This is a genomic window from Micromonospora sp. CMU55-4, from assembly GCF_011602315.1.
GTDB classification, from domain to species: domain Bacteria; phylum Actinomycetota; class Actinomycetes; order Mycobacteriales; family Micromonosporaceae; genus Micromonospora; species Micromonospora chalcea.
The window spans coordinates 169576-283159 of the sequence record NZ_JAAOLH010000005.1; the positions used below are offsets into that span (position 1 = coordinate 169576).

Annotated in this window: 105 protein-coding genes (2 of these 105 running past the window's edge); 56 read left to right on the top strand and 49 right to left on the bottom strand. The window is 73.7% G+C overall.

Going from position 1 to position 113584, the window contains the following annotated elements; translation table 11 throughout:
- A protein-coding gene (locus HA073_RS11660) for a helix-turn-helix domain-containing protein (protein WP_043325022.1) crosses the window boundary here: on the top strand, positions 1–476 show its 3' end. The gene continues 568 nt to the left of window position 1, outside the view; the window shows 476 of its 1044 coding nt (coding positions 569–1044); the start codon falls outside the window, past its left edge; its stop codon occupies positions 474–476.
- 170 nt (positions 477–646) lie between these two features.
- On the opposite strand, the gene HA073_RS11665 is transcribed toward HA073_RS11660, so the two are convergent.
- The 8 genes from HA073_RS11665 to HA073_RS11700 are packed head-to-tail and all read right to left on the bottom strand — an operon-like array spanning position 647 to position 9343.
- Positions 647–1636, bottom strand: coding sequence for a DNA topoisomerase IB (locus HA073_RS11665; protein WP_166456358.1), 990 nt, complete (start codon positions 1634–1636; stop codon positions 647–649).
- Positions 1620–2579, bottom strand: coding sequence for a glycosyltransferase family 9 protein (locus HA073_RS11670; RefSeq protein WP_166456359.1), 960 nt, complete (start codon positions 2577–2579; stop codon positions 1620–1622). The genes HA073_RS11665 and HA073_RS11670 overlap by 17 nt, the downstream gene beginning before the upstream one ends.
- Complete coding sequence (locus HA073_RS11675) at positions 2576–3277, bottom strand: SDR family oxidoreductase (RefSeq protein ID WP_043325024.1); 702 nt, start codon at positions 3275–3277, stop codon at positions 2576–2578. The genes HA073_RS11670 and HA073_RS11675 overlap by 4 nt, the downstream gene beginning before the upstream one ends.
- A 43-nt stretch (positions 3278–3320) precedes the next feature.
- Positions 3321–4817: a PfkB family carbohydrate kinase gene (locus HA073_RS11680; RefSeq protein ID WP_166456360.1), complete on the bottom strand. Its 1497-nt coding sequence runs from the start codon at positions 4815–4817 to the stop codon at positions 3321–3323.
- Positions 4814–5506 carry an SIS domain-containing protein gene (locus tag HA073_RS11685; protein WP_043325027.1) on the bottom strand — a complete coding sequence of 231 codons (693 nt, stop codon included), beginning with the start codon at positions 5504–5506 and terminating at the stop codon, positions 4814–4816. Before HA073_RS11685 ends, HA073_RS11680 begins: the two co-directional genes overlap by 4 nt.
- Positions 5506–6723, bottom strand: a complete 1218-nt coding sequence (locus tag HA073_RS11690; protein ID WP_166456361.1) for a glycosyltransferase — start codon at positions 6721–6723, stop codon at positions 5506–5508. The genes HA073_RS11685 and HA073_RS11690 overlap by 1 nt, the downstream gene beginning before the upstream one ends.
- Positions 6708–7682: a glycosyltransferase gene (locus HA073_RS11695; RefSeq protein WP_064448753.1), complete on the bottom strand. Its 975-nt coding sequence runs from the start codon at positions 7680–7682 to the stop codon at positions 6708–6710. The genes HA073_RS11690 and HA073_RS11695 overlap by 16 nt, the downstream gene beginning before the upstream one ends.
- Positions 7679–9343: an HAD-IIIA family hydrolase gene (locus HA073_RS11700; protein ID WP_166456362.1), complete on the bottom strand. Its 1665-nt coding sequence runs from the start codon at positions 9341–9343 to the stop codon at positions 7679–7681. The genes HA073_RS11695 and HA073_RS11700 overlap by 4 nt, the downstream gene beginning before the upstream one ends.
- Positions 9344–9517: 174 nt before the next feature.
- On the opposite strand from HA073_RS11700, the gene HA073_RS11705 reads away from it, so the two are divergent.
- Both HA073_RS11705 and HA073_RS11710 read left to right on the top strand, forming a co-directional pair.
- The gene (locus HA073_RS11705; RefSeq protein ID WP_307189071.1) at positions 9518–10039 is read left to right on the top strand and encodes an SRPBCC family protein; all 522 of its coding nucleotides are present in this window, start codon (positions 9518–9520) and stop codon (positions 10037–10039) included.
- 15 nt (positions 10040–10054) lie between these two features.
- The gene (locus tag HA073_RS11710) at positions 10055–10822 is read left to right on the top strand and encodes a polyprenol monophosphomannose synthase (protein WP_043325031.1); all 768 of its coding nucleotides are present in this window, start codon (positions 10055–10057) and stop codon (positions 10820–10822) included.
- Positions 10823–11698: 876 nt separating this feature from the next.
- Here the strand turns inward: HA073_RS11710 and HA073_RS11715 are convergent.
- Positions 11699–13291: an NAD(P)/FAD-dependent oxidoreductase gene (locus HA073_RS11715; RefSeq protein WP_166456363.1), complete on the bottom strand. Its 1593-nt coding sequence runs from the start codon at positions 13289–13291 to the stop codon at positions 11699–11701.
- Between the two features lie 72 nt (positions 13292–13363).
- Between HA073_RS11715 and HA073_RS11720 the strand changes: the two genes are divergently transcribed.
- A complete protein-coding gene (locus HA073_RS11720) occupies positions 13364–14797 on the top strand; it encodes an aldehyde dehydrogenase (protein WP_064448757.1) in 1434 nt (477 codons plus the stop codon).
- Between the two features lie 60 nt (positions 14798–14857).
- On the opposite strand, the gene HA073_RS11725 is transcribed toward HA073_RS11720, so the two are convergent.
- The gene (locus HA073_RS11725; RefSeq protein ID WP_043325033.1) at positions 14858–15262 is read right to left on the bottom strand and encodes a ChaB family protein; all 405 of its coding nucleotides are present in this window, start codon (positions 15260–15262) and stop codon (positions 14858–14860) included.
- Positions 15263–15404: 142 nt separating this feature from the next.
- On the opposite strand from HA073_RS11725, the gene HA073_RS11730 reads away from it, so the two are divergent.
- Genes HA073_RS11730 through HA073_RS11740 form a run of 3 tightly spaced genes read left to right on the top strand, consistent with a single transcriptional unit; the run spans position 15405 to position 17421 of the window.
- On the top strand, positions 15405–16427 hold the full coding sequence (locus HA073_RS11730) for a YihY/virulence factor BrkB family protein (RefSeq protein WP_064448758.1): 1023 nt from the start codon (positions 15405–15407) through the stop codon (positions 16425–16427).
- Between the two features lie 57 nt (positions 16428–16484).
- Positions 16485–16901, top strand: coding sequence for a DUF2795 domain-containing protein (locus HA073_RS11735; protein WP_043325035.1), 417 nt, complete (start codon positions 16485–16487; stop codon positions 16899–16901).
- Positions 16902–16959: 58 nt separating this feature from the next.
- Complete coding sequence (locus HA073_RS11740) at positions 16960–17421, top strand: SRPBCC family protein (RefSeq protein ID WP_030499861.1); 462 nt, start codon at positions 16960–16962, stop codon at positions 17419–17421.
- A gap of 17 nt (positions 17422–17438) precedes the next feature.
- Here the strand turns inward: HA073_RS11740 and HA073_RS11745 are convergent, their stop codons facing one another.
- Entirely contained in the window at positions 17439–18110 is a 672-nt protein-coding gene (locus HA073_RS11745; protein WP_166456364.1) for an alpha/beta fold hydrolase, read from the bottom strand.
- Positions 18111–18156: 46 nt separating this feature from the next.
- Here HA073_RS11745 and HA073_RS11750 point away from each other — a divergent pair, with 46 nt between their 5' ends.
- From HA073_RS11750 to HA073_RS11770, 5 genes are all read left to right on the top strand, one after another.
- Entirely contained in the window at positions 18157–18804 is a 648-nt protein-coding gene (locus tag HA073_RS11750) for a helix-turn-helix domain-containing protein (RefSeq protein WP_197494992.1), read from the top strand.
- Between the two features lie 164 nt (positions 18805–18968).
- Entirely contained in the window at positions 18969–19979 is a 1011-nt protein-coding gene (locus HA073_RS11755) for a sporulation protein (RefSeq protein WP_166456365.1), read from the top strand.
- Positions 19980–20083: 104 nt separating this feature from the next.
- The gene (locus HA073_RS11760) at positions 20084–20305 is read left to right on the top strand and encodes a hypothetical protein (RefSeq protein ID WP_018788305.1); all 222 of its coding nucleotides are present in this window, start codon (positions 20084–20086) and stop codon (positions 20303–20305) included.
- Positions 20306–20431: 126 nt separating this feature from the next.
- Positions 20432–20695: a hypothetical protein gene (locus HA073_RS11765; protein ID WP_030270328.1), complete on the top strand. Its 264-nt coding sequence runs from the start codon at positions 20432–20434 to the stop codon at positions 20693–20695.
- 165 nt (positions 20696–20860) lie between these two features.
- Entirely contained in the window at positions 20861–21073 is a 213-nt protein-coding gene (locus HA073_RS11770) for a hypothetical protein (protein ID WP_030499856.1), read from the top strand.
- A gap of 1 nt (position 21074) precedes the next feature.
- Here the strand turns inward: HA073_RS11770 and HA073_RS11775 are convergent, their stop codons facing one another.
- Positions 21075–21521, bottom strand: a complete 447-nt coding sequence (locus HA073_RS11775; protein WP_030499855.1) for a hypothetical protein — start codon at positions 21519–21521, stop codon at positions 21075–21077.
- Positions 21522–21683: 162 nt separating this feature from the next.
- On the opposite strand from HA073_RS11775, the gene HA073_RS11780 reads away from it, so the two are divergent.
- Entirely contained in the window at positions 21684–22046 is a 363-nt protein-coding gene (locus HA073_RS11780) for a DUF6401 family natural product biosynthesis protein (protein ID WP_043330355.1), read from the top strand.
- 76 nt (positions 22047–22122) lie between these two features.
- Here HA073_RS11780 and HA073_RS11785 read toward each other — a convergent pair whose 3' ends face one another.
- On the bottom strand, positions 22123–22983 hold the full coding sequence (locus HA073_RS11785; protein WP_043325037.1) for a hypothetical protein: 861 nt from the start codon (positions 22981–22983) through the stop codon (positions 22123–22125).
- Between the two features lie 200 nt (positions 22984–23183).
- Between HA073_RS11785 and HA073_RS11790 the strand changes: the two genes are divergently transcribed.
- The 3 genes from HA073_RS11790 to HA073_RS11800 all read left to right on the top strand — a co-directional run bounded on the left by HA073_RS11790 (position 23184) and on the right by HA073_RS11800 (position 27414).
- On the top strand, positions 23184–25337 hold the full coding sequence (locus tag HA073_RS11790; RefSeq protein WP_043325038.1) for a SpoIIE family protein phosphatase: 2154 nt from the start codon (positions 23184–23186) through the stop codon (positions 25335–25337).
- Positions 25338–25346: 9 nt separating this feature from the next.
- Positions 25347–26024, top strand: coding sequence for an HAD family hydrolase (locus tag HA073_RS11795; protein ID WP_166456366.1), 678 nt, complete (start codon positions 25347–25349; stop codon positions 26022–26024).
- Between the two features lie 100 nt (positions 26025–26124).
- Positions 26125–27414 carry a sodium:proton antiporter gene (locus HA073_RS11800; RefSeq protein ID WP_166456367.1) on the top strand — a complete coding sequence of 430 codons (1290 nt, stop codon included), beginning with the start codon at positions 26125–26127 and terminating at the stop codon, positions 27412–27414.
- 12 nt (positions 27415–27426) lie between these two features.
- On the opposite strand, the gene HA073_RS11805 is transcribed toward HA073_RS11800, so the two are convergent.
- On the bottom strand, positions 27427–28365 hold the full coding sequence (locus HA073_RS11805) for an NAD(P)/FAD-dependent oxidoreductase (protein ID WP_043330356.1): 939 nt from the start codon (positions 28363–28365) through the stop codon (positions 27427–27429).
- Between the two features lie 101 nt (positions 28366–28466).
- Between HA073_RS11805 and HA073_RS11810 the strand changes: the two genes are divergently transcribed.
- Positions 28467–28691, top strand: coding sequence for a DUF3072 domain-containing protein (locus HA073_RS11810; protein WP_013474820.1), 225 nt, complete (start codon positions 28467–28469; stop codon positions 28689–28691).
- 4 nt (positions 28692–28695) lie between these two features.
- On the opposite strand, the gene HA073_RS11815 is transcribed toward HA073_RS11810, so the two are convergent.
- Together HA073_RS11815 and HA073_RS11820 are read right to left on the bottom strand one after the other, a co-directional pair.
- Positions 28696–29196: a metallophosphoesterase gene (locus HA073_RS11815; RefSeq protein WP_166456368.1), complete on the bottom strand. Its 501-nt coding sequence runs from the start codon at positions 29194–29196 to the stop codon at positions 28696–28698.
- An 89-nt stretch (positions 29197–29285) separates the two neighbouring features.
- Entirely contained in the window at positions 29286–31094 is a 1809-nt protein-coding gene (locus tag HA073_RS11820; RefSeq protein WP_166456369.1) for a glycoside hydrolase family 15 protein, read from the bottom strand.
- Between the two features lie 112 nt (positions 31095–31206).
- Between HA073_RS11820 and HA073_RS11825 the strand changes: the two genes are divergently transcribed.
- Entirely contained in the window at positions 31207–31794 is a 588-nt protein-coding gene (locus HA073_RS11825) for a general stress protein (protein WP_043325043.1), read from the top strand.
- A gap of 39 nt (positions 31795–31833) precedes the next feature.
- On the opposite strand, the gene HA073_RS11830 is transcribed toward HA073_RS11825, so the two are convergent.
- Entirely contained in the window at positions 31834–32421 is a 588-nt protein-coding gene (locus HA073_RS11830) for a DUF1684 domain-containing protein (protein WP_069089909.1), read from the bottom strand.
- A gap of 114 nt (positions 32422–32535) precedes the next feature.
- Between HA073_RS11830 and HA073_RS11835 the strand changes: the two genes are divergently transcribed.
- Complete coding sequence (locus HA073_RS11835) at positions 32536–33018, top strand: MarR family winged helix-turn-helix transcriptional regulator (RefSeq protein ID WP_043325045.1); 483 nt, start codon at positions 32536–32538, stop codon at positions 33016–33018.
- Positions 33019–33029: 11 nt separating this feature from the next.
- The gene (locus HA073_RS11840) at positions 33030–34016 is read left to right on the top strand and encodes a pirin family protein (RefSeq protein WP_069089910.1); all 987 of its coding nucleotides are present in this window, start codon (positions 33030–33032) and stop codon (positions 34014–34016) included.
- A gap of 44 nt (positions 34017–34060) precedes the next feature.
- Here the strand turns inward: HA073_RS11840 and HA073_RS30880 are convergent, their stop codons facing one another.
- A complete protein-coding gene (locus HA073_RS30880) occupies positions 34061–34189 on the bottom strand; it encodes a hypothetical protein (protein WP_255292629.1) in 129 nt (42 codons plus the stop codon).
- Positions 34190–34328: 139 nt separating this feature from the next.
- On the opposite strand from HA073_RS30880, the gene HA073_RS11845 reads away from it, so the two are divergent.
- Positions 34329–35918, top strand: a complete 1590-nt coding sequence (locus HA073_RS11845) for a phospholipase D-like domain-containing protein (RefSeq protein WP_166456370.1) — start codon at positions 34329–34331, stop codon at positions 35916–35918.
- Here the strand turns inward: HA073_RS11845 and HA073_RS11850 are convergent.
- The gene (locus HA073_RS11850) at positions 35867–36604 is read right to left on the bottom strand and encodes a hypothetical protein (protein ID WP_166456371.1); all 738 of its coding nucleotides are present in this window, start codon (positions 36602–36604) and stop codon (positions 35867–35869) included. The two genes, HA073_RS11845 and HA073_RS11850, sit on opposite strands and share 52 nt — an antisense overlap.
- A 288-nt stretch (positions 36605–36892) precedes the next feature.
- Here HA073_RS11850 and HA073_RS11855 point away from each other — a divergent pair, with 288 nt between their 5' ends.
- Positions 36893–37714: a SigB/SigF/SigG family RNA polymerase sigma factor gene (locus tag HA073_RS11855; protein WP_043325049.1), complete on the top strand. Its 822-nt coding sequence runs from the start codon at positions 36893–36895 to the stop codon at positions 37712–37714.
- A gap of 139 nt (positions 37715–37853) precedes the next feature.
- The gene (gene hrpB / locus HA073_RS11860; RefSeq protein WP_166456372.1) at positions 37854–40358 is read left to right on the top strand and encodes an ATP-dependent helicase HrpB; all 2505 of its coding nucleotides are present in this window, start codon (positions 37854–37856) and stop codon (positions 40356–40358) included.
- Between the two features lie 3 nt (positions 40359–40361).
- Here hrpB and HA073_RS11865 read toward each other — a convergent pair whose 3' ends face one another.
- Positions 40362–41087, bottom strand: a complete 726-nt coding sequence (locus tag HA073_RS11865) for a PP2C family serine/threonine-protein phosphatase (protein WP_043325052.1) — start codon at positions 41085–41087, stop codon at positions 40362–40364.
- Between the two features lie 214 nt (positions 41088–41301).
- Here HA073_RS11865 and HA073_RS11870 point away from each other — a divergent pair, with 214 nt between their 5' ends.
- On the top strand, positions 41302–43908 hold the full coding sequence (locus HA073_RS11870) for a glycoside hydrolase family 9 protein (protein ID WP_166456373.1): 2607 nt from the start codon (positions 41302–41304) through the stop codon (positions 43906–43908).
- Between the two features lie 44 nt (positions 43909–43952).
- Positions 43953–44273, top strand: coding sequence for a multidrug efflux SMR transporter (locus HA073_RS11875; RefSeq protein ID WP_043325054.1), 321 nt, complete (start codon positions 43953–43955; stop codon positions 44271–44273).
- A 12-nt stretch (positions 44274–44285) separates the two neighbouring features.
- Here HA073_RS11875 and HA073_RS11880 read toward each other — a convergent pair whose 3' ends face one another.
- Positions 44286–44798, bottom strand: a complete 513-nt coding sequence (locus HA073_RS11880) for a DinB family protein (protein WP_166456374.1) — start codon at positions 44796–44798, stop codon at positions 44286–44288.
- A 337-nt stretch (positions 44799–45135) separates the two neighbouring features.
- Between HA073_RS11880 and HA073_RS11885 the strand changes: the two genes are divergently transcribed.
- Positions 45136–46383 carry an MFS transporter gene (locus HA073_RS11885; RefSeq protein WP_205796919.1) on the top strand — a complete coding sequence of 416 codons (1248 nt, stop codon included), beginning with the start codon at positions 45136–45138 and terminating at the stop codon, positions 46381–46383.
- A 23-nt stretch (positions 46384–46406) separates the two neighbouring features.
- Positions 46407–46940, top strand: a complete 534-nt coding sequence (locus tag HA073_RS11890) for a GNAT family N-acetyltransferase (RefSeq protein WP_104112818.1) — start codon at positions 46407–46409, stop codon at positions 46938–46940.
- A 1-nt stretch (position 46941) separates the two neighbouring features.
- Here HA073_RS11890 and HA073_RS11895 read toward each other — a convergent pair whose 3' ends face one another.
- The 5 genes from HA073_RS11895 to HA073_RS11915 are packed head-to-tail and all read right to left on the bottom strand — an operon-like array spanning position 46942 to position 51509.
- On the bottom strand, positions 46942–47199 hold the full coding sequence (locus tag HA073_RS11895; protein ID WP_043325056.1) for a UBP-type zinc finger domain-containing protein: 258 nt from the start codon (positions 47197–47199) through the stop codon (positions 46942–46944).
- Positions 47196–48776, bottom strand: coding sequence for a Na+/H+ antiporter (locus HA073_RS11900; protein WP_166456375.1), 1581 nt, complete (start codon positions 48774–48776; stop codon positions 47196–47198). Before HA073_RS11900 ends, HA073_RS11895 begins: the two co-directional genes overlap by 4 nt.
- Before the next feature lie 37 nt (positions 48777–48813).
- Positions 48814–49788 (bottom strand): TIGR03885 family FMN-dependent LLM class oxidoreductase, encoded by a 975-nt coding sequence (locus HA073_RS11905; protein ID WP_084789465.1) that lies wholly within the window; start codon positions 49786–49788, stop codon positions 48814–48816.
- Positions 49789–49820: 32 nt separating this feature from the next.
- Positions 49821–51233 carry an NADP-dependent succinic semialdehyde dehydrogenase gene (locus tag HA073_RS11910; RefSeq protein ID WP_166456376.1) on the bottom strand — a complete coding sequence of 471 codons (1413 nt, stop codon included), beginning with the start codon at positions 51231–51233 and terminating at the stop codon, positions 49821–49823.
- Between the two features lie 12 nt (positions 51234–51245).
- Complete coding sequence (locus HA073_RS11915; protein WP_043325060.1) at positions 51246–51509, bottom strand: DUF6343 family protein; 264 nt, start codon at positions 51507–51509, stop codon at positions 51246–51248.
- Between the two features lie 164 nt (positions 51510–51673).
- Between HA073_RS11915 and HA073_RS11920 the strand changes: the two genes are divergently transcribed.
- The gene (locus HA073_RS11920) at positions 51674–52267 is read left to right on the top strand and encodes an antibiotic biosynthesis monooxygenase (protein WP_043325061.1); all 594 of its coding nucleotides are present in this window, start codon (positions 51674–51676) and stop codon (positions 52265–52267) included.
- 100 nt (positions 52268–52367) lie between these two features.
- Positions 52368–53210 carry a GDSL-type esterase/lipase family protein gene (locus tag HA073_RS11925; protein ID WP_166456377.1) on the top strand — a complete coding sequence of 281 codons (843 nt, stop codon included), beginning with the start codon at positions 52368–52370 and terminating at the stop codon, positions 53208–53210.
- Between the two features lie 40 nt (positions 53211–53250).
- Here the strand turns inward: HA073_RS11925 and HA073_RS11930 are convergent, their stop codons facing one another.
- The 3 genes from HA073_RS11930 to HA073_RS11940 form a co-directional block, all read right to left on the bottom strand.
- Positions 53251–53991: an EcsC family protein gene (locus HA073_RS11930; RefSeq protein WP_064447511.1), complete on the bottom strand. Its 741-nt coding sequence runs from the start codon at positions 53989–53991 to the stop codon at positions 53251–53253.
- Between the two features lie 39 nt (positions 53992–54030).
- A complete protein-coding gene (locus tag HA073_RS11935) occupies positions 54031–54177 on the bottom strand; it encodes a hypothetical protein (RefSeq protein WP_166456378.1) in 147 nt (48 codons plus the stop codon).
- Between the two features lie 93 nt (positions 54178–54270).
- Complete coding sequence (locus HA073_RS11940; RefSeq protein WP_166456379.1) at positions 54271–55116, bottom strand: peptidase M23; 846 nt, start codon at positions 55114–55116, stop codon at positions 54271–54273.
- Positions 55117–55509: 393 nt separating this feature from the next.
- On the opposite strand from HA073_RS11940, the gene HA073_RS11945 reads away from it, so the two are divergent.
- The 3 genes from HA073_RS11945 to HA073_RS11955 are packed head-to-tail and all read left to right on the top strand — an operon-like array spanning position 55510 to position 57605.
- Positions 55510–56430, top strand: a complete 921-nt coding sequence (locus tag HA073_RS11945; RefSeq protein ID WP_043325065.1) for a proteasome assembly chaperone family protein — start codon at positions 55510–55512, stop codon at positions 56428–56430.
- Positions 56431–56467: 37 nt separating this feature from the next.
- Positions 56468–57265, top strand: coding sequence for an exodeoxyribonuclease III (locus tag HA073_RS11950; RefSeq protein ID WP_043325066.1), 798 nt, complete (start codon positions 56468–56470; stop codon positions 57263–57265).
- Positions 57266–57290: 25 nt separating this feature from the next.
- Entirely contained in the window at positions 57291–57605 is a 315-nt protein-coding gene (locus tag HA073_RS11955) for an antibiotic biosynthesis monooxygenase (protein ID WP_043325067.1), read from the top strand.
- Positions 57606–57703: 98 nt separating this feature from the next.
- On the opposite strand, the gene HA073_RS30315 is transcribed toward HA073_RS11955, so the two are convergent.
- A complete protein-coding gene (locus HA073_RS30315; protein ID WP_240925709.1) occupies positions 57704–58408 on the bottom strand; it encodes a class F sortase in 705 nt (234 codons plus the stop codon).
- Between the two features lie 332 nt (positions 58409–58740).
- Positions 58741–59322 carry a hypothetical protein gene (locus HA073_RS11965; RefSeq protein WP_069089925.1) on the bottom strand — a complete coding sequence of 194 codons (582 nt, stop codon included), beginning with the start codon at positions 59320–59322 and terminating at the stop codon, positions 58741–58743.
- A 79-nt stretch (positions 59323–59401) separates the two neighbouring features.
- Between HA073_RS11965 and trmB the strand changes: the two genes are divergently transcribed.
- The 4 genes from trmB (at position 59402) to HA073_RS11985 (ending at position 64948) form a co-directional block, all read left to right on the top strand.
- Entirely contained in the window at positions 59402–60088 is a 687-nt protein-coding gene (trmB, locus tag HA073_RS11970; protein ID WP_166456381.1) for a tRNA (guanosine(46)-N7)-methyltransferase TrmB, read from the top strand.
- A 61-nt stretch (positions 60089–60149) separates the two neighbouring features.
- A complete protein-coding gene (locus HA073_RS11975; RefSeq protein WP_064447507.1) occupies positions 60150–62654 on the top strand; it encodes an RNA helicase in 2505 nt (834 codons plus the stop codon).
- A 120-nt stretch (positions 62655–62774) separates the two neighbouring features.
- The gene (locus HA073_RS11980) at positions 62775–63422 is read left to right on the top strand and encodes a hypothetical protein (RefSeq protein WP_043325072.1); all 648 of its coding nucleotides are present in this window, start codon (positions 62775–62777) and stop codon (positions 63420–63422) included.
- Positions 63423–63688: 266 nt separating this feature from the next.
- Positions 63689–64948 (top strand): Nramp family divalent metal transporter, encoded by a 1260-nt coding sequence (locus HA073_RS11985; protein ID WP_166456382.1) that lies wholly within the window; start codon positions 63689–63691, stop codon positions 64946–64948.
- A gap of 56 nt (positions 64949–65004) precedes the next feature.
- On the opposite strand, the gene HA073_RS11990 is transcribed toward HA073_RS11985, so the two are convergent.
- The 4 genes from HA073_RS11990 to HA073_RS12005 all read right to left on the bottom strand — a co-directional run bounded on the left by HA073_RS11990 (position 65005) and on the right by HA073_RS12005 (position 69009).
- Complete coding sequence (locus tag HA073_RS11990) at positions 65005–65949, bottom strand: ABC transporter substrate-binding protein (protein ID WP_043325074.1); 945 nt, start codon at positions 65947–65949, stop codon at positions 65005–65007.
- A gap of 32 nt (positions 65950–65981) precedes the next feature.
- On the bottom strand, positions 65982–66824 hold the full coding sequence (locus HA073_RS11995) for an ABC transporter ATP-binding protein (RefSeq protein WP_113973193.1): 843 nt from the start codon (positions 66822–66824) through the stop codon (positions 65982–65984).
- Positions 66821–67810 carry an iron chelate uptake ABC transporter family permease subunit gene (locus tag HA073_RS12000; RefSeq protein ID WP_281604769.1) on the bottom strand — a complete coding sequence of 330 codons (990 nt, stop codon included), beginning with the start codon at positions 67808–67810 and terminating at the stop codon, positions 66821–66823. Before HA073_RS12000 ends, HA073_RS11995 begins: the two co-directional genes overlap by 4 nt.
- Before the next feature lie 152 nt (positions 67811–67962).
- Positions 67963–69009 carry an iron ABC transporter permease gene (locus tag HA073_RS12005; RefSeq protein WP_069089930.1) on the bottom strand — a complete coding sequence of 349 codons (1047 nt, stop codon included), beginning with the start codon at positions 69007–69009 and terminating at the stop codon, positions 67963–67965.
- Positions 69010–69111: 102 nt separating this feature from the next.
- Here HA073_RS12005 and HA073_RS12010 point away from each other — a divergent pair, with 102 nt between their 5' ends.
- Positions 69112–69471 (top strand): YciI family protein, encoded by a 360-nt coding sequence (locus tag HA073_RS12010; protein ID WP_166456383.1) that lies wholly within the window; start codon positions 69112–69114, stop codon positions 69469–69471.
- A 9-nt stretch (positions 69472–69480) separates the two neighbouring features.
- Here HA073_RS12010 and HA073_RS12015 read toward each other — a convergent pair whose 3' ends face one another.
- Positions 69481–69948, bottom strand: a complete 468-nt coding sequence (locus HA073_RS12015) for a cytidine deaminase (protein WP_240925689.1) — start codon at positions 69946–69948, stop codon at positions 69481–69483.
- Positions 69949–70090: 142 nt separating this feature from the next.
- Here HA073_RS12015 and hrpA point away from each other — a divergent pair, with 142 nt between their 5' ends.
- Entirely contained in the window at positions 70091–74086 is a 3996-nt protein-coding gene (gene hrpA, locus HA073_RS12020) for an ATP-dependent RNA helicase HrpA (RefSeq protein WP_166456385.1), read from the top strand.
- A gap of 36 nt (positions 74087–74122) precedes the next feature.
- On the opposite strand, the gene HA073_RS12025 is transcribed toward hrpA, so the two are convergent.
- Both HA073_RS12025 and HA073_RS12030 read right to left on the bottom strand, forming a co-directional pair.
- Complete coding sequence (locus HA073_RS12025) at positions 74123–75778, bottom strand: D-glucuronyl C5-epimerase family protein (RefSeq protein WP_166456386.1); 1656 nt, start codon at positions 75776–75778, stop codon at positions 74123–74125.
- Between the two features lie 101 nt (positions 75779–75879).
- A complete protein-coding gene (locus tag HA073_RS12030) occupies positions 75880–76818 on the bottom strand; it encodes a LysR family transcriptional regulator (protein ID WP_043325079.1) in 939 nt (312 codons plus the stop codon).
- A 35-nt stretch (positions 76819–76853) separates the two neighbouring features.
- On the opposite strand from HA073_RS12030, the gene HA073_RS12035 reads away from it, so the two are divergent.
- The 8 genes from HA073_RS12035 to HA073_RS12070 all read left to right on the top strand — a co-directional run bounded on the left by HA073_RS12035 (position 76854) and on the right by HA073_RS12070 (position 85195).
- Positions 76854–77585, top strand: a complete 732-nt coding sequence (locus HA073_RS12035) for a succinate dehydrogenase cytochrome b subunit (protein WP_176722908.1) — start codon at positions 76854–76856, stop codon at positions 77583–77585.
- 1 nt (position 77586) lies between these two features.
- Positions 77587–79524 carry a fumarate reductase/succinate dehydrogenase flavoprotein subunit gene (locus HA073_RS12040; protein WP_104113620.1) on the top strand — a complete coding sequence of 646 codons (1938 nt, stop codon included), beginning with the start codon at positions 77587–77589 and terminating at the stop codon, positions 79522–79524.
- On the top strand, positions 79521–80273 hold the full coding sequence (locus HA073_RS12045) for a succinate dehydrogenase/fumarate reductase iron-sulfur subunit (RefSeq protein WP_166456387.1): 753 nt from the start codon (positions 79521–79523) through the stop codon (positions 80271–80273). The genes HA073_RS12040 and HA073_RS12045 overlap by 4 nt, the downstream gene beginning before the upstream one ends.
- Positions 80274–80416: 143 nt before the next feature.
- A complete protein-coding gene (locus tag HA073_RS12050) occupies positions 80417–81601 on the top strand; it encodes a zinc-dependent alcohol dehydrogenase (protein WP_043325082.1) in 1185 nt (394 codons plus the stop codon).
- A complete protein-coding gene (locus HA073_RS12055) occupies positions 81598–82539 on the top strand; it encodes an SDR family NAD(P)-dependent oxidoreductase (RefSeq protein WP_069089934.1) in 942 nt (313 codons plus the stop codon). Before HA073_RS12050 ends, HA073_RS12055 begins: the two co-directional genes overlap by 4 nt.
- An 82-nt stretch (positions 82540–82621) precedes the next feature.
- Positions 82622–83767: an MBL fold metallo-hydrolase gene (locus HA073_RS12060; RefSeq protein WP_069089935.1), complete on the top strand. Its 1146-nt coding sequence runs from the start codon at positions 82622–82624 to the stop codon at positions 83765–83767.
- A gap of 109 nt (positions 83768–83876) precedes the next feature.
- On the top strand, positions 83877–84554 hold the full coding sequence (locus HA073_RS12065) for a sugar transferase (protein WP_166456388.1): 678 nt from the start codon (positions 83877–83879) through the stop codon (positions 84552–84554).
- Positions 84551–85195, top strand: a complete 645-nt coding sequence (locus tag HA073_RS12070) for a NeuD/PglB/VioB family sugar acetyltransferase (protein WP_064447495.1) — start codon at positions 84551–84553, stop codon at positions 85193–85195. Before HA073_RS12065 ends, HA073_RS12070 begins: the two co-directional genes overlap by 4 nt.
- Before the next feature lie 7 nt (positions 85196–85202).
- Here the strand turns inward: HA073_RS12070 and HA073_RS12075 are convergent, their stop codons facing one another.
- A complete protein-coding gene (locus HA073_RS12075; RefSeq protein ID WP_043330360.1) occupies positions 85203–86714 on the bottom strand; it encodes a deoxyguanosinetriphosphate triphosphohydrolase family protein in 1512 nt (503 codons plus the stop codon).
- A gap of 48 nt (positions 86715–86762) precedes the next feature.
- A complete protein-coding gene (locus HA073_RS12080) occupies positions 86763–88217 on the bottom strand; it encodes a D-glucuronyl C5-epimerase family protein (protein WP_166456389.1) in 1455 nt (484 codons plus the stop codon).
- Between the two features lie 210 nt (positions 88218–88427).
- On the opposite strand from HA073_RS12080, the gene HA073_RS12085 reads away from it, so the two are divergent.
- Together HA073_RS12085 and HA073_RS12090 are read left to right on the top strand one after the other, a co-directional pair.
- On the top strand, positions 88428–90938 hold the full coding sequence (locus tag HA073_RS12085) for a Tex family protein (RefSeq protein WP_166456390.1): 2511 nt from the start codon (positions 88428–88430) through the stop codon (positions 90936–90938).
- Positions 90939–91369: 431 nt separating this feature from the next.
- Entirely contained in the window at positions 91370–91804 is a 435-nt protein-coding gene (locus HA073_RS12090; protein ID WP_104113633.1) for a hypothetical protein, read from the top strand.
- Here the strand turns inward: HA073_RS12090 and HA073_RS12095 are convergent.
- Entirely contained in the window at positions 91767–92777 is a 1011-nt protein-coding gene (locus HA073_RS12095) for a DUF389 domain-containing protein (RefSeq protein WP_069089937.1), read from the bottom strand. The genes HA073_RS12090 and HA073_RS12095 overlap by 38 nt on opposite strands.
- Before the next feature lie 214 nt (positions 92778–92991).
- On the opposite strand from HA073_RS12095, the gene HA073_RS12100 reads away from it, so the two are divergent.
- Genes HA073_RS12100 through HA073_RS12110 form a run of 3 tightly spaced genes read left to right on the top strand, consistent with a single transcriptional unit; the run spans position 92992 to position 96547 of the window.
- The gene (locus HA073_RS12100) at positions 92992–94122 is read left to right on the top strand and encodes a DegT/DnrJ/EryC1/StrS aminotransferase family protein (protein ID WP_166456391.1); all 1131 of its coding nucleotides are present in this window, start codon (positions 92992–92994) and stop codon (positions 94120–94122) included.
- The gene (locus HA073_RS12105; protein WP_166456392.1) at positions 94119–95327 is read left to right on the top strand and encodes a glycosyltransferase family 4 protein; all 1209 of its coding nucleotides are present in this window, start codon (positions 94119–94121) and stop codon (positions 95325–95327) included. The genes HA073_RS12100 and HA073_RS12105 overlap by 4 nt, the downstream gene beginning before the upstream one ends.
- Positions 95327–96547 (top strand): glycosyltransferase, encoded by a 1221-nt coding sequence (locus HA073_RS12110; RefSeq protein ID WP_166456393.1) that lies wholly within the window; start codon positions 95327–95329, stop codon positions 96545–96547. The genes HA073_RS12105 and HA073_RS12110 overlap by 1 nt, the downstream gene beginning before the upstream one ends.
- A 40-nt stretch (positions 96548–96587) precedes the next feature.
- Here HA073_RS12110 and HA073_RS12115 read toward each other — a convergent pair whose 3' ends face one another.
- Genes HA073_RS12115 through HA073_RS12140 form a run of 6 tightly spaced genes read right to left on the bottom strand, consistent with a single transcriptional unit; the run spans position 96588 to position 103305 of the window.
- Positions 96588–97934, bottom strand: coding sequence for a glycosyltransferase (locus tag HA073_RS12115; RefSeq protein ID WP_166456394.1), 1347 nt, complete (start codon positions 97932–97934; stop codon positions 96588–96590).
- Positions 97935–97988: 54 nt separating this feature from the next.
- Complete coding sequence (locus tag HA073_RS12120; protein WP_166456395.1) at positions 97989–99311, bottom strand: oligosaccharide flippase family protein; 1323 nt, start codon at positions 99309–99311, stop codon at positions 97989–97991.
- On the bottom strand, positions 99308–100588 hold the full coding sequence (locus tag HA073_RS12125; RefSeq protein WP_166456396.1) for an O-antigen ligase: 1281 nt from the start codon (positions 100586–100588) through the stop codon (positions 99308–99310). Before HA073_RS12125 ends, HA073_RS12120 begins: the two co-directional genes overlap by 4 nt.
- 38 nt (positions 100589–100626) lie before the next feature.
- Positions 100627–101634 (bottom strand): SDR family NAD(P)-dependent oxidoreductase, encoded by a 1008-nt coding sequence (locus tag HA073_RS12130; protein ID WP_069089944.1) that lies wholly within the window; start codon positions 101632–101634, stop codon positions 100627–100629.
- 49 nt (positions 101635–101683) lie between these two features.
- Positions 101684–102580 carry an NAD(P)-dependent oxidoreductase gene (locus HA073_RS12135; RefSeq protein WP_166456397.1) on the bottom strand — a complete coding sequence of 299 codons (897 nt, stop codon included), beginning with the start codon at positions 102578–102580 and terminating at the stop codon, positions 101684–101686.
- Positions 102577–103305, bottom strand: coding sequence for a sugar phosphate nucleotidyltransferase (locus tag HA073_RS12140; RefSeq protein ID WP_069089945.1), 729 nt, complete (start codon positions 103303–103305; stop codon positions 102577–102579). Before HA073_RS12140 ends, HA073_RS12135 begins: the two co-directional genes overlap by 4 nt.
- Before the next feature lie 148 nt (positions 103306–103453).
- On the opposite strand from HA073_RS12140, the gene HA073_RS12145 reads away from it, so the two are divergent.
- Positions 103454–104383, top strand: a complete 930-nt coding sequence (locus HA073_RS12145; protein ID WP_166456398.1) for an NAD(+)/NADH kinase — start codon at positions 103454–103456, stop codon at positions 104381–104383.
- Positions 104384–104386: 3 nt separating this feature from the next.
- Here the strand turns inward: HA073_RS12145 and pgm are convergent, their stop codons facing one another.
- Both pgm and glgC read right to left on the bottom strand, forming a co-directional pair.
- Positions 104387–106030 (bottom strand): phosphoglucomutase (alpha-D-glucose-1,6-bisphosphate-dependent), encoded by a 1644-nt coding sequence (gene pgm / locus HA073_RS12150; protein ID WP_166456399.1) that lies wholly within the window; start codon positions 106028–106030, stop codon positions 104387–104389.
- Positions 106031–106063: 33 nt separating this feature from the next.
- Entirely contained in the window at positions 106064–107296 is a 1233-nt protein-coding gene (glgC, locus tag HA073_RS12155; protein WP_043325096.1) for a glucose-1-phosphate adenylyltransferase, read from the bottom strand.
- Positions 107297–107390: 94 nt separating this feature from the next.
- Between glgC and glgA the strand changes: the two genes are divergently transcribed.
- The 4 genes from glgA to glgB all read left to right on the top strand — a co-directional run.
- Entirely contained in the window at positions 107391–108584 is a 1194-nt protein-coding gene (glgA, locus tag HA073_RS12160) for a glycogen synthase (RefSeq protein ID WP_043325097.1), read from the top strand.
- Positions 108585–108673: 89 nt separating this feature from the next.
- Entirely contained in the window at positions 108674–109402 is a 729-nt protein-coding gene (locus tag HA073_RS12165) for a class I SAM-dependent methyltransferase (protein ID WP_064447488.1), read from the top strand.
- 297 nt (positions 109403–109699) lie between these two features.
- Positions 109700–111796, top strand: a complete 2097-nt coding sequence (locus HA073_RS12170; protein ID WP_166456400.1) for an alpha-1,4-glucan--maltose-1-phosphate maltosyltransferase — start codon at positions 109700–109702, stop codon at positions 111794–111796.
- A protein-coding gene (gene glgB / locus HA073_RS12175; protein ID WP_166456401.1) for a 1,4-alpha-glucan branching protein GlgB crosses the window boundary here: on the top strand, positions 111784–113584 show its 5' portion. Its footprint extends 308 nt past the window's final position; 1801 of the gene's 2109 nt are visible here — the first part of the coding sequence; it begins with the start codon at positions 111784–111786; its stop codon lies off the right edge, out of view. The genes HA073_RS12170 and glgB overlap by 13 nt, the downstream gene beginning before the upstream one ends.

The following is a 113584-nucleotide window of genomic DNA, read 5'->3' on the forward strand; positions in this document are numbered from 1 at the left end:
AGCGGCTGGGCGGGATCGGCCTGGACCTGGTCGCCACGCTGCTCGGCCGCAACCTGGTCTCCGAGGAGGCGGTCCCCACCGAGATCCGGCGGCGCGCCCTGCTCGCCCAGGTGCGCTCGTACGTGGAGCAGCACCTCGGGGACGCCTCGCTGGACCCGGGCCGGATCGCCGACGCGCACCACATCTCGGTGCGCTCGCTGCACCGGCTCTTCGAGGACGAGGAGACCACCGTCGCGGCGTACATCAGGGACGAGCGGCTGGCCCGGTGCCGGCGCGACCTCGCCGACCCGGCGCTGAGCGACCGCTCGATCCAGCTCATCGCCGCCCGCTGGGGCTTCCGGGACAAGGCACACTTCAGCCGCGCCTTCCGGGCCGCGCACGCGGAGACACCGCAGGCATTCCGGGCCCGTCATCTGGAACCGGCACGGATCGTCAACACCACGGCATCCGCAGTCAACTCGGCGCGGACATACTGAACGCAGGGCTGAGACCGCTCCCAGCGGCGGCCCACTGGTATCGGGGGGCCGTGGCGTGGCGTCCGCGGCGGCCCGGCCGCGGGCGGCCGCCCCGGTGGCGGTCTCCCCGCATCCGCGCCGGACGAGGTTTCCGGCCCCGTCGCGCTTCCCCCCAGGACCGACGGGGCCGGTCAGCCGGCCTCCTCCTCCAGCAGCGCCAGCACCGACTTCTCCACCGCCTCGCGTGGCATCTCCGGCTGCACCGGCGCCAGCACCCCGTCGTGGTAGAGGTCGACCACCCGCGGGTCCACGTAGGAGGCCCGCGCCACCGTCGGGGTGTTGCCGAGCAACTCGGCCACCGACCGCATCACCCCGGCCACCGCCCGCCTGCGGGCGGTGGCGGAGCGCTGCGGGCCCACTGTCGCCAGCTCGGCCGCCGCCAGCACTGTGGCGTGCCAGGTACGGAAGTCCTTCGCGGTCATCTCCCCGCCGCTGGCGTCGCGCAGGTAGTCGTTCACCTCGTCGCTGCGCACGTCGCGCCAGGACCGGCCGTCCCAGTAGCCGAACAGCCGCTCCTGGGCCCGCCGCCGCCGGCGCAGGTTGAGCAGCACCCGGCACAGCTCCGCGTCCTCGATCCGGCGGACCTGCTCGATGCCGCCCTTGGCGGGGAACTCGAAGACCACGCACCCGCCCCGGGAGCGGGTGTGCTCGGGGCGCAGCGTGGCCACCCCGAAGGTCGGGTCGTCGCCGGTGGCGTACTGGTCGCTGCCGACCCGGAAGGCGCCCATGTCGAGCAGCCGGGCGACGGTGGCGAGCACCCGCTCCCGGCGCAGGCCGCGCAGCGCCAGGTCCTGCGTGACCCGGTCCCGTAGCGCGGGCAGCCGGTGGGCCACCTCCAGCACGTGGTCGAACTTCGCCTCGTCGCGCTTGCGCCGCCAGCCCGGGTGGTAGAGGTACTGCTTGCGGCCCGCCGCGTCGATGCCGGTGGCCTGGATGTGGCCGTTCGGGTACGGCGAGATCCACACGTCCTGCCAGGCGGGCGGGATGACCAGCTCGCGCAGCCGGGCCAGATCCCCGGCGTCGCGCACCGGCTCGCCGGCCGGGTCGAGGAACAGCCAGCCCTTGCCGCGTCGCCGGCGCGCGTACCCCGGCCGGCCCGGATCGCTACGCCGCAACCGCACCGGAAACCCGTTCCACGTCGGCCACCGCGGCCACCACCTCGTCGATCCCGATGGCATTCAATGTCGGGTGGCTTCCTACCCCGCGTGACCCGGTCGAATCCGGGTTGACGTGCGTGGGCTCGATCGCACCGAGGGCGCGGTGGCGAGGCCGGTCCGCCGGTGGCCCCCAGTGCGCCGCCGGCATCGGCCCGAACAGCACCACCGAGGCGGTGCCGTAGCCGGTGGCCAGGTGCGCCACGCCGGTGTCCCCGCTGACCACCAGCCGCGCGCCCGCGACGAGCGCGGCCAGCTCGGCCAGCCCGGTCCGGCCGGCCAGCACCGCCTCCGGCGGCAGCCCCCCGTCGCGGGCGACCCGCTCGGCCAGCGCCCGCTCGCCGGCAGATCCGGTCACCGCCACCCGGTGACCGCGCGCGGTCAGCTCCCGGGCCAGCCCGGCGAACCGCCGCGCCGGCCAGCGCTTCGCCGGGATCTTGCTGCCCGGGTGCAGCAGCGTCAACCCGGCCGGTACGCCGCCCGCCGCCGGACGGCGCAGCGCGAGGTCTCCCGGGTCGGCCGGCAGGCCGTACGCGTGCAGCAGGCGGCACCAGCGGCGCACCTCGTGCTCGTCGTCGTCCCAGGCCGGGCCGTCCGGGTGCCCGGCGTCCGGGTTGCGGTGGGCGAGCAGCCGGCCGGGGCGTACGGCGGCCAGCGCCCGGTGCGACTGCGGCCCCCGGCCGTGCAGGTTGACCGCCACCTCCGGCGGCGGTCCGGTCCACGCGATCCGGTCCGGTCCGGTGGTGGGCAGTACCCGGTCGACCGCCCCGGTCAGCTCCGCCAGCGGCGCCAGCCAGTCCGGCGCGGCGAGCACCAGTTCCCGGCCCGGCAGGCCGGCGCGCAGGCCACGCAACGCCGGCACGGCGGTGACCAGGTCGCCGACGCCGAGCGCCCGCAGCACCAGGATCACGGGTACGAGGACTCCTGCGCGGCGCACACCACCATCTCGCGTACCGCGCAGCCGGCCGGCTGGGAGAGCGCGAACATGACCGCGGCGGCGGTGTCGGACGGCTCGTTGAGCACCGCGTCCGGGCCGGGGCGGTACTGCGCGTCCCGCTCGTCGAAGAACGCGGTCCGCATCCCGCCCGGGATCAGCAGCGTCACGCCCACAGTGCCGGCCAGCTCGGCGGCGAGCGCCCGGGTGAAGCCCACCACCCCGAACTTCGCCGCGCAGTACGCCGTCGCGTCGCTCACCGCCTTCACGCCCAGCGTCGAGGCCACCGTGACGATGTTGCCGCGGGACGCCTCCAGCCAGGGCAGCGCGGCCCGGATCACCGCGGCCGTGGCGAGCAGGTCCACAGTGACGATCCGTTCCCAGGTCTCCGCCGGGATGTCGGCCAGCTTCCCCGGCACGTCCATGCCGGCGGCGGTGACCACGGCGTCCAGCCCGCCGGAGCGTTCCGCGAGATCGCGCGTGGCGGCCTCGGCGGCTCGGGTGTCGGCCAGGTCGCACTCGGCCCAGGGCACACCGTCGGCGGGACGCTGCCGGTCCAGCACCAGCGGGCGTCCACCGGAGCGGGCCACCGCGGCGACCACCGCCGCGCCGAGCCCGCTCGACCCGCCGGTGACCAGGACCGCGGGCCCGGCGCCGGGAGCGGGGGCGTTCATGCCGCCGCCCGCGCGACCGCGCCGGATCGGATGCGTCGCTCGTTCATCGTGCTCCCTTCGCCGTGGACCGGACCACCGTCTGCGCGACGGCCTCCGCCGGGTCGAGCGTCGGGGCCGGCCAGCCGCCGCTGCCCCGTCCCGCCCGCGCGGCAGCGATCATGTCGGTGGTCGAGCGCCCGTCGAGGTACGGCACCACCACCGTGTGCCCGCCCCAGCGGGCCAGGATCTCCGACTCGGGCAACGTCTCGGCGCCGCCGCCGCTGGCGTAGTCGCCGCCCTTGACCCAGATGTCCGGACGCAGCCAGGACAGCGCCGCCTCCGGGGTCGGCTCGTCGAAGATCAGCACCGCGTCGACGCAGCCGAGCGCGGCGAGCAGCCGGCCCCGGTCGCCCTGCGGCACGACCGGGCGCTCCGGGCCCTTGAGCCCGGCCACGCTGGCGTCGGAGTTGAGGCAGACCACCAGGCAGTCGCCGAGTTGCCGGGCCGCCTGGAGCGTCGCCACGTGCCCGGCGTGCAGCAGGTCGAAGCAGCCGCCGGTGGCGACCACGGTGCCGCCGGCCGCGCGTACCCGGGCCACCACCTCACCGGCCGCCCCGGCGCCGACCCGGTCGCCGCCGCCGGTGACCACCGCCGGGGCCACCGCCCGTACCGGGGCCGGCAGCGCGGCGGCCACGCCACCCCCGGCCACGTACGCGGACGCCTGCGCGACCGCCTCCTGCACCGCCTCGGAGACCAGCGCCCCACGGGCCAGCGCGAGCGTCGCGGTGGACGCGAAGCGGTCCCCCGCCCCGCAGGTGTCCCCCTCGGCCGGTGGCGCCGGCACCACCAGGGGCGTGGATCCGGCGTGACAGAGCAGCGCGCCGTCCCCGCCGAGCGTCACCGCTACCGCGCGCGCCTGCCAGCGGCGGCGCAGCGCCTGCGCGCTGCGGGACGCGGCCGCGAGGCGGGACCCGCCCGGCGGCGTCTTGGCCAGGTCGCGGGCCTCCGGCTCGTTCGGGGTGGCCAGGTGCACCCCGGGTACGGCTGCCGGTCCGCGCGGATGCGGGTCCCAGACCACCGGCGCCCGGGTGGCGGCCAGCGCGGCGCGCAGCGCGGGATGCCCGGCCACGCCCCGGCCGTAGTCGCTCACCAGCACGGCGGACGCGTCGGCGATCAGCCGCAGCACGGCGTCGCTGGGCTGACCGGGCACACCGGCCGTACCGCCCCGGTCGTGGCGCAGCAGCACCCGGCCGCGTACCCGCAGCCGGACCTTCTCCGGGGTGGCGCCGGCCAGCGGCAGCGCGTACAACCGCACCCCCGCGGCGGCGAGCAGCGTGCCGATCCGGGCCCCGCCGGCGTCGTCGGCGACCGCGGTGACCAGCGCGACCTCGGCGCCCTGAGCGGCCGCGAACACCGCGGCCAGGCCGGCGCCGCCGGGACGGTCGACGGAGGAGGTCTCGTCCAGCACCGGCACCGGGGAGTCCGGGCAGAGCCGGTTCACCAGACCCTCGACGTCGCGGTCCAGCAGCGTGTCCCCGAGCACCACCACCGGCCCCCTCATGCCCGGCCTCCCGGTCCGGCGGGCGCCGCCGGGTCCGGGTCGCCGAGCACCACCTCGACGCCGGTACGCACCGGTTCGGCCGGCGCCGGGGCGGCGAGCGCCGCCGGCAGCGCCCGTTCGACGTACTCGCAGAGCACGTGCGAGGCCACCAGATGCAGTTCCTGCACCACCTGCCCGTCCGGCGAGTCGATCGCCAGGTGCTCGTGGCAGAGGTCGGCGAGGGGGTTGGGCGCGGGGCCGGTGAAGGCCCAGGTGCGCAGGCCGGTCTGGTGGGCGGCGTGGGCGGCGGTCAGGAGGTTGGTGCTGGTGCCGCTGGTGGTGAGAAGCAGGAGGATGTCGTGGGGTCGGCCGTGGGCGCGTACCTGTCGGGCGAAGGTTTCGTCGTAGCCGTAGTCGTTGGCGATGGCGGTGAGGGCGCTGGTTTCGGCGTGGAGGGCGATGGCGGACAGGGGTTGGCGGTCGTGGCGGAGTTTGCCGACGAGTTCGGCGGTGAGGTGCTGGGCTTCGGCGGCGCTGCCGCCGTTGCCGGCCACCAGCAGCCGCCCGCCGGCGGCGAGCCGCTGCGCCAGATCCTCACCCCAGCGGGCCAGCATCCGCTCCGACTCCCGCAGCGGCAGCAGCGCGGCGGCCAGCAGCGCCAGATGGTCCTCCAGCAGCGTGCCGCCGGCGGCCGGCGGGGTCGCCGTCATCAGGCGACCACCCGGGTGGGACGGCCGACGCTGGCCACCTCGCCGTACAACTCGGTGAGGCGGTCGGCGGTGGTGGCCCACGAGTAGCGGGTGTGCGCCCGCTCCAGCGCCGCGGTGGCGTAGGCGAACCGGCGGATCCGGTCACCGAGCAGGCCCCGGATCGCCGCGCCGAGCGCCGCCGGATCGCGGGCCGGCACCAGGTCGCCGGTGCGGCCGGGCACCACCGTGTCGATGAGCCCACCGACCGCGGTGCCGACCACCGGCACGCCGCACGCCATCGCCTCCAGCGGGGTGAGCCCGAACGGCTCGTACCAGGGTGCGGCGACGAGCACGTCGGCGGACCGGTACCAGCGGCCCATCTCCTCCCGGGGGACCGCGCCGACCAGCCGTACCCGGTCGGCGACGCCGAGCGAGCGGGCCAGCGTCCGCAGGCGCAGCGCGTACGGGTCGGTCTCCAGCAGTCCGGCCGGCGGGCCGCCGACCACCACGCACTCGGCGTCCGGCACCTCGGCGACGGCCCGGATGACGTCCTGGAAGCCCTTGCGCTCGACCAGCCGGCCGACGGTGAGGATGCGGGCCCGGCCGCCGTCACGGTCGGCGACCGGGCCGAGCGGGGCGAACGTGGACAGGTTCACCCCCGACGGCACGACTGTCATCCGGGAGCGGGGCACACCCATCCGGACCAGCTCGGCGACCTCGTCCTGGCACTGGGCGACCACCCGGTCCACCGAGCGGCCCAGCTTCCGCTCGTGCTCGACCCGGCCCGGCGGGCTGGTGTCCTGCGCGCCCTGGTGGCGGCGCTTGACGGTGCCGAGCGCGTGGTAGGTCTGCACCACCGGCACGCCCGCGCGGCGGGCCGCGGCGAGCCCGGCCAGCCCGCTCATCCAGAAGTGCGCGTGCACCACCTCGGGCTGCCAGTCGCCGGTGCGCCACCGGTCGGCCAGCCAGTTGCCGAACGCCGGCATGTACGGCAGCAGGTCGTCCTTGGCCACCGGCTCGGCCGGCCCGGCCGGTACGTGCACCACCTCGTACCCGTCCGGGGCACGCACGCTCACCGGCAGGTCCACCGCGTCGAGCCGGGTGTAGACCCGTACGTCGTGACCGGCGGCCGCGAGCGCGGCGGAGAGCTCCGCGACATGCGTGTTCTGGCCACCGGCGTCCTCCCCGCCGAGGACGGCGAGCGGGCTGGCGTGCTCCGAGATCATCGCGATGCGCATACTTCCTCCTCCAGCAGCCGGTCCCAGTCGGCGAGGAAACGCTCCAGGCCGTAGCGGCCCCGGGCGGCGGCCCGCGCCGCGGCGCCCGCCCGGCGGGCGGACTCCCTGTCGTCCAGCAGGCCACGGGCGGCCTCGACGAGCGTGTCGACCCGGGTGGACAGCGCGCCCGCCTCCGGCGGGACGGCTTCCACCGCTTCGGTGGTGGCCAGCGCCACCACCGGCATGCCCATGGTCATGGCCTCGACGAGGCTGAGGCCCAGTGAGGTCCAGCGGCACAGGTGCAGGTAGGCGCGCCGTTTGGCGAGTTCGGCGTGCATGGCGTGCTGGGGTACGTCGTCGTGGCTGGTCAGCCGGTCCTCGGGCAGTCCGAGGTGGGCGGCGAGACCGGCCACCTTCATGCCGTAGACGTCGAGCGGGGCGAGCGCGGCGAACCGGGCGAGCAGGTCGGTGCCGGTGACGCGCCAGCGGCGTACCGGCTCGTTGATGACCACGGCGAGGCGGTCGAGTTCGCCGGTCCACTCGACGGCGGGCGGTACGACGCCGTGGTCGACCACCGTGGTGCGGGTGCCGCCGTTGTCCCAGAACAGCTCGTTGAACGCGGTGACGTGGGTGAGCAGCAGGTCGTCGCGGTCGGCCATGGGATGGCGGGTGTTCGGCACGTCGCCTTTCGGCGTGTTGTGCTCGACGTAGATCGCCGGGACGTCGCGTCCGGGGCGGCGGCCGAGCCACTCGGCGGCCAGGTCGAGTTCCTCCGGGCGCTGCAGGATCACCAGGTCCACGTCGGCGCCGCGCAGGTCTTCCGGCGTGACCTCGACCGCGCTGTCCGGCCACGGGTAGGTGCGCGCCCGGCCCAGCCCGTACGGGCCCCGGTCCGGCGTGACCGGCACCAGGTAGCGGTGCTTGCCGTGCACGAAGGACGTCGTCCACGACCCGTGGACGTGCCACAGCAGGATGTTCATCCGACCACCCCGCCCGCCACCGGCGCCGGCACGCCGAGCAGCCGCAACGCCTCCAGCACCCGGCCCGGCTCGACCGCCGACAGGCACGGGTGCCCGGGGACCGGGCAGACGGTGGCGCGGGTGTCCCGGCAGGGCGCCGCCGCGTCACCGAGGCGCACTGTCGGCACCCGGTAGGGCCCCCACTGCCCGAACGGCACAGTGGGCGCGAACAGGCTCACCACCGGCACGCCGAGCGCGGCGGCCAGGTGCGCGGGGCCGGTGTTGCCGACCACCAGCGCGCCGGCGCCGGCGACCACAGCGGCCAGCTCCGCCAGCCCGGTACGCCCGCCGAGGTCGACGCCGCCCGCCGCCGCGACCCGGGCGGTCAGCTCCCGCTCGTCCGGCCCGCCGGTGACCACCACCCGGTGACCGGCCGCGCCGAGCACCCGGCCCACTCGCGTGGCCAGTTCCTCCGGGCAGGCGCGGGTCTCCACCGAGGACCCGGGGTGCAGCACCACGTAGCCGGGCGCCCCGGCCTCGGCCGCGGGCGGCGGAAGCCGGTCGGAGCGGATGCGCAGGGCGGGTTCGTCGTGGCCGGGCAGCGCGAATCCGGCGGCGGCGGCGAGGGACAGGGCGCGTTCCGGTTCGGGTACGCCGGCCGGGACGCGGTGGCGCACGTCGAGCAGGCTGCCCGGGTAGTCGTCGCTGATCGCGCTGATCCGGGGCACCCCGGCCAGGCGCAGCAGCAGCGCCAGCGGCAGCGCGGACTGGTGGAAGGAGGTGAAGACGACGGCTTCGTCGGCGCGTACGGCCGCGAGCCGGTCGGTGAGCGCGCGCATGTCACCCGGGTCGACGGGTGGGGCGGGCGCGTCGATCCACGGCAACGGCGCTTCGATGATCTCGTCCACGCCGGGCAGCAGTTCGGCCGCCGCCCGGCCGCGTGGCCCGCACAGCAGCACCACCCGCTGCGCGCCGGCCGCCACCGCGCGGATGCCGGGACCGGTCACCAGCACGTCACCGGCGGCGTCGCTGCGGACCACGAGGACCGTGCCCCGGCGGTTACGGCCCGCGCGTTGCGGCGCGGCCGTGAGGCGCATCCTGGCCAGCACTGTGCTCACCGCGTCCGGCAGGTCGGCGGCGACGGTCGGCGCGGCGGCCACCTCGGCGGCCCGGGTGGCCGGCGTGGGCACCATGATCGTGGCAGCGCCGGCCGCCGCGGCGGCGGCCGTGTCCGCGCCGATGTCGCCGATCAGCACGCACCGGGTCGGCGTGGTGCCGAGCGCGCGGGCTGCCTCGTGTACGAGCCCGGGCGCCGGCTTGCGGCAGGCGCACCCGTCGGCTTCCGCGTGCGGGCAGATCGCCCAGTGGTCGAAGGGCCCGAGCAGTTCCTCCACCCGGGCGTTGACCAGCCTCAGCTCGTCCGCGGTGAAGCAGCCGCGGGCCAGGCCGGACTGGTTGGTCACCACGGCGAGCCGCAACCCGGCCGCCCGCAACCGGTCCAGCGCCTCCCGGGCGCCCGGCACCGGCCGTACCTTCTCCGGGTCGCCGTTGTACGGCACGTCCTCGATCAGCGTGCCGTCCCGGTCCAGCAGCACCGCGTCGTAGAGGCCGGACGGGAACCGGTCAGCACCCGGGTCAACCCGGGCTGACCTGCACTGATCCCGCTCCTGGTCCCGTCGCACGGGCGGCGGGTTCCCGAGCCCCCGAGGAGTAAACGTCGACGTCGGCGCCAGGCGTGCCCCGCCGGTGCCGGCGCACACGTTGCCACGACCGTTCCGGTCCGGCGATACCCGCCGCCCCCGAGAAGCTAACCCGCTCGCCGTTAGCGGCGGCCCGGGGCGGGGTACCGGTTGGTGATGGCGGTTGTGGAGAAAGTGATCGACGCGCCTCCGGAGCAGGTCTTCGAGGTGCTCGCGGACGGGTGGACGTACAGCGACTGGGTGGTGGGCACCGTGCACGTGCGGGACGTGGACGACACGTGGCCCCGGGTCGGCAGCAACCTGCACCACCGGGCCGGGCCCTGGCCGTTCTCGCTGCAGGACAAGTCCACCGTGCTGGAGTGCCAGGCGCCGCACCGGCTCGTGCTGCGCGCCGGGTTGTGGCCGGCCGGCGAGGCGACAGTGGCGTTCGCTCTGGAACCGCTGGAGGACGGCCGGACCCGGGTGACCATCGGCGAGGACTTCGCCGCCGGGCCGCTGCGGTGGGTCCGGACCAAGCTCAACGACCTGGTGCTGCATCTTCGCAACCGGGAGACGCTGGCCCGGCTGTCCGACATCGCGACCCGGCAGAAGCCGGAGCGGGATCGATCCCTCGGCGGGGCGTCTGTGCGGCCGCCGCACGGCCCACTGGATACCCTCTCAGATGAACCTGTCCGCTGACCGAGGATGTCCGTGATGATCGAACCCGTGCAGTTACCCTCCCCGTGGGGGGATGCGCGCCTGACCGTCGTCGTTCCGACCTACAACGAGGCGGGCAACCTCCCGGTGCTGGTCGAGCGCCTGCTCGCGCTGCCTCTGCCGGGGCTGAAGGTGCTGGTCGCGGACGACAACTCCCCGGACGGCACCGGTGAGGTCGCCGACAAGCTGGCCATCGAGCACCCGGACCGGGTGACGGTGGTGCACCGCCCGGGCAAGGAGGGTCTCGGCCGGGCGTACGTGGACGGCATCGGCCGGGCGCTCGACGACGGCGCGGACTTCGTCGCCCAGATGGACGCCGACCTGTCGCACCCGCCGGAGGCGCTGCCCGGCATGCTCGGCGCGCTGCTGTCCACGCAGGCTTCGGTGGTCATCGGCTCGCGGTACGTGCCCGGCGGTGAGCTGGACGAGAACTGGCCGCTGTACCGGCGCGCGCTCAGCGGCTGGGCCAACCTGTACGTGCACACGCTGCTGCGCGTGCGCATCCGTGACCTGACCGCCGGCTTCAAGATCTGGCAGGCCGAGGCGCTGCGCGCGATCGGGCTCGACCGGGTCCAGTCGAACGGCTACAGCTTCCAGGTGGAGATGCACTACCTCGCCACCAAGCTGGGCCACACCATCCTGGAGGTGCCGATCCGCTTCGAGGAGCGCCGCGACGGCGACTCGAAGATGACCACCGCCACCAAGATCGAGAGCGCGTTGATGCCGTTCAAGTTGCGCAGCCGGCACCGCAACCTCGACTCCTGATCCGCCCTGCCCTGCCGCGCGCCCGCAACGCGCCCTCACGCCGCTGTCACGGCGCGTGAGGGCGCGCTCGCCCCGCCATGTCCCGCACCCCGCGCCTTTGCTCTGCCGCCACCGGCGCAGCACCGCCTTGACCTGGGGCGCTCTCCCGGCGCCACGGCCCCACCTCAGGCGCAATCAAGCACGCTGCGTAACCAACGCCGCATGCCTCACCGCCCCACCCCGCCACCCCGCCACCCCGCCACAGGCGCGATCTTGCAGTTTGGTGCCCGGCAAAGCCTGGCAAAACCGGCACCCCTCGGGCGCCAACTGCAAGATCGCGCGGGACGTGGGCGTGCGGCGCGGCGGCTGGCGAGGAGCGGGCTGGCCGAACACTCCCGTGACACACCCGCGCGACGATCAGGCACCTAACCGCAGTCAGTACGTCAGCGGGCACGAGACCGCGGCCACGCCAGGCGCGGCCCGCAGATCTTGGTACGAAAGGGCCCCCATGAGGGCCATTTCGTACCAAGATCTACACCAGTTCCCGGGATGCGGGCTGCTGATTTCACTTGGCGAGATTGGGGCGGGAAGCGGTACCCCGCCTGTCGGTGGGCGAGCTTCCGGTGCCAGGCGTCCTGCGGTTGGCGGGGTCAGGCGGTCAGCCGCAATGGGTGCGACCGGAGGTCAGCCAGGGCGAGCGGACGTCGGCGGAGGTCAGCCAGGGCGAGCGGACGTCGGCGGAGGTCAGCCAGGGCGAGCGGACGTCGGCGGAGGTCAGCCAGGGCGAGCGGACGTCGGCGGAGGTCAGCCGCAGCGGGTGCGCTGACGCGGGCCGGGCCCCACTCCCGCGAGGGCGCGGAGGACGGCAGCGGCGAGGGTGGTGCCGCGCAGACGCGGTCAGCGGTAGACGGCGCGGTGGGCGGCGGCGATCGTGCGGGCGTACACCGCGCCGGTGACGGCCCGGTCGCGGGCCAGCGCGGCCCGCGCCGCGTTCGCCCCCGGCGCGCCGTGCACACCGCCGCCGGGGTGGGCGGAGGCGCTGGCCAGGTAGAGCCGGTCCACCGGGGTGTCGGCGCGGCCCAGGCCGGGGATCGGCCGCAGGAACAACTGCTGGTACGCGGCGGCAGTGCCACCGCCGAGCGCGCCGCCCACCAGGCTCGGCTCGGCGGCCTCCAGGTCGGCCGGGGCGGCCACGTGCCGCCCGACGACCGAGGCCCGGAAGCCCGGCGCCGCCTCCTCCAGCACCTCCTCCATCCGCTCCACGTGCCCCGCGACGTCCTCGGCCCGCCAGTCCCGGCGGAACGGCAGGTGCGTGTAGGACCAGAGCGACTCGGTGCCCGGCGGCGAGTGGCTCGGGTCGGCCACCGACATCTGCCCGACCAGCAGGAACGGGTCCCGGGGCAGTTCTCCGCGGGCCAGTTCGGCCGCGTACGTGGTGAGCCCGTCGAGGTCCGCGCCCAGGTGCACGGTGCCGGCGCCGGCCAGTTCCCGGTTCTTCCACGGCACCGGCGCGGACAGCGCCCAGTCGACCTTGAGCGTGGAGCCGTCCCACTTGAAGTGCGCCAGGTCCTCGACCATCCGGGGCGGCAGCGCCGCCGCGCCGACCAGGTCGAGGAAGAGCGCCGGCGCGGGCACGTCGGCGAGCACCGCGCGGCGGGCCCGCCAGTCGGTTCCCCCGGCGGTACGGACGCCCATCGCGCGGCCCCGGGCGGTGAGCACCCGCTCGACCCGGGCGCCGTACTCGATCCGCCCGCCCCGCTCGACCAGCCGGGCCACCAGCGCGTCGGTGATCCGCTGGGCGCCGCCGACCGGCACCGGCCAGCCCACCTGCTGGCCGAGCATGGCGAGCAGCCAGCCGTACACGCCGGAGCCGGCGTCCTCCGGGGACAGGTCGGTGTGCAGGGCGCAGCCGGCCAGCAGGACCGTGCCGCCCTCGCCCTCAAACAGTTCCGCGCCGAGCTTGCGGACGGGCAGCAGGAGGCGGCGGGCCAGGCGGAGCGCGCCGCCGACCCGGAGTTGCCGCAGCAGGCCCAGCCCGCCGCGTACCGGCGGGAACGGGGTGGTGATGGTCTGCAGCATCGGCTCGGCCACCTGGCGCCAGTCGGCGTACGCGTGCCGCCAGCGCTCCCCGTCGCCGGGCGCGAACGCCTCCAGCGAGGCCGCTGTGGTGTCCAGGTCGCGGTTGACCACGGCGGCCCGGCCGTCCGGAAGCAGGTGCGCCAGCACGTCCGGGGCGTGCGTCCAGGACAGGCCGTGCCGTTCCAGGCCCAGCCCGTCCAGGACCGGAGATGCGTACCCGAGCGGGTAGAAGGAGCTGTAGAGGTCGCTGAGGTAACCGGGCGCTGTCACGTACGCGGAGCGGACGGCCCCACCGGGCGCCCCGGTGGCCTCCAGGACGGTGACGTCCCAGCCGGCGTCCACCAGCAGGTTCGCGGCCACCAGCCCGTTGTGCCCGGCTCCGATGACGACGGCGTCGGCGGTCGAGGTCATCGGATCCGCCTACCCGGCCGGTCACCGGGCGAAACGCGTTTGCCCGGCCCAGGCCGGGGCAAGCAGGGCCGCATGTACACGGTTGCGCAGCTCATAGGTGGAGTGTGGGGTGCCGGCGGCGAGGGCGGCGAGCTTGTCGTCCACGATCCGGCGGACGGGTCGCCGGTGACCCGGACGCCGGTGGCGACCGCCGACGAGGTGGCCAAGGCGGTGGAGGCGGCCCGGGGCGTGGCGGCGGAATGGGCCGCGACCCCGACCGCGGAGCGGGCCGCGGCGCTGCACCGGGCCGCGGACGCGGTCGAGGCGGCGGCCGGAGAGCTGGCCGAGGCGACCACCGCGGAGATGGGCAAGCCCCTGGAGGACGCGCGGGGCGGGGTGGCGGCGGGCATCGGCACGCTGCGACAGTACGCCGAACTGGCGCCGGTCCGGGGCGGCCGGACGCTGCACGGCGCGCACGACGCGCTGGACTTCATGGCCCCCGAGCCACGCGGCGTGGTCGCCGCGATCACCCCGTGGAACGACCCGGTGGCGGTGTCGTGCGGCCTGCTCGGCGCGGCCCTGGTCACCGGCAACGTGGTGGTCCACAAGCCGAGCGAGCGCACCCCGGCCACCGGCTGGCTGCTCGCCCGCGCGCTGGACTCGGCGTTGCCGGCCGGGGTGCTGTCGCTGCTCAGCGGCGGCGGCGAGGTGGGGGCCGCGCTGTCCGGGCAGGACGTCGACGTCGTCGCCCACGTCGGTTCCACTGCGACCGGCCGGGCGATCGCCGCCGCGGGCGCCCGTACCGGCGCGAAGGTGCTGCTGGAGAACGGCGGCAGCGACCCGCTGGTGGTGGACGCGGACGTCGACCCGGTCTGGGCGGCCGAGCAGGCGGCGCTCGGGTGCTTCGCCAACGCCGGTCAGATCTGCGTGGCGGTGGAACGCGTCTACGTGCACCGGGACGTCGCCGAGGGCTTCCTGGACGCGCTCGTGGCGCGCGCCGAGGCGCTCACCGTGGGCCCCGGCCGTGACCCGGAAACGCAGCTCGGCCCGCTGGTGGACCGGCGGCACCGGGACCACGTGCACGGGCAGGTGACGGCCGCGCTCGCCGACGGCGCCCGGGTACGCGCCGGCGGTGTGCTGCCGGAGGGGCCGGGCGCGTTCTACCCGGCGACAGTGGTCGAGGGGTGCCGGCACGACATGGCGCTGGTCCGCGAGGAGACGTTCGGGCCGGTCGCCGCGGTGGTGGTGGTCGACTCGTTCAGCGAGGGGCTGCGCTGCGCGGCCGACTCCCCGTACGGCCTGGCCGCCACCGTGCTGACCGGCTCGATGAGCCACGCCCAGCGCGCCTGGCGGGAACTGCCGGTCGGCACCGTGAAGATCAATTCGGTGTTCGGCGGGGCACCGGGGGGCGCGGCCCAGCCGCGCCGGGGCAGCGGTCAGGGCTTCGGGTACGGCCCGGAACTGCTGGACGAGTTCAGCACCGTCAAGGCGGTGCACCTTCAGGCGCCGGGCGGCGGCCACTGGTGAGACGGCACGACACGAGCCCGGGACCGAGGCGGTCCCGGGCTCGACGCGTACCCCCAGGGGTCAGCGACCCCCGCGGGCCTTGCGGGTCGCGTTGTTGTTTGCCTTCTCGATCGCCTTGACCAGTTCCGGCTTGGTCATCCGGGACCGGCCGCGCACGTCCAGTTTCTTCGCCACCTCCATGAGGTGGTCCTTGCTGGCGTTGGCGTCCACCCCGCCGGCCGTCGGCGCGCGCCGGGCCGGGCCGCCGCCTTCGGCCTGCTCGTCGCTGGGCCCCTTACGGCCCTTGGGCTCCCAGTGGTCGCCCACCTTCTCGAACTCGTGCTTGACCGCGGCGAAGGCGGTGCGGTGCGCCCGCTCCCCCTCGCCGTACGTCTCGACCGCCGAGTCGTGCGTCTTCTCCCAGGTCCGCTGCGCCTTCGCCGGGGAGCGCCGCAGCGTGCTGGGCAGTACCTCGCGCCCGGGCATCTCGTCCTCCTCCTGGAGTCTCGATCGGCTGCCTGGTGTGGTTCCCTCCCGTCCGGCGGGCAAACCGGCGCCCCGGTTTGTCGATTTCCCCCCGGGGGTACCGCCCGGCCACGCCCGGTGGCGGAGCCTGGAGGAGGCGGACATGACCGTGACGACACCACAGACGGTCGGCGGCCGGACGCGGTCCCGTCTCCCCCGCCGGATCCGCCAGCTCAACTGGCGTACCTGGCGGGGCGTGCTGGTGCGCAGCGGCAAGGGTTTCGTCACCGACAACTGCGCCGACTGGGCGGCGGCGCTCACCTACTACGGGGTGCTGGCGCTGTTCCCGTCCACGATCGTGGTGGTGGCGCTGGTCGGCCTGGTCTCCGACGGCCCGCGCACCGTCGACACCGTGATCGACCTGGCCGGGGAGATCGGCGCCGGCTCGGTGGTCGGCAACGACGCGTTCGTGGGTGTGGTGCGCAACGTGGTCGAGCAGCAGGGCTCGGCGAAGGTGCTGCTCAGCTTCGGTCTGCTCGGCGCGCTCTGGTCCGCGTCCGGGTTCATCGGCGCGTTCACCCGCGCCTCCAACGCGATCTACGGGGTGCGGGAGGGCCGTCCGTTCTACCGCCTGCGCCCGTTGCAGATCGGCATGGCCGCGGTGACGATCGTGCTGCTCGCGGTGGTGGCCACCGGGTTGATCGTCAGCGGCCCGGTCACCGACGCGGTGGGTGACCTGCTGCACGCCGGCGCGGTGGCCCGCACCACGTGGTCGGTGGCGAAGTGGCCGCTGCTCGCCGTGGTCGCCATGACGCTGCTGTCGCTGCTGTTCTGGATCGCGCCGAACGTGCAGCAGCCGCGGTTCCGCTGGCTCACCCCGGGCGGCGCGCTGGCGCTCGTGGCCTGGGTGCTCGCGTCCTTCGGCTTCGGCCTGTACGTGGCCAACTTCGGCTCGTACGACGTCACCTACGGCAGTCTCGGCGCGGTCATCGCGTTCCTGGTGTGGCTCTACCTGTCCAACTGCGCGTTGATGCTCGGCGTGCAGGTCAACGCCGAGCTGCAGCGCGGGCGGGCGATGCAGGCCGGGGTCGAGGAGCCGGACGACCCGGTGCTGCCGCCGCGCGCCCCGGCCGACGACGAGAAGGCGGACGGGCAGCGGCCGGCCGACCGGTTGCCGCCCGGATGACCGGCTCTCCCGGCCGGCGCCGGTTTACCGGCGGTCCCCCGGGGCATCTCCCAAGGCATGGAACGTGGCAGCAGCAAGCACTCGCCCAGGGTCGACGACCAGATGAGCAGCGAGGTCAGCGGTCTCGTCCAGAGCGCCGGCACCGGCGGTTCGCGGGCCGAGGAGTTCCGGATCCCGGAGCCCGCCGGCGAGGACCAGCCGGAGGCCACCACGGCGCCGGCCGGGGAGCTGCGCAGCGGCACGCCGCAGGGCATGAGCTCCGAGGACGTCGAGGCGCGCAGCCGTCTGGGGCGGTTCATCACGATGACCGCCCTGCCCGGCGACCGGGAGGCGCTGCTGGCGAACGCGCGGGAGAACGAGGCGCCGACGGACATCGTCGCCGCTCTGGAGACCCTGCCCGCGGACGCCCACTACCAGACGATCTCCGAGGTGTGGGCCGCACTCGGGCACAGGAACGAGACGACGCGCTGGTGAGCGGGCCGGCCCACGGCCCGTACGAGACACACACCGGCGGAACAGGAGGAACCCCGACATGAGTGGCGTTACCGAGCACGTGGACGTGGACGTCCCGATCCGGACCGCGTACGACCAGTGGACCCAGTTCGAGGAGTTCCCCCACTTCATGGACGGCGTGCAGGAGGTGCGGCAGCTCTCCGACACGATGACCCACTGGACCGTCGAGATCGCGGGCGTGAAGCGCGAGTTCGACGCCGAGATCACCGAGCAGCTGCCGGACGAGCGGGTGGCCTGGCGCTCCACCGGGGGCACCCAGCAGGCGGGCGTGGTGACCTTCCACCGCCTCGACGAGGGGCACACCCGGGTCACGCTGCAGATGGAGTTCGAGCCGCACGGCGCGGTCGAGCAGGCCGGCGACAAGCTCGGCGTGGTCGACCGGCGCGCCAAGGGCGACCTGGAGCGGTTCAAGCAGTTCATCGAGCGGCGCGGTCAGGAGACGGGCGCCTGGCGCGGTGCGGTCGACCGGCCCATCCCCTGAGGCAACCTCCCCCGCCCTCAGCGGTCCAACGCGGCAGCCAGCGCCTCGGGCCGGCTGAGGGCCAGCAGATGCCCGCCGGGCAGGCGCTCGGGCGTGACGCCGAGCCGCTGATGGGCCACCCGGGTCTGGAATTCGGCCGGGAAGAACCTGTCCGCGCCGCCGCTCAGGACCTCGGTCGGCACGTCGGGCCACGCATCAAGCGGCCAGGGCTGCGCGAACGGCGTGCCCGACTGCGGTGACCCACCCGCCATGGCCTGGTCGGTGATGTCCTGCGGCACGTCGTGGAAGAAGTACACCAGCGGATCGAACGGCCCGTCGGGAGAGCGGCCCTCGCGCCTGTCGCACTCCCGGCGGGCCTGGTCCTGCCCGGTGTTGGTCCACCAGTCGCCGCCGGTCTCACCGGGCGCCGGGATCATCGCGTTGACCAGGACCAGCCGTGAGACCGGCAGCCGACTGCAGACCAGTGGTGCGGTCAGGCCGCCCATCGACTGGGCCACCACCACCAGGTCTCCACGGTCACCGGCCGCCTCGACCACTGTTTCCGCGTACTCCGGCAGTCCCGCGCTGTCGTCCGCGGCCGGGAGGTCGACGGCGATCGCCTCGTGGCCGCGCTGCTCCAGCAGGGGAACCAGGCGGTGCCAGTACCAGGCGTCGCCGCCGGCTCCCGGGATCAGGATGTACGTCGTCACGGTGCGAATTTAGCACCAGAGAGTGCTGTAGCGATACCATCAGCGGATGGCGCGCGCATACGACGATCCCTGCGGTCTGGCCCGGGCGCTCAACCTGGTCGGCGACAGATGGGCGTTGCTGATCGTCCGTGAGTTGCTGCTCGGACCGAAGCGCTTCACCGACCTGCGGCGCGGCCTGCCCGGCGCCAGTCAGAGCATGCTCACCGCCCGGCTCGCCGAGTTGGAGGAGGCGGGAGTGGTGCGCCGGCGGCGTCTCGGGCCACCGGCGGGCGTCCGGGCGTACGAGCTGACCGAATGGGGGCGGGACCTCGAACCCGCCCTGCTGGGGCTGGCCAGGTGGGGCAGCCGGGGTCCGCTGACCTCGTCGGCGCAGCTGAGCGTCGACGCGCTGGCCCTCGCCATGAAGACCACCTTCGACCCGGCCGCGGCGCGCGACTTCGCCGTACGGTGTCAGCTTCTTCTCGACGGCGACAGCCTGCTCGTCACCGTCGAGGACGGACGCGTCGACGTGGTACGCGCCGACGCCGCCGATCCCGACCTGGTGATCCGGGCCGGCGCCGGGACCTTCCGCTCGCTCATCTTCGGTGGCGTGCCGCTGCATGCCGCCGACGTCGTCGTCCGGGGCGACGGCGAGGTCGCGGCCCGCCTGCTGCGGCTGTTCCGGCGCCCCACGCCGACCGATGGCCCACAGTGACGAAGCGAATGCTTTCAGCTACCTCTCAGGTGGCGTTGGTAGTCTCCCGGCGCGGCGTGATCCATTATGGACGCCGTTGATCTCGTTGCGGCACAAGGGTTCCAGGTGAATCTCTCCCCGGATCCCGGGTGCCGCACGTCCGGTGGCCGTCAAGGGAGATGTTCGTGGTGTTCAAGAGGATGCTGGGCGCGTTCGGGGTGGGCGGCCCCGCTGTCGACACGGTCCTGGCCAATCCGGGTACCCGCCCGGGGCTGATGCTGGGCGGGCAGGTGAACCTGACCGGCGGCAGCCACGACGTGGAGATCGACCACATCACCGTCGGGCTGGTCACCCGGGTGGAGATGGAGGGCGCCGAGCAGGAGTACGACACCCTCGTGGAGTTCCACCGGGTCCAGGTCGCCGGCGGTCTGCGCCTGTCCGAGGGACAGCAGATGTCGCTGCCGTTCCAGGTGGCGATGCCGTGGGAGACGCCGGTGACCGACCTGTACGGGCAGCGCCTGCACGGCATGACGATGGGACTGCGCACCGAGGTGGCGATCCCCGGCGCCGTGGACAAGGGCGACCTCGACCCGGTGTACGTGCACCCGCTGCCGGTGCAGGAACGCATCCTGGAGGGCTTCGGCCGGCTCGGATTCCAGTTCAAGGGCGCCGGCCTGGAACGCGGGCACATCTCGGGCCTGCGCCAGAGCCTGCCGTTCTACCAGGAGATCGAGTACTACGCCGCCCCGCAGTACGCCCACGCCGTCAACGAGGTCGAGCTGACCTTCGTCGCGAACGAGTACGGCGTAGACGTCGTGCTGGAGTTCGACAAGCGCGGTGGCCTGTTCTCCGGCGGCCATGACTCCTTCGGCCGCTACCACGTCGCGCACACCGACGCCGACCAGGTCGACTGGGCCGCTCAGGTCGACGCGTGGGTCCGCCAGGCCCTCGACGGCTACCAGAGCATGCACGCCGGCCACGGCTACGGGCAGCCCGCCTACGGCGCGCCCGGCTACGGGCACGCCGCGTACGGCCACCACAAGGAGGAGCACCACGAGCGGCACGGTGGCCCGGGCATGGGCGCCGTCGCCGCGGGCGTGGTCGGCGGCGCCGCGCTCGGCTTCGCCGGCGGGATGCTCGCCGACGAGGTGTTCGACTCCTTCGGCGACGACGAGGGCGGCGACGAGGAGGAGTGAGCCCGGGGATCCACAGTGGATCTCTGGTACCGCTTCATGATCTAATTCCGTCAGGTTTGTCCGCAACCGGTCGGATTGCCCGACCGGAACTCGAAGGAGTGTGCATGCCCGTCACCGCCGACCTCACCAAGCTGGTCGACAAGGCCTACCAGGACAAGACCCTCACCGAGATCGTCGACGCCCCGGTGTCCGCCCTCGCCGGGGTCAGCGACGGCGACGCCAAGCTGCTCAAGGACGCCTTCAACATCACCACCGTCGGCGACCTCGGCCGCAACCCGTACTTCCGCACCGCCAACGCCCTGGTGGCCCTCACCGGCGCCAAGTAGCGCCATCGCCGATGCCCGGTGGCCCGGGAAGCGTTCCGGGCCACCGGGCATCGGGATCGAAACGAGCCGGGACCGCGGCTGTCGCCGTGCCCGTTTGCGATCATCCGGTCCGGGTACCGCAGGGGAATGACCGACAACGACCGCCACGTGTGGCGCGACGAGGACCGCACTCCCCTGCACGAGCTGGACCAGGCCATCGCCCGGTCGGCCACGGACGGCCAGGGCGACGACGTCACCGCCAACGACGCCGGCGAGGAGGCCGCGTTCGGGCACGGCCCGGAGGCGGTGGACCGGGGCGCCGGCCCGGAGGCCGAGCGGCGCGAGATGACCGATGCGGACCGGGCCTACCGGCCGTCGACGATCGGGCGGACCGGCCCGGACAGCATGTGATCCCCGGACGGCTGCGGGCACCCGCGCCGATGCCCGTGGCCGCCGGATTCATGCTCGGCCGATACGACAAAAAGTGCGGTACGGACAGCCAGGAAAACGGACAGCCCATCCAGAATCGGCCGAACGGCTGACGGCACTCCCCCTGTCGCGCGCAAGACTTTCGGGATGCAACAGGGCTCCGGTTTCCTCTCCAACCGTCAGCGCAAGCTCGCTTGGCTGGGCTTCCTGCTCGCCGCGATCCAGGCTCCGGTCTCCGCCCGGTTCACCGAGGACAGCTCCTGGCTGTTCAGCCTGGTGGTCGCGCTGATGGTCGCGACCGTGATCATCGCCGACGACGGCGCGCGCCGCCGTCCGGCCGACGCCCGCTCCTCCGACTGAGTCAGCGTGTGCCGGGGCGCGCCTCGTGCCCCGGCATCCCCCGGCTGCGGCGGCGTTCCTTCATCTCGGCCTCGTAGAGGTGCCGCCGGCCCTCGACCAGCTCGTCGCGGGCCTGCCGGTCCAGCTCCCGGAAGAGCGCGTAGTACCCGTCGTCGAAGTCCTCGACGATCTGGAACGTCCACCGCCCGGCGATGACGTTACGCCCGAGCAGCTCCCGGTCGATCCGCTCGGCCAGGCCCGGGTGCCCGGCGCGGCGGAACATCTCCACGGCGTCGTCGAGCATCAGATCGGCGTGGCCGATCAGCTGATGCAGCTCGTAGAGGTGCCCGCGTGCCCGCTCGACGCACTCCAGGGCCTCGCTGAGCCTGCCCAGCGCCTCGACCGTGGCGTCACTCACCCCGTCGGGGCGGCGGTGCGCCCGGTCCGGGCCGTCGGCCAGATGTCCCATGGTGTCCCTCCGTGGGGCTGCTGCGTGCTCCTCGTGCCGGACTTCTGCCCCCGCACGGGCGACTCAATCCCCGCGGACGACGTGGCCGCTCTCCCGGACGACCCCGCAGTCCGCCGGTCGGCCGAGGTCGGTCCGCACCGGGCGGCGTTAGCCTCGGACACCATGCGCGTGCCGAACAACCGGGTCGCGACCCGCTCCGCGGCAGTGGCCGCGCGGTCGACCCTCACCACGCTGACCGCCGCCGTCGGCACCGCCGGCCTCGCCGCGGCCCACGCGAACCCCGGGCTGCTCGCCGAGGTCGACCAGCACGCCGCCGGGGTACGCGACAGCCTCCGCGGCGACCGCCACCCGCTCACCGTGGCGGCGCTCGCCGGATACGCCGAGGGGCTGCGCGACGCGGCGGCGGAGCACGGCTGGACGCCGCCGGCCGAGCCGGTGGACTGGTCCGCGCCGGACTGGGTGCTCACCCGCCTGCTGGCGGTCTGCCTGCTGGCCCGCGGACTCGACCCGCGTCACCTGGCCTGACCGGCAGCCGGCCGGACCCGGACACGGTTTCGGGGCGCCCGCCACCATCCCGCGGACACCCCGTCACCCGTTGCCGTCAGCCTCCCGGCCGGCGGAACTGCTGCGTCTCGTCGCCCATCTCGCCGGAGCGGTACGTACCCGCGCCCGACATCGACGACTGCGGCGCGGCCGGCGTCGGCTGCCCGCCCCGGTCGGCCATCTTGCGTTCGTAGTCGCCCCGGCCGGCCTGCTGCGCCTGCCGCTGCTGCCGGATCGCCCGGGACTCCTCGGCGGCCCGGTGCAGCCAGCCGTCCCAGCGGTCCTGCATCGGCTTGACCAGACCACCACCGACACCGACGATCAGGATGCCGGCCACGGTGGCGAGGAAGGCCACGAGCACCGGTGTGGTCACCGTGGTGGCGATACCCACCTGGTTCAGCGCGGCGATGATGCCGAGCGCCAGGATGAAGATCGCTGTCACGTCGGCCAGCACCCGGCCGTACGAGAGCCCGCCGAGCGCGCCGGAGACCAGGTCCCGGACGGCGTTGGCGATGGCGGCGGCGATCACCACGATCACGATCGCCACGAAGGCTCGCGGCAGCCAGGACACCACCCCGCGGATCAGGTCGCTGATCGCGTTCGGCCCCCACACCCCGAAGGCGAACTGCAGGGTGAACAGCAGGACCGCGTAGTAGGCCAGTTTGGCCAGGATGTCGCTGGCGTCGTACTTGGTGCGTTCCAGGGCCCGTTTGATACCGCCCCGTTCCACGGCGCGGTCGAACCCGACCCGTTCCAGTGCCGCGTCCACGATTTTGAGTACGGCTCTAGCGATGAGCCAACCCACGACGAGAATCGCGATGAACGCGATCGCTCGCGGTACGAAGAGCAGCACCGACCTCCAGAAGTCGGTCCAGGCCGCACCGATGTCGACCTGCCCGACCGCGAGGGTTTTCGGCATGATGTCCCTCCTGTCGCGTGAACTGCGCCGCCCGCATACCCGGTGACCTGGGCAGCACTCCGAGCCGGACCGGGCCAATTTCCCGACATGGGTGATCGAACCGGCCGTGACCTGCCCGAACGTCCGCGCCGCCGGAAGCCGGGACCCGCCACGAACGCATGATCGGAACCAGCCCGCCACGCTCCGGTTAGGCTGCGGTCATGCCAGGCACCGTCGGTCGGGTTCCCACACCGCCCGCCCCCGCACCGGGAGCGCCCGCCGATCCCGTCGTCCACGGGCCGCCCGCGCAGACCGGTCATCCGTGGGCCGGCACGCCGCTGGGCGCACCGCAGGGCTGGGATCCGGCGGTACGCGCCGTGATGGACGTGGTGCTCGCCTCCCCGGTGCCGATGGCGCTGCTCCTCGGCGACGACCTCGTCGTCTTCTACAACGACGGGTACGCCGAGCTGATCGGCGACCGGCACCCGCACGCGCTGGGCCGGCCGGCGGCCGAGGCGTTCGCCGAGGTGTGGCGTGATCCCGGCGCCGGCGAGGCGCTGGAGCGCGTCTACCGGCACGGTGAGCCGTTCCTGCAGCGGGAGGCGGTGCTGCCCGCCGACCGGCAGGGTCCGGCCGAGCCGGCCGTGTTCACCCGTGGGCACTGCGCGGTACGCGACTCCACCGGCCGGATCGTCGGCGTGCTCACCGTCTCGGCGCAGACCACCCAGCTGACCCAGCAGTTGCAGAGCCTGAGCGACTTCGCGGCGGCGCTGTCCGGCACGCTCACCCTGGACGACGTGGCCCGGGTGACGCTGCGCTACTGCCTGCACTCCTTCGACGCGGACCGGGTGTCGTTCGCGGTGGACGAGGGCAGCGCCTGGCGGCTGGTCCGCCGCATCCGCGGCGAACTGCTCGACGAGGCCGACGAGCGGCTGCCCCCGCTGTGGCGGCGGATGTCCGCCGAGTCGGCGCTGCCGGCGGTGGTGTCCGCGCGCAGCGGCGTGGCCTCGTTCACCGCCGACGGCCAGCCGCTGCGCGGCGTCGCGGCGGACCGGCACGACGAGAAGATCCGCGCGCTGGCGGCGCTGCCGCTGCGCACGAGTGTGGTCCGTGGCTCGCTCACCATCGGTTACCGGGAGCCGCGTCCGTGGTCCCCCGCGGAACGGGCGCTGCTCGCCGCGTCGGCGGAGCTGGTCGGCCAGGCCGCCGAGCGGGCCCGCCGCTTCGAGACCCAGCACGGCACCGCCCAGATGCTGCAACGCAGCATGCTGCCGGAGCGGCTGCCGGACCTGCCCCGGCTGCGTATCGCCGCCCGGTACGACCCGGGCGTGGACGGCAACGCCGCCGGCGGCGACTTCTACGACGCGTTCCTGCTGCCCACCGGCGCGCTCGGGGTGGTGCTGGGCGACGTGGCCGGGCACGACGTGCAGGCCGCCGCCCGGATGGGCCAGGTGCGCGCCGCGCTGCGCGCGCTCGCCCTGGTCGACCCTCGCCCAGACGCGGTGCTCGACGGCCTGGACCGGCTGGTCGCCAGCCTCGGTGTCGAGGGCGGCACCCAGGAGCTGTTCGTCACAGTGGTGTTCGGCGTGATCGACGCGGACCGGGAACTGGTCACGCTGGCCAGCGCCGGGCATCCCGCGCCGCTGATCCGGCGCGCCGGACCCGACGCGGCGGTGGCCGAGTTCGTCGACGTGCCGCCCGCTCCTCCGCTGGGCCTGGGCGGGCGGGCGCGTACCGCCACCGTGCCGTTCCGCCCCGGTGACACCCTGCTGCTCTACAGCGACGGCGTGGTGGAGCGCCGCTGGCAGGACGTGGCCGCCGGGATGGCGGGGCTGGGCGCGGCGGTGACCGGAGCGGCCGGCGGGGACCCGCGCGCGCTGTGCGCTGTCGCGACCGCCGCGGTGCCGGGCGCCACCGAGGACGACGTGGCGGTGCTCGCGGTGGAGTACGCGGTCCGGCCGAGCCGGTCGGCGAGCATGGAGGTGCCGGCCGAGCCGACCGCCCCGAGCCGGGTCCGGCACTGGATGACCGCGCAGCTCACCGAGTGGCAGGTGCCCGAGGCGGTGATCGGCGCGGCGGTGCTGTGCACGAGCGAGCTGACCACGAACGCGCTGCTGCACGCCGGCACCGCCGCCCGGGTCGAGGTCGACCTGTCCGCGGAGCGGCTGCTGGTGTCGGTGGCCGACTCGGGCACCCGGGGTCAGGTGACCCGCGCCCAGACCGACACGCTCAGCAGCCGGGGGCGTGGGCTCGGCCTGATCGAGGAGCTGAGCGACGCCTGGGGGACCGACCCGACCGTACGCGGATCGACTGTGTGGTTCGAGATCCTCATCCCGGCGGACGGACCGCGCGTCGGCGACGCCCCGGCCGGGTAGGAGCCGGACATGACCGACGACAAGCGCCGCGGTGTCCTCTTCGACGTGGACGGCACCCTGGTCGACACCACGTACCTGCACACGGTGAGCTGGTGGGAGGCGCTGCGCCAGGGCGACCACCGGGTGCCGATGGCGCGGATCCACAGGTCCATCGGCATGGGCTCGGACAAGCTCCTCGACCACCTGCTCGGCGCGGAGCGCGACCGGGACGCCGACGGCCGGCTGCGCGACGCGCACGACGCGCTCTACGGCGAGTACTGGGAGCGCCTCACGCCACTGCCCGGGGCGCGGGAGCTGCTGCGCGCCTGCGCGGAGCGCGGGCTGCGGGTGGTGCTCGCGACCTCGGCCGCCGAACACGAGGTGACCGCGCTACGGGCCGCGCTGGACGCCGACGACGTGATCGACTCGGTCACCTCGTCGGCCGACGCGCGGGAGAGCAAGCCGGCGCCGGACATCCTGGTCGCCGCGCTGGAGCAGTCGGGGCTGGCCGCCGAGCGGGTGGTGTTCGTCGGCGACTCGGTCTGGGACGTCGCCGCCGCCGGCAAGCTCGACATCCCCTGCATCGGGCTGACCTGCGGCGGCACCGGCCGCGCGGAGCTGGCCGGCGCGGGCGCGGTCGCGGTGTACGACGACCCGGCCGCGCTGCTGGACGCCCTGTCCGACAGCGCCATCGCCTCGCTCGGCTGAGCGGCGGTCAACCGGCGGGCGCGCGCAGGCTTAGCCGGGTCCGCTTCGGGGCACTGCTGGACTCCACCGCCCGGCCGCCGGGCGTCGGAAGGGTGGTGCCGTGGAACCGGTCGATGTCGCGTTCGCTCTGCTGGGCGTCGGTGCGCTGCTGGCCGGGGTGCTGCCCCGGGTGCTGGAGCGACGGCCGCTGTCGATGCCGATCGCGTTCCTCGGGCTCGGCATGCTCGTCTTCGTGCTGCCCACCGGTCTGCCCACACCGGATCCGCTGCGCTGGCCGGAGCTGACCACCCACCTCACCGAGGTCGGCGTGATCGTCGCGCTGATGGGCGCCGGCCTGAAGATCGACCGTCCGTTGAGCTGGGCCCGCTGGTCGTCGACGTGGCGGCTGCTGGCGATCGCCATGCCGCTGTGCATCGCCGCGGTGGCGCTGCTCGGCTGGTGGTGGGCCGGGCTGGTGCCGGCCGCGGCGCTGCTGCTCGGCGCGGCGCTCGCGCCCACCGACCCGGTGCTCGCCTCCGACGTGCAGGTGGGCGAACCGACCGATGTGGAGGACTCCGAGGACGAGGTGCGCTTCGCGCTCACCTCGGAGGCGGGCCTGAACGATGGGCTGGCCTTCCCGTTCGTGTACGCGGCCATCGCGATCGCCACCACCGGGCTCGCGCCGTCCGGCTGGCTCGGCGAGTGGTTCGCGGTGGACGTGCTCTACAAGCTCGCCGCCGGGGCGGGCGGCGGGTTGCTCGTCGGCTGGCTGCTCGGCAAGCTGTTCTTCCGCGCCCCGAGCAAGCTGCGGCTGGCCCGGCACTCCGAGGGGTTCCTCGCGCTGGCCGCGACGTTCCTCGCGTACGGGCTGGTCGAGGTGATCGGCGGGTACGGCTTCCTGGCCGTGTTCGTGGCCGCCCGGGCGATCCGGGCCGCCGAGCGCACCCACGAGTTCCACTCCGTGCTGCACGACTTCGCCGAGCAGGTGGAGCGGCTGCTCACCGTGCTGTTGCTGCTGCTGTTCGGCGGCGCGGTGATCGGCGGGCTGCTCGCGCCGCTGACCTGGCCGGCCGCGCTGGCCGGGTTGGCCCTGGTGCTGGTGATCCGGCCGCTGGCCGGGTGGCTGTCGCTGCGCGGCGCGCCCGGCAAGCCGGCCGAGCACTGGGTGATCTCGCTGTTCGGCATCCGCGGCGTCGGCTCGTTCTACTACCTGGCGTACGCCACCAGCAAGACCGACTTCCCGCAGGCGGAGCTGGTCTGGGCCACAGTCGGTCTCGTGGTGGTGGTCTCGGTGGTGGCGCACGGGATCGCCGCGACACCGGTCATGCAGTTGCTGGACCGGGAGGGTGAACGCACCGGCGAGGACACGCGGGCCGGGTCGGCGGCGCAGCCGGTGGGCGCCACCGGCTGAGCGCGCCCCGGTTCAGCCCAGCCGGGCGGCGAGCGCGCGGCCGAGGTCCCGGCCGGAGCGCCAGGCGGTCTGCACGCGCGGGCGGCCGAACGCGTCGCCGGCCAGGCCGATGCCGTCGTCGTCCAGGTGGAACGTGGCATCCCCGGCGTGCGCGGCCGGGGTCGCGTACGTCCAGCGGTGCACGTGGGTCGACAGCGCCGGCTCGGGCAGCCCGAGCAGGTCGCGGACCGCCTGCTCGATCGCCTCGCGGGCGGCGGTGGGCTGGAGCAGGTGCCGGGCGGCGAACCCGGCGGTGGTGTGCGCTACGAGCACCGGCGCGCCGTCGCCGCGCCGGTCGCCGTCGTCGCAGACCAGGCTGAGCACCGGGTGGTCGTTGACGAACGCGCCCCGGAAGTCCGCCCAGCGGCGGGCCGGGAAGTGCAGCACCCCGGTCAACGCGGACGACCACCGCTGCGCGGCCACCGCCCGGGTCGCCTCGGCCAGCGCCGGGTCCAGCAGCAGCGCGGCCTGCGGGCCGGGCATGGCGAGCACCACCGCCTCGGCCTCGGCGCCGTCGGCCCGGGGGCCCGGCTCGACTGTCATCACCAGCCGGTTGTGGGTCACCGGAAGGTCGCCGGCCAGGTGTTCGACGAGCGAGCGCAGCCCGCGTGGGGCGGCCCACCGCATCGGGCCGGTGACCTGCTCGCGTCCGCCCGGCCCGTACGCGGCGAGCGTGTCGGTCCACTCCCGCGCCAGCCCGGCCGCCCGCCACCGGTCCACCACGGCGGCGAAGTCCGGGTCGTCGACTGTGAAGTACGCGGCGCCCAGGTCGGCCGGGCGGCCGTCGAAACGCTTGCTGGCCATCCGCCCGCCGGTGACCCGGGCGCGCTCGCGCAGCCGTACCGGGATCCCGGCCCGCGCCAACTCGGTCGCGCACGCCACTCCGGCGATGCCCGCGCCGACCACCACCACGCCCGCCCGGTCCGTCGTCACCAGGTGATCGTAGGCGGCGGCCGGCATGAACCCGGCGGCCCGGGGGTAGTGGAACACCTGTTCGAGGAGAGGTGATGAGCATGGCCGACCGCGCCAACACCAACGGCAGGAACGTGAACCCGGACGCCGCCGTCAAGGACCCGGACGACTGGGTCACCGGCGACGAGCCGCCCACCGCCGCCCAGGAGTCGTACCTGCACACGCTGGCGCAGGAGGCGGGCGAGCCGGTGCCGGAGGGCCTGACCAAGGCCGAGGCGTCCCGGCGGATCGACGAGTTGCAGGCGGAGACCGGCCGGGGCCGCTGAGCGGTCAGCGCGGGGGCAGGCGGTGCAGCTCGACCCGGTCGAGCCGCCCCGCCGCCACCCGCGCGGTCAGGTACGTGGCGTGCGGCTGCGCCCGCCGGTCGGTCGGCGAGCCGGGGTTGAGCAGCCGCAGGCCGCCCGGGGCGACGCTGTCCCAGGGGATGTGCGAGTGCCCGAAGACGAGCAGGTCGCAGTCGCCGTACGCGGCGGCGCAGCGCTCCTCGCGGCGGGTCTTCGGGCCGGTCTCGTGCACCACGGCGACGCGCAGGCCGTCCAGCTCGACCCGGGCCACCTCGGGCAGCCGGGCGCGCAGCTCCGGCCCGTCGTTGTTGCCGTACACGCCGACCAGCCGGCGCGACCGCGCCTCCAGCGCGTCCAGCAGCGCCACGTCCACCCAGTCCCCGGCGTGCACCACGACATCCGCGGCCTCCACGGCCGCCCACAGCGGCCCCGGAAGATCCCGCGCCCGCTTGGGCACGTGCGTGTCCGCCATGATCACCAGATCCACCCCCTCATCCTCCCCCACCCCCCTCTTTCCCGCGCCGATCATGAGGTTGGCGGCACTCGGGGAGATCGACTACGCCGTCAACTTCATGATCAACGCGGAGAGGCGGCGCGGGCGGCGGCGGCGGCGCGGGCGGCGGCGTCGGTGATGCGGCCGGCGGCGGTGATCAGGCCGATGTGCGAGTACGCCTGCGGGAAGTTGCCCATCTGCTCGCCGGTGTCCGGGTCGATCTGCTCGGCGTACAGGCCGAGGTCGTTGGTGCGGGCCGCAAGGCGTTCGAACAGCCGCCTCGCCCGGTTCAGTTCCCCCGCCTCGGCCAGGCCGGCGGCCAGCCAGAACGAGCAGATCACGAACCCGGCCGGGTCGCCGTCGAAGCGGCGCAGCAGCCCGTCGCGCGACAGCCGCCGCTCCAGCAGGTCCATCGTGGCGCGCATCCGCTGGTCGCCCGCCGGCAGGAAGCCGACCAGCGGCATGACCAGCACCGAGGCGTCCAGGTCGTCGGAGCCGAACGCCCCGGTGTACGCGCCGACCCGCTCGTTCCAGCCCCGGGCGAGCACCGCCGCCCGCACCTCGTCGCGCGCGGCGGCCCAGCGGGCCACGTCGGCCGGCTCGCCGATGCGCGAGCCGAACCGGACCGCCCGGTCCAGCGCGGTCCAGCACTCCACCTTGGAGGAGACGTAGTGCCGCTGCGGGCCGCGCGCCTCCCACATCCCGGCGTCGGGCCGGTGCCAGCCGCGTTCGGCCTGGTCGGCGAGCGTGCGCAGCAGGTCACGCACCTCCGGTGACATGGGGTCGAGGTAGTAGCGCATCAGCCAGGCCGCATCCAGCACCTCGCCCAGCACGTCGTTCTGCCGCTGCCGCCAGGCGTCGTTGCCGACGAGCACCGGCCGGCTGCCGGCGTACCCGGCGAGGTGGTCGAGGTCGTGCTCGGTCAGGTCCCGCTCCCCCTCGACGCCGTACATGATCGGCACCGGCTCGTCACCGATCCGCCCCATCGCCCGGGCCACCCAGGTGAACTGCCGGTCCGCCTCGTCCGGGCAGGCGGCCCGCCACAGCGCCTGGAGGGTGAGGCTGAAGTCGCGCAGCCAGACGTAGCGGTAGTCGTAGTTGCGGTCGCCGCCGAGCCGCTCCGGCACCGAGGTGGTGGCCGCCGCGACGACGGCGCCGCTGGGCGCGTACGTCATGCCCTGCACCGCGAGCGCGCTGCGCCGCACCTCGTCGCGGTACTCGCCCTGGTAGTCGTGCAGCGCCGACCAGGACCGCCACCCGGCCACCGTCTCGGCGATCACCTCGGCGGCGTCGGGCAGCGCCGGTTCGGCGCCGGCGTACGTCGGGGCGTACCCGAGGGTGAAGCGGTGCGTGCTGCCGGCGCGGGCGGTGAACCGCCCGGTGGCGGCGCCCCCGGCGATGGTGAGCGGGACATCGGCGCGCAACTCCAGGCGGCATGCGCCGGCGGTGGCGCGGATCACGCCGTCGCGTTCGGTCAGGTAGGCGCCGACGCGGCCGTACTCGAAGCGGGGCGCGTAGTCGACGCGCATCGCCACCTCGCCGGTGAGCCCTTCCACCAGCCGGGCCAGCACCCGCGGCGAGCGCATCCCGATGTCGTGACCGCGCGCGCCGGGCTCCAGCGCCAGCGCGTCGGTGACGGCCACCGTGCCGGTCGCGGTGGCGAAGACGGTACGCAGCACGAGCGCGTCGTCCAGGTAGGAGCGCGTGCTCGTCGACTCCCCCTCCGGGCGGATGCTCCAGTGCCCGGCGTCCTCGTCGAGCAGGCGGCCGAACACCGACGGCGCGTCGAACCGGGGCGGGCACCACCAGTCGACCGAGCCGTCGCGATCGACCAGGGCCGCGCTGCGCCCGTCGGCGAGGAAGCCGTGCTCGCTGATGTGTCGGGTCGGCACGGGTGTGGCTACCCGGCGCGGGGCGTCGGCATGCCTCGCCACATCGGTCCGGGCCGGTGCGTTACCGCTGCCCGGCGAGGGGAACGCGGCGGGTTGACGAAGGAGGATGCTCATGACCAGACCCTCGACTCCGACCACGGCCTGGCAACCCGGCATGCCGGGCAGCGACAACCTCCCGTCCGGCCCGGGCGGTCGCCCGACGCCGCCGAGCGGGGACGGGCACGGACCGCAGGCCGGTTCGGCGACCGTCACAATCGGCTCGTACCCGGACTATCCGTCCGCCCAGCGCGTGGTGGACTATCTGGCCGACAACCGGTTCCCGGTGGAACGTACCTCGATCGTCGGTACGGACCTCACGCTCGTGGAGACCGTGATGGGACGGCTCACGACGGGCCGCGCGGCCCTGCTCGGGGCCGGCACCGGCGCCTGGTTCGGTTTGTTCATCGGGTTGCTCTTCGGCATCTTCACCGCCGGCAACTGGCTCGCGGTGATCCTGGTCGGCCTGGTGATCGGCGCGATCTGGGGTGCCGTGTTCGGCGCTGTCGCGCACGCGATGAGCGGCGGTCAGCGTGACTTCACGTCGGCCAGTTCGCTGCGGGCCGCCCAGTACGCGGTGACGGTGGACGCGGAGATGGCCGGGCAGGCCCAGCAGCTGCTCAGCCGGATGCACCTGACACCGACGGGCGCCACCGCCCGCTGACCGGCAGGGCGATGAGGGGAGGGCCGGGCGGCCCTCCCCTCATTCGTGGTACGCGCGCTCGCCGGCGCGCAGCGGCACGTCCACCCGGTTCTCCGGCGGGGCCAGCGGGCAGGCCCACCTGTCGTCGTAGGCGCAGCTGGGGTTGTAGAGGTAGTTGGCGTCCAGCCGGACCCGGTCGCCGGGCAGCACGGTCAGGCCGCGGCCGAACGTGCCCTTCACCGTGTCGGTGAGGTACCGGCCCCCGCCGTACGAGCCGTCGCCGCAGGTGGCGTCACGCACGGGCAGGAAGAGCCCGCCCCCGTACGCCTCGATCCACCAGAGCGTGAGCGGTCCCCACGGCGTCTCCGCGACGGCCACCCGCCGGTACGCGACCACGCCGTCCGGGCCGCCGGTGTCGATGCGCAGCTCGCCGGAGGCGGCGCGCAGCGGCGCCTCGACCACTGCCGACGGGTCGGGCGGGTACCAGCGCAGCCCGGTGAAGCCGGGCCGGTCGGCGGGCGGCACCGGGCTGCTGGGGTGGGTGCGGAACAGCTCGTCGCGGGCGGCCCGGAAGCCGGCCAGGTCGAGGTCGGACAGGTAGAGCGCCGCCACCCGCTCCCGCCAGTCGAGCAGGTCGAGATCGTCCATTCCCCGACCCTAGCCGGGCGGCCCGTTCAGGTTTTAAGAAGCCCCCTAAGGCGCGCTGGTCCGCGCACGCCAGGGCCACTTGTTTAAATTTTAAATAGTGCTACTCTCGGAGCCATGACGGAGAGCCTGGACGCCGAGCGGATGGCCTGCTGGCGCGCGTACATCGAGTCGAGCCAGCGGCTGTTCACCCGGCTCGAGGACGACCTGCGCGCCGACAGCGACCTGAGCTTCGCCGACTACCACGTGCTGGTGCTGCTCTCCGAGGCGCCCGGCCAGCGGCTGCGCATGGGGGAGCTGGCCGACCGGCTGGTGTTCTCGCCGAGCCGGCTGACCTACCAGATCACCACGATGCGCAAGCGCGGACTGGTGGCGAAGGAGGCGTGTCCGGCCGACCGGCGCGGCAGCGAGGCAGTGCTCACCGCGGCCGGCCTGTTCGCCCTGCGCGAGGCCGCGCCGCACCACCTGCGCTCCGTGCGCGCCCACCTGATCGACGACCTCGACGACGCCGAGGTCGCCTGCCTCACCCGGGTCTTCGAGCGGCTCGGTCGGCGCCTGCGCGCCGACCGCACCGCGTCGTCCGTCCCGGCCGACAAGTAAGGAGCCCCGCGATGCCCGCGATCACCGTCGACGACGTCCTCGTCCTGCCCCGCCTGCCGAAGCTCGGCGAGGCCACCGAATACCGCTCCGTCCGCCGGGTCACCACTGCCCCCAGCGGGTACGAGGGCGAGGGCTTCCCGGTCCGCCGGGCCTTCGCCGGCGTGCCGATGACCGAGCTGGACCCGTTCATCCACCTCGACCAGATGGGCGAGGTCGACTACGCGCCGGGCGAGCCGAAGGGTACCTCCTGGCACCCGCACCGCGGCTTCGAGACGGTGACCTACATGATCGACGGGATCATGGACCACCAGGACTCGACCGGTGGCGGCGGCACCATCACCGACGGCGACACTCAATGGATGACGGCCGGAAGTGGCCTGCTTCACATCGAGGCGCCGCCGGAGCACCTGGTGATGAGCGGCGGGCTGTTCCACGGCCTGCAGCTCTGGGTCAACCTGCCCAGCATCGCCAAGATGAGCGCGCCCCGCTACCAGGACATCCGCGGCCGGGAGTCGGCGCTGCTCACCACGCCCGACGGCGGCGGCCTGATCCGGGTCATCGCCGGGGAGGTCGCCGGGCACCAGGGTCCCGGCTCGACGCACACGCCGATCACCATCGCGCACGTCACGTTGCAGCCCGGCGCCGAGCTGAGCCTGCCGTGGCGGTCGGACTTCAACGCGCTGGTGTACGTGCTGGCCGGCCGCGGCACCGTCGGCACCGACCGGCGGCCGATCCACCTCGGCCAGCTCGCCGTGCACGGGCCCGGCGAGGCGCTGCGGATCACCGCCGACCGGACGCAGGACTCCAACGCCCCGGCGCTGGAGCTGTACCTGATGGGCGGCCAGCCGATCCGCGAGCCGGTGGCGCACTACGGCCCGTTCGTGATGAACACCCGCGCCGAGCTGATCCAGGCGGTCGAGGACTTCCAGGCCGGCCGGCTCGGGGTGATCCCGACCGGGCGGGTGCCGCACAGCGACGGCCAGGGCGACCGGCCCTGACCTGCCACGGGCGCCCCGGTCCGCCGGGGCGCCCGGCCGCGGTCTCAGGAGACGGCGAAGATCCCGGCCACCCCGAGGATCACCATCAACAGGACCGCCACCAGCGCACCCCGCTCCCCCTCCACCGCCTGGTCGCGGTCGTCGGTCACGGTGTTCGTCGTCTCGGCGGGCATGTCGGTGCCTCCTCGGTGTCGCGATCCAGGGGTCCGGCGTACCCCTGGCGCGCGGCACCCACGCGACCTGCTGCTCGCCGTGCGGGGTCCTGCCGGGGGTCCTACCGTGTGAGGACGTCGTCGACCTCGGGGGTGGAACGTGACTCTGCGGGACTGGTTCCTCACCGCACAGGAACGCGCCAACCCGGGGTCTGAGTTACCCGTCTGGACCGATGGAAACCTCGCCGAGCCGTTGATTCACGGAGCCGCGTACTTCGACCGCCTGGTCAGCGAGGTGGAATCGCTCACCGCGGGCGATCATCTGTTCTTCACCGACTGGCGCGGCGACCCGGACGAGCGGATGCGCCCGGACGGCCCGACGGTGGCGCAGTTGTTCGCGCGGGCCGCCCAGCGCGGGGTGATCGTCAAGGGCCTGGTCTGGCGCTCCCACCTCGACACGCTGTCCTACAGCGAGGCGGAGAACCGCGACCTCAGCGAGGCGATCCGGGCGGCCGGCGGCGAGGTGCTGCTCGACCAGCGGGTCCGGCGCGGTGGCTCGCACCACCAGAAGCTGGTGGTGCTGCGCCATCCGGGCGACCCGAGCCGGGACATCGCGTTCGCCGGCGGCATCGACCTGTGCCACAGCCGCCGCGACGACGCCGGCCACGCCGGCGACCCGCAGCCGATCGGCATGTCCCCCCGGTACGGCCCCACACCGCCCTGGCACGACGTGCAGCTCGCGGTGCGCGGGCCGGTCGTCGGCGCGCTCGACACCACGTTCCGGGAGCGGTGGACCGACCCGATGCCGCTGGACTCGGAGAACCCGATGGCCTACCTGCGGGACCGGCTGCGCGGCTCCGACCTGCGCCCCGACCCGCTGCCCGAACAGCCCGCCGACCCGCCGCCCTGCGGGCCGCACCACGTGCAGGTGCTGCGCACCTACCCGGCGGTGCGGCCCCGCTACTCGTTCGCCCCGGACGGCGAGCGCACCGTGGCCCGCGGCTACACCAAGGCGGTACGCCGGGCCCGGCGGCTGATCTACCTGGAGGACCAGTACCTCTGGTCGACCGAGGTGGCCGAGCTGTTCGCGCAGGCGCTGCACGAGCATCCGGACCTGCACCTGGTGGCGGTCGTGCCCCGGCACCCGGACGTGGACGGCCGGCTCGCGCTGCCGCCGAACATGGTGGGCCGGGAGCAGGCGCTGTCGCTGTGCCACCGGGCCGCGCCGGAGCGGGTGCACGTGTTCGACGTGGAGAACCACGACGGCACGCCGGTCTACGTGCACGCGAAGGTCTGCGTGGTGGACGACGTGTGGGCCAGCGTGGGCAGCGACAACTTCAACCGCCGCTCCTGGACGCACGACAGCGAGTTGTCCTGCGCAGTGCTCGACGACACCCGGGACACCCGCGCGCCGGCCGACCCGGCCGGGATGGGCGACGGCGCCCGAATGTTCGCCCGCGACCTGCGGCTGCGACTGTGGCGCGAGCACCTGGACCGTGATCCCGGCGGCACGCAGGACGACGACCTGCTGGACCCGGCGGACGCGGTGGCCGCGATCACCACGGCGGCGGAGGAACTGGACCGCTGGCACGCCGGGGGCCGGGCCGGTCCCCGTCCGCCGGGCCGGTTGCGGCCGCACCGCCCGGAGCGGCTGCCCTGGCGTACGCGGCTCTGGGCGCTGCCCGCGTACCGGCTGGTCTACGACCCGGACGGCAGGCCGCTGCGCGCCCGGCGGGCCGGCACCTGGTGACGGTCGCTCACCTCGTCGGGCACGTTCGGACGGGCCGGATAGGCGAACGAGACCCGGGGCGAGTAGAACCCCCAGCACACGTGCAGCGGGTTGGCCGGCCGCAGCGCGTGGACCGGATGGTCCGGCGCCGGGAACTCCACCGACTCGACCTCGAACGGTGACACCGGCTCGGCCACGTACGGATAGTCGGTGACGATCAGCTCGCCGTCGCGGCCGGTGAGGTAGCGGTGGTGGCCGTTGTGGACCTCGGTGCCGGTGTGCCCGACCCGGGCGGTGACCCGGATCAGCAGCGTGCCGTCGCCGGCCCGGGTCTCGGCGGTGAGCCGGTCGCCCCGCAGGTCCAGGCGCGTCTCCCCGGCGGCGGCGGGCGCGCCCCGTGCGGCGGCGTACCGCCGGACCCGCTCGCTGGAGGAGAAGTAGTGGGTCCACCAGCCACCCGGCGTCCCGCCGTCGGGCGGATCCATGTCCGTCAGTGAGACACCCAGGTAGGTGAGCGAGTACGCGCCGAAGCCGGAGGTCTGTGTCTCGTCGTCGACCACGTACTGGTTGACGAAGACCTGACGCTGCGGGTGCGGACGCAGACCGGCGGGCAGCAGGGTCTCGACCACGCCGGGATCCGCCGGGAGCCAGCTGAACAGCAGCGTCCGGGCGTTGATGACGAGTTGCGGCGCGGCGGGATCCAGCACGGTGCCTCCGTTGACGTGTCGCTACGGACGGTACGGGCGGTCCCGTCGGCGGGACAACGACAGAAAGGCGACACTTCGCCCACCTGTCGGATTCCGCGTTGACCGATCGGGGCGCGCTATGCCCGGAAAAACGAGGTCCATACCCCGCCACACCTTAAGTACATCGTACTTTCGGCTAGATTTCGGCAGCACGATCGGGCTATGGTGGCTCCCGAACGTACTACCGTCACCTAAACCTGAGCGTCACGTCTTTTTTCTTCCGCGGACGAGGTGCAGGGAGGACCACCCATGACCGCCCACACGATCAGCGCCCCGGCGACCACGCCGGCCGGCTCCGCGAAGCTCGACCCCCGCTCGCTCACCGACAGCGCCGCCGACCTGCTCGCCGCCATGGCCGCGCTGCCGGCCGGCCACCCCTCGCGGCCCGCGCTGCGCGACCGCGCCATCGAGGCGTGGCTGCCGCTGGCGAACCACCTGGCCCACCGCTACAGCGGCCGCGGCGAACCGAACGACGACCTGGCGCAGACCGCCGCGATCGGCCTGATCAAGGCGATCGACAAGTTCGACCCGTCGCGCGGCGTCGACTTCGCCGGCTACGCGATCCCCACCATCATCGGTGAGCTCAAGCGCCACTTCCGCGACCGCACCTGGGACATCCGCGTCCCCCGCCGGTTGCAGGAGCTGCGCCTGGCGATCTCCGACGCCAACAGCACGCTGCTCCAGACGCTCGGCCGCTCGCCGACGGTCGCCGACATCGCCGCCCACCTCAAGCTCACCGAGGAAGAGGTCCTCGAAGGCCTGGAGGGCGCCCGCGCCTACAACGCGGTGTCGCTGTCCACGCCGACCGGCGACGGCGAGCGGGCCACCGAGCTGGGCGACCTGCTCGGCGGCGAGGACGGCGAGTTCGAGCTGGCCGAGACGCGCGTCGCCCTCGGCCCGGCGCTGGCCACGCTCGACCAGCGCGAGCAGAAGATCCTCACGCTGCGCTTCTACGGCAACCTGACCCAGTCGCAGATCGCCGAGCAGATCGGCGTCTCGCAGATGCACGTGTCCCGGCTGCTGGCCCGGGCCCTGACCAAGCTGCGCGGTCAGCTCGACGGAACGTACTAGCAGGTGGCGGCGGCCGGGTCGGCGGACCCGGCGCAGCGGTCCACCCGGCCCGGTCGGCGGTGCGCCGGCCGGGCCGTTCCGTGTCCGCCCACCGGGGCCGGTGCGACAGCCCGCCGGGGGCGGGTGCGAGAGTGGGTCGGTGCTCGCCGACGTCGCCCTCGACCTGCCGGTCCGGCCGGTGCTGCCGGCGCTCGTCGAGGCGCTGCGCGACCGGGGCGCCGCCGTGCTGGTGGCGCCGCCGGGCACCGGCAAGACCACCACCGCGCCACTCGCGGTCGCCGACGCCGTCGCCGGACGGGTGGTGATCGCCCAGCCACGGCGGGTCGCCGCCCGCGCCGCCGCGCACCGGATGGCCGCGCTGCTCGGCGAACGGGTCGGCGACCGGATCGGCTACGCGGTGCGCGGCGAGCGCCGGGCCGGGCCGCGTACCCGGATCGAGGTGGTCACCACCGGTCTGCTGGTGCGCCGTCTGCACCACGACCCGGAGCTGCCCGGCGTGGACGCGGTGCTGCTCGACGAGTGCCACGAACGGCAGCTCGACGCGGACCTGGCGCTGGCGTTCAGCGTCGAGGCGCGCGGCACGCTGCGCCCGGACCTCTGGCTGCTGGCGATGTCGGCCACCCCGCAGGCGGACCGCTTCGCCGCGCTGCTCGGCGCGGGCGACCCCGCCCCCGTGGTACGCGCCGAGGCCGCCCTGCACCCGGTCGAGCGGGTGTGGGCGCCGCCGCCGCGCCCGGTGACGCCACCCGGCGGTGGCCGGGTCGATCCCGCGCTGCTGGACCACGTGGCCGCCACGGTCCGCCGGGCGCTGCGCGAACGCGAGGGCGACGTGCTGGTCTTCTTGCCCGGCGCGGGTGAGATCGGCGCCGTCGCGCGCCGCCTGGCCGACCTGCGCGACGTCACGGTGCTGCCGTTGCACGGACGGCTGCCCGGCCCGGCCCAGGACGCGGCGCTCACCCCCGCCGCCGGGCGGCGCGTGGTTCTCGCGACGGCGGTGGCGGAGAGCAGCCTGACCGTGCCGGGCGTCCGGGTCGTGGTGGACGCCGGCCTGAGCCGGGTGCCCCGTACCGACCTGGCCCGGGGGCTGGGTTCGCTGGTGACGGTGCCGGTGTCCCGGGCGGCGGCGACGCAGCGGGCGGGCCGGGCCGGGCGGGAGGCGCCGGGCGCGGTCTACCGCTGCTGGTCCGAGGCGGCACACGAGCGGCTCGCCCCGCAGCCCGAGCCGGAGATCGCCACCGCCGACCTGACCGGGTTCGCGCTGGAGCTGGCGGCCTGGGGCACCCCGGACGGCGCCGGCCTGGCGCTGCCCGATCCGCCGCCACCGGCCGCGCTGGCCGTGGCGCGGGAGACCCTGGGCACGCTCGGCGCGGTGGACGACGACGGCCGGATCACCGCGCGCGGCCGGGCGGTCGCGGCGGCAGGCACGCATCCCCGGCTGGCGCGGGCCCTGCTGGACGGCGCGCCCCGGGTCGGCGCGGACCGGGCCGCCGAGGTGGTGGCGATCCTCGGCGAGAACACGCTGGGCGGGACGGGGGACGACCTGCCCGCCCGCTGGCGGCGGCTGCGCAACGGCGTCGACCCGGCCGCCACCGCGCGCTGGCGCACCGAGGTACGCCGCATGCGCGCCGCTCTGCCCGCCGACGGCGCCGAACGGAAGCGCCTGCCCGACGATCTGGCCGCGGGGCTGATTGCCGGACTCGCGTACCCGGAACGGCTGGCCCGGACGCGGCGGCCGGGCGGGTCCGCGTACCTGATGGCCGGCGGGACCGCCGCGGAGCTGACGCCCGGGTCGGGGCTGGCCGGAGCGGCGTGGCTGGCCGTCGCGGTGGCGGACCGCTCCCCCGGCGCGCCGGCCGCGCGGGTACGGCTGGCCGCGCCGATCGATGAGGCGACCGCCCGGGAGGCCGGGGCGGCGCTGCTGCGTTCCGGACGGGAGGTGGCCTGGACCGGCGGCGACGTGGTGGCCCGGGAGGTGGACCGGCTCGGCGCGATCGAGCTGCGCGAGCGGCACCTGACCGCGCCGGAACCGGAGCTGGTCGCGGCGGCGCTGCTGGACGGGCTGCGGCAGGAGGGGCCGGGACTGCTGCGCTGGACGCCGGAGGCGACCGGGCTGCGCCGCCGGATGGCGTTCTGCCGCCAGGCGCTCGGCGGGGACTGGCCGGACGTCTCCGACGCGGCGCTACTCGACCGCGCCCCCGACTGGCTCGGGCCGGAGCTGGTCCGCGCCCGCCGCCGGGCCGACCTGAGCCGGGTGGACGTGGTGGCGGCGCTGCGCCGGCTGCTGGACTGGCGGCAGGCCGCCCGGCTGGACGAGCTGGCCCCGGAACGGCTCGCGGTGCCCAGCGGATCGCGGGTACGTGTCGACTACGCCGATCCGGCCGCGCCGGTGCTGGCGGTGAAGCTCCAGGAGACGTTCGGCTGGCGGGACGTGCCGCGCATCGCCGACGGGCGGGTGCCGGTGCTGCTGCACCTGCTCTCCCCCGCCGGGCGGCCGGTGGCGGTCACCGCCGACCTGGCGTCGTTCTGGCGCACCGGCTATCCGCAGGTGAGGGCGGAGCTGCGGGGCCGCTACCCGCGTCACCCGTGGCCGGAGGACCCGACCACCGCCGAGCCGACCCGCCGGGCCGCTCCGCGCCGCCGGTGAGGGCTACTCCTCGACGACGTCGGCGATCACGACGGTGATGTTGTCCGGGCCGCCGGCCCGCAGCGCCAGGTCGATCAGCCGGGCCGCGCAGGCGTCCCGCTCCATCTGCTCGTTGAGGACCTCGGTGAGCGTGTCCGCGCGGACGACGTTGGAGAGGCCGTCGCTGCACAGCAGCCAGCGGTCGCCCGCGCGGGGCACCATCGTCGCGTACGACGGGGAGACCTGGTCGCCCTGCAACGCCTGGGTGACCACGGCCCGCCGGGGGTGGCTGCTGGCCTGCTCGGCGGTGATCACGCCCTGGTCGACGAGCATCTGCACGAACGTGTCGTCGCGGGTGACCTGCTTGAGCACGCCCTCGCGGAACAGGTAGGCGCGGGAGTCGCCGACGTGCGCCAGCGCCAGGCAGCTGCCGGTACGGGCGAACAGCAGCGCGGTGAGCGTGGTCCCCATGCCCTGACGTTCCGGGTCCTCCTCCACCGCCTGGCGGATCCGCGCGGTGGCCAGCTCGATCGCGCCCTGGAGCGCGGCGACGAGCGCGTCCTCCGGCGTCTCCACGTCCAGCGGGGCGATCGCGTCGATCGCGATACGGCTGGCCAGGTCGCCGGCCGCCATGCCGCCCATGCCGTCGGCCACCGCGACCAGCCAGGGGCCCGCGTGCTGGGCGTCCTGGTTGCCGCTGCGAATCAGCCCACGGTCGCTCGCTCCGACGGAACGAAGCTTCAGGGTCATGGGTCGCAGCCTGCCAGGTCGAGGGCTCGGTTGTCTGTAGGAGATCACCGACATCGTACGTGGCGCGCCGGACCCCTCCGCGAGCGGGCGCTCGGCCGAGCATCGGGCCGGATCGATTGACAGCGACGGAACGCGGTGGAAACATCGGCCTGATATTGGGAGCGCTCCCAGTTCCCGGTCTCCCCCACCACCCCCGAGCACGGAAGGAACCTCCGTGACCCGATCCCGACGTCGGCTCGCCGCGCTCGCGGCCACCACGCTGGCGCTCACCGGCCTCACCGCCGGCCCGGCCCTTGCCGAGGTGCCGCCGGACGCCCCCGAACAACTCCGCAACGGCGACTTCAGCGCCGGTGTCTCCCCCTGGTTCTCCTACGGCACCGGCGACCTCGCTGTCGTCGACGGCCGGCTCTGCACCACCGTCGCGGCCGGCACCGCCAACCCGTGGGACGCCGGCATCGGCCAGGACGCGGTGCCGCTGATGCAGGGCGCCGAGTACGAGCTGTCCTTCGACGTCTCCGCCACCCCGGGCGCGGCCGTCAAGGCGGTGCTGCAGCTCGGCAGCGCCCCCTACACCACGTACGCGAGCGTCGACGCGACCGCCACCGGCACCTCGAAGCGCGTCACCACCACGTTCACCTCCCCGGCCGAGAACCCCACCGCCCAGCTGATCTTCCAGGTCGGCGGCAGCGCCGAGGCGCAGACGTTCTGCCTGGACAACGTGTCGCTGCGCGGCGGGGAGCCGGCGCCGCCGTACGAGCCGGACACCGGGCCCCGGGTCCGGGTCAACCAGGTCGGCTACCTGCCCGGCGGGCCGAAGCACGCGACTGTGGTCACCGAGGCCACCGACGCGCTGCCCTGGCAGCTGAAGTCGGGCAGCGGCGCGGTGGTCGCCAGCGGGAAGACCACGCCGCGCGGCACCGACGCCGCCTCCGGGCAGAACGTGCAGACCGTCGACTTCTCCGCGTACCGCAAGCCGGGCACCGGCTACACGCTGACCGTGGACGGCGAGACCAGCCACCCGTTCGACATCTCCGGCACGCTCTACGACCGGCTGCGCGCCGACTCGCTGCAGTTCTTCTACGCCCAGCGCAGCGGCATCGAGATCGACGGCGACCTGATCGGCGAGGAGTACGCCCGCCCGGCCGGCCACCTCGGCGTCGCGCCGAACCAGGGCGACACCGACGTGCCGTGCCAGGCCGGCGTCTGCGACTACTCGCTGGACGTGCGCGGCGGCTGGTACGACGCGGGCGACCACGGCAAGTACGTGGTCAACGGCGGCATCGCCACCTACCAGCTCCTGAGCACCTTCGAGCGGACCAAGACCGCCGAGACCGCCGACGGCGGCGCCGCCCTGGGCGACTCCACGCTGCGGCTGCCCGAGCGCGGCAACGACGTGCCGGACGTGCTCGACGAGGCCCGCTGGGAGCTGGAGTTCCTGCTGCGCATGCAGGTGCCGGCCGGCAAGCCGCTGGCCGGGATGGTCCACCACAAGATCCACGACCGGAACTGGACCGGCCTGCCGCTGCAGCCCCAGGACGACCCGGAGCCGCGTGAGCTGCACGCGCCGTCCACCGCCGCCACGCTGAACCTGGCCGCCGTCGCCGCGCAGTGCCAGCGCCTGTACGCCCCGTACGACGCCGCCTTCGCCGCGCGCTGCGGCACCGCCGCGAAGACCGCGTACGCGGCGGCCAAGGAGCACCCGGCGATCTACGCCTCGGCCAGCGACGGCACCGGCGGCGGCGCGTACGACGACTCCAACGTCAGCGACGAGTTCTACTGGGCCGCGGCCGAGCTGTGGCTGACCACCGGCGACAAGGCGTACCTGGCCGACGTCACCGGCTCGCCGCTGCACACCGCCGACGTGTTCGCCCCCAACGGCGCGTTCGGCTGGCAGAGCGTGGCCGCGCTGGGCCGCCTGGACCTGGCCACCGTGCCGAACACGCTGCCCGCCGCGGAGAAGACCCGGATCCGCGAGTCGATCACCGCCGCCGCCGACAGCTACCTGGCCACGATCGCCGGCCAGGCGTACGGGCTGCCGTTCCCGGGCAGCGCCGACGCGTACGTCTGGGGCAGCAACAGCAACCTGGTGAACAACGCGATCGTGCTGGCCACCGCGTTCGACCTGAGCCGGGACGCGAAGTACCGGGACGGCGCGGTGCAGGCCGCCGACTACCTGTTCGGCCGCAACGCGCTGAACATGTCGTACGTGACCGGGTGGGGCGAGCAGCACGCCCGCAACCAGCACAGCCGGATCTTCGGCCACCAGCTGAACCCGGACCTGCCGCGCCCGCCGGCCGGCTCGCTCGCCGGTGGCCCGAACGCCGCGCTGCAGGACCCGTTCGCGGCGAACCTGCTCGCCGGGTGCGCGCCGATGTTCTGCTACGTCGACGACATCAACTCGTACGCGACGAACGAGGTGGCGATCAACTGGAACTCGGCGCTGGCGTGGCTCGCGTCGTTCCTGGCCGACCAGGGTGACGCCGGCGCGGTGCCGGCGCCGTCCTGCGCGGTCACCTACACCACGCACGGGAGCTGGCCGTCCGGCTTCACCACCCAGGTGACGGTGCGCAACACCGGCACGACGGCGGTGAACGGGTGGAGCCTGCGCTGGGCGTTCCTCGGCGACCAGAAGGTGGACCACGCCTGGTCGGCGCAGCTCGGTCAGAGCGGCGCCACGGTCACCGCGAAGAACCTGTCCTGGAACGCGAAGCTGGCGCCGGGCGCGTCCACCACGTTCGGCTTCAACGGCAGCGCGTCGCGTTTCCCGAACCCGGATCCGTGGCTGGTCACCCTGAACGGAAAGGCCTGCACGGTCTCCTGACCGAGCTGACCGGACGCCATCGCAGGACCGGGTACGGTCCTGCGATGGCGTACCTCTTCCTGCTCGGCGCGATCACCGCCGAGGTGATCGGCACGAGCCTGCTCAAGGCCACAGACGGTTTCACCCGGCTCTGGCCCACACTGGGCCTGGCGGTGGCGTACCTGTCCGCGTTCGGGCTGCTCTCGCTTGCGGTGAAGGACATCCCGGTCGGCGTCGCGTACGCCGTCTGGTCCGGCCTCGGCACCGCCGCCATCATGGCGATCGGCGCGGCGTTCCTGGGCGAGCCGCTGAGCGTGGCGAAGGTGATCGGAGCGGGGCTGGTGATCGCCGGGGTGGTGGTGCTCAACCTCGGCGGCGCGCACTGAGCGCCACCCGGCTCAGGCCGCCGCGCGCAGCAGCCGGAGCTGCCCGATCTCGGCCACGTTCTTCATCAGCTCGGCGTTCACCCACGCGGCCAGGTGCGTCACGGTGAGACCGGCGTCGGCGGGCCAGGGGTACGCGGACGGCCGGTCCAGGTCGGCCTCGGCCAGCGCGCCCGCCCACTCCGTCCGCAGCTCCCGCAGCCAGGCGACCGTCTCCGCGCCCGGCCCGGGCCAGCGGATGTCGTCGCGTTCCCGCGCCGGCCGCTGCCGCACATGGTCGGTAGCGACCGACCACCACCAGCCGATGTGCCAGGTCAGCCACCCGATGGTGGGTGCCGGGACCGGGTCCGGCTCGGTGTCGGCCCAGTCGGGACGCCACCCGCCGCCCCGGCCGGGGCGCATGGTCCAGCACAGCGCGGCCGGCTCCCAGAGGAAGTCTGCCGGCTCCAGCCGGTCGAGGTGGTACTCGGCGAGCGCCCAGGTCAGGTCGAACTGCCAGCGCAGCAGGCCGGTCACGGAGGCAGGCATCGCGCGATCGTGGCACGGCCTGCGCCCGCGGTCGACCGGTTAACCGCTCCCGGCCCGCCTCGCGACGACGCCCCTCGCGACGTGGCGGCCCGGCGTGTCGTGGCGAGAACAAGGAACATCCAAAAAACGATATGACTGTGAGGCATAAATATGCCTGAGAGTCATATCGCTCGAGGCCTCACCTTTCCGGAGGGCCGCCGGCCGCCGTCGTGACACGCTCGGCCCGGGTCGAGGCCCAGCGCCGCCTCGCGGTGTGACAGGCGTCGCCTCGAGCGGGGCTCCGGGCCCGTCGGAACAGTCCTAGCGTCGATCACATGGCCCTCGCCGGACTCCGTTGATGGGGCGCGTCTCGCCGCTCCCGCCGCCCGGGCCGCTGCGCACGCTCGCGTACGCCACGCTGGTCAACACCGTCGGCGCGGGGCTGTGGCTGGCGGGCGGAGCGCTCTACCTGACCCGGGACGTGGGCCTCTCCGCCACCTCGGTTGGCGCCGGGCTCACCGTCGCCGGGCTGGTGGGGCTGACCGCGAGCGTGCCGCTTGGCGCGCTGGCGGACAGGTGGGATCCGCGTACGCTCCGGGCCGTCCTCCAGGTGGGCCAGGCGGTCGCCGCGCTCGCGTACCTGCTGGTCGGCTCGTTCCCGGCGTTCCTGGCGGTGGCGGTGCCGGAGGCGCTGCTCGCGACCGGCAACCTGGCGGTACGGGCGGCGCTCGTGGCGGCGGTGGGCGGCCCGGACGGCCGGGTGCACGCCTTCGCCACGCTGCGCGCGGTGGCGAACCTGGGCATCACCGTCGGTACCGCGCTGGCCGGGATCGCGCTCGCGGTGGACACGCACCGGGCCTACCAGGTGCTCGTGGTCGGCAACGCGGCCACCTACCTGCTCTCGGCGGCACTGCTGCTGCGCCTGCCGCCGCAGCCGGCCGCCGCCAGAGAGCGACCCGTGCCGGGCACGCCGCGGCACGGGCGACCACTGCGGGACCGGCGGTTCCTCGCGGTGAGCGGCGCGTCGGCGGTGCTGAGCACGCACGTGACGGTGCTCGTGCTCGTCGTGCCGCTGTGGACGGTGGACCGCGCCGGCGCGCCGCCACCAGTGGTGTCGGCGGTGCTGCTGGCGAACACGGTCCTCACCGTGCTGCTCGCGGTCCGGCTGAGCCGGGGCGCCGAGCGGGCCGCGCCGGCCGCGCGGAAGCTGCGCCGGGCCGGGCTCGTGCTCGCGGCGGCCACACCGCTGTACGCGGCGACAGCAGCCCTGCCGGTGCTCCCGGCGGTCGTCCTGCTGCTCGTCGCGACGGCGGTGTGGACGGTGGGCGACCTGTGGCACGGCGCGGCCGGCGCGGGCCTCGCCTACGACCTGGCCCCACCCGACGCGATCGGCGCCTACCAGGGCGCGGACGGCCTGCTCGCCGGGCTGGCCCAGGCGCTCGGCCGGGGCCTGCTCACGCTGCTGGTGCTCGGTGGCGGGCCGGTCGGCTGGCTGGTGCTCGGCGGGATCTTCGCAGCCGCCGGGCTGGCCGCCCCGGCGCTGGCCCGCCGGGCGATCGCGAACCGGCGGGCACCGGAAACCCGGCCCGCCGGTGTGCCGGGGTGAACGGCGTGTAGCAGCATGACGGGATGACCGACCAGCAGAGCATCACGATCCGCCCCGGTGGACCTGGCGACGCCCCGACGCTGCTGCGGCTGCTCGACAGCGCCACCGCCTGGCTGACCGAACTCGGGCGTACCGACCAGTGGGGCACCGAGCCGGCGTCGATCGACCCGCGCCGCATCGCCCAGGCCGAGGAGTGGGCGGCCGGGAACGGCCTGTACCTGGCCGAGATCGACGCGACGGTGGCGGGCGCGCTGGTGGTGGGCGCGGCAACGAACTACGTGCCGCCGGCCACCGAACCCGAGCTGTACGTGAACCTGCTGGTCACCGACCGGGCGTACGCGGGGCGCGGGGTCGGTGCGGCGCTGCTGGCGTACGCGGCGGAGCTGGCCCGTGAACGCGGCGTCGGCCTGCTGCGGGTGGACTGCTTCCGCAGCCCCGACCGGGCGCTCGTCCGGTTCTACGAGAGCTGCGGGTTCACCGCCACCGAGCCGTTCACCGTGGAGCGGCCGGGCCGCCCGACGTGGACCGGGCAGGTGCTGGAGCGCCGGGTCGGCTGAGTCAGCCGATCTCCTCGTCCACGAAGCACCAGCGCCACGACTCCCCCGGCTGGACCGACCGCATCACCGGATGCCCGGCCGACTCGAAGTGCTTCGTGGCGTGCTGGTACGGCGACGAGTCGCAGCAGCCCACGTGCCCGCAGGTCAGGCAGGCGCGCAGGTGCACCCAGTCGGGGTTGCCGATCGCCACGCAGTCCGGGCACTCGGTGGTGGTGGCGGGCTCGGCCGTGCCCGCCTCGGCCAGGTGCCGGCAACTCATTCGACGACCTCCTGTCGCAGCAGTGACTCCTCCAGATCCAGGTCACGATAGGCGCGGGTGAGCACCTCCTCCGGGATCTGGCCGGAGTCGCGGGCGGCCCGGAACACCTCCCGCTCGGCGTCGATCATCTCCTGACGCAGGCGCGCGTACGCCTGGGAGGGGGTTTCCCGTTCGGTGCCGCCGAGCCGTTCCCAGGCCAGGTTGGCCCGGGTGGTGGTCAGCCCACGCAGGCGCTCCACCACCGCTTCCGGCGCGCCCCCGGCCAGTTCGTCGAGGCGTTCCCGGGCCGCCCGGCTCGCCCGCTGCTGCACCCCGGCGGCGGACAGCGCGTCCTGCACCGGGTCGTCCGGCGGCAGCCGCAGCCGCCGGGCCAGCCACGGCAGCGTCGCGCCCTGCCCGACCAGCGTCGCCACGATCACCGCGAACGCCAGCCAGATCAGCAGCGCGCGCGGGTACGGCGTGTCGCCGGCGAGGGTGAGCGGCAGACCCAGCGCGGCGGCCAGCGTCACCACGCCCCGCATGCCGGCCCAGCCGATGACGACCGGGTACTGCACCGGCGGCGCCGGGTCACGGTGACGGATCCGGGGCACGAGCCGGGCCAGGTAGGTCGCCGGGAAGACCCAGACGAACCGGGCCAGGAAGACGGCGGCCAGCACCGCGGCGGTGATCGCGGCGAGCGAGCCGAGCGGCTCCTCCAGGTCGCGTACCACCTCCGGCAGCTGCAGGCCCACCAGCAGGAACACCAGTCCTTCGAGGAGGAACCGGATCAGCCGCCAGAACGCCGTCACCTGCAGGCGGGAGGCGGCCGACATGAGCGTGGGCAGCTTGTGCCCGATGCCGAGGCCGGTCACCACCACCGCGACCACCCCGGAGGCGTGGATCTCCTCGGCGGCGAACACCACGGCGAACGGCACGATCAGCGACAGCGCGTTGTCCAGCACCGGGTCGGTGGCGCGTTTGTGCAGGTAGCCGAAGACCACCACGCCGAGCAGGCCGACCAGGACGCCGCCGCCGGCCGCGACCACCACCTCCCGGGCCACGTCGCCGGCGCCGACCCCGCCGGTGGTGGCGGTCGCCGCGACGATCGCGACCCGCAGCAGCACCAGCGCGGTGGCGTCGTTGACCAGGCTCTCGCCCTCCAGGATGGTGACGATCCGCCGGGGCAGGCCGACCCGGCGGGCCACCGCGGTGGCGGCGACCGCGTCCGGCGGCGCCACCACCGCGCCCAGCGCCAGGCAGATCGCGTACGGCAGGTGGGGCAGGAACCAGTGCACGACGGTGCCCACCACGAACGCGGTGAAGATGACCAGCCCGACGGCGAGCAGCAGGATCGGCCGCAGGTTGAGCCGGAACGCCGGCACCGACGTCTCCACCGCCGCCACGTACAGCAGCGGCGGCAGGATGCCCACCAGCACCAGGTCCGGGTCCAGCCGCACGTGCGGGAAGAACGGCAGGAAGGACAGCGCGAGACCGAGCACCACGAGCAGGATCGGCGCGAGCAAGCCGAGCTTGCGGGCCAGCGCCGCGCCGAACGTGGCGATGGCCAGGAAGACCACTACCTCGAACAGAGCATCCACGAGCGTCGAGCCTATGCGCCGCGGCGTCGATGTGTGATCAGGCGGCGGAGCGCAGCTTCGGCAGCACCTCCGCGCCGAACGTGTCGATGAACGCGCGCTGCTCCTGCCCGACGTGGTGCAGCGCGATCTGGTCGAAGCCCAGCGCCACGTACTCCTCCAGCCAGCCGATGTGCCGGCCCAGGTCGGCGGAGACGTTCACGGTCTCGGCGACCGTCGACATCGGCACGTCGGCGCTCGCCACGTCGAAGTGCTCGGGGGTCTCCAGGTCCCAGCACACCGGCGGCGCGAACACGTTGCTGCGCCACTGGTCGTACGCGATCGCCTCGGCCTCGGCCTGCTCGGGCGCCCAGCTCACGTGCACCTGCAGGTGCAGCGGGCCGCGTCCGCCCGCGTCCCGGTAGGCGTCGATCATCCGGCGCAGGTGCTCGACCGGCGCGTTGACGGTGATCAGCCCGTCGGCCCACTCGGCGCACCAGCGTGCGGTGGCGACGCTGACCGCGGCGCCGACCAGCGCGGGCGGCTCCTCCGGCCGGGTCCACAGCTTCGCCCGGTCCACTGTGACGAGGCCGTCGTGGCTGACCTCCTCGCCGGCCAGCAGCGCCCGGATCACGTCGACGCACTCGCGCAGCCGCGCGGAGCGGACGTCCTTGCGCGGCCAGACCTCGCCGGTGATGTGCTCGTTCGCCGCCTCGCCGGTGCCCAGCGCGGCCCAGAACCGGCCCGGGTACATGGCGCCGAGCGTGCCGATGGCCTGCGCGATGATCGCCGGGTGGTAGCGCTGGCCGGGCGCGTTCACCACGCCGAAGGACAGGTTCGTGGCCTGGAGCGCGGACCCGAGCCAGGACCAGGCGAACCCGGACTGGCCCTGCCGCTCGCTCCACGGCGAGAAGTGGTCGGAGCACATGGCCGCGTCGAAGCCGGCGCGCTCGGCGTGGATCACCGCCTCCAGCAGCCGGGCCGGGTGGATCTGCTCGTGGGATGCGTGGAAGCCGAACGCCGTCATGGTGGGCACTCCTACCCGTGACGGCGTCCGGCCAATCGCGTCTACTCGGAGTGCGCGCCGGCGCCCGCGCCGGCCTGGCCCTCGCCGATCCACACGGTCTTGGTGTTGCAGAACTCGCGCATGCCGGCGGCGGACAGCTCGCGGCCGTACCCGGAGTTCTTCACGCCGCCGAACGGCAGCTCCGGATAGGACGTGGTCATCCCGTTGATGAACACGTTGCCGGCGTCCAGGTCGACGGCGAAGCGCTCCTGCTCGGCCGGGTCGTTGGTCCAGGCGTTGGAGCCGAGGCCGAAGCTGGTGCCGTTGGCCACTTCGATCGCCTCGTCGTACGAGCCGACCCGGTAGAGCCCGGCGACCGGCCCGAACACCTCCTCGGACCACATCCGCATCTCCGGGCGCAGGTCGGTGACCACGGTCGGCGGGTAGTACCAGCCGTCGCCGTCCGGCTTCTCACCGCCGCAGAGCACCGTCGCGCCCTGGTCCACCGCGTCGGTGACCTGGGCGTGCACCTCGTCGCGGCCACGCTCGCTGGCCAGCGGGCCGACGTCGGTGCCGTCGTCCATCGGGTCGCCGACGCGCAGCGCCGCCATCCGGGCGGCGAACTTCTCGGCGAACGCGTCGAACACGTCGGTGTGCACGATGAACCGCTTCGCGGCGATGCAGGACTGACCGTTGTTCTGGCAGCGGGCGGTGGTGGCCACCTCGGCGGCGGTGTCCAGGTCGGCCGAGGGCATCACCACGAACGGGTCGCTGCCGCCCAGCTCCAGCACCGTCTTCTTGATCTCCCGCCCGGCGATCTGGGCGATGGACCGGCCGGCCGGCTCGCTGCCGGTGAGCGTGGCGGCGCGTACCCGGGGGTCGCTGAGGATCCGGTCGACCGCGTCGGAGCCCACCAGCAGCGTGGTGAACGCGCCCTCGGGGAACCCGGCCCGCCGGAACAGGTCCTCCAGGTAGAGCGCGGTCTGCGGCACGTTCGAGGCGTGCTTGAGCAGGCCGGTGTTGCCGGCCATCAGGGCCGGGGCGGCGAAGCGCATGACCTGCCACAGCGGGAAGTTCCACGGCATCACCGCGAGCACCGGGCCGATCGGCTGGTAGCGCACGTACGCCCGCCTGGCCTTGACCGCGACGGCGTCGGCCGGCTCGTCGGCGAGCATTGCCGGCGCGTTGTCGGCGTAGAAGCGGCAGGCGGTGGCGCACTTGGTGACCTCCGCCTTGGCTGCGGCGTACGTCTTGCCCATCTCGGTGGTCATCAGCCGGGCCGTCTCGTCGCGCTCGGCGTCGAGCCGGTCGGCGGCGGCGGTGAGCCACCGGGCCCGCTGCGCGATGGTGGTCTCACGCAACTGCCGGAAGGCCAGGTCGGCCCGCTCGATCGCGGCGTCGATCTGCTCGTCCGACATCGCGTCGTACGTCTTGAGCACCTGTCCGGTGGCGGGATTGGTGGTGGCGATGGGCATGTCGTCCTCCTGTCACTCGAACAGCGAGTGCCGCACGCCCGGCTCCTCCCGGCGGCGCGCGGCGCGGCGGCGCTGGATCACGACCAGGTCGACCACCGCCACCACGGCGAGCAGCGCGCAGACCACGCCCAGCCAGGCGATGCCGGCGGCGAACGCGAGCACCGCGAAGACGGTCATCACGACCAGACCGAACGTCGCCAGCACGAGCCGCAGGTTCAGGGCGCTGTTCGCGTGGCCGACCGTGCCGCGGGCGCGCCGGGGTTGTGATCGGGTCATTCCTGGGGCCTACCCCGGCACGGGCGGGGATAACCGGCCGGGGCGGGAACGCCGGTGATCCGGGACACCCGGCGGGCGGTCGCCGGATGCGCGCTGCGGGCGGGTGCGTTACTTCGGGGTGCCGGTTTCCGGCGGAGATCCCGCGGGCCGGTGGAGAGGATGGCATGACCACGACGCAGGCCGTACCCGTGACCGTCGCCGTGTCCCGGCGCGCCGACCCCGCGCGTACCGACGAGGTGGTGGCGTGGATGCGGGCCGGTACGGCGCTCGCGGAGAGCTTCCCGGGCTTCCTCGGCGCCGGTTTCGTCCGCAGCGCCCCCGGTTCCGGCGAGTGGCACGTGATGTACCGCTTCGCCGACGCGGACACGCTGCGCGGGTGGGAGGACTCGCCGCAGCGGCGCTGGTGGCTCAGCTCGGCGCAGGGCATCGTCGAGCACACCCGGGTCGAGCGGCGCACCGGCATCGAGGGCTGGTTCGACCCGCCGGTGGACCACGTGGTCGAGACGTTCGGCGAGCCGGAGCCGGCCGCGCCGCCGCGCTGGAAGCAGGCGGTCACGATCTGGCTGGCGTTCTTCCCGCTGAGCCTGGCCGCCACGCTGCTGACCGCCCGGTTCCTCGCCGACGTGCCGCTGGCCGGGCGGACGCTGCTGATGACGCTCGTGCTCACCCCGCTGATGACCTACCTGGTGCTGCCCCGGATCACCCGCCTGCTGCACCGGTGGCTGCACGGCCGGCCTGCGCCGACACGACAGATGTGAACGACAGTGGTCTATGCCTGATAGCCGACAGAACCACTTCCGGGACCCCGCCGGGGCATAGGGTCGACGCGCCCGTTGCCGCCGCCCGACGGGGGAACCCATGCCTCGACGCTGGATCGCCGCGCTGGCCTGCCTGGCGGCGCTCGTCGCGCTCGCCTGTGACGGCTCCGGCGAGGCGTCGCCCCGGCCCTCCGGCACGCCCCGCCCCGGCGAGCCCCGGGTGCTGGTCGCGCTCGGCGACTCGGTCACCACCGGCTACGGCTCCTGCCTGGTGCTGGTGAGCTGCGAACGCAACTCCTGGTCGACCGGGGACGGCCTGCGGGTGGAGAGCATCTACCGGCGGCTGCGCGCCGACGCGCCGGGCCTGCGGGCGTACAACCGGGCCGTGCCCGGGGCCCGCGCGTCCGCGCTGACCGGCCAGGCCCGGTCGGCGGTACGCGACAAGGCCGACCTGGTCACCGTGCTGATCGGCGCGAACGACGCCTGCCGGGGCGACGTCGACGACATGACGCCCGTCGCCACGTTCCGCGACCAGGTCGACGCGGCGCTGGGCGTGTTGCGCGAGGGCCGGCCGAAGGCCCGGGTGCTGATGGTCAGCATCCCGGACCTGCACCGGCTCTGGCAGATCGGGCACACCGAGCCCCGCGCCGTGCGGGCCTGGTCGCGTGGCGTCTGCCCGGCGCTGCTCGCAGACGCCACGTCGACCGCGCCCGCCGCGGTGGCCCGCCGGGCCCGCGTCCGGGACCGGATCGAGGCGTACGACGGACAACTGCGTGCCGCCTGCCGGGCGTACGGGTCACGCTGCCGCTGGGACGGCGGCGCGGTGCACCGTCACCGCTTCACGCTGGACCAGGTGAACGCGCTGGACTGGTTCCACCCGAACGCGGCCGGGCAGGGCCGGCTGGCCGAGGTGGCCTGGAACTCGTCCGGCTGGGCGAGCTGACCGGCGCGGGCCGGACGGACGGGCCCGGGGCCGAGGAGGGTCAGGGCTGACGCGGGCCGGGAAGCGGCCGGGGACCACCGGCCCGGTAGAGGGCGCGCGTACGGTCGGCCAGTTCCTTCGTGGCCGACGAGTTGGCCCAGGTGCCGAGCACGATCGCGGCGCCCGGCACGACCTTGGCGAACATCCGCTTGGCGGCGCGTACCCCGGCCATCCGGGCCAGCCGGACACCGAGCTGGAGCATCACCCGGCCCAGCGCCCGATCGGCGGCGGAGCCGAACAACGCGCCGGCCCGCTCCCGGCCGGCGGCCACCCCGAGCGCCAGGCGGGCGGTCTGGGCGGCCTTGTGCACCCGCTGGAGCACCAGCAGATCGGTGGCCCGGTCGACGTGCGTCGGGTCGGCGCCGTACGCGGCCGCCACGTGCAGCACCAGCCGGGCCTGGGTCCAGGCCAGCACGCCCACGTCGATCACCGCGCCGGGCAGCCCGGCGGCGCCGGAGACCGCGCCGGAGAGCCGGGCGTGGTTGACGAACTTGCGGACCGCCTGGTCCGCCAGCTGTTCGGGCGGCGCGTCCGGCCGCAGGGCGCGTTCCCGGGCCGCCCACTGCGCGGCCTCCGGCCCGAGCCGGCGTACCGCCTCCAGGGCCAGGTGCTCCGGGGCGTACTGCGGGTCCTCCCGCATCCGGTCCCAGAGCTTGGCCGGTGGCGCCTCGGGCGCGTCCACCGGCGGGGCGGGGGCGGCGGGGACGGCGTCGGGCTCCCCGACGGGGGCGGGGTCGGTCACGAAGGGCTCCGGGGGCTCGTGCGGCGGGGGTGACGCGGGTCAGCGCCGGCGCGACTGCAGCCGGGTCGCGATCTGCCGCAGCCGGGCCTGGTTCTCCGGCTTGGACATCTCACGCCGGCCGCGGTCGACCAACTGCTGGCCCCGCGGCGACCGCAGGAAGGCGGTGATCCGTTGCATCAGCGACATGGTGTCCTCCGTCCCGCGGTCCCCTTCATGTGTACCTGGGACCGGCAAGCCCCGTGATACCCGAATCGACCCTTCGGCAACCACTCGTCCGGCTCAGCCCAGGATCTCGGCCACCACCTCGCCGGCCCGCCACTCGTGCTGGGCGTACGCGTCCGGGAACGCGGAGATCTGCACGGCCTGGGCGGCCACCGAGAGCGGCAGGTCCTGCCAGCCGGGGATCTCCTCCAACGCGGACAGGAAGGCCTTCGTCGCGTACTCCGGGTCCATGAGCTGCTCGACGGTGCCCCAGCCGCTGCTCGGCCGCTGCTGGAACAGCCCGACCGAGTCGTGGTCCCAGCCGATGGCCTGGTGCGGGTAGTTCTGCGACTCGGGCAGCACGCCGCTGGCGTAGTTGAGCAGCGTGCTCTCCTGCATCGCGGTCGCCACCGCGATGACCAGGGCGCGGCGCGGCACGCCCATCTCCTTGCCGGCCTGCACGATCTTCTTGGCGTTGTTCATCTGGGTCCGGTCCAGGCCGGCGACCGGGACGATCTGCCGGACCGTCTTCGTCGGCTTCGGCTTGGGCTTGGCGGTCGCCTTCGGGCTCGCCGTCGCGGACGGGGCGGCGGTGGTCGGCGCGGTGGTCGGGCGGGCGCTCGCGCGGGAGGCGACGTCGGCCTCCGCGCGCTCGGCGACCTCCGCCGAGGGCGCCGGGGCGGCGGCGCGCTCCGGCGCGCCGAAGCCGGCCTGGCTGACGCCGACCAGGCCGAGGCAGCAGGCCGCGCCGGTGGCGACCGCGAGCTTGGTCCGGCCGGGCCGGGGGTTCATGGGGGCCCAGAAGCGGGTACGCCGGAAGAGTCCCTGGAGCCTCGCCGAACGGTTGGTGGAGGGGGTATCGTCCGAACGGTCAGCCGGGCGGCCGGGGCCGAACGGGTCGTCGAGGGTGCCGTCGCTACGCATCCGACGAGGCTAGGCAGGGCAAACCGGGATCACCCAGGCCTGTCGAGTGGCCCTCGCCACACTTCGGCCGACCCGGGCAGGACACTCGCGGCCTGCCGCGCCCAGCCGACGACAGACCTCGGGAACCCGGCGAATCACCCGCCGGCCACGCGCCGAAACTCTCCCGGCACGAACCTCGTAGATGTCCCGCTCCCGCCCGATGATCGACTAACTCGTCCGTTCGGACGATCCGGATGTCGGCCGCCGGACCGGGGCGTAGCCGAATCGTGATCACCATCCGGGCATCAGAGGTGTCCGTAACGGAATGGACCACACCCCCCGGTACGTTTGCCGAACCGGGGAGACCGCACGTTCGGCGCTCCCCCGTACGCGTCGACAGGGAGGACCCCACCGGTGCTCGATCCACACGAGCTCTACGAACTCACCGACGAGCTGCCCGAGCTCGGCCAGCCGGTGCTGATCCAGGCGCTCACCGGCTTCGTCGACGCCGGCAACGCCACCCGGCTCGCCCGGGAACAGCTGCTCACCTCGCTCGACGCCCGGACGATCGCCCGCTTCGACGTCGACCAGATCTTCGACTACCGCTCGCGCCGCCCGGTGATGACGTTCGTCGAGGACCACTGGGCCGACTACGACGCCCCGGCGCTGGAGCTGCACCTCCTGCGCGACGACGACGAGACCCCGTTCCTGCTGCTCACCGGCCCCGAGCCGGACCTGCAGTGGGAGCGTTTCGTGGCCGCCGTCGCCGGCCTCTGCGCCCGCCTCGACGTCCGGCTCACCGTCGGGCTCAACTCGATCCCGATGGCGGTGCCGCACACCCGGCCCAGCGGCGTCACCGCGCACGCCACGCGCAAGGACCTGATCGCCGGCCACGAGCCGTGGCTGCAGAAGGTGCAGGTGCCGGCCAGCGTCGGCCACCTGCTCGAGTACCGCCTCGGCGAGCAGGGCCGCGACGCCCTCGGCTTCGCCGCGCACGTGCCGCACTACGTGGCCCAGGCCGAGTACCCGGCCGCCGCCGAGGCGCTGCTGTCCGCCGTGTCCCGCAGCACCGGCCTGCTGCTGCCGGTCGAGGACCTGCGCACCGCCGCCGAGGCGGTCCGGGTGGAGATCGACCGCCAGGTCACCCAGACCGAGGAGGCGGCCACGCTGGTGCAGGCGCTGGAGGAGCAGTACGACGCGTTCGCCCGCGGCCGGGGCGAGAAGAGCCTGCTCGCCGGCGAGACCGGTCCGCTGCCCACCGCCGACGAGCTCGGCGCCGAGCTGGAGCGCTTCCTGGCCGAGCAGACCCGCCCCGGCGACACCCCGGAGCGCTGAGGCGGCGGGACGGGCGGCGATGCGGCAGGCTGGGGCCATGCGCCTGGCGACCTGGAACGTCAACTCGGTGAAGGCCCGCCTGCCCCGGCTGCTCGACTGGCTGGCCACCACGAAACCCGACGTCGTGTGCCTGCAGGAGACCAAGTGCCCGGACGGGGCGTTCCCGGTCGCCGAGGTGGGCGAGCTGGGCTACGAGGTGGCCAGCCACAGCGACGGCCGGTGGAACGGCGTCGCCGTCCTGTCCCGGGTCGGGCTCGCCGACGTGGCGGTCGGCTTCCCGGGCGAGCCCGGCTTCCCCGAACCCGAGGCCCGCGCCATCTCGGCCACCTGCGACGGGCTGCGGGTCTGGTCGGTGTACGTGCCGAACGGCCGCACGCCGGACGACCCGCACTACGCGTACAAGCTGGCCTGGTTCGCGGCGCTGCGCGACGCCCTGGAACCGGAGGTCGCCGGGCCCCTGCCGGTGGCCGTCTGCGGCGACTTCAACGTCGCGCCCACCGACGCCGACGTCTGGGACCCCGCGCTGTTCGCCACCTCCACCCACGTCACCCCGGCCGAACGGGCCGCCCTGGCCGCGCTGCGTGACCTCGGGCTGGAGGACGTGGTGCCGACACCGATGAAGGGGCCGCACCCGTTCACGTACTGGGACTACCGGGCCGGGATGTTCCACCAGAACAAGGGCATGCGGATCGACCTGGTGTACGCGAGCGCGCCGTTCGCCCGCGCGGTCCGCTCCGCGTACGTGGACCGGGAGGCCCGCAAGGGCAAGGGTCCCTCGGACCACGCCCCGGTGGTGGTCGACGCCGACCTGACGCCGGCCGTCGAGACGTTCTGAGTCCGAGGCTCGTTAGGGTGGACGTATGGCAGTCGTGAAGATCAACGCGATCGACGTCCCGCCCGGCGCCGGCGAGGAGCTGGAGAAGCGGTTCGCGGCCCGGGCCGGCGCGGTGGAGAACTCCCCCGGTTTCCTCGGCTTCGAGCTGCTGCGCCCGGTCGCCGGGGAGAGCCGCTACTTCGTGTACACCCGCTGGGAGAGCGAGGAGGCGTACCAGGCGTGGGCGCAGGGCCCGTCCCGGGCCGCGCACGCCGAGGGCGGCGAGCCGCGCAAGCCGGTCGCCACCGGCGCGAACCTGCTGGAGTTCGAGGTGGTCCAGCAGGTCCCCGCCAAGCCCTGACCCCTCCCCATCCCCCTTCTCCGTCGATCATGAAGTTAGCGGCGCTCGACGTCCGTTTTGTCACCGCCAACCTCATGATCGACCGGGGCGGTGGCCCGTCAGGATGCCAGGGACGCGAAGACGATCACGTTGTCCTGGTAGCCGGTACGGCCGCCGACCCACTCGCCGCCGCAGGTGATCAGGCGCAGCTCGGCCGGACCTGAGTCGCCGTAGACCCGCGCGGCGGGCAGGTTCGACTTGTCGAAGTACTCGACGCTGTCCACCTTGAACGTCACCACGCTGCGGTCCGCGCGGGTCACCTGGATCCGGGCGCCCGGTTTGAGCGAGCGCAGCCGGTAGAACACGGCCGGGCCGCTCTTGGTGTCGACGTGGCCCACGATGATCGCCCGACCCGGGTCGCCGGGCACCGCTCCCCTGTCGTACCAGCCGGTCTGGTCGTGCTCGGTCAGCGGCGGCACGTCCACCGAGCCGTCCTTCGCCTGCCCCACCGGGGTGACCGGCGCGTTGACCTTGATGGCCGGCACCGCCAGGCGTACCGGCCGGCTCGCCGGCTTCCGGGCCGGAGCGGCAGCGTTCGCCGGGGCCGCCGCGCCCGACCCGGTCGACCGGCTCGACTCGGTGGACGCGTCGGCGAAGTCGAACGGCCCGGCCGTACGCCCGAGGCCAGCCCCGGTGGCGAACACACCGACCAGCACCAGAACCACTGCCAGCGGCTTCGACCAGGAGCCCCGGCCCCGGTCCCGCCCGCCCGGCGACGCCGGTGGCGGCTCGACCGGCGGCGGCCCGGCGGGGCGTGGGCGCAGGGCCGGCGGATCGGCCGACGGCGGATACCACGGTCGCGACGCGGCGGGCGGCGGCATCCACGGCCGCGCCCCGGAGACCGGCCCGGCAGACGATCCGGTCCCGGCGGACGGACCCGTCCCGGCGGCAGACCCACTCCCCGAGCGCGGGCCGGTCCGGGGCGCGGCGGCCGGATCAGCCCTGGAGAACCGGGCGGCGTCGGCGGGCGGCCCGGCCCGGGACGGCCGGGCCGAGCCCGTGGGCGGCGCGGCGGGCGGGGGCAGAGCCACGAACGGCCAGCCGGAGCGCCGGGAACCGGCGGGCGGCGGGACGAAGTGCTCGGCCATGGCGGGCCTCAGCGTCCGGCGGCGCCACGGGCGTGGCGGCGGGACGCGGCCACACCGAGCCCGGCGCCGACCATGGTCACCGCCAGTCCGACCGGCACCAGCAGGCCGCCGAGGCCGGGACCGGCGGTGCCGCCGAAGCCGGTCGCCGGGCCGCGGCTGGGCAGGTGACTGGGCCCGTGGGTCGGCGGCCGGGTGGGCTGCCCCTGCTTGACCACCTGGAGCATGGTGGAGGCGGTCTCCCCGCCCGGGCACTCCAGCTTGACCCGGTAGTTGCCGGGCCGGGTGCGCTCGTGGACCATCGGCGTGGCGGTGAGCAGGCCGCGCTGCGGCTGCACCTGGATCTTGCCGAACGCGTCCGAGGTGACGATCGCCGGCACGGTGTTGTTCCGGCAGCTCGCCCGGATGCCGACCAGGTAGCCGGGCGACACGGTGCCCGGGGTGACCTCCACGAAGATCACGTCGGCCGGGGGCTGTTCCGGCACCGGCTCGGCGGCGCGCGGCGCGGCCTGGGCGGGCAGCGCGCCGACCAGCGGGGCGGCGCACGCGGCGACCGCGACCAGCAGCGCCTCACGTACCCTGAACGACCCCATGACCCCTCCCGGCGTACGGGATGAATCCTCTCACCCCCGGCCGCACATCACATCCGATCCGGGCTAGGCTCGGCTCGTTGTGACCCTCACCGACCTTCCCGCCGCCCGCATCCGCACCTTCCATCCGCGTCGCGGGCGGGTGAGCGACCGGCAGCGCGACGCGCTGGACCGGCTCTGGCCCGCGTACGGCCTCAGGATCGCCGCCCTCGACGGGCCGTGCGATCCGGCGGCGCTGTTCGGACGGCGGGCGCCGCTGGTGCTGGAGATCGGCTCCGGCATGGGCGACGCCACCGCCGCCATGGCGGCGGCCGACCGGGACCGACACTATCTGGCGGTCGAGGTCCATACGCCGGGAATCGCCAACCTGCTCGACCTGGTGGAACGCCACGGTCTGGACAACGTACGGGTGGCCGAGGGCGACGCGCTGGACCTGGTCCGGGCCATGCCGGAGGGCTGCCTGGACGCGGTGCACGTCTTCTTCCCGGACCCGTGGCCGAAGACACGCCACCACAAGCGGCGGATCATTCAGCCGGCGCACGTGGCGCTGCTGCGGTCCCGGCTGGCGCCGGGCGGCACGTTGCACTGCGCGACGGACTGGGCCGAGTACGCCGGGTCGATGCGCGAGACGCTCACCGCCGACCCGGAGCTGGTCGACGTACACGGCGGCTACGCGCCGCGTCCGGCGCACCGGCCGGTGACGAAGTTCGAACGCCGCGCGCTGACCGCCGGCCGGGAGGTCTTCGACCTGATCCACCGGCGGCGCTGAACCCGTTGCGCTGAACCCGGTTGGCGCGGCGCGGTGTGATCCAGGCACGATGGGAGCCGCCATGACTCTCACCGCCGCGCTGCCGAAGACCGCCGATCCCGACACCCTCTACGACGCGTTCGCCTCCTGGGCGTCCGAGCGCGGCCTGAATCTCTATCCCCATCAGGAGGAGGCGGTCATCGAGATCGTCTCCGGCGCGAACGTGATCATGAATACGCCGACCGGCTCGGGCAAGAGCCTGGTGGCGATCGCGGCGCACTTCGCCGCGCTGGCCGACGATCGCACGACCTTCTACACCGCGCCGATCAAGGCGCTGGTCTCGGAGAAGTTCTTCGCGCTCTGCGAGGTCTTCGGCGCCGAGAACGTCGGCATGCTCACCGGCGACGCCAGCGTCAACGCGGACGCGCCGATCATCTGCTGCACCGCGGAGATCCTGGCCAACCTGGCGCTGCGCGAGGGCCGCCGCGCCGACGTCGGCCAGGTGGTCATGGACGAGTTCCACTTCTACGCCGAGCCGGACCGGGGCTGGGCGTGGCAGGTGCCGCTGATCGAGCTGCCGCAGGCCCAGTTCGTGCTGATGTCGGCCACGCTCGGCGACACCACCCGCTTCGTCGACGACCTGAGCCGGCGCACCGGGCGGCCGACCGCCGTCGTCCGCTCGGCCGAGCGGCCGGTCCCGCTCCTCTTCTCGTACGCGACCACGCCGCTGCACGAGACGCTCGAGGAACTGCTGGAGACCAAGCAGGCCCCGGTGTACGTGGTGCACTTCACGCAGGCCGCCGCGCTGGAACGCGCCCAGGCGCTGATGAGCGTGAACGTCTGCACCCGCGCGGAGAAGGACATGATCGCGCAGGCGATCGGCAACTTCCGGTTCACCTCCGGCTTCGGCAAGACGCTGTCCCGGCTGGTCCGCCACGGCATCGGCGTGCACCACGCCGGCATGCTCCCGAAGTACCGCCGCCTGGTCGAGACGCTCGCCCAGGCCGGCCTGCTCAAGGTCATCTGCGGTACGGACACGCTCGGCGTCGGCATCAACGTGCCGATCCGCACCGTGCTGTTCACCGGTCTCTCGAAGTACGACGGGGTGCGGACGCGCCTGCTGAAGGCCCGCGAGTTCCACCAGATCGCCGGCCGGGCCGGACGGGCCGGGTTCGACACGCTGGGCCGGGTCGTGGTGCAGGCCCCCGAGCACGTGATCGAGAACGAGAAGGCCCTCGCGAAGGCCGGTGACGACCCGAAGAAGCGTCGCAAGGTGGTGAAGAAGAAGCCGCCGGAGGGCTCGATCGGCTGGGGTGAGCCGACGTTCCAGCGCCTGGTCGAGGCCGAGCCGGAGCCGCTCACGTCCAGCTTCCAGGTCAGCCACTCGATGCTGCTCAACGTGATCGGCCGTCCCGGCGACGCGTTCGCCTCGATGCGGCACCTGCTCACCGACAACCACGAGGACCCGGCCGCGCAGCGCCGGCACATCCGCCGGGCCATCGCCATCTACCGCGCGCTGCGGGCCGGCGGCGTGGTCGAGGAGCTGCCCGAGCCGGACGAGACCGGCCGCCGGGTACGCCTCACCGTCGACCTCCAGCTCGACTTCGCGCTCAACCAGCCGCTGTCACCGCTGGCGCTGGCCACAGTGGAACTGCTCGACCGGGAGTCGCCGTCGTACGCGCTCGACGTGCTCAGTGTGATCGAGTCGATCCTGGACGACCCGCGCCAGGTGCTGTCCGCGCAGCAGTTCAAGGCCCGCGGCGAGGCGGTCGCCGCGATGAAGGCCGAAGGCATCGAGTACGAGGCACGCCTCGAACTGCTCGACGAGGTGACCTGGCCCAAGCCGCTGGCGGAGCTGCTGGAGTCCGCGTACGAGATGTACCGGCAGGGCCACCCCTGGGTCGCCGACCACCAGCTCTCCCCCAAGTCGGTGGTCCGCGACATGTACGAGCGGGCCATGACGTTCCCCGAGTACGTCCAGTTCTACGGGCTGTCCCGCTCCGAGGGGCTGGTGCTGCGCTATCTCGCCGACGCGTACAAGACGCTGCGGCAGACCGTCCCCGAGGACGCGAAGACCGAGGAGCTGGTCGACCTCATCGAGTGGCTGGGCGAGCTGGTCCGCCAGGTCGACTCCAGCCTGATCGACGAGTGGGAGCGGCTGCGCAACCCGTCGGACGTGGCCGAGGTCGCCGCCTCGCTGGACGACCGGCCGCCGGCTGTCACCCGCAACGCGCGGGCGTTCCGGGTGCTGGTGCGCAACGCGATGTTCCGTCGCGTCGAGCTGGCCGCGCTGCGCCGCTGGGACCTGCTCGGCGAGCTGGACGCCGGCGACGGCTGGAACGCCGACGCCTGGGCCGACGCGCTGGAGCCGTACTTCGAGACGTACGACGCGATCGGGGTGGGGCCGGACGCGCGCGGGCCGGCGCTGCTGATGATCGAGCAGGGCCGCGAGAAGTGGACCGTACGGCAGATCCTGGACGACCCGGACGGCGACCACGACTGGGGCATCAGCGCCGAGATCGACCTCGCCGCCTCCGACGAGATCGGCGCGGCGGCGGTCCGGATCACCGACGTCGGCCAGCTGTAGGACTACGCGAAAAAGGGCCGCCCGGGATGTCCGGGCGGCCCTTTTCGTGCCCTGGGCGATTGTCAGACCCGTCGATTAGAATGTATGTACTAATCGAGCTGTTGACCTGGGAGGATGCTCGTGACTGCGCCCACCTCCGCGACCCCTGTCACCCCCTACGCCACCCTCCTCGGATTCACCCGGTACGTCGACCGCACCGGGCCCACCAAGGCCACCTTCGTCGGCGGGCTGCGCCGGCAGCGGGCCAGCCGGCACGGCTTCAACCCGCACGGCCAGTTCGTCAAGGCGCTCAAGGCCGACGTCGCGTTCCACACCGGCGGCACCCACCTCGCGCAGGTCGCCGACCTGGTCAAGCCGCGCTGGCGCCCGCTCTACGAGGCGCTGGTGCCGGGCGCGACCCGCTGGCTGCAGTCGCTGGGCGAGCCGGCCGGCGTCGACCTGGCGCAGACCCGCGACGCGCTGGCGATGCTGGGTGACCTGCCCGTGAAGATCAACCCGCAGTTCGGTGTGCGGTACGCCGACGGCCGGGCCGAGGCGATCCGGCTGCACTTCGACGAGGCGCCGCCGAGCGAGGAGGCGACCCTGGCCACGCTGCACCTGATGGCCCGGCACATGGACGCGGTGCTGCCGCACGCCGAGCCGGTCCTGGTCGACGTGCGGCGCGGCGAGGCGCACCGGATGCCCGCCGACGTCAAGCCCGAGCAGATCGAGCAGTGGCTGGCCGGTGAGGCAGCCGCGTTCCGCGCCATCTGGTCCACCGCCGCCTGACCGACCGATCCGATCCGGCTCACCGCCGCCCCACCGAACGGCCGTCCCGCACCCGGGACGGCCGTTCGGCGTGCTGCGCCCGGGGCGATCGACCGGGCCGGAGCAGCCGCCGCGGCGGGGCGACACCGTCCCTCGTGTGCGCTTTCCCCTCTGGGCTCAGGTTAGTGGCATATGTGAGTAGTAGTCGGGAACAACCCGCCTGACTCCGCCTCGCCCCCGCCGGTCGTCGTCTCGTCCCGCCGCCCGTCGTCCGTCGAGGAGCACCAGTGGTAACAAACGACTCGCCTGTCGTACCCCCACTGCGGACCGCCCGCGCCCCGCGCCCGGTACGCGGACGCCTCATCCTGCTCGGGCCCGCGTTCGTAGCGGCGGTCGCCTACGTCGACCCCGGCAACTTCGCCACCAACTCCACCGCCGGGGCCCGGTACGGCTATCTGCTGGTCTGGGTGGTGGTGGCGGCGAACCTGGCCGCCATGCTGGTGCAGACGCTCACCGCCAAACTCGGCCTGGCCACCGGGCGCAGCCTGCCCGAACTGTGCCGGGAGCACCTGCCCCGGCCGCTGAACCGGGTCATGTGGGCGCAGGCCGAACTGGTCGCCATGGCCACCGACCTGGCCGAGGTGATCGGCGGGGCGGTCGCGCTGTACCTGCTGTTCGGCGTCCCGCTGCTGCCCGGCGGCCTGATCGTCGGCGCCGCCTCGTTCGCCATCCTGGCGCTGCGCGCCAGGGGTTTCCGGACGTTCGAGATCGCCATCGCGGTGCTGCTCGGGGTGATCGTGCTGGCGTTCGCGGTCAACCTGGTCACCGCGCAGCCGGACGTGTCCGACGCCGCGGCCGGCCTGCTGCCCCGGATGCAGGGCACCGACAGCATGCTGCTCGCCGCCGGCATCCTGGGCGCGACGGTGATGCCGCACGTCATCTACGTGCACTCGGCGCTGACGCCGAACCGCCTGCCCGCCGAGGGCGAGGCGCAGCGACGGGTGATCGCCAAGGGCCTGCGGGTCGACGTGCTGATCGCGCTCGGCGTCGCCGGGGCGGTCAACCTGGCCATGCTGCTGGTGGCGGCGAGCAGCTTCCACGGCACGTCGATCCCGGGCACCGACACCCTCGAAGGTGTGCACGCCGGGCTCGCCACCACGCTCGGTACGGCCGCCGCGGTCGGCTTCGCGGTCGCGCTGCTCCTGTCCGGCCTCGCCTCCACGAGCGTCGGCACGTACGCCGGTGAGATCATCATGCAGGGCTTCCTGCGCCGCCGGATCCCGCTGCTGATCCGCCGGATGATCACGCTGCTGCCCGCGCTGGCGGTGCTCGCGATCGGCGTCGACCCGACCCGGGCGCTGGTGCTGTCGCAGGTGGTGCTGAGCTTCGGCATCCCGTTCGCGCTGATCCCGGTGGTGATGTTCACCCGGCGCCGGGACCTGATGGGCAGCCTGGTCAACCGGCGGGCCACCACTGCGGCGGCGGTGGCGATCACGGCGTTCGTGGTGGCGCTCAACGCGTTCCTGCTCTGGCAGCTGGCCGCCTGAAACACGCCAGCGCCCGTCCGGCCTCCTGCGGCTGGACGGGCGCTGGTGATCGGGGCTCAGGCGGCCAGGTACTTCTCCAGGTCGTCCAGGATCTTGTTGGCGGCGCCCACGCCGATGCCGGTCATCCAGATCTCGTCGGAGACCACGTGCGCCTTGCCGGCCTTGACCGCGGACAGGCCCTTCCACAGCGTGCCGCCGGTGACCTTGGCCTGCTCGGCGGCGGCCTTCTCGCCGTACGCGGTCACGAACACCACGTCGCCGTCGGCCTCGGCGATGCGCTCCGGGCTGACCCGGTCCATCCGCTTGTCCTCCTTGCCGGCGAGCATCTGCCGCTCGGGGCGGCCCAGGCCGGTGTCGCCGACGACGATGCCGGAGAAGGAGTCCGGCCCGTACAGGCGGATCTCGGTCGGCATGAAGCGCACGATGGAGACCTTGCGGGACGCGGCGTCGCCGAGCTTCGCGCCGAAGTCCTTCGCCCGCTTCTCGTACTCGGCCAGCAGGTCCTTGGCCTGCTGCTCCTTGCCCAGCGCCGCGCCGTCGAGGAGGAAGTTCTCCTTCCAGGTGATGCCGACCTTCTCGGTGAACACGGTCGGGGCGATCTTGGACAGCTCGTCGTAGAACTTCTCCTGGCGGAACTTGCTGCCCAGGATGAGGTCCGGGTTGAGCGCGTTGATCGCCTCCAGGTCCGGCTCGGTGAGCACGCCGACCTCGGTGATGCCGGCGAGCTTGTCCGCGCCGAAGTAGGTGGGCCAGCTCTTCGCCTCACCGGCGGTGGCCGCGCCGACCGGGGTGACGCCGAGCGACAGCGCGGTGTCGATCTTGTCGGTGTCGAGCACGACCACGCGCTTCGGCTCGGCCGGCACCTTCGTGGTGCCCATGGCGTGGGTGATCTCCCGGGTCTCCCCGGTGCCGGCGCCGCCGACGGGATCGCTCTCCCCGCAGGCGGTGAGACCGACGCCGAGGGCGAGCGCGGCGGTGAGTGCGACGGCGAGACGACGCATGGTGTTCCTTTCGGTGGTGCGGGTCGGCGCGCTCAGGCGTCGCCGACGGGGACGCCGGCCGTGGCCGGCGTGGCGGCCGGAACGGCCGAGGTCTGGGTGAGGGCCGGCACCACGAGCGGGGCGCCGCTGACCGGGCAGGGCACGACCACGCAGTCCAGCCCGAACACGTCGCGGACCAGGTCGGCGGTGAGGATCTCGCGCGGCTCGCCGGCGGCGACCACCGCGCCGTCGCGCATGGCGATCAGGTGACCGGCGTACCGGGCCGCCTGGTTGAGGTCGTGCAGCACGGCCACCACGGTCCGGCCCCGCTCGGCGCGCAGCCGGTGCAGCAGGTCCAGCACCTCCACCTGGTGGGCCAGGTCGAGGTACGTGGTGGGCTCGTCCAGCAGCAGCGCGTCGGTGTCCTGGGCCAGCGTCATGGCGATCCACACCCGCTGGCGCTGGCCGCCGGAGAGCGTGTCCACCGCCCGGTCGGCCAGCCCGGCGACGTCGGCCAGCCGCATGGCTTCCTCGACCGCCCGGCCGTCCTCGGTCGACCACTGCCGCCACCAGCGCTGGTAGGGCTGCCGGCCGCGCCCGACCAGGTCGGCGACGGTGATCCCCTCGGGCACCAGCGGGCTCTGCGGCAGCACGCCGAGTCGCCGGGCCACGTCCCGGGTGGGCAGGTCCCGGATCGCCGCGCCGTCGAGCAGCACCGCGCCCCGCCGGGGCGTGAGCAGCCGGGCCATGGTGCGCAGCAGCGTCGACTTGCCGCAGGCGTTCGGGCCGACGATCACGGTGAACGTGTCGGCCGGCAGGTCGAGGTCCAGTCCGTCCAGCACGGTCCGGCCCTCGTAGCCGACGACCAGGTCGCGGGTGGACAGCAGCGCGGTCACGAGCGCCTCCCTCGGGTGCGCAGCAGCACGAAGATCAGGTACGGCCCGCCGATCGCCGCGGTCAGCACGCCGGCCGGCAGTTGGGTGGGCGCCAGCAGCCGCCGGGCGCCCAGGTCGGCGAGCACCAGCAGCAACGCGCCCAGCAGCGCGGCGCAGAGCAGCGGCGGTCGCTCGGTCCGGGCCAGCCGGCGGGCCACCTGCGGGGCGACGAGCGCCACGAAGTCCACCGCGCCCACCTGGGCGGTGACCATCGCGGCGGCCAGCACGCCGGTGCCGGCCAGGCCGATGCGCCGGGCCACCGGCCGCAGGCCGATCCCCCGCGCGGTGTCGTCGTCGAGCGTGCTGCTGCGCAGCGCCCAGCCGGCCCAGAGCAGCACCGGCAGCAGCACGGCGAGCGTGCCGGCGATCCAGGCCGCCTCGCTCCACCCCTTGCCGGCGAGCGTGCCGATGAGCCAGATCTGCGCGCGCAGCCCGTCGATCGGGTCGGCGGTGAGCATGACGACCTCGATCAGCGCCCGGAACGCGAACGCCACCGCCACGCCGGCGAGCACGAACCGCTGGGCGGCCAGGCCGTGCCGGGCGCCGAGCGCGAACACCAGTACCGCCGCGGCCAGGCCGCCGAGCAGCGCCGCCGGCGCCACCAGCACCGCCGCCGCCCCGCTGGTCAGCGCGATCGTGGCGGCCAGCCCGGCGCCCTGGGTGACGCCGATGACGTCGGGGCTGGCCAGGGGGTTGCGGGCCACGCTCTGGATCAGCGTGCCGGCCACGCCGAAGGCCGCACCGGCGACCGCCGCGAGGACGGCGCGGGGCAGTCGCAGGTCGCGCACCACGAGGTCGTACGGGGTGCCCGCGCCGGAGAGCGACCGCACCACGTCGACGGGGGCCACGTACGGCGTCCCCAGCGACAGGCTGACCACCACCGCGAGGCAGAGCAGCACGAACAGCACCAGCGCCAGAACGACAGGACGCCACCGGAACGGCACCACCACCGCCGCCCCGACCCGCAGAACCCCGCGCCCGGCCCCCAGCGGCCCACGTCGTTGATCTTGCACTTGCTGCCCCGACGGCGCCGGGATCGCCCCTTTCGCCGGGGCGGCAAGTGCAAGATCGCGGGAGTCTGTGCGGGGGACCGGGGTGGTCATGTCGTCACCGTTTTGGCTCGGTGGACCAGGTAGGCCAGCAGCGGGGCGCCCAGCAGGGCGGTGATGATGCCCGCGGGGATTTCGCCGGGCGGGGCGACCAGGCGGCCCGTCACGTCGGCCGCCAGCACCAGCGCGGGGCCGAGCAGCGCGGCGACCAGCAGCGTCCACCTGTGGTCGGCGCCCACGAGCGCCCGGGCCAGGTGCGGCACCGCCAGCCCGACGAACGCGATCGGCCCGGCTGCGGCCACCGCGGCGCCGGTGAGCAGCACGCCACCGCCGCCGGCGGCCAGCCGGACCAGGGCGACCCGGTGGCCGAGCCCCCGGGCCACGTCGTCGCCGAGGGCGAGCGCGTCCAGACCACGCGCGGCCAGCAGGGCCAGCAGCACGCCGGTCACCACGAACGGAAGCACCTGACCGGCCACGCCGACGCCCCGGCCGGTCAGCCCGCCGACCACCCAGAAGCGGTACTCCTCGAACGTGCGGGCGTCGATGCTGAGCAGCGCGTACACGATGGCGCCGAGACCGGCGTCGAGGGCCGCGCCGACGAGCGCGAGGGTGACCGGGCTGGCGCCGTCGCGGGCGCGGTTGGCGACCGCGAACACGAGCAGCCCGGTGAGCAGCGCGCCGGCGATGCCGAACCAGACGTACCCGGCGAGCGTGCCGACCCCGAACACGGCGATGGCCAGCACCACGCCGAACGAGGCCCCGGCGCTGATGCCGAGGATGCGCGGCTCGGCCAGCGGATTGCGGGTGACCGCCTGGAACAGCACCCCGGCCAGCGCCAGCGCGAGGCCGACGACCAGCCCGAGGACGGTACGCGGCAGCCGCATGTCCCGGACGACAGTGGTCGCGTCGCCGCCGTCCGGTGACACCAACGCGTGCCACACCTGGTCGACCGGGATGTGCCGGCTGCCGAGCGCCAGGCTGGCCAGCAGCGCCAGCAGGAGCAGCAGCGCCGCCGCCAGGGTGACCGCGATGCGGCGGGGTGCGCCACGGCGGGCGGGGGCCCCGGCCCGCGCGGGCCGGACGGCGACGGTGGTCACGGGGTGGCACGCCTTCCGGTTAGGTACGCCTCACCTTAGCTGACCTGGTAAGGCGCACCTAACCCGCCGGTGTCGATGCCCGGCAACCCCTAGCCTGAGGGCATGCGATTCGACAGGCACACGGTGGTGCTCCTGGTCCGCCCGGACGACGCGCCGGACCTGCCGCCCGACGCCCTGGAGCGGATCCAGGACGCCCACCTGGCGCATCAGGCCGGGCTGGTGGAGCAGGGCGCGGTGCTCGCGGCCGGGCCGTTCCTGGACGGCGACGACGGACGCGTCCGCGGTTTCGTGGTGCTGTCGGTGGACCCGCAGATGGCCCGCGAGCTGTACGCGAACGACCCGGCGGTCCGCGCGGGACAGCTCATCGCGCGGGTGAGTAGCTGGATGGTGCCGGAGGGGCAGGTCCGCTTCGAGCAGGTGCCGGTGCCCCGCTCGATGTTGGAGGCCGCAGCCGGCGACTGAGCGCGCGGATCAGTCCTCGGCGGCCTGCCGGACGCCCGGCACCACAGGCGTCGGCCACAGCGGGGCGCGCGGTCCGGCCGGCACCTCGACCTGCTGGTCGGACCAGACGTACGTCTCGGGCAGCAGGTCGGTCACCGGCACCGCGCGCAGCCCGTCCGGCGGCCCGACGATCACCCGGATCGCCGGGAAGTAGTCGAGCAGCACCTGACGGCAGCGCCCGCACGGCGGGATGACGCCCCGGCCCCGGTCCCCCACCGCGACGATCGTCTCCAGCTCGCCGGCGCCCTGGGTCGCGGCGGCCCCGATTGCCACCACCTCGGCGCACGGACCGCCGGTGAAGTGGTAGACGTTGACGCCGCTGAACACCCGGCCGTCGGTGCTGCGTACGGCGGCGGCGACGGTGTGGTTGTCGCTGCGGCAGCGCAGCTTCGCCACGGCGGTGGCGGCCTGCACGAGCGCCCGGTCGGTGTCCCGCATGATCATCCCCGCCCCTCGTCGGCCCCGTCGGCCCCCGTCGGCGGCAACTTTATCCCCGCCGGGCGGCCCGCCGGTGACGGCGCGCCCGTCGCCGGTAACCCGGGGGCGGTCCGCCGCGCGGCTGCCTATCCTTGGCGACGACATGCAGAAGCCAGCCGTACCCGCCGCCCCTGACACCGCCCGCGACCTGCACCGCCGCCTCGCCCCGCTGATGTTCCGCGACCAGCGCCGCCTCCAGCGGCGGCTCGACGGCGTGCGGCGGCTGCGTGACCCGCAGCGGCGGGACGCGGCGCTGGCCGAGATCGGTGCCGAGGTGACCCGGGCGGAGGCGCGCCTGGAGGCGCGTCGCGCGGCCGTGCCGGCGATCACCTACCCGGCGCAGTTGCCGGTGAGTGAGCGCAAGGACGACATCGCCGCCGCGATCCGCGACCACCAGGTGGTGATCGTGGCGGGTGAGACCGGCTCCGGCAAGACCACCCAGCTCCCCAAGATCTGCCTGGAGCTGGGGCGCGGGATCACCGGCCTGATCGGGCACACCCAGCCCCGCCGGCTGGCGGCCCGCACGGTCGCCGACCGGATCGCCGACGAGCTCGGCACCGAGCTGGGCGACGTGGTCGGCTACAAGGTGCGCTTCACCGACCAGGTGGGCGAGAACAGCCTGGTCAAGCTGATGACCGACGGCATCCTGCTGGCCGAGTTGCAGACCGACCGGATGCTGCGGCAGTACGACACGCTGATCATCGACGAGGCACACGAGCGCAGCCTCAACATCGACTTCATCCTCGGGTACCTCCGGCAGCTCCTGCCCCGCCGGCCCGACCTCAAGGTGGTCATCACCTCGGCGACCATCGAGACCGACCGGTTCGCGAAGCACTTCGCCGACGCCGAGGGCAACCCGGCGCCGGTGGTCGAGGTGTCCGGACGCACCTATCCGGTGGAGGTCCGCTACCGGCCGCTGGTCGAGGTGACCGAGGCCGAGGAGGAGGACGAGGCCGACGAGGAGAACGTCCGGGACCAGATCCAGGCCATCGGCGACGCGGTCGAGGAGCTGGCCGCCGAGGGGCCGGGCGACATCCTGGTGTTCCTCAGCGGCGAGCGGGAGATCCGCGACACCGCCGACGCGCTGGGCAAGCTGGTCCAGAAGAAGCGGTCGCTGCTCGGCACCGAGATCCTGCCGCTGTACGCCCGGCTGTCCACCGCCGAGCAGCACCGGGTCTTCGCCGCGCACTCCAACCGCCGGGTGGTGCTGGCCACCAACGTCGCGGAGACCTCGCTGACCGTGCCCGGCATCAAGTACGTGGTGGACCCGGGCACCGCCCGGATCTCCCGCTACTCCAGCCGGCTGAAGGTGCAGCGGCTGCCGATCGAGCCGGTCTCGCAGGCCAGCGCCAATCAGCGCAAGGGCCGCTGCGGGCGTACCTCGGACGGCATCTGCATCCGCCTCTACGACGAGCAGGACTTCGACTCCCGCCCCGAGTTCACCGACCCGGAGATCCTGCGCACCAACCTGGCCTCGGTCATCCTGCAGATGACGGCGATCGGGCTCGGCGACGTCGCCGCGTTCCCGTTCATCGACCCGCCGGACCGGCGCAACATCACCGACGGCGTGAACCTGCTGCACGAGCTGGGCGCGCTCGACCCGGCCGAGACCGACCCGGCGAAACGGCTCACCGCGCTGGGCCGGCGGCTGGCACAGCTCCCGGTCGACCCCCGGCTGGCCCGGATGGTCCTGGAGGGCGAACGCAACGGCTGCGCCACCGAGGTGGTGGTGATCGCCGCCGCGCTGTCCATCCAGGACCCGCGCGAACGCCCGGCCGACAAGCAGGCCCAGGCCGACCAGGCGCACGCCCGGTTCGCCGACAAGGAATCCGACTTCGTCGCGTACCTGAACCTGTGGCGCTACCTGCGGGAGAAGCAGCGGGAGCTGTCCTCCAGCGCGTTCCGCCGGATGTGCAAGGCCGAATACCTCAACTACCTCCGGGTACGGGAGTGGCAGGACATCGTCAGCCAGTTGCGCCAGGTGCTGCGAACCTCGGACAAGGGTGAGGGCCGGCGCGGCGCCGGCGCCGACCTGCCGGAGGAGATCGACACCCCGAAGGTGCACCAGTCGCTGCTGCCCGGCCTGCTGTCGCACCTCGGCCTCAAGGACGCGCAGAAGCACGAATACCTGGGCGCGCGGGGCGCGAAGTTCGGGATCTTCCCCGGGTCGGCGCTGTTCAAGAAGCCGCCGCGCTGGGTGATGGCCGCCGAGCTGGTGGAGACGTCCCGGCTGTGGGGCCGGGTGGCCGGGCGGGTCGAGCCCGAGTGGGTCGAGCCGCTGGCCCAGCACCTGGTCAAGCGCAGCTACAGCGAGCCGCACTGGGAGAAGAAGCAGGCCGCGGTGATGGCCTACGAGAAGGTCACGCTGTACGGCATCCCGCTCGTCACCTCGCGCAAGGTGAACTTCGGGCGGATCGACCCGGTGCTCAGCCGGGAGCTGTTCATCAGGCACGCCCTGGTGGAGGGCGACTGGCAGACCCACCACCACTTCTGGCGGGACAACCAGAAGCTGCTGACCGAGATCGAGGAGCTGGAGAACCGGGCCCGGCGCCGCGACATCCTGGTCGACGACGAGACCATCTTCGCCTTCTACGACCAGCGCATCCCCGCCGACGTGGTCTCCGGCCGGCACTTCGACTCGTGGTGGAAGAAGACCCGCCGGGAGCGGCCGGACCTGCTCACGTTCACCCGCGAGCTGCTCGTCAACGACGGCCGGGGCGGGGTGGACGAGGAGGACTTCCCGGACGAGTGGCGGGCCGACGGCGTGACGCTGCCGCTGACGTACACGTTCGACCCGACCGCGCCGACCGACGGCGTCACCGTGGACATCCCGCTGCCGCTGCTCAACCAGGTGCCGGCGGAGAGCTTCGACTGGCAGGTGCCCGGGCTGCGCGAGGAGCTGGTGATCGCGCTGATCCGGTCGCTGCCCAAGCCGGTGCGGCGCAACTTCGTGCCGGTGCCCGACTACGCGCGCGCCGCGCTGGCCGCGATCACGCCGGGCGAGGAGCCGCTGCTGGCCGCGCTGACCCGGCAGCTGCGCCGGATGACCGGCGTGACAGTGCCGCCGGACGCCTGGGACCCGGGGAAGCTGCCGCCGCACCTGCGGGTCACGTTCCGGGTGCTCGGCGAGGACGACAAACCGGTCGCCGAGGGCAAGGACCTGCCGGCGCTGCAACGCGAGCTGCGCCAGGAGGTACGGCAGGTCGTGGCCGCCGCCGCGCCGGACGTGGCCCGTTCCGGGCTGACCGAGTGGTCGATCGGCGCGCTGCCGCGCACCATCGAGCAGGTCCGCGCCGGCTTCGCGGTGACCGCGTACCCGGCGCTGGTGGACGAGGGCGCCACCGTCGGGGTGAAGGTGTTCGACTCGGCCGCCGAGCAGGAGGCCGCGCACTGGGCGGGCACCCGGCGGCTGCTGCGGCTGACGCTGCCGTCGCCGGCGAAGTTCCTCCAGGGGCGGCTGAGCAACGAGGCGAAGCTGGCGCTGTCCCGCAACCCGCACGGCAGCGTGCCGGAGCTGATCGAGGACGCGGCCGGGGCGGCGATCGACAAGCTGATCGGCGACGCGGGCGGCCCGGCCTGGGACGCCGAGGGCTTCGCCGCGCTGCGCGACAAGGTGCGGGCCGACCTGGTGGACACCGTGGTCGAGGTGATGGACCGGGTCCGCCGGGTGCTGGCCGCCGCGTACACGGTGGAGCAGCGGCTCGGCGCGACCCGCAACTTGGCGGTGGTGGCCGCGCTGGCCGACATCCGTGCCCAGCTCACCGGCCTGGTGCACAAGGGCTTCATCACCGAGACCGGCTACGCGCGCCTGCCCGACCTGCTGCGCTACCTCACCGCGATCGAGCGGCGGCTGGACCGGCTGCCCGGCAACCCGCAGCGCGACAAACAGCAGCAGGACCGGATCGCGGTGGTGCAGAAGGAGTACCAGGACATGCTCGCCGCGCTGCCCCCGCCGCGGCGCGCGACCCCGGCGGCCCGCCAGATCCGCTGGATGATCGAGGAGCTGCGGGTGAACGTGTTCGCCCAGGCCCTCGGCACCCCCTACCCGGTCTCCGAGCAGCGCATCTACCGGGCCATGGACGACGCCGAGGGCCGCTGAGCCGCCGCGCCGGCCGACGCCGGCGCGGCGGTCCGGTCAGCGGCGGATCACCGCGCCGAAGCCGAGCCAGCGACCGGCGTACGGCCCCTCCACGAGGCGGACGTGCTCGCGGCCGTTGAGCACCGAGCGGCCGTCGATGGCCACCGCGTCACCGACCCGGTAGGTGGTGGGCACCGACTTCATCAGCCCGGCGGCGTCGATCGAGTACGCCGGTGGCGCGTCGACGGCTATCGTGCCGGGCCGGTGCAGCTTGTAGCCGAACCCGGCGCAGATGCCGACCTGGTACCGGTAGGGCGAGTACTCCTGCACGTAGTAGCCGGCCAGGGTGCCGGCGGTGATCGCGTACCAGATCCCGGTCTGCCGCATGATCTTCACGCGGTCGCCGGAGGGCGCGGCGCTGGCGCGGGCCAGCGTCATCTTCGTCCGCGCGGTCACCGTGCCGGCGCTGTTGAACTTGTACGCGGTGTGCGTGCCGGAGGAGAACCGGATGTTGCCCTTCACGCCGTAGGGCGGGTAGTCGGTGTACCAGAGGTCGGCGAGCTGGGCCAGGTACGTGTCACCGGTGATGGCGTACTGCTGGACGAACTGGAACATGTGGGTGGAGTGGTACTGGCCGGCGTCGATGCCGTGGGTCAGGCAGTAGCGGCTGCGCCAGTGCCGCACCCGGGTCTTCTCCCACACGTCCCGGTAGGTGGTGATCGCGCCCTGCAGCATCAGCTTGGCGTCGGCGTTGCGGGTGAGCACCCAGTAGTCGTACAGGCCGTACGCGGAGAACATGTGCCCGTTGTAGGTGCGGTCGCCGCGGACCGCCTTCGGGTGCGGGTACTCCTCCAGCCACAGCAGACCGTCCACCACGTACACGCCCCACGGCTGGCCGGCCACCGCGGGCAGCAGGTACGAGGCGAAGGTGGCGTCCGCGGCGCCCTTCCACTTCGTCTCGCCGGTGCGCTGGTAGAGCCGGGTGAACAGGCTCAGCGCCTGCCCCTGGGCCATCATCGAGTACCAGGGCGCCGGGTAGAGGTCGGGGCCGCCGTGCAGCCGGTGGTCGAACGGGTACGGATAGAACCACGCGCCGGAGCGCAGCGTGCGGCGGTCGATCAGGCGCTGCGCCTGCCGCTTCGCCCGGTCCAGGTATGTCAGGTTCCCGGTGATCCGGTGGGCCTCCATCAGGTGCAGGCCGTACTGCGCCTGCGCGACCGGGTGGTCGTAGAGCCGGCCGCCGAGGCGCACCATGCGCACCCCGGTGGAGTCGTGCACACCGGGATCGACGAGCGGGACCGGCGAGGTCATGTGGTAGGGCTCGATGCCGATCGGCAGTTCCCGGATCTCGAAGCCGTCGTACCGGAACTGGAACGGCACCGACGCCGCGCCGGCGTACCGGCGGGTCGGTCCGCCGACGCGTCCGGCGCCCGGGGTGGAGGCCGCGCGCGGGGCCAGCCGGGGCATGTCCCGGGCCGGGATCGCGGACAGATTCGGCAGTGGCTCGACCGGCCCCGGCGGGCCGATCTCCAGGGCCGGGTCGATGACCGGGTCCGCCGGCGCCAGGAGCGAGGTCGCCGGGGACGCCGCGGCCCAGGCGGGGCCACCGCCGAGCAGCGGGACCGAGGCGGCGGCCAGGGAGCCGGCGACGACGGCACGCCGGCTCAGTGCAGGTGTCGGGCCGGCGGCCCCGGACGGGTCTTGATGGCGCATGCGAACCTCCCGTGTCTTCACATGCTGGGCATCAGCCTTCCCATGCTGTTCCGGTCGGCCGGGACGAGCAAGGACATTCGTCGCGACATGTCGGAGATCCGTCAAATGGCGGCAAGCGGCTCGACACCGGCGGGGAGCTGGTCGGCGGCGGTGGCGTCGTGGACGTACTCCAGGAGGATGCGGCGCAGCTCGCGCCCGGCGTGGGTGGGGACCACGTCGCGGCGGCGGGCCACCGCGATGGTCCGGCGGACCCCGGGCGGTACGAGCCGGGTGACCCGGATGCCGGCGCGGCGGGCCACCACGATGCCGGGCACCAGCGCGACGCCGAGCCCGGCCTCGACGAAGCTGAGCACGGCGTCCATCTCTCCGCCGTCGACGGACAGGGTCGGCTCGAACCCGGCCGCCCGGCACGCCTGGAGCGTGGCGTCGCGCAGGTCGTAGCCCTCGCGGAACATGACCAGCGGCTGGTCGCGCAGGTCGGTGATGCGCAGCTCCCCGGCTTCCGAGGCGCCCGGCAGCGGGTCGACCGAGGCGACCACCAGGCTCTCGCGCAGGATCGGGTCGGCGCGCAGCCCCGGGTCGGTGCCGGCCGACGGCATGATGATCAGGGCGAGGTCGAGGTCGCCGCGGAGCAGGTCCCGGACGAGATCCTGCGAGCCGCCCTCCTCCACGCGCAGGTCGATCGTGGGGTGCGCGTCGCGGAACCGGCGCAGCACCGGCGGGGCGAGCGAGGTGGCCAGGCTGGGCGTGGCGCCGAGCCGGACCCGGCCCCGGCGCAGCCCCACCAGTTCCTGCACCTCGCGGGTGGCGGTCTCCACGTCGGCGAGGATCCGCTTGGCCAGCGGCAGCAGCACCTCGCCGGCCGCGGTGAGGGTGATGTTGCCCCTTACCCGTTCGAACAGCGGGGCCCCCAGGTCGGCCTCCAGCGCGTGAATTTGCTTACTCAACGAGGGCTGGGTTATGCCGACAAGATCGGCCGCCTGGGTGAAATGTCGTACTTCGGCGACCGCCACGAAGTACCGAAGCTGATGGAGCTGCATCTACATAGCCTACGGCTATCAACGCTGCGATTTCGATGCATTGGACGCCTGATCGAAGTGCTCCTAGCGTCGTTCGCGTGGTAATCACGAAAACTCGGTCGCCCATCCGCTCCAATGTCGGCCTCAAGGCCGTCATGGCGGTGACGGGCATCATTCTGGTGCTGTTCCTGATCGCGCACATGCTCGGCAACCTGAAGATCTTCACGGGCGAGACCTCGTTCGACCACTACGCGCACTGGCTGCGCGACATCGGCACGCCACTGCTGCCGACGACGTGGTTCCTGTGGATCCAGCGCACCGTGCTCACCGTCGCCGTGCTGGGGCACATCGGCGCGGCCACGCTGCTCGCGATGCGGTCCCGGGCCGCCCGCCCGGTGCGGTACGCGCACCGCCGCAAGATCCACGTGAACTACGCGGCCCGCACGATGCGCTGGGGTGGTGTGATCATCCTGCTCTTCGTGATCTACCACATCCTCGACCTGACCACGGGTCACCTGAACCCGCAGGGCGACCCGGCCAACCCGTACGGCAACGTCGTCGCCGACTTCGCGCCGGAGCGGTGGTACGTCACGCTCTTCTACACCCTCGCGCTGGTGACCCTCGGCTTCCACCTGCGCCACGGCGCGTTCAGCGCGTTCCGCAGCCTCGGCCAGCAGACCCCGAAGGGCGAGCGCCGGGCCAGGATCGCCGCGCTCGTCTTCGCCGTCGCGCTCGTCGGCGGCTACCTGCTGGTCCCGTTCGCCGTGATCACCGGATTGGTGTCCTGACATGGATCTGTACCGCGAAGGCGACCCGATCGCCGACACCCGGGCCCCGGACGGCCCGATCGAGACGCGGTGGGAGCGCCACCGCTTCGAGATGAAGCTGGTCAACCCGGCCAACCGCCGCAAGATGACGGTGATCGTGGTCGGCACCGGCCTGGCCGGCGGTTCCGCCGCCGCCACGCTGGCCGAGCAGGGCTACCAGGTGCGGTCCTACTGCTACCAGGACAGCCCGCGCCGGGCCCACTCGATCGCCGCGCAGGGCGGCATCAACGCCGCCAAGAACTACCGCAACGACGGCGACTCGGTGCACCGCCTCTTCTACGACACGGTCAAGGGCGGTGACTTCCGCTCCCGCGAGTCGAACGTGCACCGGCTGGCCGAGGTGTCGGTCAACATCATCGACCAGTGCGTGGCCCAGGGCGTGCCGTTCGCCCGCGAGTACGGCGGCCTGCTGGACACCCGCTCCTTCGGCGGCGCGCAGGTGCAGCGCACCTTCTACGCCCGGGGCCAGACGGGCCAGCAGCTGCTGCTCGGCGCGTACCAGGCGCTGGAGCGGCAGATCGGCCTGGGCAACGTGGAGATGAACGCCCGCCACGAGATGCTCGAACTGGTGATCGTCGACGGCCGGGCGCGCGGCATCGTGGTCCGCGACATGGTCACCGGCGAGATCAGCACCGAGATGGCCGACGCGGTGGTGCTCGCCACCGGCGGCTACGGCAACGTCTTCTACCTCTCCACGAACGCCAAGGGCTGCAACGTCACCGCCTCCTGGCGGGCGCACCGCAAGGGCGCGTACTTCGCCAACCCCTGCTACACGCAGATCCACCCGACCTGCATCCCGGTCTCCGGCGACCACCAGTCGAAGCTGACCCTGATGAGCGAGTCGCTGCGCAACGACGGCCGGGTGTGGGTGCCCAAGGCCAAGGGCGACCAGCGCAGCCCCCGGGAGATCCCCGAGGACGAGCGGGACTACTACCTGGAGCGGATCTACCCGTCCTTCGGCAACCTGGTCCCCCGCGACATCGCCTCCCGCGCCGCGAAGAACGTCTGCGACTCCGGACGCGGCGTCGGCCCGACCGGCCTCGGCGTCTACCTCGACTTCGCCGACGCGATCAACCGGCTCGGCCGCAAGGCCATCGAGGCCAAGTACGGCAACCTCTTCGAGATGTACGAGCGGATCACCGGCGAGGACCCGTACGAGGTGCCGATGCGGATCTACCCCGCCGTGCACTACACGATGGGTGGCCTCTGGGTCGACTACGACCTGCAGTCGAGCATCCCCGGCCTGTTCGTGATCGGTGAGGCCAACTTCTCCGACCACGGCGCGAACCGGCTCGGCGCCTCGGCGCTGATGCAGGGCCTCGCGGACGGCTACTTCGTGCTGCCGAACACGCTCGCCAACTACCTGGCCTCCTCCGGCCCGCTGGACAAGGTCGACGCGAGCCACCCCGAGGCGGTCGCGGCGCGTACCGACGTCGAGGACCGGATCAAGCGGCTGCTCGCGATCAACGGCGACCGCACCGTGGACTCGTTCCACCGTGAGCTGGGCCAGATCATGTGGGAGCACTGCGGCATGGAGCGCTCCGAGGCCGGGCTGCGCAAGGCGATCGACGAGATCCGCGCGCTGCGCGAGCAGTTCTGGCAGCGGGTGCGCGTGCCGGGCGACGGCGAGGGGCTCAACCAGTCGCTGGAGAAGGCCGGCCGGGTGGCCGACTTCTTCGAGCTGGCCGAGCTGATGTGCATCGACGCGCTGCACCGCGAGGAGTCCTGCGGCGGTCACTTCCGGGCCGAGCACCAGACGCCCGACGGCGAGGCGCAGCGCGACGACGACCGGTTCGCGTACGTGGCGGCCTGGGAGTACACCGGCACCGGTGAGCCCGTGCTGCACAAGGAAGACCTGACCTTCGAATACGTCCACCCCACGCAGCGGAGCTACAAGTGAACCTGACCCTGCGCATCTGGCGCCAGCACGGCCCCGAGGACAAGGGTCGGATGGTGACCTACCCGGTGCAGGACGTGTCCCCGGACATGTCCTTCCTGGAGATGCTCGACGTGCTCAACGAGCGGCTGATCCTCGACGGCGAGGAGCCGGTCGCGTTCGACCACGACTGCCGCGAGGGCATCTGCGGCATGTGCAGCCTCATGATCAACGGTGAGGCGCACGGCCCGCAGCGCGGCACCACCGCCTGCCAGCTGCACATGCGGCAGTTCTCCGATGGCGACACGATCGACATCGAGCCGTGGCGGGCCCGGGCCTTCCCGGTCGTCAAGGACCTGGTGGTCAACCGCAACGCGTTCGACCAGATCATCGCCGCCGGCGGCTACGTCACCGCGCCGACCGGCAGCGCACCGGAGGCGCACTCGGTGCCGGTGCCGAAGGCCGACGCCGACGCCGCGTTCGAGTCGGCCGCCTGCATCGGGTGCGGCGCCTGCGTGGCCGCCTGCCCGAACGGCTCCGGCATGCTGTTCACCGCCGCGAAGATCACCCAGCTCTCGCTGCTGCCGCAGGGCCAGCCGGAGCGCTACACCCGGGTGATCGGCATGGTGGACGCGCACGACGGGGCCGGCTTCGGCGGCTGCACGAACATCGGCGAGTGCGCGGCGGCCTGCCCGAAGGGCATCCCGCTGAACACCATCGGCCGGCTCAACCGGGACTACCTGAAGGCGACCGCCAAGCGCGCCGGCTCCTGACCGGACACGGCACGACCCACGCGACCGCCGCACCCCGCATCCAGGGGTGCGGCGGTCGCGCTCGTACGGGGGCCGCCGCCGATTCAAGCCGCCTCTCGCGGGTAGCAGTCCGATGGACGGCACCGGAGAGGGGACATACAGGCATGAAGGCACTGACCTGGCACGGCAAGCGGGACGTTCGCGTCGAGGACGTCCCGGACCCCCGGATCGAGGAGCCGACCGACGCGATCGTCCGGATCACCTCGACCGCCATCTGCGGTTCCGACCTGCACCTGTACGAGGTGCTCGGGCCGTACCTGAAGCCCGGCGACGTCCTCGGGCACGAGCCGATGGGCATCGTCGAGGAGGTCGGGCCCGGGGTGACCCGGCTCAAGAAGGGCGACCGGGTGGTCGTCCCGTTCAACATCTCCTGCGGCTCGTGCTGGATGTGCGAGCGGCAGCTCTACGCCCAGTGCGAGACCACGCAGGTCAAGAGCCAGGGCAAGGGCGCGTCCCTGTTCGGCTACACCTCGCTGTACGGCTCGATCCCCGGCGGCCAGGCCGAGTACCTGCGCGTGCCGCAGGCCCAGTTCGGCCCGATCACGATCCCGGACACCGGCCCGGACGAGCGCTGGCTCTACCTCTCCGACATCCTGCCCACCGCCTGGCAGGCGGTGAAGTACGCGGACGTCCCGCCCGGCGGCACGCTCGCCGTGTTCGGGCTCGGCCCGGTCGGGCAGTTCAGCGCCCGGATCGGCCGGCACCTCGGCGCGGGCCGGGTGATCGGGCTGGACCTGGTCCCCGAGCGGCTGGAGATGGCCCGCCGGCACGGCATCGAGGTGCTTGACGTCAGCCAGCTCGACGACGTGCCCGGCACGCTCATCGACCTGGTCGACGGGCGCGGCCCGGACGCGGTGATCGACGCGGTCGGCATGGAGGCGCACGGCGCGCCGCTGGGCAAGATGGCCCAGACCGCCGCCGGGCTGCTCCCGGACAAGCTGGCCCAGGCGATGACCGACAAGGCCGGCGTGGACCGGCTCGTGGTGCTGCACGCCGCGCTCAAGGCGGTACGCCGCGGCGGCACCGTGTCGATCTCCGGCGTGTACGGCGGCGAGCAGGACCCGATGCCGCTGATGGAGATGTTCGACAGGGGCATCCAGCTGCGCATGGGCCAGTGCCACGTACGCCGCTGGGTCGACGAGATCATCCCGCTGCTGGAGCGCGACGACGACCCGCTGGGCGTCGAGGACCTGCGGACCCACCGGCTGCCGCTGACCGACGCGCCGCGGGCGTACGAGATGTTCCAGAAGAAGGAGGACGGCTGCGTCAAGGTCGTGCTCGCGCCGTGACCCGGACGGTGGTCGTCACCGGCGCGACCAGCGGGATCGGCCGGGCGACCGCCCTGGAGCTGGCGGGCCGCGGGGACCGGCTGGTCCTCGCGGCCCGCTCCCCCGCCACGCTCGACGAGGTGCGCGACGAGTGCCGGGCCGCGGGCGCGCGGGCGATCGCCGTACCGATGGACGTGACCGAGCCCGGCGCGGTGGCCGCGCTGGCCGACGCGGCGCAGGCCGAGTACGGCCGCGTCGACGCCTGGGTGCACACCGCCGCGGTGATGGCCTACGGCCGTTTCGACGAGACGCCGGCCGAGGTGTTCGAGCAGGTGGTCCGCACCGACCTGCTGGCCGCCGCGGCGGTGGCCCGGGAGGCGCTGCTCCGGTTCCGGGCCGGCGGCGGCACGCTCGTGCTCACCGGCTCGGTGCTCGGACACATCACCGCGCCCTACATGAGCGGCTACGTGGCCGCCAAGTGGGGCCTGCAAGGGCTGGCCCGCACGCTCCAGCAGGAGGCACGGGAGACGCCGGGCGTCGCGATCTGCCTGGTCAACCCGGGCAGCGTGGACACACCCGTCTACCGGCAGGCGGCCAACTACCTCGGCCGGGTCGGCCGTCCGCCGCCGCCGATCGCCTCGCCCGAGCGGGTGGCGCGGGCCATCGCGCACTGCCTCGACCGGCCGCGCCGGGAGGTGTCGGTGGGGCGGCTCAACGTGATCATGCGCTTCGGCTTCACCGCCCTGCCCGGGGTGTACGACGCGCTGGTCGGACCGCTGATGCGCCGGGCCGGGCTGACCCGGCAGCCGATCGCCGCCCACCGGGGCATCGTGTTCACGCCGAACCCGGCCGGTGAGGCGGTCCGCGGCGGGTGGCTGCCGGAGGTGTCCCAGGTGGTCCGGGCCGTGGGCGGACGCGCGGCGACTGTGGCGTCCGCGGTACGCCGCCGGCTGCCCTGACCGTGGCGTGGGTGGCCGGCGTGCGGGCGGACCGGGACGACTGTGGTTACCGTGTACGGCGGGACACGGCGGAGGGACGAATATGCGGGAAGCAACGGGGCAGGAGCCGGACCGGACGCGCGGCGGGCGGGTGTGGAAGCTCGCCGGGCTGGCCGCCGTCGCCGGGCTGGCCTGGGCGGCACGGGACGTACCGGCGCAGCTCGGCGGACGGCTCACCGGCGCCCGGGCGGAACGGGCGGCCCGGTCACCGCGCTTCCGCGACGGCACCTTCCACAACCCGGCCGGCGCCAGCGCCACGATGGTCGCCGACCCGGGCCGCAACCTGCTCCGGGAGCTGGTCTTCGGCAAGCAGAAGCGGCGGCCGGGCAGCCCGGTGCCGCTGGTGCGCCCCGGCGCCGCGCCCGCCGCCGACCCGGCCCGCGAGCTGAACGTCGTCTGGTACGGCCACGCCTCCACGCTCGTCGAGATCGAGGGACACCGGGTGCTGCTCGACCCGGTGTGGAGCGACAGGTGCTCCCCGTCCGGGCTGGTCGGCCCGCGGCGCATCCACGAGCCGCCGGTCCGCCTCACCGACCTGCCCCCGCTCGACGCGGTGCTGATCTCACACGACCACTACGACCACCTCGACATGGACACCGTCCGCACGCTGGCCGATCTCCAGTCCGCGCCGTTCGTGGTGCCGCTCGGCGTCGGCGCCCACCTGGCCCGCTGGGGCGTACCCGAGCACCGCATCGTCGAGCTGGACTGGTCGGAGAGCCACCGGGCCGGCGGGCTGACGCTCACCGCCACCGCCGCGCAGCACTTCTCCGGCCGCGGACTGCGCCGCGACGGCACGCTGTGGAGCTCCTGGACGATCACCGGTACGCACCGGAAGGTCTTCTACACCGGCGACTCCGGCTACTTCGACGGATACGCCGCGATCGGCGCCGAGCACGGCCCGTTCGACGTGACGCTGATGCAGATCGGCGCGTACGACAGGGCGTGGCCGCACATCCACATGTTCCCGGAGGAGGCGGTCGCCGCCCACCTCGACGTACGCGGCGGACTGCTGGTGCCGGTGCACTGGGGCACGTTCAACCTGGCCCTGCACGACTGGTCCGAGCCGGTGGACCGGCTCTGGGCCGAGGCGAAGGCGCGCGACGTGCGGCTCGCAGTGCCGCGCCCCGGTGAGCGGGTGGTGGTGGACGAGCCGCCGGCGGTGGACGGCTGGTGGCAGTCGGTCGCCTGAGCCACGCCGAAAAATTCGGACAAGGCAATCTTCTGCGCATATTTGCGTACTCTGTTCGCTGACGAGTCAGCGGCCGGAGGACAGCATGCAGGTTCGCCTATCCCCAGGCGTGGAAGAGCCCCGCACACCCACACCGCAGGCAGGCGTCGCCGCCACCGTCAAACGGGGTGTCGACGTCGTCGTCTCGGCGACCGCCCTGCTGGTGACGGCACCGATCCTGGCCGCGGTGGCGGTCGCGGTGCTGCTCGGCATGGGCCGCCCGGTCCTCTTCCGCCAGCAGCGCATCGGCCGGTACGGCGGGGAGTTCACCATCCTGAAGTTCCGGTCCATGGCGGGCGGCGGCGACGGCTTCTCCCCCGGCGACGACCAGGCACGGCTGACGCCCCTGGGGCGTTGGCTGCGGGCCACCAGCCTGGACGAGTTGCCCAGCCTCTGGAACATCCTGCGCGGCGACATGAGCCTGGTCGGCCCGCGCCCGTTCCCGACCAGCTACCGCGACCTCTACACGCCGGAGCAGTTCCGCCGGCACGACGTCCGGCCCGGCCTCACCGGGCTCGCGCAGGTCAACGGCCGCAACGAACTGGGCTGGGCGGAGCGTTTCGCCTACGACCTGCGCTACGTGGAGCACTGGAGCCTGCGGCTGGACGCCCGCATCCTGGCCCGGACCGCAGTCGCGGTGCTGCGGCGGCAGGGCATCAGCGCGCCCGGCGCCGCCACCGCGCACGAGTTCCGTGGCACCGCCGCGGAGGATCCGGTGGCGGCGACAGCGGGAAGCGGGTCCCGGTGACCCTCGACCTCGTCGTCGTCGGGTGCGGCGGCCACGGCCGGGAGATCGCCCAGATCGTGGCGGCGGTCAACGAGTCCGCCGCTCGACCGCCGTGGCGGCTGGCCGGCTTCGTCGACGACAACCCGTCCGAGCGGAACCGCAAACGCGCCGAGTCGTGTGGCGCGCCGTACCTGGGGACCGTGGCGGCGCTCGGCCAACTACCGCCGCAGACCCACGTCGTCCTCGGCCTGGGCGACCCACGTGTCCGGCAGAAAGTGGGCGCGCGGGTCGACACGTACGGCAGGCCGGCGGCGAGTCTCGTCCATCCGGACGCCACCGTCGGCCCGGACCTGGTGTCGGCCGAGGGCCTCGTGGTGTTCGCCGGTGGCCGGATCACCACCAACGTCACCGCCGGGCGGCACCTGCACGTCAACCAGAACGCCACGCTCGCGCACGACTGCGTGGTCGGCGACTACGTCTCCCTGCACCCGCTCGCGGCCGTGTCGGGCGACTGCCGCCTCGACACCGCCGCGCTGATCGGAGCGGGCGCGGTGGTGCTCCCCGGCCTGCGGGTCGGCGCCGGCGCGACGGTCGGCGCCGGCGCGTGCGTGGTACGCGACGTGCCGCCGGAGATCGTGGTCAAGGGAGTACCGGCCCGCTGAGCGGTCCTCAGAGCACGAAGGCGTCGGTCCAGAGCGCGCCGGAACGGCCCGACAGCGCGTCCAGCATGGCCACCGCCTGACCGTCGGTGAGCTGCGCGACGAAGTCGACGATCGCCCGGCCCCGGGCCCGGCCGATCCGGTCCGGGGTACGCGGGTGCAGCTCCGCCTCGGCCAGCTCCACCAGGTCGTGCAGCCGTCGCGGCAGCCGGGACTCCTCGTCCGGGTCCAGCAGCCACTCCCAGAGCGCCTCCACCAGCGTGCCCAGCAGCCGGGCCTGGCCGCGCTGGTGCAGCGCCAGGTCCGGGCGGGCCAGCACGAACCGGTGGTGCACGAACTTGAGCACCTGCACCTCGTGCCACTGCGCCTTGGCCAGCAGCACGTACCCGGAGCGGACGTGCGGGTCCGGGGTCACCGTGATGGCGTCCACGAAGCGGGTGGACCAGCGCGCGGAGAACCGGGCGACGTACTGCTCCGCCTCGATCGAGCCGTCGAACGGCAGCGCCAGCAGCCCCTCCACCAGCTCCTCGCGGACGTGTTCGACTGCGGCGGCGAACGCCTCGTCGTCGGCGATCCAGCCGTCCTTGCGGTGCAGTTGCCGGCGCAGCCGCTCGATCGCCGCGCCAGGGCGCCGGCCCGCCGCCTCCAGCGCGGACGCGGTGATCGACCGCAGGTGCCCGCACTCGCGCTGCCAGGCCATCAGCTCGGCCGCCACCGCGCCCTGCTGGAGCACCCCGACACGGTAGAAGTCCTCCACGTCGTGGATCGCGTACGCGATGTCGTCGGCGGTGTCCATCACCGACGCCTCGGGCGTCTGCTGCCAGTCCGGGATGCGGCCGGCGAACGGCTCCCGCGCCTGACGCAGGTCGTCCAGCTCGGTGCGGTACGCGCCGAACTTCACCGACCCGCTCTCCGGGTCCTCCGGCGGGGCCGCCGCGCCGCGGGGCGCCGGGTCGAGGTGCCGGGGGTGCGGGTCGGGATGGTCCAGCCGGGTCCACGGGTACTTCAGCATGGCGGCCCGGACCGCCGCGGTCAGGTCCAGCCCGGTGGTCGCCGCGCCGCGGATCTCGGTGCTGGTGACGATCCGGTACGACTGGGCGTTGCCCTCGAAGCCGTCGGCCAGCCCGAGCCGCTGCCGGGCCAGCCGGTCCAGCACCCGCTCCCCCAGGTGCCCGAACGGCGGGTGGCCGAGGTCGTGCGCGAGCGCGGCGGCCTCCACCACCTCCGGGTCGCAGCCGCCGAGCTTGTCCAGCAGGTCCCGGTACGCCGGGTCGGCCATGAGCCGCTCGGCGATCGCCCGGGCCACCTGGGCGACCTTCAGGCTGTGGGTGAGCCGGTTGTGCACCAGAAGCCCCGACCCGCCGGGACTGATCACCTGGGTGACACCGTTCAGCCGGGCGAAGAACGGCGAGCCGACGATCCGGTCCCGGTCGGCCCGGAACGGGCCGGCCGCCAGGTCGCCGAGCGCCCGGGCGCTGCCCCCGAAGAGCCGCCGGGCCCGCGGATCCGCAGGTGCCTCCATGATCGCCACGCTAGCGCAGCGACTCGCCCGGCGCGCCGCGACCTGTGTCTAGGGCAGCGGGGGCGCGTCCTCCAGCACCAGCCCGGGGGCCGCCGGCAGCCAGTAGCCCAGGTAGGTGCCGGCGGTGACCTGGTAGCTCAGGCGGCCGTTCACCCAGGCGCTGGCCCCCATCGGCGCGCCCGAGGTGCGCGGGAAGGTGACGGTCTTGGAGCCGACCACCTGCCACCTGCTGTCGTAGGCGTAGCCGGTGTAGGTGCCGGGCTCCACGGTCAGCAACCGGGTGGGCGCGTACGTGTGCTGGACGAACTTCCCGGCGAGCCACCGGTTCGCGGCGTCCTCCTCGACGAACATGCCGGCGAACACGCCGTTGGCCATGCGGTAGTAGACGCCCCGGCCGGTCACCCGGACGCGCTGGTCGGCGGTGGCGGTGGAGAAGCGGATCAGATTGATCGACTTCTGCGCGACGATCCGGCCGGCCGCATCGAACTGGTAGGCGACGTGGGAGCCGGGACCGAACCACACGATGCCGTCGACCGGTGGGTACGGATAGTCGGCGCGCAGCACGTCGGCGTACGCGGCGAACACGCCGGCATGGGTCAGCTGGTGCAGCGAGAGCATCTGCTGGGTGTGCACCTGGTGGTAGCTCGGGTAGGAACGCGCGCAGCCGACCGAGTACCGGCTGGCCCACTGCGGGACGCGCAATATGGCCGGCACGTACCGCCGCACCGTCGTGGCCGTCCCGTCCATCAGGCTCACCGCCCGGCTGTCCCGGGTGATCCGCCAGTAGTCGTACACGCCGTAGAACGCGTAGATCATGCCGTTGAGGACCCGTTCCCCGCGCACCCCCGGGCTGTCCGGGTATTCCTCCAGCCACAGGTAGCCGTCCGCGTCGGTCCAGCTGACCCAGGGCGCGCCGAGCTGCGGTTCGAGCGTGAGGCTGAGGAACGTGCGGTCCGCCGCCGTACGCCACGTGGCGTCGCCGGTCACCTCGTACAGCCGGACGAACAGGCTGAGCAGCTCCCCCTGCGCCATGGCGCTGTACCAGGGCGCCTGGAGCACCAGCCCGGTGCACCGGGGCAGGTCGAAGGGGTACGAGTACCACCACGCCCCGCGGGACTCCACCTTGCGGTCCAGGTTCCGCCGGGCCTGCGCGATCGCCCGGTCCAGGAAGAAGCGGTCACCGGTGACCTGGTAGGCGTTGAGGTTGTCCAGCCCCCAGTCGGCCTGGACCACCGGGTGGTCGTAGAGGACGCCCTGCCAGTTGAAGAGCCGCACCCCGGAGGCGTCGTGCGCCAGCGGGTCGGTCCGCGGGACTGTCATCTGCCGCGAGGTCGGTGAGACCGAGCCGGGCAGCAGGCGCGGCAGGTAGCCGTCCCGGGCGTACGCGCTGAGCGTCGCGCTCCGCTCGGGGAGGGCGGCCGCCGCGCCGGTCACCGGTGTCCCCGCCAGGCCGAGGGCGAGCACCGCGGCCACCGGCGCGCGCCAGGACAGGCGGATCCTCATGGGACCTCCAAGGTCGGGATTGTGCCTCCCATCCCAGCAACCTCTTGTCGCTTTTGCCACCCTCGTTTCATCATGCGTGGAATAGACGCACATAACATGAATACTTCTGACTGTCAGGGATCCTCCGCCGGACGCGGACGGGCGCGGACGCCGGCGTCGCACCGGGACGGCAGAATGCACGGGAACCCACCCGAGAAGGCGGATCAGATCGTGACCCAGTCAGTGCACCAGCGGATCGCCGAGGAACTCGGCGTCGCCGAACGTCAGGTGCGGGCAGCAGTCGAGCTGCTCGACGGCGGCGCCACAGTGCCGTTCATCGCCCGCTACCGCAAGGAGGCCACCGGCCTGCTCGACGACGCGCAGCTGCGCACACTGGAGGAGCGCCTGCGCTACCTGCGCGAGCTGGACGAGCGGCGCGCGGCGGTGCTGGAGTCGATCCGCAGCCAGGGCAAGCTCGACGAGGCGCTGGAGGCGCAGATCCTCGCCGCCGACTCGAAGTCGCGCCTGGAGGACATCTACCTGCCCTACAAGCCGAAGCGGCGCACCCGCGCGCAGATCGCCCGCGAGGCCGGGCTGGAGCCGCTCGCGGACACGCTGCTCGCCGACCCGGCGCAGGACCCGAAGGCGGTCGCCGCCGGGTTCGCCGACCCGGACAAGGGCGTCGCGGACGCCGCCGCCGCGCTGGACGGCGCGCGGGCCATCCTGATCGAGCGCTTCGCCGAGGACGCCGACCTGATCGGCACGCTGCGCGAGCAGATGTGGTCGCGGGGCCGGCTGGTCTCCCGGGTACGCGAGGGTCAGGAAACCGCCGGGGCGAAGTTCGCCGACTACTTCGACTTCGCCGAGCCGTACCCGAAGCTGCCCTCGCACCGCATCCTCGCCATGTTCCGGGGCGAGAAGGAGGGCGTGCTGGAGCTGACCATGGATCCGGAGGCCGACGGGGACGCCGACGCGAACCCGGGCCCCAGCCGGTACGAGGCCGCCGTGGCGGGACGCTTCGGCGTCAGCGACCAGGGACGGCCCGCCGACAAGTGGCTGGCCGACACGGTGCGCTGGGCCTGGCGTACCCGGATCCTCATCCACCTCGGCGCGGACCTGCGGATGCGGCTGTGGCAGGCGGCCGAGGAGGAGGCCGTGCGGGTCTTCGCCACCAACCTGCGTGACCTGCTGCTGGCGGCGCCGGCCGGCGCGCGGCCCACCATGGGTCTGGACCCGGGCCTGCGCACCGGTGTGAAGGTGGCGGTGGTCGACGCCACCGGCAAGGTGGTCGCCACCGACACGATCTACCCGCACGAGCCGCGCCGGCAGTGGGACGCCTCGCTGCACACGCTCGCCACGCTCGCCGCCGCGCACGGCGTCGAACTGGTCGCGATCGGCAACGGCACCGCCAGCCGGGAGACCGACAAGCTCGCCGCCGACCTGATCAAGCAGCACCCGGAGCTGAAGCTGACGAAGGTGGTGGTCTCCGAGGCCGGCGCGTCGGTCTACTCCGCCTCCGCGTACGCCTCGCAGGAGCTGCCGGGTCTGGACGTCTCGCTGCGCGGCGCGGTGTCGATCGCCCGCCGCCTCCAGGACCCGCTGGCCGAGCTGGTGAAGATCGACCCGCGGTCGATCGGCGTCGGGCAGTACCAGCACGACCTGTCCGAGGTGAAGCTGTCCCGCTCGCTCGACGCGGTCGTGGAGGACTGCGTCAACGCGGTCGGCGTGGACGTCAACACCGCCTCCGCGCCGCTGCTCACCCGGGTGTCCGGCATCGGCGCCGGGCTGGCCGAGAACATCGTGCTGCACCGCGACGCCAACGGGCCGTTCCGCACCCGGGCGGAGCTGAAGAAGGTGCCCCGGCTCGGGCCGAAGGCGTTCGAACAGTGCGCCGGCTTCCTGCGCATCCCCGGCGGCGACGACCCGCTGGACTCCTCCAGCGTGCACCCCGAGGCGTACCCGGTGGTGCGCCGCATCCTCTCCTCCACCGGGCAGGACCTGCGCGCGCTGATCGGGAGGTCCGCCATCCTGCGCGGCCTGCGCGCGACCGACTTCGTCGACGACACGTTCGGCCTGCCCACCGTCACCGACATCCTGGCCGAGCTGGAGAAGCCCGGCCGCGACCCGCGCCCCGAGTTCCGCACCGCCACGTTCGTCGAGGGCGTCGAGAAGATCAGCGACCTGACGCCGGGCATGGTGCTGGAGGGCGTGGTCACGAACGTGGCCGCGTTCGGCGCGTTCGTCGACGTGGGCGTGCACCAGGACGGTCTGGTGCACGTCTCGGCCATGTCGCACACGTTCGTCAAGGACCCGCGCGACGTGGTGAAGTCCGGCGACGTGGTGAAGGTCCGGGTGCTCGACGTGGACGTGCCGCGCAAGCGGATCTCGCTGACGCTGCGGCTGGACGACGAGGCGCCGGCCGGCGGCGGGCGCCCGGCGGGCGGCGACGGCCGACGGGACCGGGGCGGTCAGGGCGGCGGGCCACGCGGCGGCGGCCAGGGACGCATCGGCGGCCAGCAGAACGGGCAGCGCGGTGGTGGCCAGCAGGGCGGCCAGCGCGGCGGCTCGGGCGGCGGGCAGAGCGGAGGCGGCCAACGCGGCGGCTCGGGCGGCGGCGGGCAACGCGGTGGCGGACAGGGCGGCACGTCGCGCGGTGGCCAGCAGCAGCGGCCCGGGCGCGGTGGCGGCGCCCCGCTCAACGACGCCATGGCGGAGGCGCTGCGCCGCGCCGGCCTGGCCTGACACGTCCCGCTGCCGGGCCGAGGTCACGAACGCCTCAGCCCGGCAGCCCCGCCGGGGAACAGCGACGCGCCGGCCCGTGTCGCGGTCACGCGCCCCGGCAGGGCGACGGCCGCGGGGACGGGCCGAGGCACCGGCATGGAACCCTTGATCAACACGATCTCGCCGAGGTGGTGACATCAGAGGCTCCGCGACACCACCACTTCGGCGAGCTGGAGTTGATCACACCGGGCAGCGCGCCGGGAAAGGGACGGGTCACGCCTGCCGGAGCCGCGAACACCACTCACCAGGCGCGTTGTTGACCAAGGAGTTCGTGGCCTGTTCAGGGCGTTCGACTGACACAAACCCCTTGATCGCCGCAGCCTCGGCGGTGCGCGCGCCGGGCCCGACGGCCTGTGCGCCGGGCGGGGCCGGTTCCGCGTACCCTCGCGGTCGTGGGCGGTGAGGACGACGAGCGGTGGCGGGAGCGGCGACGCCACGCGGTGCGGGCGCACGCGGAGGCCGCCGCCCGCGAACGCGAGGCCGAGCAGGCGGAGGCCGCTGAGCTGGTGGCCCGGTTCGCCGCCGAGGCGCTGCGGCGCGGGCTGCGCGCCGGCCGGCTGACCGCGACCGGGCACGACGGGCGCGGTCGCTACCGCACGCGGATCACCGGCTGGTACGTGGACCGGGCGCACAGCCGCGCGGTGGACACCGACGGGCGTTTCTACCTGCTCACCGTGCCGCCGGGCCTGCGGACGCGGCTGCTCGGGGCGGACCCGCCGCCCAGTCCGCCGCCGCTCGTGGTCGGCCGGGGCGGCCGGGACGGCGAGTCGGTGCCGCTGGCGACCCTGCTCAGCCGTCGTCTCGACGCGGGCGACGACTGGCGCTGACCGGGGCCGGACGCCGGTCTGCCCGCTGCCGGGGCACCGCGTGCGCGGCCCGCCGGGCGACGTGCCGCCACCAGCACAGCTGGACCACGAGCGTGAGCAGCCCGGCGAGCACGATCGCGGCCAGGTTGATCACCAGTTGGAGGGCGGAGCCGGCGGCCTCGTGCCACACGCCGTACGCGGACGCGACGGCCACGTTCGCCGCCGCCGGCACTGTGGTCACCGAGATCAGCACACCCACGAGCGAGCCGGACTTCTTCGAGGTCAGCGACAGCATGCCGGCCACGCCGGCGAGCAGGCCCACCACCCAGGACAGCGCGTCCGGACGCCAGATGAAGTCGGTCATCGGCCGTTCCGCCAGCAGCATGTCCCGGTCGACCAGGCCGGCCGCGGTGAGCGCCCAGGTGCTCAGCGCGGTGGCCGCCATGGCGACGAGGAAACCGACCGTCAGCGCCTTGACCGAGTGACCGACCACGCGCGGCTGACGCCGCAGCAACGCCACGCAGAGCGCGGCGAGCGGACCGAACTCGGGGCCGACCACCATCGCGCCGACGATCAGGATGGGCTGGTCCAGCAGCACGCCGATCCCGGCGATCATGGTGGCCACCACGATCAGGGCGAGGAACGTGCCGGTGAGCACCGTCTGCTCGCCGGTCTTCGCGGCGATCTCGTCCCACACCACGGCGTCCTCCCCGTGGCCGGGGGCTTCCTCGGCGGCCCGGTCGGCCGCCTCGGACAGAGTCAGCTCGACGTCGTCGGCGGCGATCGCCCCGCGCGCCTCGACACCGAGTTCCTGGAGCCGGCTCAGTACGCCGTCGGCGCTCTCCCGGACCACGTCGCAGGTGACGTAGTCACCCGCGGGCTGGCGGGCGGCGCCCGGCAGCACCACGAGGTGCGTGACGCCGGGGTCGGCGGCCAGCAGCTCCACGACCGCCGACGACTGGTCGCGCGGCGCGATCACCCTCAGGTGCAGCACTCGGGACTCCCGGATCGTTGATTCCTGGCGGGGCCGCCGAACTCTACTCGTTCCCGGGCTCAGCGGTTCCCGGCTCGACGGCGTCGCGCGGCACGATCGTGTGCTTTTCGGCACGAACACGGCGTACGCCATCACTCCTTGCCGGTTGTCCCGTTTTACCGTCCGTGACCCTTCGCTGCCACGACCGTGATCCCGCTGCGGGGACGGAGGCTCGATGACCGGCCGGATCTACCTTTCCCCGCCCGATGTCGGGCCCCTGGAGGAGTCCTACGTGCTCCGCGCGATCCGCTCCGGTTGGGTCGCGCCGCTCGGCCCCGAGGTGGAGGCGTTCGAGCGGGAGGTCGCGGACCGCGTCGGGACGGCCGGCGCGCTGGCCCTGAACTCCGGCACGTCCGCGCTGCACCTCGCCCTGCTCGCCCTGGGGGCCGGGCCGGGAAGCGTGGTGGTGGCGCCGACGATGACGTTCGCGGCCACCGCCAACGCCGCGGTCTACACCGGCGCCGAGCCCGTCTTCGTCGACTGCGACCCGGCGACCGGAAACATGGACGTGGCAGCGCTCGCCGAGATGCTCGGCGTGCTGCGCCGGTCCGGCGAGAAGGTCGCCGCGGTACTGATCGCGGACATGTTCGGCACCTGCGCCGACTACGACGCGCTGCTGCCGGTGTGCGAGGCGGCGGGCGTACCGGTGGTCGAGGATGCCGCGCAGGCGCTCGGCGCGACCTACCGCGGGCGTCCGGCCGCCTCCTTCGGGCGGCTCAGCGCGCTGTCGTTCAACGGCAACAAGATCATCACAACGTCCGGTGGGGGCATGCTGCTCTCCGACGACGAGGCGTTGCTGGCCCGCTGCCGGCACCTGGCCACCCAGGCGCGCGAGCCCGTGCCGCACTACGAGCACGTCGACGTGGGTTACAACTACCGGCTCAGCAATCTGCTCGCCGCACTCGGCCGGGCCCAGTTGCACCGGTTGGACGGAATGATGCGCCGGCGCCGCCTGGTGCGCGAACGGTACGCCAAGCTGTTCTCCGGCGTGCCCGGGGTCCGCCTGCTCGGGGACGGGGACGAAGGCTCGAACTGCTGGCTGACCAGCATCGTGGTCGACCCCGAACGGACCGGGTGGGCGGCGGCGGAACTCGGGGCCCACCTGTCCGCGCGGGACATCGAGACCCGGCACGTGTGGAAGCCGATGCACCGGCAGCCGGTTTTCGCCGGGTGCCGGTCGGTCGTGACGGGCGCCTCGGACCGCCTGTTCGCCCAGGGCCTCACGCTACCCAGCGGCTCCGTCCTGGACGACGGCCGTCTGGCGCGGGTCATCGGCGCCGTCGAGCAGTTCCTGGACGCCCGGTGACGGCCGGCGCGGGCACGCGCCCGCTGCGGATCGCCGTCCTGCTCAAGACCGACCAGGGTGGACTCTGGATCGTCCCGCAGGTGGAGGAACTCCGCCGCCGCGGGCACGAGGTCGTGGCGATCCTGCCGCGCGAGACCGGGCGGCTCACGGGGGAGCTGCGGCAGCGAGGTGTCGAGGTGCACGACTCGCCGTTCGACTTCCGCTTCCGGCCGCGCCCGTCGACGCTGCGGGACCTGTGGCGGCTGCGCCGCCTGATCGGCCGGATCCGCCCGGACGTCCTGAAGTACCACCTGTACGCGTCAGCGCTCGCCGCCCGCTTCGCGAGCCTACGCATGCCGCTGCGGCGGGTGCACATGGTGGCCGGGCCGCTGTACCTGGAGTCTCCGCTGATCAAGCTGGTCGAGCGGGTGTTGTGGCGGCTCGACCACGTCACCATCTGCGGCACCGGCCACACCTCCGGCCTCTACGGCGCGCTCGGATGTCCCGCGCCCCGGCGCCCGGTGGTCACCTACGGCGCCCGGACCGCGCACTTCGCCGACCTGGAGGGCTCGACCGGCCGGCGGGAGGTACGGGCGAAGGCGCGCGCCGAACTCGGCATCGAGGAGGACGCATTCGTCGTCATCATGGTCGCCTACGTCTATCCACCCCGGAAGCTGGTCCACCAGGGCCGCGGCATCAAGGGACACGACGTGCTGCTGGCGGCGTGGCGCGAGTTCCGCGCCGCCCACCCGGACGCCCGGCTGCTCCTGGTGGGCGCCGGTTTCTCGGCGGCCGGCGAGGCGCACCGCCGCGAGTTGATCGGGCGTTTCGGGGTCGATCGCGATCCGAGCGTGACGTGGTTGACGTCGGTGTCGGACGTCCGGGCCTGCTACCGCGCCGCCGACGTGAGCGTCAGTCCCTCGCTGTCCGAGGGACACGGCGCCGCCTGTGAGGCGGGAGCCACCGGGGTGCCCAGCATCGTCAGCGACGCCGGCGGTCTGCCCGAGACGGTCGACGAGACGACCGGCTGGGTGGTGCCGCGCAACGACGTGGCCGCGCTGGTCGCCGGACTGGAGCAGGCCCACCGGGAGTTCACCGACGGACGGCTCCGCCTGCGCGGTGAGCGGGCCCAGCAGTTCGCCCTGCGGCACTTCGACAACCAGGTGGCGGCCGCCGACGTCGCCGACGTGGTGGAGGCCGTCTGCCGCACCGGTGGGAGATCCTGATGCGGGTCGTGGTGACGTCCGAGTCGCGCTTCACCCGGACTCCCGACGGCGCGGTGTGGGTCGAGGCCGGGCCGGACAACTCGATCTGGCGACGCTACCTGGTCGCCTTCGACCGGGTGCGCGTCGCCGCCCGGGTCCGGGACGTCGACCGACGGCCGGAGGCCGCGGCCCGGGTCGACGGGGACGGCGTCGAGGTGTGGGCGTTGCCGTACTACGTCGGGCCCCGGGGTTACCTGCTCGGGCGGCGGGCGATCGCCGCGGCGGTGAGCGCCGCTGCGGAACCAGCGGACGCCGTGGTGCTCCGGGTACCGTCACCGATCGGCTCACTGCTGGCCCGGGCGCGTAGCCGGGCGCGGCTCCCGTACGCGCTCGAAGTGATCGGCGATCCGTACGACGTGCTCGCCCCGGGAGTCGTCCGGCATCCGCTGCGGCCGCTGCTGCGCACGCTGTCCACCCGGACGCTGCGCGGGCAGTGCCGCGAGGCCGCCGCGGTGGCGTACGAGACGGAACGGCGCCTGCAACGCCGGTATCCCACGTTGCCGACCACGCCCACGGCCGGCATCTCCAGCGTCGACCTGCCGCCGGCGGCGTTCGTGCCGCGGGCCCGGCCGGTCCGGCGGCTCGCGGACGAGGCGACAGTGGTTTCCGTCGGCTCGCTCGAACAGCTCTACAAGGGGATCGACACGCTCGTCTCCGCGTTGGCGCTGATGCCCGCCGACGGTCCCCGGGCTCGGCTCGTGCATGTCGGCGTGGGCGCCTACCGCCCCCACCTGGAGCGGTTGGCCGACCGGTCGGGAGTGGCCGACCGGGTGAGGTTCACCGGTCCGCTGCCCGACGCCGACGCGGTCCGCCGCCAACTGGACACGGCCGACCTGTTCGTGATGCCGTCCCGCACCGAGGGCCTGCCCCGGGCACTCATCGAGGCGATGGCCCGGGCGCTCCCGGCGATCGGTTCGACCGCCGGCGGCATCCCGGAGCTGCTCGATCCGGAGTGCCTGGTTCCACCCGACGACCCGGCCGCTCTGGCCGGCGCCGTCACCGCGATGCTGGCCGACCCGCGCCGGCTCGCGGACGCCTCGGCCCGCAACCTGCGCCGGGCCCGCGACTTCTCCGCCGAGACGCTGGACGCCCGCCGGGCGTCGTTCTACCGGACCGTCGCCGAGACCGCCGCCGGCCGGGTGGGCGGGCGGGTACCGGCCCCGCTTCCGTCCCGGCGCTGACGTCCGGTGCCCCGCGCCTGATGATGCGGGGCACCGGACGTCAGCGGACGGGACGACGAGCAGGCCCGCCCGGTCCGGCGGCGTCCCGGAGGATGTCGAGGTAGCGGCCGAGCTGATCCTCCCGGAACAGTCCGTCCAGCGCGGTGGCCGGCACGGCCGGCACCCGCCCGGTCCGCTCCTTCACGGCCAGCCACTCCCGCAACTGGGACGCGATCGCGGCCGGTTCGTTCGCCACGACGCCCGCGCCGCGTTCGCGCAGCAGGCGTGCGGCCACGCCGTTCTCGTAACCGAGCAGCAGGACGGGGCGGCGGGCCTGGAGATAGTCGAAGATCTTGCCGGTCATCGTTCCGGCGTCCCGCGGATCGTTCCACATGAGCAGGACCAGCGCGTCCGCGTCGGCCTGGATCCGCCACGACTTCTCCGGCGAGACCGGGCCGAGCAGCGTGACGGAGTCGGCCACGCCGGCCCGCTCCGCGGCGGCGCGGGTGATGCCGTGGTCCTCCCCCGCGAAGATCACATGCACCCGAGCGGCGTCCGCGCCGAGCAGGGCGATCGCGTCGACGAGCGGGCCCGGGTCACGCCTGCCCGGATAGATGTAACCGGTGTGTGCGAGCGTCAGAGTGGCCGCCGACGCATCGACGCCGGCGGGAGTCGCGGCGGACTCCGCCGGCACCGGCCGACGGTCGATGCCGTTCATCACCACATGCGTCCGCACCCCGAACGTGTGGTGGATCGTGTCGGCCAGCGGCTCCGAGACCGTCACGCACGCCGCGACCGTCCGCAGCACTCGCCGCTCCAGCCTCTTGTCGACCGCTCGGCGTAGCGCTGTCCGGACCCAGTGGTCGTTGCCGACCGACCACAGATCCCGGTAGTCCGCGACCCAGGGTGCCCGGAACCGCCGGGCGAGCGTCGCGGCCACCACGAACCCGGAGAAGGGCGGGCCGGACGCCAGGATGACGTCCGGGCGCCAGCCCGCGGCGGCCCGGTCGAAGGTGCGCGCCGGTGGACGGATCCAGTTGAGCTGCGGGTCCGGCAGCAACAGCTCCATGCCGACCTTCACCAGGAGGCGATCGGCGCCGGCGCGGATCCGCCGGAGCCGGGATGGCGACGCTGTTCCGCCGCCGGTCACCGCACCGCCCCCGCCTCGGCCGGGCCGTGGCAGCCGTGGTGACGGCGCGACCCGGATCAGGTGCTCCTCGGGCACCGGGACGGGAACCGTGCCCTGGTTCGCCCCGACCGCTGTCAGTACCCGGACGTCCCACCCCTGTCGTGCCGCGAACGCCGCGAGGGCCGCGGGACGACGGGCGCCGACGGTCTCCGCCGGTGGGAAGTGGTACGAGACGATCAGCAGGCGCGGTGCCGGCTCCGGATGCAGGTCGTTCGTCATGTAGGGATAAACGATTTCTTCCCGGACAAGAAATGACGAAAGGTGTCGAACGCCTCACCCCTGCGACACGAGTTGCGGCGCGGGGCGGGGACGACCGCGGTCCCGGCCGGCCGCCGTCACGACCCGCAGCGACATCAGCCACCCGACGCCGTACGCCAGCGCGCCGGACACCCCGAACGCCCACACCGCGGTCAGCGGTGACCCGCCGACCAGAGCCACCACGGACACGGCTCCCGCCACCAGCGCGACGCGGCCCGCGTCCCAGGCGAGCTGAAGACCCTGTCGTTCGAACACGACAAGCGTCTGCGACAGCGGAGAGACCACGAGTTGCGCCGCCATGAAGACGGCCAGGGCCTGGGCATAGGCGCCGCTGCTGTGCCACTGCGCGCCGAAGACCAGGCTGAAGGCCGCGGGCGCGCCGACCACCACGAGGAGCGCGCCGGGACCGGCGACCAGCGCCAGCCTCCGGCTGGCGCGCAGAAACGCGCGCCGGACGCTCCGGGGCTGCTCCCTGGCGATCCGGGCGATCTCCCCCAGGTAGACCTGGGCCACCGCGGACGCCACGAGCGCGGCGGGCATGGCGAGCACCCGCTGGGTCAGTCCCAGCCAGCCGGCCACCGCCGAGCCGTACCAGTAGGCGATGAGCAGCACCGGCAACTGCGTGCCGAGGACGTTGAGCAGACCGGACGGGGCCAGGAGGAACGGGAACCGCCGGTACCGGCGTGCGACCGCCAGCAGGCGTGGCGGCCGCCGGCCGGCCCGGGCGGTCGCGCCGCGCCGACGGGCGTCCCGGAGCAGGACCGCGGCGGCCGCGACCTGACCGAACCCGAAGCCGAGCGCCAGGCCACCGGGGCGAAGTCCCGCCACTCCGGCCACGATCTGGGTGACCACCACCGCCACGGACTGGAAGAGGTTGCGCCGGCCGATCGCGCCGTAACGACGGTGCCGCACCGCGAACTGGTTCAGCACGAGGACGACACCCATCGCGGCGGCGGAGGGCGGCACCACCCAGAGCCAGCGGGCCAGTTCGGGCTGACCGAACCAGAGCGCCGCCCGGTCCCCCACCAGCAGGACGACCGCCGATGCCAGGATCGCCGTGCCGGCGGCCGCGACGAGGCCGAGCCGCACCAGCGCGCGTGCGTCCTCCTCCCGCTCGGGAAGCGGAACGGCCATCTCGAACCGGAGCGCGGCCACCGTGCCAACTGTGAGCACGAGCGCGGCGACCACGGCGAGCACGCCGAAGTCAGCCGGGCGGTAGAGCCTCGCGAGCAACGGGACCGCGGCCAGCGCCAGCAGTTGACCGCCGGCCGACCCGGCGGCGATGCCGAGCACTCCGCGCCGCCCGCTCGACATGGCGAGCCGCGCCCGCCACCTCACCCAGCGACCCCCGGGCGGTCGACCGGCCGCGTCCGCCCGGCGCGAGCCCGTATCCCGGCGGGCAGTGTCGCCCCGGCCAGCACGAGCACGCCGAGGGCCAACGCGGCGAAGAGCGGACGACCGGCGTTCACGTCCCCGGACGTCGACACCGCCACCACGTTGAAGGCCAGCACGGCCAGGACGAACCCAGCCACCGGATCACGCCTGGTCGCGCGCCAGAGCCCCGCCGCGACGACCACGGTGGCCAGGATGAAGGCCCCGCCCACCAGCCAGCCCGCCTCGGCCGGCAGTTCCAGCCACAGGTTGTGCGGATAGTTGTGCACGAGCATGCCGGAGTAGTCGCCCCAGTTGCCGTAGCCGACGCCGCCCGGATTCTCGGCGATCATCGGCACGCTGACCTCCCGCATCTCCGCTCGGGCGGTGCCGAACATCTCCTCGCTCGGATCGACCAGGAGCGCGTACACCCGGGGCGGCAGCAGCGACGGCAGGGCGATGACGGCGAGCACCAGGCCGCCCATCAGGCCCAGACCTACCCACTCACGCCGGCCCCGCCGGATCTTCAGGCGGAACCCGGCCAGCACCAGGACGAAGAGGGCCACCACAGTGGCCAGCAGCGGTCCCCGGGAGCCGGTCGCCAGAAGACCGAGGCCGAGCAGCACCGCCAGGCCCGCCGCCCACCACGCCGCCACCCGTTTGCGCAGATAGAGCCAGGTGAGAGCGACGAGCGCACCGCCGATTGCCCGGGCCAGCCAGATCGGGTTGGAGCCGAAGCCGTCGGCCCGGCCGTCCTGCGGATCACCGTTGAGCGTGGCGATCGCGAGCACCACCCCCGACAGGACGAAGACGGCGGCGAACATCTCGACGTCACGCCGCCCGCGCAGCACCGCCACCGCCGCCGTGGCGAACACGGTCAGCGTCATGAGCAGCAGGAACTTCTGCCGGCCGTAGTCCGTCTCCGGCCGGTGCAGGATTCCCGGCAAGGCGAGGACGCCGAAGACCACGAGGGTCCAGAAGATCACTGTCCGGGACCGCGAGGCCGGACGGAGCAGCTCGTGCAGGAGCAACGGGACCGCGAGCACCACCGCGGCGATCAGGAACCCGCGGCCGACCATGCGCGGGAACTGGTCGAAGTTGAGCACCAGCACCACGGCGGTGGCGCGCAGCACCGTCGAGACGACACCACCCGTGCGCCGTACCGGTGTCTCCGGTCCGGCGGGCCCACCGGGGCCGCGGACCGTGCCGATCGCCGACGACCGGCGGCTGTCCTGCATCACCATCACGTTCGAGCCTCCTGCGGCACCGAGCTTGGAACCCGTCACACCGCCCGGTCGGAGCGGTAACGCGCGAGATTGGCCGGATCGAGGAACCACTCGACTGTCGCCTTCAGCCCCTCGTCGATGCTCGTGACGGGCTGCCACCCGGTCCGCGACCGGAGCAGGCCGGCGTCGCCGAGTAGGCGTTCCACCTCGGACTCCGCCGGGCGGAGCCGGGACTCGGTGACCACCACCTCCGGCTGGGCGCCGAACATCGCGGCGATCTTGCGGACCAGGTCGCCGACCGAGGTCTCCCGGCCCGTCGCGGCCTGGAACACGCCGCCCACCACAGCGTCGTCGGGTGCCGTGCCGACGGCCTGGAACGCGGCCACGGTGTCCGTCACGTAGAGGAGGTCCCGGGTGGTACGCAGCGCGCCCAGCCGGATCACCCCGTCCTCCTTCGCCAGCTGGCTGATGATGGTGGGGATGACCGCCCGGGTGGACTGCCGGGGGCCGTACGTGTTGAACGGCCGCAGCGTGACCACCGGCAGGCCGAAACTGAGGTGGTAGCTCTCGGCCAGCTTGTCCGCGCCGATCTTGGAGGCGGAGTACGGCGACTGCCCGCGCAACCGGTGCTGCTCGGTCATCGGGACCGTGGTGGCCGTCCCGTACACCTCGCTCGTGGAGGTGACCACGACCCGGCCGACGCCGGCCGTCCGCGCGCTCTCCAGCACGTTGAGCGTGCCGGTGATGTTGGTGTCCACGTAGGACTGCGGCGCGAGATACGAGTACGGGATGCCACCCAGCGCGGCCAGGTGATAGACGGTGGAGGCGCCGTCGACAAGCCGCTGCACCATCCCCCGGTCGCGGATGTCCCCCGCGACGACCTCGACGCCGGCCAACTGGTCCGGGCCGAAGGTGTCCAGCCAGCCGTGCGATCCGGCGCCGTTGTAGCGCACGAGGGCGCGTACCGGGTGGCCCGCGGCGACGAGGGCCTCCACCAGGTGGGAGCCGATGAAGCCACCGGCTCCGGTCACCACCACCGGCCCGTCGGACGACTGTGCGGTCATGATTCGCTCCTCCTCTTCACCGGTCCGGCCGTACCGGTACCGGGTCGGCTCAACGAGCCGGCGCAGCCGCCGGAGCCGCCTGGCTCCACAGCGCGCCGACCGAGTCGTACAGGTCGTGTTCGGGCGTCCACCCCAGGACCGAGGCGGCCCGGCCGACGTCGGCGCGCATCCAGCCCACGTCGGCGGAGCGGGGGGACGGCGCATGGTCCTCCCGGACGCGGACCGGCCGGCCGGCCGCCGAGACCAGCAGGTGGACGGCGTCGCGCACCGGCACCGCCCGGCCGCTCGCCACGTTGAGGACACGGGCTCGCGGCGCCGTGACGGTCACCGCCCGCCCGACCGCGGCGGCCACGTCCCGCACGTCCACGAAGTCCCGGTACGCGTCCAGCGGGCCGGTGCGCAGGTCCTCGCCGGGCGCGAGGCGCGACAGCAGCGCCGCCACCCGGCCGAGCAGCGTCGTGCGGGGCATGCCGGGACCGACGGGGTTGAACACCCGGAGCACTACCGCGTCCACCCGGCCGGCTGCGGCCGACAGCTCCGTGAGGCGGGTCGCCGCGGCCTGACTCACGCCGTAGGCACTGACCGGCGCCGCTGGCAGGTCCTCGGCGGCCGCGGCGCCGAACGGAACGGGACCGTACTCGGCGGCGGAGCCGAGGCGGACCAGGCGGGCGCGGGGCGCGGCGACGGCGACGGCGTCGACCAGCTTGGCGGTCACCAGCGTGTTGGCCCGGACGAGGTCCTCGGCGGTGCCGCTCACCGCGCCGGCACAGTTGACCACCGCATCCGGCCGGACCGTGTCGAGCAGCGCACGCAGCGTCTCCGGCGCCGCGGTGACCAGGTCGCACTCGTCGCGCGACGGGCACGTGAGGTCCGCCGTGGCGGCCAGCTCCCGTCGTACGTGCGCGCCGATGAAGCCGGAGGCGCCGAAGAGGAGTACGCGCATCATGCCCCGGCCGGGGTGCCGGCGGGCAGGAGCAGGTCCCGGACCTCGGCGAAGCACCGGTTGGCCTCGTCGTAGTCCTCGGGGCGGCCGATGTCCAGCCAGTAGCCGTCGAACTCGTAGCCGGCCGGTGGTTCGCCCCGCCCCAGCAGGTCGAGCACCAGCTGGTCGAACCCGAACGGCTGCCCGACCGGGTAGCGGGCGATGGTGCTGCGGGAGAGTCCGTAGACGCCCATGCTCACCCGGTAGTGCAGGACCGGCTTCTCGGAGAAAGATGTGATCTTGTCGCCGGCCAGTTCAAGAACCCCGAAGTCGATCTTGACGGTACGCCGGTAGGTGGCCACCGTCAGCGGCGCGCCCGAGCGGGCGTGGGTGGCCAGGAGGTCGGCGTAGTCGAGGTCGGTGAGCACGTCGCCGTTCATCACCAGGAAGTGCTCGGGCAGGCGGTGCCGGATGCCGAAGAGCGGGCCGATGGTCGACAGCGGCCGGTCCTCCTCGACGTAGTCGACGGCCAGGCCGAACCGGGAGCCGTCACCGACGAAGGCCCGGATCAACGCGCCCAGGTGGTTGATCGCCAGGGTGACGTGGGTGAAGCCGCGATCGGCGAGCTGCCGCAGGACGATCTCGAGGATCGCGTAGCTCTCGCCGATGGGCACGAGCGGCTTGGGCAGGGTGGAGGTGTAGGGACGCAGCCGTACTCCCGCGCCGCCCGCCATGATCACGACATGCATCGACTCTCCACTCGTTCCCCCGCCCTACCTCGCGTCCAACGAACCGAACCCACCCGGGGGTACGGAAATCACCTGTTCGGGGGCGTTTCCCCGGCTTCGCGCCCGCGGGTGGGCCCGCCGCCGCGCGCCGCTGTGATGAGCTGTACCGGTGGCGGGAGATGTGCTGGGGCTGGTGCTGCACCCCACCCGGGACGTCTCCGAGGTGGTGCGGATCATCGTGGACTGGGCGGCCCGGCACCGGATCACCCTCGCCGTACGCGCCGAGGACCGTGCGCGCGTGCCGGCCGCGGTGGAGGCGGTCGCCGCGGACGAGCTGGCCGACCGCTGCGGCGCGCTGATCAGCATCGGCGGCGACGGCACCATGCTGGGCGCGCTGCGGATGGCCGTACGCGACCCGAAGCCGGTGCTCGGCGTCCACCTGGGCCGGGTCGGTTTCCTGGTCGAGGTGGAGCCGCCGGACCTGCCCCGGGCGCTGGAGCGGCTGGTGGAGCACGACTTCACAGTCGAGTCGCACGCCTGCCTGGCCTGCGATGTCTGCGGTGACGACGTGGTGGCGTTCAACGACATCGCCCTGGTCCGGCAGCCCGGCGCCGGCTTCGTCACGGCCACCCTGGCGGTGGACGGCCAGCGGTACGGCTACTACCGCTGCGACGCGCTGGTGGTGAGCACGCCGACCGGCTCGACCGCGTACAGCTACGCCGCCGGCGGCCCGTTGATCTCACCGGCGACGGAGGCGATGGTGGTGACGCCGTCGGCGCCGATGGCCGGGATCTCCCGCTCGGTGCTGCTCTCCGGGCACGAGACGGTGCACCTGGAGCTGCGCGCGGACTCGGCGCCCGTGGCGGTCGAGATGGACGGCCTGCTGATCCGGCAGGCGGCGACGGAAGGCTCGGTGCACATCCGGTACGTCCGCGACGCCGGCCGGGTGGTCCGCCTCGACCCGCGCCGCTACCAGGAGCGCAACCAGCTCAAGCTGAGCCTGCTGGACCTGCCGCTGCTGCCCGACCAACTGCGCGAGCTGCTGCCGGACGGGTTGCGGGAGCAGCTCAACCGCCGGGAGCTGCCCCCGCCCCGGTGACCGTCAGGGCGCCCCGAGCACCCCGTCGACGAGCGCCTTGGCCTCCTCCTGGATCCGGGCCAGGTGCTCCGGGCCCTGGAACGACTCGGCGTAGATCTTGTAGACGTCCTCCGTGCCGGACGGGCGGGCGGCGAACCAGCCCGACTCCGTGGTCACCTTGAGGCCACCGATCGCGGCGCCGTTGCCGGGCGCGGTGGTGAGGATCGCGGTGATGGGCTCGCCGGCCAGCTCGGTGGCGGTGACCTGCTCCGGCGAGAGCTTCGCCAGGACCGCCTTCTCCTCCCGCCCGGCCGGGGCGTCGATGCGGGCGTACGCGGGCGCGCCGAAGCGGTCGGCCAGCTCGGCCCAGTGCTCGCTGGGCGTACGCCCGGTGGTGGCGATGATCTCGGCGGCGAGCAGGCAGAGCAGGATGCCGTCCTTGTCGGTGGTCCAGGTGCCGCCGTCGCGGCGCAGGAACGACGCGCCGGCGCTCTCCTCGCCGCCGAAGCCGACGGCGCCGTCGAGCAGGCCCGGCACGAACCACTTGAAACCGACCGGGACCTCCAGCAGCGGGCGGCCGAGGTCGGCCGCGACCCGGTCGATCATCGAGGAGGAGACGAGCGTCTTGCCCACCGCCGCGGCCGGGCCCCACTGCTCCCGGGTACGGAACAGGTGGCCGATCGCCACGGCCAGGTAGTGGTTGGGGTTCATCAGCCCGCCGTCGGGCGTGACGATGCCGTGCCGGTCGGCGTCGGCGTCGTTGCCGGTGGAGACCGCGTAGTCGTCCCGGGCGGCGATCAGCGAGGCCATCGCGTTCGGCGACGAGCAGTCCATCCGGATCTTGCCGTCGCCGTCGAGCGTCATGAACCGCCACGTCGGGTCCACCAGCGGGTTGATCACCGTCAGGTCGAGGCGGTGCCGGTCGGCGATCTCCCCCCAGTACGCCACGCTCGCCCCGCCCATCGGGTCCGCGCCGATACGCACTCCGGCGTCGCGGATCGCGTCGATGTCCAGCGCGGCGGGCAGGTCGTCGACGTACCGGGCGAGGAAGTCGTACTCCCCGGTGGTGTCGGCGGCGCGCGCCCGCGCGTACGGGATGCGTCTCACCTCCTTGAGCCCGGCGGCGAGGATCGCGTTCGCGCGGTCCTGGATCCACTTGGTGGCGTCGGTGTCGGCGGGCCCGCCGTGGGTGGGGTTGTACTTGAACCCGCCGTCGGACGGCGGGTTGTGCGACGGGGTGATCACGATGCCGTCGGCGAGGCCGCTGGTCCGGCCCCGGTTGTGGGTGAGGATGGCGTGCGAGACGGCGGGCGTCGGGGTGTAGCCGTCGCGGCTGTCGCGCAGCACCGTGACCTCGTTGGCGGCGAGCACCTCCAGCGCGTCGGCCTCGGCCGGCGCGGACAGCGCGTGGGTGTCGCGGCCGAGGAACAGCGGCCCGTCGAGGCCCTGCTCGCGCCGGTAGTCGCAGAGCGCCTGGGTGACGGCGAGGATGTGGTCGGAGTTGAACGCGTGGCGCAGGCTCGACCCGCGGTGGCCGGAGGTGCCGAAGGAGACCTGCTGCGCCGGGTCGTTCGGGTCCGGGTGCTCGGCGTAGTAGGCGGTGACCAGCCGGGGCACGTCGACCAGATCGTCGGGCTGCGCGGGCTGGCCGGCGCGGGGGTGGGCCACTGCGGGATCCTCCTCGGGTTGCGGTGGTGCTGCTCAGGGCTCGACGCGCTGGCCCTTGCCGATCACGACGATGCCGTTGTCGGACACGGTGTAGCGCTGGCGGTCCTTCTCCAGGTCGACGCCGATCTCGGCGCCCTCGGGAACGTGGACGTTCTTGTCCAGGATCGCGCGCCGGACGACCGCGTGCCGGCCGATCTGGACACCCTCCATCAGCACGGCGCCGTCGACGTGCGCCCAGGAGTGCACCTTCACCTTCGGCGACACGATCGAGTTCTCCACCAGCGAGCCGGAGATCACCGAACCGGGTGACACCATCGAGCTGACCGCGCGGCCCACCCGCTCGCCCCAGGCGTGCACGAACTTGGCCGGCGGGTACGGCGGCTGCTCGGTGTAGATCGGCCACTCGAAGTTGTAGAGGTTGAACACCGGGTGCACGTTGATCAGGTCCATGTGCGCGTCGTAGAACGAGTCGAGCGTCCCCACGTCCCGCCAGTAGCCGCGGTCCCGGTCGGTGCTGCCCGGCACCTCGTTGTCCTTGAAGTCGTAGACGTTCGCCTCGCCGCGCTCGACCAGCATCGGGATGATGCTGCCGCCCATGTCGTGCTTGCTGGTCTTGTCCGCCGCGTCGCGCTCGACCGCCTCGCACAGCGCCTTCGTGGTGAACACGTAGTTGCCCATCGAAGCGTAGATCTGGTCCGGCGCGTCGGGCAGCCCCACCGCGTCGGTGGGCTTCTCCCGGAACGCGCGGATGCGCTTGCCGTCCTCGCCGACCTCGATCACGCCGAACTGGTCGGCCATCGACAGCGGCTGCCGGATGCCGGCGACCGTCACCCCGGCGCCGGAGGCGATGTGGTCGTCGACCATCTGCCGGGGGTCCATCCGGTAGATGTGGTCGGCGCCGAAGACGATCACGTAGTCGGGCTGCTCGTCGTTGATCAGGTTGAAGCTCTGGTAGATCGCGTCGGCCGAGCCGGCGAACCACCACGGGCCGCGGCGCTGCTGCGCCGGCACCGGCGTGACGTAGTTGCCGAGCAGCGTCGACATCCGCCAGGTCTTGGTGATGTGCCGGTCCAGCGAGTGCGACTTGTACTGGGTCAGCACGACGATCTTGAGGAAGCCGGCGTTCGCCAGGTTGGACAGGACGAAGTCGACCATGCGGTACATCCCGCCGAAGGGGACGGCGGGCTTCGCCCGGTCGGTCGTCAGGGGCATCAGGCGCTTGCCCTCCCCGCCGGCCAGGACGATCGCGAGCACCTTGGCAGCCATGCTCAGACGCTAACGACCCGGAACCGACTTCACCACTCGGACGCCCACACTTGCGCACCGCGTGCGACACGCCGCTCTGCACTAGGGTGCGGGCATGGCACCGATGCGCGTCGACCTGCTCACCCGCGAGTACCCGCCGGAGGTGTACGGCGGCGCCGGCGTGCACGTGGAATACCTCGCCCGCGAGCTGCGCCGGCTCGCCGACGTGCGGGTGCACTGCTTCGGCGCGCCGCGCGACGAGCCCGGCGTCACCGCGTACGCGGAGCCGGCCGCGTTGGCCGGCGCGAACGCCGCGCTGCGGGTCATGGGCGTCGACCTGGAGATGGCCGCCGGCACGGCCGGCACCGACGTGGTGCACAGCCACACCTGGTACGCGAACCTGGCCGGGCACACCGCGAAGCTGCTGCACGGGGTGCCGCACGTGGTCACCGCGCACAGTCTGGAGCCGCTGCGCCCGTGGAAGGCCGAGCAGCTCGGCGGCGGGTACGCGCTCTCCTCCTGGTGCGAGCGGACCGCGTTCGAGGCCGCCGACGCGATCATCGCGGTGAGCGCGGGCATGCGCCGCGACGTGCTCACCGCGTACCCGGCGGTTAACCCGGACCGGGTCCGCGTGGTCTACAACGGCATCGACACCGCGCAGTACGCCCCGGACCGGAACACCGACGTGCTCGACCGGCTCGGCATCGACCCGTCCCGGCCCAGCGTGGTCTACGTCGGGCGGATCACCAAGCAGAAGGGCCTGCCGTACCTGCTGCGCGCCGCCCGCGAGCTGCCCGCCGACGTCCAGCTGGTGCTGCTGGCCGGCGCACCTGACACGCCGGAGATCGGCGCGGAGGTCGAGGAGCTGGCCGCCGAGCTGCGCGCGAAGCGGTCGGGGGTCGTCTGGGTGGCGGCGATGCTGCCCAAGCACGAGGTGATCCAGGTGCTCACCCACGCCACGATCTTCGTCTGCCCGTCCGTGTACGAGCCGATGGGCATCGTCAACCTGGAGGCGATGGCCTGCGAGACGGCGGTGGTGGCGACCGCCACGGGCGGCATCCCGGAGGTGGTGGCAGACGGCGAGACCGGGCTGCTGGTGCCGATCGAGCAGGCCGGTGACGGCTCCGGCACGCCGCTGGACCCGGAGCGTTTCGTGGCCGACCTGGCCGCGCGCATGAACGAGCTGCTGGCCGACCCGGAGCGGATCGCCGCGTTCGGCGCGGCGGGGCGGCGGCGGGCCGTGGAGCACTTCTCCTGGGACGCGATCGCCCGCCAGACGCTCGAGGTCTACCGCTCGGTGGGCGGGTAAGGAAGGGCACCTTCTTAACGCCTCCGGTAGAGGAAGGGCCCCTTCTCAACAGCCCGCCCCTCGCGGTCGGCGGCGGATACAGTCCCCGGATGCCGGATGCGATCTTCGCCCATCCTCGGCTCGCGCCGGTCTACGACGCGTTCGACGGCGACCGGGACGACCTGGACGCGTACCTCGCGATCGCCGACGAGCTGGACGCGCGCGTGGTGCTCGACCTCGGCTGCGGCACCGGGAACCTGGTCCTGCTGCTCGCCCGGCACGGCCGTACCGTCGTGGGGGTCGACCCGGCCAGGGCGTCCCTCGCCGTCGCCCGGTCGAAGGACCGCGAAGGCCGCGTCCGCTGGGTGCACGGCGACGCCACGACGCTGCCACCGCTGCGCGCCGACCTGGCCGTGATGACCGGCAACGTGGCGCAGGTGTTCTGCGCCGACGACGACTGGGCGCGCACCCTGCGGGGCGTCCACGCGGCGCTGCGGCCCGGCGGGCATCTCGTGTTCGAGACGCGGCGTCCCGAGCGCCGCGCGTGGGAGGAGTGGGCGGCGGACACCGCGCCGGTGACCCGGGACGTGCCGGGCGTCGGGCCGGTGGAACGACGTCTCGAGGTCACCGCTGTGGACCTGCCGTTCGTGTCCTTCCGGTTCACGTACCGGTTCCCGGCCGACGGCGCCGTCGTCACGTCGGACTCGACGCTGCGGTTCCGCGACCGGGACGAGGTCGAGGCGAGCCTGGCGGCCGCCGGCTACCGGGTGCTCGACGTGCGGGACGCGCCCGACCGCGCCGGCCGGGAGTTCGTCTTCGTCGCCCAGCGGTCGACCTGAACGTCACCGTCGGCGGGCCAGAGCGCCCGCAGCCCGCCGACCCTGTGCCCGAGGCGCGGAAAGAGGCCGTTCGTGGCACGGGGCCGGCCGCCGGAAGTCCGCCACCCGTTCGGTGGAACGCCATGGGTGCCTCAGCGCCCTTTTGACACCCATAGCGTTCCACTCACCGCAGCCCACGCTCGTTCGGTGGAACGGCACGGGTGCCTCACCGGCACGAACTCGACGCCCTCGTGAGCGGGTTGAGGGCTCAGGTGAAGTCGCCGAGCGCGAGAGGATCTCGCGCAGTAGGTTGAGCGGGTGACTGGACGGTTCCCGATCGAAGACGTCTCCCCCGTCGTCTCCTGCGGTCGCTACCCGGCCAAGGCGGTGGTCGGCGAGGTCGTGCCGGTGTCGGCGCGGGCCTACCGCGAGGGCCACGACGCGCTCGGGTGCAACGTGGTCTGGCTCGGCCCGGACGGCGCGGCCCGCCCGTTCACCCGGATGCGCCCGGGCGAACCCGGCCAGGACCGCTGGCACGCCACCATCCGCCCGGACGCGGTGGGCCTGTGGCGCTTCGCCGTGGAGGCGTTCCAGGATCCGTACTTAACCTGGCAGAACGCGGTCACCAAGAAGCTCGCCGCCGGCCAGGGCGCGGCCGAGCTGGCGAACGACCTGGCCGAGGGCGTACGCGTGCTGACCGCCGCGCTGGAGCTGGTGCCGAAGGCCGACCGGGATCGCGTACGCGAAGCCGCGCGGGCCCTGGCCGACGACGAGCGGGACCTGCCGCGGCGGGTGAGCGCGGCGCTGGACCTGGCCGACCTGCTCTGGGAGCACCCGGTCCGTGAGCTGGTCACCACCGGCGAGGAGCGCACCCTGTGGGTGGACCGGCCCCGGGCGCTCTTCTCCGCCTGGTACGAGTTCTTCCCCCGCTCCGAGGGCGCGGTCCCGGCCACCGTCGACGCGCCCGCCCGTTCCGGCACGTTCGCCACCGCCATGGAGCGGCTGCCGGGTGTCGCGGCGATGGGTTTCGACGTGCTCTACCTGCCGCCGATCCACCCGATCGGCCGGGTCAACCGCAAGGGCCGCAACAACGCGCTCACCGCCGGGCCGGACGACGTGGGCTCGCCGTGGGCGATCGGCGCGGCCGAGGGCGGCCACGACGCCATCCACCCCGACCTGGGTACGCCTGAAGACTTCCGCGACTTCGTCGCTGCCGCCGCCGAGCAGGGCCTGGAGGTGGCGATGGACCTGGCGTTGCAGTGCGCACCGGACCACCCGTGGGTCACCGAGCACCCGGAGTGGTTCACCACCCGCGCCGACGGCAGCATCGCGTACGCGGAGAACCCGCCGAAGAAATACCAGGACATCTATCCGCTGAACTTCGACAACGACCCCGAGGGCATCCGGGCCGAGGTGCTGCGGGTGGTGCTGCACTGGGTCGGCGAGGGCATCCGGATCTTCCGGGTGGACAACCCGCACACCAAGCCGTTCGACTTCTGGCACTGGCTGATCGCCGAGGTCAAGAAGGTCGACCCGGACGTGCTGTTCCTGGCCGAGGCGTTCACCCGGCCGGCGATCATGCACGGGCTCGGCAAGATCGGCTTCACCCAGTCGTACACCTATTTCACCTGGCGCACGACGGCGGCCGAGATGCGGGAGTACTGCGAGGAGCTGGTCGCCTCGGTCGACTGGATGCGGCCGAACTTCTGGCCGAACACGCCGGACATCCTGCACTCGTCGTTGCAGCACGGCGGCCCGCCGATGTTCAAGATCCGGGCGGTGCTGGCCGCGCTGCTGTCCCCCTCCTGGGGCATGTACGCCGGGTTCGAGCTGTTCGAGCACGTGGCCCGGCCGGGCGCCGAGGAGTACCTGGACAACGAGAAGTACGAGCTGCGGCCCCGGGACTGGGACGCCGCGCTGGCGCAGGGCCGGTCGCTGGCGCCGTTCATCACCACGCTGAACCGGGTACGCCGGGACAACCCCGCCCTGCACCGGCTGCGCAACCTGCGGTTCCACGACATCGACAACCCGGCGCTGCTGTGCTGGTCGAAGCACGACCTCCAGACCGGCAACACGGTGATCGTGGTCTGCTCGTTCGACTCCCGCGAGGTGCAGTGGGGCAACACCACGCTCGACATGCCGGCGCTCGGGCTGGACTGGCACGAGCGGTTCACCGTGCGCGACGAGCTGACCGGCGCCGAGTACGACTGGGGGCAGCGCAACGCGGTACGCCTCGACCCGTACCTGCAACCGGCGCACGTGCTCACCGTGCGCCGCCCGGCCGCACCGGCCCCCGCCGAACCGGAGCAGCCGGCCGCACCAGACCTCACAGTCGAAGACGTACCCGCCGACCTCTCCGGCGGCACCGCCCCGACCGCACCGGCCGACAAGGACGACGCCCGATGGACCAGCTGATCACCGGCGAGGTACACGACCCGCACGCCGTGCTCGGCGCGCACCCGGCCGGCGGGAGCACCACGATCCGGACGCTGCGCCGGGGCGCCGGCGAGGTGACGCTGCTCGTCGACGGCGAGGCGCACCCGATGAAGCGGGTGCACGACGCCGGTGTCTTCGAGGCGGTGCTCCCCGGCGAGGTGCTCGACTACCGGGTCGAGGTGGACGGCACGACGCACGACGACCCGTACCGTTATCCGCCCACGCTCGGCGACCTCGACCTGCACCTGATCGGCGAGGGCCGGCACGAGCGGCTCTGGGCGGCGCTCGGAGCCCGGGTCTTCGACGAGGGCGTCGCGTTCACCGTCTGGGCGCCGAACGCCCGCGCGGTGCGGCTGATCGGCGACGTCACCGGCTGGGCGCCGGACGACGGCTGGCCGATGCGGTCGCTCGGGTCCAGCGGCGTGTGGGAGATCTTCGTGCCCGGCCTGCCGGTGGGCACCCGCTACAAGTACCGCATCCTGGGCGCCGACGGCAGGTGGCGGGACAAGGCCGACCCGATGGCCGCGCGCACCGAGGTGCCGCCGGCCACCGCGTCGGTGGTGCACGAGTCACGGTACGAGTGGGGCGACGCGGACTGGCTCGCGCGCCGGTCGCGGCAGGCGCCGCACCAGGAGCCGATGAGCGTGTACGAGGTGCACCTGGGCTCGTGGCGGCCGGGCCTCGGCTACCGGGAGCTGGCCGAGCAGCTCACCGCGTACGTGCTGGAGATGGGCTTCACCCACGTGGAGTTCCTGCCGGTGATGGAGCACCCGTTCGGCGGCTCGTGGGGCTACCAGGTCACCGGCTACTACGCGCCCACCGCCCGGTTCGGCGACCCGGACGACTTCCGGTATCTGGTGGACCGGCTGCACGCCGCCGGCATCGGCGTGCTCCTGGACTGGGTGCCGGCACACTTCCCCAAGGACGAGTGGGCGCTCGCGCGCTTCGACGGCACCCCGCTGTACGAGCACCCCGACCCGCGTCGCGGCGAGCACCCCGACTGGGGCACGTACGTCTTCGACTTCGGCCGCAACGAGGTCCGCAACTTCCTGGTCGCCAACGCGCTGTACTGGCTCGACGAGTTCCACATCGACGGGCTGCGGGTGGACGCGGTGGCCTCGATGCTCTACCTGGACTACTCCCGCTCCGACGGGCAGTGGGCGCCGAACGTGCACGGCGGCCGGGAGAACCTGGAGGCGATCGCGTTCCTCCAGGAGGTCAACGCCACCGTCTACCGGCACCACCCGGGCGTGCTGATGATCGCCGAGGAGTCCACCGCCTGGCCCGGCGTCACGAAGCCCACCTCCGAGGGCGGGCTCGGGTTCGGGTTCAAGTGGAACATGGGCTGGATGCACGACACCCTGCTCTACACCTCGAAGGACCCGATCTACCGGCAGCACCACCACCATCAGCTCACGTTCTCGCTGGCGTACGCGTGGAGCGAGAACTACGTGCTGCCGATCAGCCATGACGAGGTGGTGCACGGCAAGGGCTCGCTCGCGGGCAAGATGCCGGGCGACACCTGGCAGCGGCTGGCCACCCTACGGGCGCTGCTGGCATACATGTGGGCGCACCCGGGCAAGCAGTTGCTCTTCATGGGCTGCGAGCTGGCCGACGACAGGGAGTGGAGCGAGGAACGCGGCCTCGACTGGTACCTCACCCACGACCCGGCCCGGGCGGGCGTGCAGCGGCTCGTCGCCGACCTGAACCGGGTCTACCGGGCCAGCCCGGCGCTCTGGGCGCAGGACACCGACCCGGCCGGTTTCC

What these genes read in the sequence shown, in the direction of transcription:
- HA073_RS11675 (WP_043325024.1), bottom strand. Translation starts at nt 3,277, where the DNA reads ATGAACGCCCCCGCTCCCGGCGCCGGGCCCGCGGTCCTGGTCACCGGC.
- HA073_RS11680 (WP_166456360.1), bottom strand. Translation starts at nt 4,817, where the DNA reads ATGAGGGGGCCGGTGGTGGTGCTCGGGGACACGCTGCTGGACCGCGAC.
- HA073_RS11685 (WP_043325027.1), bottom strand. Translation starts at nt 5,506, where the DNA reads ATGACGGCGACCCCGCCGGCCGCCGGCGGCACGCTGCTGGAGGACCAT.
- HA073_RS11690 (WP_166456361.1), bottom strand. Translation starts at nt 6,723, where the DNA reads ATGCGCATCGCGATGATCTCGGAGCACGCCAGCCCGCTCGCCGTCCTC.
- HA073_RS11695 (WP_064448753.1), bottom strand. Translation starts at nt 7,682, where the DNA reads ATGAACATCCTGCTGTGGCACGTCCACGGGTCGTGGACGACGTCCTTC.
- HA073_RS11705 (WP_307189071.1), top strand. Translation starts at nt 9,518, where the DNA reads ATGGCGGTTGTGGAGAAAGTGATCGACGCGCCTCCGGAGCAGGTCTTC.
- HA073_RS11710 (WP_043325031.1), top strand. Translation starts at nt 10,055, where the DNA reads ATGATCGAACCCGTGCAGTTACCCTCCCCGTGGGGGGATGCGCGCCTG.
- HA073_RS11715 (WP_166456363.1), bottom strand. Translation starts at nt 13,291, where the DNA reads ATGACCTCGACCGCCGACGCCGTCGTCATCGGAGCCGGGCACAACGGG.
- HA073_RS11720 (WP_064448757.1), top strand. Translation starts at nt 13,364, where the DNA reads ATGTACACGGTTGCGCAGCTCATAGGTGGAGTGTGGGGTGCCGGCGGC.
- HA073_RS11725 (WP_043325033.1), bottom strand. Translation starts at nt 15,262, where the DNA reads ATGCCCGGGCGCGAGGTACTGCCCAGCACGCTGCGGCGCTCCCCGGCG.
- HA073_RS11730 (WP_064448758.1), top strand. Translation starts at nt 15,405, where the DNA reads ATGACCGTGACGACACCACAGACGGTCGGCGGCCGGACGCGGTCCCGT.
- HA073_RS11735 (WP_043325035.1), top strand. Translation starts at nt 16,485, where the DNA reads ATGGAACGTGGCAGCAGCAAGCACTCGCCCAGGGTCGACGACCAGATG.
- HA073_RS11740 (WP_030499861.1), top strand. Translation starts at nt 16,960, where the DNA reads ATGAGTGGCGTTACCGAGCACGTGGACGTGGACGTCCCGATCCGGACC.
- HA073_RS11750 (WP_197494992.1), top strand. Translation starts at nt 18,157, where the DNA reads ATGGCGCGCGCATACGACGATCCCTGCGGTCTGGCCCGGGCGCTCAAC.
- HA073_RS11760 (WP_018788305.1), top strand. Translation starts at nt 20,084, where the DNA reads ATGCCCGTCACCGCCGACCTCACCAAGCTGGTCGACAAGGCCTACCAG.
- HA073_RS11765 (WP_030270328.1), top strand. Translation starts at nt 20,432, where the DNA reads ATGACCGACAACGACCGCCACGTGTGGCGCGACGAGGACCGCACTCCC.
- HA073_RS11770 (WP_030499856.1), top strand. Translation starts at nt 20,861, where the DNA reads ATGCAACAGGGCTCCGGTTTCCTCTCCAACCGTCAGCGCAAGCTCGCT.
- HA073_RS11775 (WP_030499855.1), bottom strand. Translation starts at nt 21,521, where the DNA reads ATGGGACATCTGGCCGACGGCCCGGACCGGGCGCACCGCCGCCCCGAC.
- HA073_RS11780 (WP_043330355.1), top strand. Translation starts at nt 21,684, where the DNA reads ATGCGCGTGCCGAACAACCGGGTCGCGACCCGCTCCGCGGCAGTGGCC.
- HA073_RS11785 (WP_043325037.1), bottom strand. Translation starts at nt 22,983, where the DNA reads ATGCCGAAAACCCTCGCGGTCGGGCAGGTCGACATCGGTGCGGCCTGG.
- HA073_RS11790 (WP_043325038.1), top strand. Translation starts at nt 23,184, where the DNA reads ATGCCAGGCACCGTCGGTCGGGTTCCCACACCGCCCGCCCCCGCACCG.
- HA073_RS11795 (WP_166456366.1), top strand. Translation starts at nt 25,347, where the DNA reads ATGACCGACGACAAGCGCCGCGGTGTCCTCTTCGACGTGGACGGCACC.
- HA073_RS11810 (WP_013474820.1), top strand. Translation starts at nt 28,467, where the DNA reads ATGGCCGACCGCGCCAACACCAACGGCAGGAACGTGAACCCGGACGCC.
- HA073_RS11825 (WP_043325043.1), top strand. Translation starts at nt 31,207, where the DNA reads ATGACCAGACCCTCGACTCCGACCACGGCCTGGCAACCCGGCATGCCG.
- HA073_RS11830 (WP_069089909.1), bottom strand. Translation starts at nt 32,421, where the DNA reads ATGGACGATCTCGACCTGCTCGACTGGCGGGAGCGGGTGGCGGCGCTC.
- HA073_RS11835 (WP_043325045.1), top strand. Translation starts at nt 32,536, where the DNA reads ATGACGGAGAGCCTGGACGCCGAGCGGATGGCCTGCTGGCGCGCGTAC.
- HA073_RS11840 (WP_069089910.1), top strand. Translation starts at nt 33,030, where the DNA reads ATGCCCGCGATCACCGTCGACGACGTCCTCGTCCTGCCCCGCCTGCCG.
- HA073_RS30880 (WP_255292629.1), bottom strand. Translation starts at nt 34,189, where the DNA reads ATGCCCGCCGAGACGACGAACACCGTGACCGACGACCGCGACCAGGCG.
- HA073_RS11855 (WP_043325049.1), top strand. Translation starts at nt 36,893, where the DNA reads ATGACCGCCCACACGATCAGCGCCCCGGCGACCACGCCGGCCGGCTCC.
- HA073_RS11865 (WP_043325052.1), bottom strand. Translation starts at nt 41,087, where the DNA reads ATGACCCTGAAGCTTCGTTCCGTCGGAGCGAGCGACCGTGGGCTGATT.
- HA073_RS11875 (WP_043325054.1), top strand. Translation starts at nt 43,953, where the DNA reads ATGGCGTACCTCTTCCTGCTCGGCGCGATCACCGCCGAGGTGATCGGC.
- HA073_RS11880 (WP_166456374.1), bottom strand. Translation starts at nt 44,798, where the DNA reads ATGCCTGCCTCCGTGACCGGCCTGCTGCGCTGGCAGTTCGACCTGACC.
- HA073_RS11885 (WP_205796919.1), top strand. Translation starts at nt 45,136, where the DNA reads ATGGGGCGCGTCTCGCCGCTCCCGCCGCCCGGGCCGCTGCGCACGCTC.
- HA073_RS11890 (WP_104112818.1), top strand. Translation starts at nt 46,407, where the DNA reads ATGACCGACCAGCAGAGCATCACGATCCGCCCCGGTGGACCTGGCGAC.
- HA073_RS11895 (WP_043325056.1), bottom strand. Translation starts at nt 47,199, where the DNA reads ATGAGTTGCCGGCACCTGGCCGAGGCGGGCACGGCCGAGCCCGCCACC.
- HA073_RS11910 (WP_166456376.1), bottom strand. Translation starts at nt 51,233, where the DNA reads ATGCCCATCGCCACCACCAATCCCGCCACCGGACAGGTGCTCAAGACG.
- HA073_RS11915 (WP_043325060.1), bottom strand. Translation starts at nt 51,509, where the DNA reads ATGACCCGATCACAACCCCGGCGCGCCCGCGGCACGGTCGGCCACGCG.
- HA073_RS11920 (WP_043325061.1), top strand. Translation starts at nt 51,674, where the DNA reads ATGACCACGACGCAGGCCGTACCCGTGACCGTCGCCGTGTCCCGGCGC.
- HA073_RS11925 (WP_166456377.1), top strand. Translation starts at nt 52,368, where the DNA reads ATGCCTCGACGCTGGATCGCCGCGCTGGCCTGCCTGGCGGCGCTCGTC.
- HA073_RS11935 (WP_166456378.1), bottom strand. Translation starts at nt 54,177, where the DNA reads ATGTCGCTGATGCAACGGATCACCGCCTTCCTGCGGTCGCCGCGGGGC.
- HA073_RS11940 (WP_166456379.1), bottom strand. Translation starts at nt 55,116, where the DNA reads ATGCGTAGCGACGGCACCCTCGACGACCCGTTCGGCCCCGGCCGCCCG.
- HA073_RS11950 (WP_043325066.1), top strand. Translation starts at nt 56,468, where the DNA reads ATGCGCCTGGCGACCTGGAACGTCAACTCGGTGAAGGCCCGCCTGCCC.
- HA073_RS11955 (WP_043325067.1), top strand. Translation starts at nt 57,291, where the DNA reads ATGGCAGTCGTGAAGATCAACGCGATCGACGTCCCGCCCGGCGCCGGC.
- HA073_RS11965 (WP_069089925.1), bottom strand. Translation starts at nt 59,322, where the DNA reads ATGGGGTCGTTCAGGGTACGTGAGGCGCTGCTGGTCGCGGTCGCCGCG.
- HA073_RS11975 (WP_064447507.1), top strand. Translation starts at nt 60,150, where the DNA reads ATGACTCTCACCGCCGCGCTGCCGAAGACCGCCGATCCCGACACCCTC.
- HA073_RS11990 (WP_043325074.1), bottom strand. Translation starts at nt 65,949, where the DNA reads ATGCGTCGTCTCGCCGTCGCACTCACCGCCGCGCTCGCCCTCGGCGTC.
- HA073_RS12010 (WP_166456383.1), top strand. Translation starts at nt 69,112, where the DNA reads ATGCGATTCGACAGGCACACGGTGGTGCTCCTGGTCCGCCCGGACGAC.
- HA073_RS12015 (WP_240925689.1), bottom strand. Translation starts at nt 69,948, where the DNA reads ATGCGGGACACCGACCGGGCGCTCGTGCAGGCCGCCACCGCCGTGGCG.
- hrpA (WP_166456385.1), top strand. Translation starts at nt 70,091, where the DNA reads ATGCAGAAGCCAGCCGTACCCGCCGCCCCTGACACCGCCCGCGACCTG.
- HA073_RS12025 (WP_166456386.1), bottom strand. Translation starts at nt 75,778, where the DNA reads ATGCGCCATCAAGACCCGTCCGGGGCCGCCGGCCCGACACCTGCACTG.
- HA073_RS12030 (WP_043325079.1), bottom strand. Translation starts at nt 76,818, where the DNA reads ATGCAGCTCCATCAGCTTCGGTACTTCGTGGCGGTCGCCGAAGTACGA.
- HA073_RS12035 (WP_176722908.1), top strand. Translation starts at nt 76,854, where the DNA reads ATGCATTGGACGCCTGATCGAAGTGCTCCTAGCGTCGTTCGCGTGGTA.
- HA073_RS12040 (WP_104113620.1), top strand. Translation starts at nt 77,587, where the DNA reads ATGGATCTGTACCGCGAAGGCGACCCGATCGCCGACACCCGGGCCCCG.
- HA073_RS12050 (WP_043325082.1), top strand. Translation starts at nt 80,417, where the DNA reads ATGAAGGCACTGACCTGGCACGGCAAGCGGGACGTTCGCGTCGAGGAC.
- HA073_RS12060 (WP_069089935.1), top strand. Translation starts at nt 82,622, where the DNA reads ATGCGGGAAGCAACGGGGCAGGAGCCGGACCGGACGCGCGGCGGGCGG.
- HA073_RS12075 (WP_043330360.1), bottom strand. Translation starts at nt 86,714, where the DNA reads ATGGAGGCACCTGCGGATCCGCGGGCCCGGCGGCTCTTCGGGGGCAGC.
- HA073_RS12080 (WP_166456389.1), bottom strand. Translation starts at nt 88,217, where the DNA reads ATGAGGATCCGCCTGTCCTGGCGCGCGCCGGTGGCCGCGGTGCTCGCC.
- HA073_RS12100 (WP_166456391.1), top strand. Translation starts at nt 92,992, where the DNA reads ATGACCGGCCGGATCTACCTTTCCCCGCCCGATGTCGGGCCCCTGGAG.
- HA073_RS12110 (WP_166456393.1), top strand. Translation starts at nt 95,327, where the DNA reads ATGCGGGTCGTGGTGACGTCCGAGTCGCGCTTCACCCGGACTCCCGAC.
- HA073_RS12115 (WP_166456394.1), bottom strand. Translation starts at nt 97,934, where the DNA reads ATGACGAACGACCTGCATCCGGAGCCGGCACCGCGCCTGCTGATCGTC.
- HA073_RS12125 (WP_166456396.1), bottom strand. Translation starts at nt 100,588, where the DNA reads ATGGTGATGCAGGACAGCCGCCGGTCGTCGGCGATCGGCACGGTCCGC.
- HA073_RS12130 (WP_069089944.1), bottom strand. Translation starts at nt 101,634, where the DNA reads ATGACCGCACAGTCGTCCGACGGGCCGGTGGTGGTGACCGGAGCCGGT.
- HA073_RS12135 (WP_166456397.1), bottom strand. Translation starts at nt 102,580, where the DNA reads ATGATGCGCGTACTCCTCTTCGGCGCCTCCGGCTTCATCGGCGCGCAC.
- HA073_RS12140 (WP_069089945.1), bottom strand. Translation starts at nt 103,305, where the DNA reads ATGCATGTCGTGATCATGGCGGGCGGCGCGGGAGTACGGCTGCGTCCC.
- glgC (WP_043325096.1), bottom strand. Translation starts at nt 107,296, where the DNA reads ATGGCTGCCAAGGTGCTCGCGATCGTCCTGGCCGGCGGGGAGGGCAAG.
- glgA (WP_043325097.1), top strand. Translation starts at nt 107,391, where the DNA reads ATGGCACCGATGCGCGTCGACCTGCTCACCCGCGAGTACCCGCCGGAG.
- HA073_RS12165 (WP_064447488.1), top strand. Translation starts at nt 108,674, where the DNA reads ATGCCGGATGCGATCTTCGCCCATCCTCGGCTCGCGCCGGTCTACGAC.